Origin of the sequence: Streptomyces sp. NPDC048018, from assembly GCF_043202995.1 — a bacterium.
Classification (GTDB): domain Bacteria; phylum Actinomycetota; class Actinomycetes; order Streptomycetales; family Streptomycetaceae; genus Streptomyces.
The window spans coordinates 1-112,849 of the sequence record NZ_JBIDBK010000006.1; the positions used below are offsets into that span (position 1 = coordinate 1).

101 protein-coding genes, 2 tRNA genes and 1 riboswitch (1 of these 104 cut by a window edge) are annotated in these 112,849 nt (G+C 72.6%); of the genes, 57 read left to right on the top strand and 46 right to left on the bottom strand.

The window, feature by feature from the left end; all coding sequences use genetic code 11:
- Window positions 1–200 precede the first annotated feature (200 nt).
- The 5 genes from ACGF1Z_RS23320 (at window position 201) to moeZ (ending at window position 6,405) form a co-directional block, all read left to right on the top strand.
- Complete coding sequence (locus ACGF1Z_RS23320; RefSeq protein ID WP_393006960.1) at window positions 201–1,886, top strand: DUF3492 domain-containing protein; 1,686 nt, start codon at window positions 201–203, stop codon at window positions 1,884–1,886.
- A gap of 13 nt (window positions 1,887–1,899) precedes the next feature.
- The gene (locus ACGF1Z_RS23325) at window positions 1,900–3,342 is read left to right on the top strand and encodes a hypothetical protein (protein WP_393006962.1); all 1,443 of its coding nucleotides are present in this window, start codon (window positions 1,900–1,902) and stop codon (window positions 3,340–3,342) included.
- 133 nt (window positions 3,343–3,475) lie between these two features.
- Window positions 3,476–4,438 (top strand): NAD-dependent epimerase/dehydratase family protein, encoded by a 963-nt coding sequence (locus ACGF1Z_RS23330; RefSeq protein ID WP_376632178.1) that lies wholly within the window; start codon window positions 3,476–3,478, stop codon window positions 4,436–4,438.
- Window positions 4,426–5,163, top strand: a complete 738-nt coding sequence (locus ACGF1Z_RS23335) for a spherulation-specific family 4 protein (protein ID WP_393006964.1) — start codon at window positions 4,426–4,428, stop codon at window positions 5,161–5,163. Before ACGF1Z_RS23330 ends, ACGF1Z_RS23335 begins: the two co-directional genes overlap by 13 nt.
- A gap of 63 nt (window positions 5,164–5,226) precedes the next feature.
- Complete coding sequence (gene moeZ, locus ACGF1Z_RS23340; RefSeq protein ID WP_393006966.1) at window positions 5,227–6,405, top strand: adenylyltransferase/sulfurtransferase MoeZ; 1,179 nt, start codon at window positions 5,227–5,229, stop codon at window positions 6,403–6,405.
- 200 nt (window positions 6,406–6,605) lie between these two features.
- Here moeZ and ACGF1Z_RS23345 read toward each other — a convergent pair whose 3' ends face one another.
- Window positions 6,606–8,177 (bottom strand): alpha/beta hydrolase, encoded by a 1,572-nt coding sequence (locus ACGF1Z_RS23345; protein ID WP_393006968.1) that lies wholly within the window; start codon window positions 8,175–8,177, stop codon window positions 6,606–6,608.
- 146 nt (window positions 8,178–8,323) lie between these two features.
- Window positions 8,324–10,933 carry a lysylphosphatidylglycerol synthase domain-containing protein gene (locus tag ACGF1Z_RS23350; protein ID WP_393006970.1) on the bottom strand — a complete coding sequence of 870 codons (2,610 nt, stop codon included), beginning with the start codon at window positions 10,931–10,933 and terminating at the stop codon, window positions 8,324–8,326.
- Here ACGF1Z_RS23350 and ACGF1Z_RS23355 point away from each other — a divergent pair.
- The 7 genes from ACGF1Z_RS23355 (at window position 10,932) to nudC (ending at window position 22,137) form a co-directional block, all read left to right on the top strand.
- Window positions 10,932–11,060, top strand: a complete 129-nt coding sequence (locus tag ACGF1Z_RS23355; RefSeq protein ID WP_393006972.1) for a hypothetical protein — start codon at window positions 10,932–10,934, stop codon at window positions 11,058–11,060. The two genes, ACGF1Z_RS23350 and ACGF1Z_RS23355, sit on opposite strands and share 2 nt — an antisense overlap.
- A gap of 89 nt (window positions 11,061–11,149) precedes the next feature.
- Complete coding sequence (locus ACGF1Z_RS23360) at window positions 11,150–11,491, top strand: MGMT family protein (protein ID WP_393006974.1); 342 nt, start codon at window positions 11,150–11,152, stop codon at window positions 11,489–11,491.
- 206 nt (window positions 11,492–11,697) lie between these two features.
- Window positions 11,698–15,054, top strand: coding sequence for an ATP-dependent helicase (locus tag ACGF1Z_RS23365; protein ID WP_393006976.1), 3,357 nt, complete (start codon window positions 11,698–11,700; stop codon window positions 15,052–15,054).
- Between the two features lie 223 nt (window positions 15,055–15,277).
- On the top strand, window positions 15,278–16,138 hold the full coding sequence (locus ACGF1Z_RS23370; RefSeq protein ID WP_393006978.1) for a hypothetical protein: 861 nt from the start codon (window positions 15,278–15,280) through the stop codon (window positions 16,136–16,138).
- Window positions 16,139–16,190: 52 nt separating this feature from the next.
- Window positions 16,191–19,694, top strand: a complete 3,504-nt coding sequence (locus ACGF1Z_RS23375) for a UvrD-helicase domain-containing protein (RefSeq protein ID WP_393006980.1) — start codon at window positions 16,191–16,193, stop codon at window positions 19,692–19,694.
- Between the two features lie 10 nt (window positions 19,695–19,704).
- Window positions 19,705–21,123 carry a dipeptidase gene (locus ACGF1Z_RS23380; protein ID WP_393006982.1) on the top strand — a complete coding sequence of 473 codons (1,419 nt, stop codon included), beginning with the start codon at window positions 19,705–19,707 and terminating at the stop codon, window positions 21,121–21,123.
- A 66-nt stretch (window positions 21,124–21,189) separates the two neighbouring features.
- A complete protein-coding gene (nudC, locus tag ACGF1Z_RS23385; protein ID WP_393006984.1) occupies window positions 21,190–22,137 on the top strand; it encodes an NAD(+) diphosphatase in 948 nt (315 codons plus the stop codon).
- 192 nt (window positions 22,138–22,329) lie between these two features.
- On the opposite strand, the gene ACGF1Z_RS23390 is transcribed toward nudC, so the two are convergent.
- Window positions 22,330–22,587: a mycoredoxin gene (locus tag ACGF1Z_RS23390; protein WP_376632198.1), complete on the bottom strand. Its 258-nt coding sequence runs from the start codon at window positions 22,585–22,587 to the stop codon at window positions 22,330–22,332.
- 154 nt (window positions 22,588–22,741) lie between these two features.
- Between ACGF1Z_RS23390 and ACGF1Z_RS23395 the strand changes: the two genes are divergently transcribed.
- The 5 genes from ACGF1Z_RS23395 (at window position 22,742) to ACGF1Z_RS23415 (ending at window position 26,610) form a co-directional block, all read left to right on the top strand.
- Window positions 22,742–24,925, top strand: coding sequence for an ATP-dependent DNA helicase UvrD2 (locus ACGF1Z_RS23395; protein WP_393006987.1), 2,184 nt, complete (start codon window positions 22,742–22,744; stop codon window positions 24,923–24,925).
- A gap of 171 nt (window positions 24,926–25,096) precedes the next feature.
- Entirely contained in the window at window positions 25,097–25,441 is a 345-nt protein-coding gene (locus tag ACGF1Z_RS23400) for a hypothetical protein (protein WP_393006989.1), read from the top strand.
- 174 nt (window positions 25,442–25,615) lie between these two features.
- Window positions 25,616–25,984 carry a WhiB family transcriptional regulator gene (locus ACGF1Z_RS23405; RefSeq protein WP_393006991.1) on the top strand — a complete coding sequence of 123 codons (369 nt, stop codon included), beginning with the start codon at window positions 25,616–25,618 and terminating at the stop codon, window positions 25,982–25,984.
- Window positions 25,981–26,304: a hypothetical protein gene (locus tag ACGF1Z_RS23410; protein ID WP_376632206.1), complete on the top strand. Its 324-nt coding sequence runs from the start codon at window positions 25,981–25,983 to the stop codon at window positions 26,302–26,304. Before ACGF1Z_RS23405 ends, ACGF1Z_RS23410 begins: the two co-directional genes overlap by 4 nt.
- 123 nt (window positions 26,305–26,427) lie before the next feature.
- Window positions 26,428–26,610, top strand: a complete 183-nt coding sequence (locus ACGF1Z_RS23415; RefSeq protein ID WP_393006993.1) for a hypothetical protein — start codon at window positions 26,428–26,430, stop codon at window positions 26,608–26,610.
- Between the two features lie 24 nt (window positions 26,611–26,634).
- On the opposite strand, the gene ACGF1Z_RS23420 is transcribed toward ACGF1Z_RS23415, so the two are convergent.
- Both ACGF1Z_RS23420 and ACGF1Z_RS23425 read right to left on the bottom strand, forming a co-directional pair.
- Window positions 26,635–27,981, bottom strand: a complete 1,347-nt coding sequence (locus ACGF1Z_RS23420) for an ABC1 kinase family protein (protein WP_393006995.1) — start codon at window positions 27,979–27,981, stop codon at window positions 26,635–26,637.
- A 40-nt stretch (window positions 27,982–28,021) separates the two neighbouring features.
- Entirely contained in the window at window positions 28,022–29,167 is a 1,146-nt protein-coding gene (locus ACGF1Z_RS23425; protein WP_393006997.1) for a TOMM precursor leader peptide-binding protein, read from the bottom strand.
- Window positions 29,168–29,326: 159 nt separating this feature from the next.
- On the opposite strand from ACGF1Z_RS23425, the gene ACGF1Z_RS23430 reads away from it, so the two are divergent.
- From ACGF1Z_RS23430 to ACGF1Z_RS23445, 4 genes are all read left to right on the top strand, one after another.
- On the top strand, window positions 29,327–29,905 hold the full coding sequence (locus ACGF1Z_RS23430; RefSeq protein ID WP_393006999.1) for a M48 family metallopeptidase: 579 nt from the start codon (window positions 29,327–29,329) through the stop codon (window positions 29,903–29,905).
- A 116-nt stretch (window positions 29,906–30,021) separates the two neighbouring features.
- Window positions 30,022–31,653 (top strand): TerD family protein, encoded by a 1,632-nt coding sequence (locus tag ACGF1Z_RS23435; protein ID WP_393007001.1) that lies wholly within the window; start codon window positions 30,022–30,024, stop codon window positions 31,651–31,653.
- 14 nt (window positions 31,654–31,667) lie between these two features.
- Window positions 31,668–32,348 carry an AIM24 family protein gene (locus ACGF1Z_RS23440; protein WP_393007003.1) on the top strand — a complete coding sequence of 227 codons (681 nt, stop codon included), beginning with the start codon at window positions 31,668–31,670 and terminating at the stop codon, window positions 32,346–32,348.
- Window positions 32,349–32,365: 17 nt separating this feature from the next.
- Entirely contained in the window at window positions 32,366–33,121 is a 756-nt protein-coding gene (locus ACGF1Z_RS23445) for an AIM24 family protein (protein ID WP_393007005.1), read from the top strand.
- Window positions 33,122–33,231: 110 nt separating this feature from the next.
- Here the strand turns inward: ACGF1Z_RS23445 and ACGF1Z_RS23450 are convergent, their stop codons facing one another.
- Window positions 33,232–33,756: an NUDIX hydrolase gene (locus ACGF1Z_RS23450; RefSeq protein ID WP_393007007.1), complete on the bottom strand. Its 525-nt coding sequence runs from the start codon at window positions 33,754–33,756 to the stop codon at window positions 33,232–33,234.
- Window positions 33,753–35,189, bottom strand: a complete 1,437-nt coding sequence (locus ACGF1Z_RS23455) for a zinc-dependent metalloprotease (protein ID WP_393007009.1) — start codon at window positions 35,187–35,189, stop codon at window positions 33,753–33,755. Before ACGF1Z_RS23455 ends, ACGF1Z_RS23450 begins: the two co-directional genes overlap by 4 nt.
- Window positions 35,190–35,399: 210 nt before the next feature.
- Here ACGF1Z_RS23455 and ACGF1Z_RS23460 point away from each other — a divergent pair, with 210 nt between their 5' ends.
- From ACGF1Z_RS23460 to ACGF1Z_RS23475, 4 genes are all read left to right on the top strand, one after another.
- The gene (locus tag ACGF1Z_RS23460) at window positions 35,400–36,509 is read left to right on the top strand and encodes an SDR family oxidoreductase (protein ID WP_393007011.1); all 1,110 of its coding nucleotides are present in this window, start codon (window positions 35,400–35,402) and stop codon (window positions 36,507–36,509) included.
- A gap of 79 nt (window positions 36,510–36,588) precedes the next feature.
- On the top strand, window positions 36,589–37,062 hold the full coding sequence (locus tag ACGF1Z_RS23465; RefSeq protein ID WP_393007013.1) for a molybdenum cofactor biosynthesis protein MoaE: 474 nt from the start codon (window positions 36,589–36,591) through the stop codon (window positions 37,060–37,062).
- Window positions 37,063–37,357: 295 nt separating this feature from the next.
- Window positions 37,358–37,591 carry a hypothetical protein gene (locus tag ACGF1Z_RS23470; protein WP_393007015.1) on the top strand — a complete coding sequence of 78 codons (234 nt, stop codon included), beginning with the start codon at window positions 37,358–37,360 and terminating at the stop codon, window positions 37,589–37,591.
- 57 nt (window positions 37,592–37,648) lie between these two features.
- A complete protein-coding gene (locus ACGF1Z_RS23475) occupies window positions 37,649–38,737 on the top strand; it encodes a PDZ domain-containing protein (RefSeq protein ID WP_393007017.1) in 1,089 nt (362 codons plus the stop codon).
- 13 nt (window positions 38,738–38,750) lie between these two features.
- Here the strand turns inward: ACGF1Z_RS23475 and ACGF1Z_RS23480 are convergent, their stop codons facing one another.
- A complete protein-coding gene (locus ACGF1Z_RS23480; RefSeq protein ID WP_393007019.1) occupies window positions 38,751–39,305 on the bottom strand; it encodes a PPA1309 family protein in 555 nt (184 codons plus the stop codon).
- 156 nt (window positions 39,306–39,461) lie between these two features.
- On the opposite strand from ACGF1Z_RS23480, the gene ACGF1Z_RS23485 reads away from it, so the two are divergent.
- The 4 genes from ACGF1Z_RS23485 (at window position 39,462) to ACGF1Z_RS23500 (ending at window position 44,841) form a co-directional block, all read left to right on the top strand.
- Complete coding sequence (locus tag ACGF1Z_RS23485; RefSeq protein ID WP_393007021.1) at window positions 39,462–42,431, top strand: UPF0182 family protein; 2,970 nt, start codon at window positions 39,462–39,464, stop codon at window positions 42,429–42,431.
- 50 nt (window positions 42,432–42,481) lie between these two features.
- Window positions 42,482–42,555: transfer RNA gene (locus ACGF1Z_RS23490), tRNA-Met, on the top strand.
- Between the two features lie 183 nt (window positions 42,556–42,738).
- Window positions 42,739–44,694 (top strand): tetratricopeptide repeat protein, encoded by a 1,956-nt coding sequence (locus tag ACGF1Z_RS23495; protein WP_393007023.1) that lies wholly within the window; start codon window positions 42,739–42,741, stop codon window positions 44,692–44,694.
- A gap of 73 nt (window positions 44,695–44,767) precedes the next feature.
- Window positions 44,768–44,841: transfer RNA gene (locus ACGF1Z_RS23500), tRNA-Met, on the top strand.
- A gap of 134 nt (window positions 44,842–44,975) precedes the next feature.
- On the opposite strand, the gene ACGF1Z_RS23505 is transcribed toward ACGF1Z_RS23500, so the two are convergent.
- From ACGF1Z_RS23505 to hisN, 3 genes are all read right to left on the bottom strand, one after another.
- Complete coding sequence (locus ACGF1Z_RS23505; protein ID WP_393007025.1) at window positions 44,976–45,395, bottom strand: Fur family transcriptional regulator; 420 nt, start codon at window positions 45,393–45,395, stop codon at window positions 44,976–44,978.
- A gap of 293 nt (window positions 45,396–45,688) precedes the next feature.
- A complete protein-coding gene (locus ACGF1Z_RS23510) occupies window positions 45,689–46,075 on the bottom strand; it encodes a cyclic nucleotide-binding/CBS domain-containing protein (protein WP_393007027.1) in 387 nt (128 codons plus the stop codon).
- A gap of 159 nt (window positions 46,076–46,234) precedes the next feature.
- On the bottom strand, window positions 46,235–47,029 hold the full coding sequence (gene hisN, locus ACGF1Z_RS23515; RefSeq protein ID WP_393007029.1) for a histidinol-phosphatase: 795 nt from the start codon (window positions 47,027–47,029) through the stop codon (window positions 46,235–46,237).
- A gap of 106 nt (window positions 47,030–47,135) precedes the next feature.
- Here hisN and ACGF1Z_RS23520 point away from each other — a divergent pair, with 106 nt between their 5' ends.
- Window positions 47,136–47,816 carry a TetR/AcrR family transcriptional regulator gene (locus tag ACGF1Z_RS23520; RefSeq protein WP_393007031.1) on the top strand — a complete coding sequence of 227 codons (681 nt, stop codon included), beginning with the start codon at window positions 47,136–47,138 and terminating at the stop codon, window positions 47,814–47,816.
- Here the strand turns inward: ACGF1Z_RS23520 and ACGF1Z_RS23525 are convergent.
- The 4 genes from ACGF1Z_RS23525 to ACGF1Z_RS23540 form a co-directional block, all read right to left on the bottom strand.
- Window positions 47,708–48,031 carry a DMT family transporter gene (locus tag ACGF1Z_RS23525; RefSeq protein WP_393007033.1) on the bottom strand — a complete coding sequence of 108 codons (324 nt, stop codon included), beginning with the start codon at window positions 48,029–48,031 and terminating at the stop codon, window positions 47,708–47,710. The two genes, ACGF1Z_RS23520 and ACGF1Z_RS23525, sit on opposite strands and share 109 nt — an antisense overlap.
- Before the next feature lie 107 nt (window positions 48,032–48,138).
- Complete coding sequence (gene rsgA / locus ACGF1Z_RS23530; RefSeq protein WP_393007035.1) at window positions 48,139–49,149, bottom strand: ribosome small subunit-dependent GTPase A; 1,011 nt, start codon at window positions 49,147–49,149, stop codon at window positions 48,139–48,141.
- 3 nt (window positions 49,150–49,152) lie between these two features.
- Window positions 49,153–50,481, bottom strand: a complete 1,329-nt coding sequence (gene aroA, locus ACGF1Z_RS23535; RefSeq protein ID WP_393007037.1) for a 3-phosphoshikimate 1-carboxyvinyltransferase — start codon at window positions 50,479–50,481, stop codon at window positions 49,153–49,155.
- Window positions 50,482–50,533: 52 nt separating this feature from the next.
- Window positions 50,534–51,220 (bottom strand): M50 family metallopeptidase, encoded by a 687-nt coding sequence (locus tag ACGF1Z_RS23540; protein ID WP_393007039.1) that lies wholly within the window; start codon window positions 51,218–51,220, stop codon window positions 50,534–50,536.
- Between the two features lie 50 nt (window positions 51,221–51,270).
- Here ACGF1Z_RS23540 and ACGF1Z_RS23545 point away from each other — a divergent pair, with 50 nt between their 5' ends.
- The 8 genes from ACGF1Z_RS23545 to def all read left to right on the top strand — a co-directional run bounded on the left by ACGF1Z_RS23545 (window position 51,271) and on the right by def (window position 58,797).
- Window positions 51,271–52,086, top strand: coding sequence for an SOS response-associated peptidase (locus tag ACGF1Z_RS23545; protein WP_393007041.1), 816 nt, complete (start codon window positions 51,271–51,273; stop codon window positions 52,084–52,086).
- Between the two features lie 80 nt (window positions 52,087–52,166).
- Window positions 52,167–52,799 carry an alpha/beta family hydrolase gene (locus ACGF1Z_RS23550; protein WP_393007043.1) on the top strand — a complete coding sequence of 211 codons (633 nt, stop codon included), beginning with the start codon at window positions 52,167–52,169 and terminating at the stop codon, window positions 52,797–52,799.
- A gap of 255 nt (window positions 52,800–53,054) precedes the next feature.
- Window positions 53,055–53,711: a sigma-70 family RNA polymerase sigma factor gene (locus ACGF1Z_RS23555; RefSeq protein ID WP_345485741.1), complete on the top strand. Its 657-nt coding sequence runs from the start codon at window positions 53,055–53,057 to the stop codon at window positions 53,709–53,711.
- Window positions 53,708–54,019 (top strand): mycothiol system anti-sigma-R factor, encoded by a 312-nt coding sequence (rsrA, locus tag ACGF1Z_RS23560; protein ID WP_393007045.1) that lies wholly within the window; start codon window positions 53,708–53,710, stop codon window positions 54,017–54,019. Before ACGF1Z_RS23555 ends, rsrA begins: the two co-directional genes overlap by 4 nt.
- A 157-nt stretch (window positions 54,020–54,176) precedes the next feature.
- A complete protein-coding gene (locus ACGF1Z_RS23565; protein WP_393007047.1) occupies window positions 54,177–55,775 on the top strand; it encodes an HD-GYP domain-containing protein in 1,599 nt (532 codons plus the stop codon).
- Window positions 55,772–57,043 carry an HD domain-containing protein gene (locus tag ACGF1Z_RS23570; RefSeq protein WP_393007049.1) on the top strand — a complete coding sequence of 424 codons (1,272 nt, stop codon included), beginning with the start codon at window positions 55,772–55,774 and terminating at the stop codon, window positions 57,041–57,043. The genes ACGF1Z_RS23565 and ACGF1Z_RS23570 overlap by 4 nt, the downstream gene beginning before the upstream one ends.
- A gap of 79 nt (window positions 57,044–57,122) precedes the next feature.
- Entirely contained in the window at window positions 57,123–58,103 is a 981-nt protein-coding gene (locus tag ACGF1Z_RS23575) for a tetratricopeptide repeat protein (protein WP_393007051.1), read from the top strand.
- Window positions 58,104–58,170: 67 nt separating this feature from the next.
- Entirely contained in the window at window positions 58,171–58,797 is a 627-nt protein-coding gene (gene def, locus ACGF1Z_RS23580) for a peptide deformylase (RefSeq protein ID WP_393007053.1), read from the top strand.
- Between the two features lie 76 nt (window positions 58,798–58,873).
- Here def and ACGF1Z_RS23585 read toward each other — a convergent pair whose 3' ends face one another.
- The 6 genes from ACGF1Z_RS23585 to ACGF1Z_RS23610 form a co-directional block, all read right to left on the bottom strand.
- Window positions 58,874–59,890 carry a ribonucleotide-diphosphate reductase subunit beta gene (locus ACGF1Z_RS23585; protein WP_393007055.1) on the bottom strand — a complete coding sequence of 339 codons (1,017 nt, stop codon included), beginning with the start codon at window positions 59,888–59,890 and terminating at the stop codon, window positions 58,874–58,876.
- A complete protein-coding gene (locus tag ACGF1Z_RS23590; protein WP_393007057.1) occupies window positions 59,890–62,241 on the bottom strand; it encodes a ribonucleoside-diphosphate reductase subunit alpha in 2,352 nt (783 codons plus the stop codon). The genes ACGF1Z_RS23585 and ACGF1Z_RS23590 overlap by 1 nt, the downstream gene beginning before the upstream one ends.
- 127 nt (window positions 62,242–62,368) lie before the next feature.
- A riboswitch (cobalamin riboswitch) is annotated at window positions 62,369–62,506 on the bottom strand.
- Window positions 62,507–62,549: 43 nt separating this feature from the next.
- Window positions 62,550–63,059 (bottom strand): GNAT family N-acetyltransferase, encoded by a 510-nt coding sequence (locus tag ACGF1Z_RS23595; protein WP_393007059.1) that lies wholly within the window; start codon window positions 63,057–63,059, stop codon window positions 62,550–62,552.
- A 124-nt stretch (window positions 63,060–63,183) separates the two neighbouring features.
- Window positions 63,184–64,803 (bottom strand): monocarboxylate uptake permease MctP, encoded by a 1,620-nt coding sequence (mctP, locus tag ACGF1Z_RS23600; protein WP_393007061.1) that lies wholly within the window; start codon window positions 64,801–64,803, stop codon window positions 63,184–63,186.
- Window positions 64,800–65,054, bottom strand: a complete 255-nt coding sequence (locus ACGF1Z_RS23605) for a DUF3311 domain-containing protein (protein WP_393007063.1) — start codon at window positions 65,052–65,054, stop codon at window positions 64,800–64,802. Before ACGF1Z_RS23605 ends, mctP begins: the two co-directional genes overlap by 4 nt.
- A gap of 110 nt (window positions 65,055–65,164) precedes the next feature.
- Window positions 65,165–65,929, bottom strand: coding sequence for a GntR family transcriptional regulator (locus tag ACGF1Z_RS23610; RefSeq protein WP_365338744.1), 765 nt, complete (start codon window positions 65,927–65,929; stop codon window positions 65,165–65,167).
- A 290-nt stretch (window positions 65,930–66,219) separates the two neighbouring features.
- On the opposite strand from ACGF1Z_RS23610, the gene ACGF1Z_RS23615 reads away from it, so the two are divergent.
- The 4 genes from ACGF1Z_RS23615 to ACGF1Z_RS23630 all read left to right on the top strand — a co-directional run bounded on the left by ACGF1Z_RS23615 (window position 66,220) and on the right by ACGF1Z_RS23630 (window position 70,980).
- Complete coding sequence (locus tag ACGF1Z_RS23615) at window positions 66,220–67,503, top strand: extracellular solute-binding protein (RefSeq protein WP_393007066.1); 1,284 nt, start codon at window positions 66,220–66,222, stop codon at window positions 67,501–67,503.
- 75 nt (window positions 67,504–67,578) lie between these two features.
- On the top strand, window positions 67,579–68,571 hold the full coding sequence (locus ACGF1Z_RS23620) for a carbohydrate ABC transporter permease (protein WP_393007068.1): 993 nt from the start codon (window positions 67,579–67,581) through the stop codon (window positions 68,569–68,571).
- Window positions 68,568–69,449: a carbohydrate ABC transporter permease gene (locus ACGF1Z_RS23625; protein WP_393007070.1), complete on the top strand. Its 882-nt coding sequence runs from the start codon at window positions 68,568–68,570 to the stop codon at window positions 69,447–69,449. The genes ACGF1Z_RS23620 and ACGF1Z_RS23625 overlap by 4 nt, the downstream gene beginning before the upstream one ends.
- 10 nt (window positions 69,450–69,459) lie before the next feature.
- Entirely contained in the window at window positions 69,460–70,980 is a 1,521-nt protein-coding gene (locus tag ACGF1Z_RS23630; RefSeq protein WP_393007072.1) for a glycoside hydrolase family 3 protein, read from the top strand.
- A gap of 151 nt (window positions 70,981–71,131) precedes the next feature.
- Here the strand turns inward: ACGF1Z_RS23630 and nagB are convergent, their stop codons facing one another.
- On the bottom strand, window positions 71,132–71,917 hold the full coding sequence (gene nagB, locus ACGF1Z_RS23635) for a glucosamine-6-phosphate deaminase (protein WP_393007074.1): 786 nt from the start codon (window positions 71,915–71,917) through the stop codon (window positions 71,132–71,134).
- A gap of 728 nt (window positions 71,918–72,645) precedes the next feature.
- Here nagB and ACGF1Z_RS23640 point away from each other — a divergent pair.
- Window positions 72,646–74,112: a sensor histidine kinase gene (locus ACGF1Z_RS23640; protein WP_393007838.1), complete on the top strand. Its 1,467-nt coding sequence runs from the start codon at window positions 72,646–72,648 to the stop codon at window positions 74,110–74,112.
- Between the two features lie 511 nt (window positions 74,113–74,623).
- Here the strand turns inward: ACGF1Z_RS23640 and ACGF1Z_RS23645 are convergent.
- Together ACGF1Z_RS23645 and ACGF1Z_RS23650 are read right to left on the bottom strand one after the other, a co-directional pair.
- Window positions 74,624–74,881: a WhiB family transcriptional regulator gene (locus ACGF1Z_RS23645; protein ID WP_003953983.1), complete on the bottom strand. Its 258-nt coding sequence runs from the start codon at window positions 74,879–74,881 to the stop codon at window positions 74,624–74,626.
- A 316-nt stretch (window positions 74,882–75,197) separates the two neighbouring features.
- Window positions 75,198–76,166 (bottom strand): diacylglycerol/lipid kinase family protein, encoded by a 969-nt coding sequence (locus ACGF1Z_RS23650; protein WP_393007076.1) that lies wholly within the window; start codon window positions 76,164–76,166, stop codon window positions 75,198–75,200.
- A 215-nt stretch (window positions 76,167–76,381) separates the two neighbouring features.
- Here ACGF1Z_RS23650 and ACGF1Z_RS23655 point away from each other — a divergent pair, with 215 nt between their 5' ends.
- A complete protein-coding gene (locus ACGF1Z_RS23655) occupies window positions 76,382–76,831 on the top strand; it encodes a hypothetical protein (RefSeq protein WP_393007078.1) in 450 nt (149 codons plus the stop codon).
- 145 nt (window positions 76,832–76,976) lie between these two features.
- On the opposite strand, the gene ACGF1Z_RS23660 is transcribed toward ACGF1Z_RS23655, so the two are convergent.
- The 3 genes from ACGF1Z_RS23660 to ACGF1Z_RS23670 all read right to left on the bottom strand — a co-directional run bounded on the left by ACGF1Z_RS23660 (window position 76,977) and on the right by ACGF1Z_RS23670 (window position 78,841).
- Window positions 76,977–77,936 carry an RNA polymerase sigma factor SigF gene (locus ACGF1Z_RS23660; RefSeq protein WP_393007080.1) on the bottom strand — a complete coding sequence of 320 codons (960 nt, stop codon included), beginning with the start codon at window positions 77,934–77,936 and terminating at the stop codon, window positions 76,977–76,979.
- The gene (locus tag ACGF1Z_RS23665) at window positions 77,933–78,346 is read right to left on the bottom strand and encodes an anti-sigma regulatory factor (protein WP_389208387.1); all 414 of its coding nucleotides are present in this window, start codon (window positions 78,344–78,346) and stop codon (window positions 77,933–77,935) included. The genes ACGF1Z_RS23660 and ACGF1Z_RS23665 overlap by 4 nt, the downstream gene beginning before the upstream one ends.
- A gap of 234 nt (window positions 78,347–78,580) precedes the next feature.
- A complete protein-coding gene (locus ACGF1Z_RS23670) occupies window positions 78,581–78,841 on the bottom strand; it encodes a UBP-type zinc finger domain-containing protein (RefSeq protein WP_393007082.1) in 261 nt (86 codons plus the stop codon).
- A gap of 56 nt (window positions 78,842–78,897) precedes the next feature.
- On the opposite strand from ACGF1Z_RS23670, the gene ACGF1Z_RS23675 reads away from it, so the two are divergent.
- Window positions 78,898–80,493, top strand: coding sequence for a Na+/H+ antiporter (locus tag ACGF1Z_RS23675; RefSeq protein ID WP_393007084.1), 1,596 nt, complete (start codon window positions 78,898–78,900; stop codon window positions 80,491–80,493).
- Here the strand turns inward: ACGF1Z_RS23675 and ACGF1Z_RS23680 are convergent.
- Window positions 80,472–81,398, bottom strand: a complete 927-nt coding sequence (locus tag ACGF1Z_RS23680) for a 1-aminocyclopropane-1-carboxylate deaminase/D-cysteine desulfhydrase (protein ID WP_393007086.1) — start codon at window positions 81,396–81,398, stop codon at window positions 80,472–80,474. The two genes, ACGF1Z_RS23675 and ACGF1Z_RS23680, sit on opposite strands and share 22 nt — an antisense overlap.
- A 152-nt stretch (window positions 81,399–81,550) precedes the next feature.
- Window positions 81,551–82,141: an N-acetylmuramoyl-L-alanine amidase gene (locus tag ACGF1Z_RS23685; RefSeq protein WP_393007088.1), complete on the bottom strand. Its 591-nt coding sequence runs from the start codon at window positions 82,139–82,141 to the stop codon at window positions 81,551–81,553.
- Window positions 82,142–82,395: 254 nt separating this feature from the next.
- On the opposite strand from ACGF1Z_RS23685, the gene ACGF1Z_RS23690 reads away from it, so the two are divergent.
- The 5 genes from ACGF1Z_RS23690 (at window position 82,396) to ACGF1Z_RS23710 (ending at window position 86,466) form a co-directional block, all read left to right on the top strand.
- Entirely contained in the window at window positions 82,396–83,811 is a 1,416-nt protein-coding gene (locus ACGF1Z_RS23690; protein ID WP_393007090.1) for a family 2B encapsulin nanocompartment shell protein, read from the top strand.
- Window positions 83,812–83,943: 132 nt separating this feature from the next.
- A complete protein-coding gene (locus ACGF1Z_RS23695; protein WP_393007092.1) occupies window positions 83,944–84,993 on the top strand; it encodes a family 2 encapsulin nanocompartment cargo protein polyprenyl transferase in 1,050 nt (349 codons plus the stop codon).
- A gap of 94 nt (window positions 84,994–85,087) precedes the next feature.
- A complete protein-coding gene (locus ACGF1Z_RS23700; protein ID WP_393007094.1) occupies window positions 85,088–85,672 on the top strand; it encodes a dihydrofolate reductase family protein in 585 nt (194 codons plus the stop codon).
- Window positions 85,673–85,698: 26 nt separating this feature from the next.
- Window positions 85,699–86,004, top strand: coding sequence for a hypothetical protein (locus ACGF1Z_RS23705; protein WP_393007096.1), 306 nt, complete (start codon window positions 85,699–85,701; stop codon window positions 86,002–86,004).
- A 42-nt stretch (window positions 86,005–86,046) separates the two neighbouring features.
- Window positions 86,047–86,466: a DUF6304 family protein gene (locus ACGF1Z_RS23710; RefSeq protein ID WP_393007098.1), complete on the top strand. Its 420-nt coding sequence runs from the start codon at window positions 86,047–86,049 to the stop codon at window positions 86,464–86,466.
- A 48-nt stretch (window positions 86,467–86,514) separates the two neighbouring features.
- Here ACGF1Z_RS23710 and ACGF1Z_RS23715 read toward each other — a convergent pair whose 3' ends face one another.
- Window positions 86,515–86,973, bottom strand: coding sequence for a group II truncated hemoglobin (locus ACGF1Z_RS23715; protein WP_393007100.1), 459 nt, complete (start codon window positions 86,971–86,973; stop codon window positions 86,515–86,517).
- 45 nt (window positions 86,974–87,018) lie between these two features.
- On the bottom strand, window positions 87,019–87,660 hold the full coding sequence (snpA, locus tag ACGF1Z_RS23720; RefSeq protein ID WP_393007102.1) for a snapalysin: 642 nt from the start codon (window positions 87,658–87,660) through the stop codon (window positions 87,019–87,021).
- Window positions 87,661–87,850: 190 nt separating this feature from the next.
- On the opposite strand from snpA, the gene ACGF1Z_RS23725 reads away from it, so the two are divergent.
- Both ACGF1Z_RS23725 and ACGF1Z_RS23730 read left to right on the top strand, forming a co-directional pair.
- On the top strand, window positions 87,851–88,807 hold the full coding sequence (locus tag ACGF1Z_RS23725) for a LysR substrate-binding domain-containing protein (RefSeq protein WP_393007104.1): 957 nt from the start codon (window positions 87,851–87,853) through the stop codon (window positions 88,805–88,807).
- Window positions 88,808–88,937: 130 nt separating this feature from the next.
- A complete protein-coding gene (locus ACGF1Z_RS23730) occupies window positions 88,938–89,399 on the top strand; it encodes a GNAT family N-acetyltransferase (RefSeq protein ID WP_393007106.1) in 462 nt (153 codons plus the stop codon).
- A gap of 157 nt (window positions 89,400–89,556) precedes the next feature.
- Here ACGF1Z_RS23730 and ACGF1Z_RS23735 read toward each other — a convergent pair whose 3' ends face one another.
- Complete coding sequence (locus ACGF1Z_RS23735; RefSeq protein ID WP_393007109.1) at window positions 89,557–89,772, bottom strand: DUF6243 family protein; 216 nt, start codon at window positions 89,770–89,772, stop codon at window positions 89,557–89,559.
- A 255-nt stretch (window positions 89,773–90,027) separates the two neighbouring features.
- Complete coding sequence (sodN, locus tag ACGF1Z_RS23740; protein ID WP_030207400.1) at window positions 90,028–90,423, bottom strand: superoxide dismutase, Ni; 396 nt, start codon at window positions 90,421–90,423, stop codon at window positions 90,028–90,030.
- A 142-nt stretch (window positions 90,424–90,565) separates the two neighbouring features.
- Between sodN and sodX the strand changes: the two genes are divergently transcribed.
- Window positions 90,566–90,997: a nickel-type superoxide dismutase maturation protease gene (gene sodX / locus ACGF1Z_RS23745; protein WP_393007111.1), complete on the top strand. Its 432-nt coding sequence runs from the start codon at window positions 90,566–90,568 to the stop codon at window positions 90,995–90,997.
- Here sodX and ACGF1Z_RS23750 read toward each other — a convergent pair.
- The 4 genes from ACGF1Z_RS23750 to ACGF1Z_RS23765 form a co-directional block, all read right to left on the bottom strand.
- Window positions 90,904–91,530, bottom strand: a complete 627-nt coding sequence (locus tag ACGF1Z_RS23750; RefSeq protein WP_393007113.1) for a CGNR zinc finger domain-containing protein — start codon at window positions 91,528–91,530, stop codon at window positions 90,904–90,906. The genes sodX and ACGF1Z_RS23750 overlap by 94 nt on opposite strands.
- Window positions 91,531–91,768: 238 nt before the next feature.
- A complete protein-coding gene (locus ACGF1Z_RS23755) occupies window positions 91,769–92,530 on the bottom strand; it encodes an amino acid ABC transporter ATP-binding protein (protein WP_393007115.1) in 762 nt (253 codons plus the stop codon).
- The gene (locus ACGF1Z_RS23760) at window positions 92,527–93,468 is read right to left on the bottom strand and encodes an amino acid ABC transporter permease (RefSeq protein ID WP_393007117.1); all 942 of its coding nucleotides are present in this window, start codon (window positions 93,466–93,468) and stop codon (window positions 92,527–92,529) included. The genes ACGF1Z_RS23755 and ACGF1Z_RS23760 overlap by 4 nt, the downstream gene beginning before the upstream one ends.
- Before the next feature lie 32 nt (window positions 93,469–93,500).
- Window positions 93,501–94,475, bottom strand: a complete 975-nt coding sequence (locus ACGF1Z_RS23765; protein WP_393007119.1) for an ABC transporter substrate-binding protein — start codon at window positions 94,473–94,475, stop codon at window positions 93,501–93,503.
- A gap of 534 nt (window positions 94,476–95,009) precedes the next feature.
- On the opposite strand from ACGF1Z_RS23765, the gene ACGF1Z_RS23770 reads away from it, so the two are divergent.
- From ACGF1Z_RS23770 to ACGF1Z_RS23780, 3 genes are all read left to right on the top strand, one after another.
- Window positions 95,010–96,221, top strand: a complete 1,212-nt coding sequence (locus ACGF1Z_RS23770) for an NADP-dependent malic enzyme (RefSeq protein WP_393007121.1) — start codon at window positions 95,010–95,012, stop codon at window positions 96,219–96,221.
- Window positions 96,222–96,420: 199 nt separating this feature from the next.
- The gene (locus ACGF1Z_RS23775) at window positions 96,421–97,386 is read left to right on the top strand and encodes a zinc-binding dehydrogenase (RefSeq protein WP_393007123.1); all 966 of its coding nucleotides are present in this window, start codon (window positions 96,421–96,423) and stop codon (window positions 97,384–97,386) included.
- 90 nt (window positions 97,387–97,476) lie between these two features.
- Complete coding sequence (locus ACGF1Z_RS23780; RefSeq protein ID WP_393007125.1) at window positions 97,477–98,850, top strand: cellulase family glycosylhydrolase; 1,374 nt, start codon at window positions 97,477–97,479, stop codon at window positions 98,848–98,850.
- Between the two features lie 725 nt (window positions 98,851–99,575).
- Here the strand turns inward: ACGF1Z_RS23780 and ACGF1Z_RS23785 are convergent.
- The 9 genes from ACGF1Z_RS23785 to ACGF1Z_RS23825 all read right to left on the bottom strand — a co-directional run bounded on the left by ACGF1Z_RS23785 (window position 99,576) and on the right by ACGF1Z_RS23825 (window position 110,574).
- Window positions 99,576–100,499 (bottom strand): helix-turn-helix transcriptional regulator, encoded by a 924-nt coding sequence (locus ACGF1Z_RS23785; protein ID WP_393007127.1) that lies wholly within the window; start codon window positions 100,497–100,499, stop codon window positions 99,576–99,578.
- 1 nt (window position 100,500) lies between these two features.
- Window positions 100,501–101,376 carry a DUF4097 domain-containing protein gene (locus ACGF1Z_RS23790; RefSeq protein WP_393007129.1) on the bottom strand — a complete coding sequence of 292 codons (876 nt, stop codon included), beginning with the start codon at window positions 101,374–101,376 and terminating at the stop codon, window positions 100,501–100,503.
- 826 nt (window positions 101,377–102,202) lie between these two features.
- Window positions 102,203–102,388, bottom strand: a complete 186-nt coding sequence (locus tag ACGF1Z_RS23795; protein ID WP_010061466.1) for a DUF6104 family protein — start codon at window positions 102,386–102,388, stop codon at window positions 102,203–102,205.
- Between the two features lie 80 nt (window positions 102,389–102,468).
- Window positions 102,469–106,281, bottom strand: coding sequence for a multifunctional oxoglutarate decarboxylase/oxoglutarate dehydrogenase thiamine pyrophosphate-binding subunit/dihydrolipoyllysine-residue succinyltransferase subunit (locus tag ACGF1Z_RS23800; RefSeq protein ID WP_393007131.1), 3,813 nt, complete (start codon window positions 106,279–106,281; stop codon window positions 102,469–102,471).
- A 280-nt stretch (window positions 106,282–106,561) separates the two neighbouring features.
- Window positions 106,562–107,614, bottom strand: coding sequence for an ATP-binding protein (locus ACGF1Z_RS23805; protein WP_393007840.1), 1,053 nt, complete (start codon window positions 107,612–107,614; stop codon window positions 106,562–106,564).
- 86 nt (window positions 107,615–107,700) lie between these two features.
- The gene (locus ACGF1Z_RS23810; RefSeq protein WP_393007133.1) at window positions 107,701–108,435 is read right to left on the bottom strand and encodes a response regulator transcription factor; all 735 of its coding nucleotides are present in this window, start codon (window positions 108,433–108,435) and stop codon (window positions 107,701–107,703) included.
- Between the two features lie 72 nt (window positions 108,436–108,507).
- Window positions 108,508–109,179 (bottom strand): spermidine synthase, encoded by a 672-nt coding sequence (locus tag ACGF1Z_RS23815; protein WP_393007135.1) that lies wholly within the window; start codon window positions 109,177–109,179, stop codon window positions 108,508–108,510.
- A gap of 188 nt (window positions 109,180–109,367) precedes the next feature.
- Window positions 109,368–109,892, bottom strand: coding sequence for a hypothetical protein (locus tag ACGF1Z_RS23820; protein WP_393007137.1), 525 nt, complete (start codon window positions 109,890–109,892; stop codon window positions 109,368–109,370).
- 46 nt (window positions 109,893–109,938) lie between these two features.
- Entirely contained in the window at window positions 109,939–110,574 is a 636-nt protein-coding gene (locus tag ACGF1Z_RS23825; RefSeq protein ID WP_393007139.1) for a GNAT family N-acetyltransferase, read from the bottom strand.
- Between the two features lie 130 nt (window positions 110,575–110,704).
- On the opposite strand from ACGF1Z_RS23825, the gene lon reads away from it, so the two are divergent.
- Window positions 110,705–112,849, top strand: partial view of an endopeptidase La gene (lon, locus tag ACGF1Z_RS23830; protein ID WP_393007141.1) — the 5' portion only. It continues 267 nt past the right edge of the window; only the first 2,145 of its 2,412 coding nucleotides appear in the window; it begins with the start codon at window positions 110,705–110,707; its stop codon lies beyond the right edge, outside the window.

Consider the following 112,849-nt stretch of genomic DNA (forward strand, 5'->3'; position numbering starts at 1 on the left):
GCCTGGCCGTGGGGCCACCCACCGCCCTCGCCCCGCCCCGCCCCGCTTGGGGGTTGTTATTTTTCGGTCCACCCCCCCCTCCGGGGGGGGCCCCCCACCCCCGCCCGCCCCACCACCGTCACATCCGCTTACGTTCTTCCCGCTGCGGGTCACCGGACCGGATCGGTGACCGCCGTCCACGGGAGAACGGGGGTGTGCTCATGCGGATCGGACTGCTCACCGAGGGCGGCTATCCCTTCGCCGCCGGCGAGTCCGGACTCTGGTGCGACCGGCTCGTCCGAGGGCTCGCCCCGCACGAGTTCGACCTCTACGCGCTGAGCCGCGACGCCCGCCAGGAGGCCGGCGGCAGGCTGCCGCTCCCGGCCAACGTGCGGGCGGTGCGCACCGCGCCGCTCTGGACCGCCGAGGACGCCGGCCGCGGCTACGGACGGCGCGAACGACGCCGCTTCGAGGCCGCGTTCGAGGACCTGGCCGGCGGCCTGTGCGCGGCGCCCGACACGACGGGCGAGCCGTTCGGCCGGGGCGCCGGCCGCGGCGACGAGGCGGCTGCCGAGCGGTTCGCCGCCGGACTCTACGGCCTCGCCGAACTCGCCCGCGCCTGCGGCGGCCTGAGCGCCGCGCTCCGCTCCGAGCGGGCCGTCCGGATCCTGGAGTCCGCCTGCCGCGCCCCCGGCGCACGCCGGAGCGTGGCCGCCGCCACCGTCACCGACCAGCTCGCCTTCACCGACCAGCTGGAGCGGGCCCTGCGGCCGCTCTCCCTCGGCTGGTACGCCGAGGAGGACGGCCCCGACGGGACCGGCGGCCTCGGGCTCGTCGACCTCTGTCACGCGGCCTCCGCCGGGGCCGCGGCGCTCCCGGGCCTGCTGGCCAAACGCTTCTTCGGCACCCCGCTGCTCGTCACCGAGTACGGCGTCCAGCTCCGCGCCCACTACCTCGCCGCCACCGGCGCCGCGCTCGCCACGCCCGTACGCGCCCTGCTCGCCGCCTTCCACGGCCGGCTCGCCGGCGAGGTCTACCGCCAGGCCGCGCTCCTCACCCCCGGCAACACGCACGCCCGCCGCTGGCAGGAGAGATGCGGTGCCGAACGGGCCCGGCTGCGCACGGTCTACCCCGGCATGGACGCCGAGCGCTTCGCCGAGGTCGGCGAGGACGAGGAGAGCGGCGACCCCACGACGCTGTCCTGGATCGGCCGGGTCGAGCCCGCCAAGGACCTCGTCGCCCTGCTCCACGCCTTCGCCGAGGTGCGGCGGCGGCAGCCCGACGCACGGCTGCGGATCATCGCCGCACCCCTGCGCGAGCCCGGCGCCGCCGCCTACCTCGCCCACTGCCGCGGCCTCGCCGAACAGCTCTTCCCCGACGAGGCGGCCGGCGCCCACGCGGTCGGCGAGAACCCGGTCTCCTTCGAGGAGCTGGGCGGTCCCGAGGCCCCCACGCTGGAGGACGCCTACGCCGCCAGCGCCGTCGTGGTCCTCTCCAGCGTCGTCGAGGGCTTCCCCGTCAGCCTCGTCGAAGCCATGTTCTGCGCCCGGGCCACCGTCTCCACGGACGTCGGCGCGGTCGTCGAGGTCATCGGCGGCACCGGACTCGTCGTACCCCCGCGCAACCCGAAGGCGCTCGCCGACGCCTGCCTCGCCCTCCTGCGCGACCCCGACCGGCGCCACCGGCTCGGCGCCGCCGCCCGGGCCCGCGCGCTGGAGCTGTTCACCGTGGAACAGAACCTCGCGGCGTTCCGCGGCATCTACCTCGAACTCCTCTCCCACTCGCCGGTCCGCCGCCGCACCAGCAGCGGCGTGCCCTTCGCGCACCCGGCCGAGGCCCATGTGCCCGGCAGCTGGGCGGACCAGCCGGTCACCGCCGCGGCCGGCACCGGAGACCCCGATGCCTGAAGGAGGCACAGCCATGCGCGGCCCCGCCGCCCCCACCAGCCCCGGCCCCTGGGACTCCCGCTCGGAGGCCCTCCTCAAGGCTCCCGCGCTCACGGCCGACGTGGCCGGCCCCGCGATCCCCGACCTCGACCTCTCGGCCGCCCCCGCGGGGCCGACCCTCCCGGCCGCCCCCGCGGCACCGGCCGCACCGGTCGCACCGGCACCCACCGCCCGGCGGGATACCGCCCCGGTCCACCCCGGACCCGCGACCGGGCCCGCGACCGGGCCCGCGACCGAGACCGCTCCCGAGACCGACCCCGTGCCCGTCCTCGTCGGCGCGGCCGGCCCCGAGGTCCCTGCCGAAGCGATTCGGCAGGCCGTGCCCGCACCGGCGCCCGGACCGCGGACGCGCCGGGGCCCCGCCGATCCCGTCAGGGCCCTGATGCACCGGCACCGGGAGCTGTGCGAACGGGCCGTGGACCCGCTGGAGATCGCCGCCGGTCTCGAGGCACACGGGGTCACCGACCGGACGGCCGCACGCTTCCGGCACCGGGACGTCTTCTCGCTCGCCGAGGAGCTGTACGCGCGCGTGCCGCGTGGCGAGGGCGGTGCCCGGAGCGCCGCGCCCGCGAGGACGGCGGACGGCGGGGTGGGGGGCTGGGCCCTCGCCGTCTGCGGCCCCGGAGTCGTCGCCGCGCTCGGCACCGCCGGACTCGCGCTCAGCACCGGGGTGCCCCGTCTCCTCGTCGGGGCGGCCGGGGCGCTCGGGCTGGCCGGCGCGCTCTTCGGAGCCGTGCGGCGCGGGCCGCTGCGGGCCTCCGGACGTACCGTGCCCGCCTCCGCGCTGTGGACGCTCTGGCTGCTCGCGTACGCGGCGGCCGGCGACGGACTGCTCGAACAGCTGCTCAGCGGAGGACCGGACGGCGGACCCACCGTCGTCACCGCCCTCGACGCGCCGGCCGACGGCACCTGGGGGTTCGACACCGGGCCGCTGCTCGCGCTCGCGCTCTCCGTCGTCCCCGCCGCCTGGTGCGCCCACCTGTTCGCCGTCCGGGCCCGCCGCCGGCTCGCCGCCAGCCGCGGACTGGACGACTTCGCGGCCGGCGCCCGCCCGCTGCTCCTCGGCGGCGTCCTGCTCCACCTCGCCGCTCTCGCCGGGCTGCTCGCCCTCACCGGCTTCCGTCCCGGCACCCTCGCACTCGGCACCCTGCTCCTGCTCGCCCGGCTGCTCACGGCGCACGGCCACCCCGAGGGCGCGGCCGGCGTCCTCGCCGCCACCTGCGCCGGCGAGGCCCTCGTCCTGGCGAGCGTCCTCGCCGCCCGGCTCCCGGGCTGCGACCTCGTCGGCGTGCCGGTCCGCTCGGTCGTCGACCACTGGGGCCCCGGGGCCGTGCCCGCCCTCGTCTGCGGCGGCGCCGCCCTCGCCCTGCTCGTCCACGCCGCTACGGCGCTCTCCCGGGCCTCGGCCCACGCCTGACCCCGGGGCGCACCCGCGGAGCCGACGCCGCCGGCGTACCCCTCCTTCCCCCTCGTAGACCCTCCCAAGGAGACGAAAGAGACATGACCCCCCAATCCCACGCCACGGCCGGTCGGCACGAAGGGGCCGCACGATGAGGGTGCTGCTGCTCGGAGCCAACGGATTCATCGGCCGCTTCGTCGCCGACCGCCTGCTCGCCGACCCGGCGGTGCACCTCACCGCGCTCGGCCGGGGCGACGACGCCGACGTGCGGTTCGACCTCGCGACCGGCAGCCCCGGCGCCCTGACCCGGTTCCTCGACGCGGTCCACCCCGGAGTGGTCGTCAACTGCGCCGGAGCCACCCGGGGCGGCGCCCGCGACCTGACCCGGCACAACACGGTCGCCGTCGCCACCGTCTGCGAGGCCCTGCGCCGCAGCGGCTGCGGAGCCCGGCTGGTCCAGGTCGGCTGCGCCTCGGAGTACGGGCCGAGCCAGCCCGGCTCGTCCACGGCCGAGGACGCCGTGCCCCGGCCCGGCGGCCCGTACGGCGTGTCCAAGCTCGCCGCCACCGAACTCGTCCTCGGCTCCGGCCTGGACGCGGTCGTCCTGCGGGTCTTCTCCCCGGTCGGCCCCGGCACCCCGGCCGGCTCCCCACTCGGCCGGCTCGCGGAGGCCATGCGCCGTGCGATGCAGGCCGGCGACGGCGAGCTCAAGCTCAGCGGACTCGGTGTGCAGCGGGACTTCGTCGACGTCCGGGACGTGGCCCGGGCCGTGCACGCCGCCTCGCTCTCCGCCGCCCAGGGCGTGGTCAACATCGGCACCGGCCGCGCCGTGAAGCTCCGCGACGCGGCCGCCGTCCTCGCCAGGGTCGCCGGCTACGCGGGCCAGCTGCACGAGCTCGACGGACCGCCGCCGCGCTCGGTGATCGGCGCCCCGCGCACCGAGGCGTCCATCGCCGAGCAACTGGCCGCCGCCCCCTACCCGTACCCCGACGGCTGCGGCCCCTGGCAGCAGGCCGACGTCCGCACCGCGCGCGACCGGCTCGGCTGGCGGCCCCGGATCAATCTGGAGGAGTCCCTCGCGGACATCTGGATGGAGGCGGCATGCCGCATCTGACCGCCACCGGGACGGTCACCGACATGGGGGTGGGCGTCCCCGGCTACGCCCACCCCCTGCTCGCGCCCGTCGAATGGGCCGAACTCACCCGCCCCGGCACCCCGGTGCACTGGGCCGTGCTCAACGTCGCGGAGGGGCCGGGCGCCCGGCCGGACCCGCACTGCCTGGCGGCGGCGGGCAGGCTGCGCAACGCGGGCGTCCGGGTGCTGGGCCACCTCGACCTGCGGTACGGCTCGCGCCCCTTCGGCGAACTCGTCTCCGACGCCCAGCGCTTCCTCGACTGGTACCGGACGGACGGCTTCTACCTGGACCGCGCGCCGGCCGACCGGGCCGACCTGCCGGGCGTCCGGCGGATCGCCGCCACCCTGGAGGCGCTGCGCGAGGACACCGTCCATCTCGTCCTGGCGCACGGCACCCATCCGTACCCGGGCTACGCGGAGAGCGCCGACCAGCTGGTCACGTTCTCCGGGGCGTGGACGGACTACCGCTGGTCGCAGGTGGCGGAGTGGACGGCCGAGTACCCGGCGGGGAAGTTCGTGCACCTGGTCCACGGGGTGCCCCGGACGCATCTGGACGAGGCCCTGCGGATCGCCCGCTGGCAGGGCGCCGGCACGGTCTTCATGACCGACCGCAGGGGCCGGCCCGGACAAACCGATCAATTCCACACGCTGCCCGGCTACTGGGACGAAATCGTCTCGCGTATCGGACGGGGTGTCTCGGAATGAGAAGGGCCGTGGCAGTGTTGTGCGGAGAACAACCGTACTGACATACCGACCATCGGAGACTCCGTGTCGCTGCCACCCCTGGTCGAGCCGGCTTCCGAGCTCACCGTAGACGAGGTCCGCAGGTACTCCCGCCACCTGATCATCCCGGACGTCGGGATGGACGGACAGAAGCGGCTCAAGAACGCCAAGGTGCTCTGTGTCGGCGCCGGCGGCCTCGGTTCGCCGGCGCTCATGTACCTGGCCGCGGCCGGTGTCGGCACGCTCGGCATCGTGGAGTTCGACGAGGTCGACGAGTCGAACCTGCAGCGTCAGATCATCCACAGCCAGTCCGACATCGGCCGCTCCAAGGCCGCGTCGGCGCGCGACAGCGTGCTCGGCATCAACCCGTACGTGAACGTGATCCTCCACGAAGAGCGGCTCGAGGCCGAGAACGTGATGGACATCTTCAGCCAGTACGACCTGATCGTCGACGGCACGGACAACTTCGCGACCCGCTACCTGGTCAACGACGCCTGCGTGCTGCTCAACAAGCCGTACGTGTGGGGCTCGATCTACCGCTTCGACGGCCAGGCCTCGGTCTTCTGGTCCGAGTACGGCCCCTGCTACCGCTGCCTCTACCCGGAGCCCCCGCCGCCGGGCATGGTCCCCTCCTGCGCCGAGGGCGGCGTCCTGGGCGTGCTGTGCGCGTCCATCGGCTCCATCCAGGTCACCGAGGCGATCAAGGTCCTCGCCGGAGTCGGCGACCCGCTGGTCGGCCGCCTGATGATCTACGACGCCCTGGAGATGCAGTACCGCCAGGTCAAGGTCCGCAAGGACCCCGGCTGCGCGGTCTGCGGCGAGAACCCGACCGTCACCGAGCTCATCGACTACGAGGCCTTCTGCGGCGTCGTGTCCGAGGAGGCCCAGGAGGCGGCGCTCGGCTCCACGATCACTCCGAAGCAGCTCAAGGAGTGGATCGACGACGGCGAGAACATCGACATCATCGACGTCCGCGAGCCGAACGAGTACGAGATCGTCTCGATCCCCGGCGCCCGCCTGATCCCGAAGAACGAGTTCCTCATGGGCAACGCCCTCCAGGACCTCCCGCAGGACAAGCGCATCGTCCTGCACTGCAAGACGGGTGTCCGCAGTGCGGAAGTCCTCGCCGTCCTCAAGTCCGCGGGCTTCGCGGACGCCGTCCACGTCGGCGGCGGCGTGATCGGCTGGGTGCACCAGATCGAGCCGGAGAAGCCGGTCTACTAGGTCCTGTCGTCACACTCCCGTCGTTGCCCGGAGGGCAGGCGGGAGTGTGCAGGCAGGCCCTGGGGGTCCCCCGGACCGGGCCGCCGCCCGGCACGATCCGAGGCCCACGGTCCGGACCGCGCACGCTGCCCGGCAGCGTGCGAGGGGCCCGGTGGTGTCCGTCGCTCCGACGGACACCACCGGGCCCCTCTCCGTCTGCGTCACTGGCACACGGTCCCGGAGGCGGGCACCCTGCCCTCCAGGAGATACGCGTCGGTCGCCGCCTTCACGCACCGGTTGCCGCTGTTGTAGGACCCGTGGCCCTGGCCCTTGTACGTGACCTCCACGCCGACGCCCGGTCCGAGGGCCTCGACCATCGATCGGGCGCCCTCGTAGGGGGTGGCGGGGTCGCCGGTGTTGCCGATCACCAGGATCGGGGCGGAGCCGGGGGCCGAGACGTCGGGATGCTCCCAGGTGCCCGGGACCGGCCACGGGGCGCAGCTCGCGAGGGCCCAGCCCATGTAGTCGCCGAAGACCGGGGAGGCCTGGCGGAACTCGGGCAGCCGCTCCTTGGCCTGCCCGAGGGTGAAGCGCTCCTTGAAGTCCACGCAGTTGATGGCGGCGTTGGCGGCCTGGATGTTGCTGTAACTGCCGTTCTGGCTGCGCCCGTTCATCGAGTCCGACAGGGCGAGCAGCAGCGCCCCGTTGCCGCCGTCGGCCTCGTCGAGGCCCTGCTCCAGATACGGCCAGAACTCCTTCGAGTACAGGGCCTGCGCGATGCCGTTGGTCGCCTGGGTCTGGGTGAGCATCCGGTCGCCGATGCCCGGGATGGGCTTCTTGTCGAGCTCCGCCAGGAGATCGGTGATGAAGCCCTCGATCTCGGCGACCGACGAGCCCGGCAGCACACACTTGTCGCCCCGGTCCACACAGTCCTTCGCGAAGTTGTCCAGCGCGAGCTGGAAGCCCCTCGCCTGCCCGAGGGCGCCGGCCTCCACCCCCGCCGTCGGGTCGATGACCGCGTCGAAGACCGCGCGGCCGACGTTCTTCGAGAAGAGGTGCGCGTAGACCCCGCCGAGTTCGGTGCCGTACGAGATGCCGAAGTAGTGGAGCTTGTCGTCGCCGAGGACCCGGCGCATCAGGTCCATGTCGCGGGCGGCGTTCTCCGTCCCCACGTAGGGCAGGTGGGGGCCCGCGTTCCGGTCGCAGCCGTTCGCGTACTTCCGCTGTGCCGCCGCGAGCGTCCGCTCCTCGGCGGCGTCGTCCGGCGTGAAGTCCAGGGCGTAGTAGGCGTCGAGCTCCTTGTCGGTGGCGCATTCGACGGGCTCGCTGCGGCCGACTCCGCGCGGGTCGAAGGACACCAGGTCGTAGCGGGAGCGCAGGCCCTCGAAGTCGGTCGCGAAGCTGGGCAGACCGGTGACGCCGGAGCCGCCGGGGCCACCGAAGTTGAAGACCAGCGAGCCGATCCGCCGGCTCGTGTCGCGGGCCCTCGCGCGGATGAGAGCCAGCTCGACGGTGTCGCCGTCGGGCTTGGCGTAGTCGAGCGGCGCCTTCATGAAGCTGCACTCCCAGGGCGCCCCGCCGGGCAGCGGCGACGGCGCGGGCCCGCCGCCCTCCGCCGGCGACGGCGGCAGGCACGGCGACCATTCGAGCTGCTGCCCCGCCAGCGCGTCGAGCCCGACCGGCCCGCTCGGCTCCGCGGCCGCCTCCTTGTCCCCGTCGTCGGAGCACCCGGCGGTGAGCAGCAGGGCGGTCGCGGTGAGCAGGGCGGCACGCTGAGCGGCGGAGATCGGCATGTGCCCATCGTCTGCCGCCCCCCGGGCCGCCGCGCGGGCGGAGGGCCATGCGGGTGGCGCCCGGCAGCGCCCGGGGCGGCGGTCGCCCGCACCCCGCCCGTCCGCCACCGCGGGCCGCGCCCGCGGGCCCCGCCGCGGGCGCGGCCCTACAGGGCCTCGCGCCTCGTCAGCCAGTTGAAGCAGATCCAGCCCGGCAGGACCGGCAGCCACAGCGTCAGGAGCCGGTAGAGCAGCACGGCCGGAGTGGCGACGTCGATGGGCAGTCCGACCGCCAGCAGACCCGCGAGCAGCGCGCCCTCGACCGCGCCGACGCCGCCCGGCGTCGGCGCCGCCGAACCGAGCGCGTTGCCCGCGAGGAAGACGACGGCCACGCTCGCGTAGCTGATCGACTGGTGCCCCTGCCCGAAGGCCCGGATCGAGGCGTCCAGACAGAGCACGAACGCGCCCGTGAGCAGCAGCATGCCGCCGATGCCGGTCACCAGCTTCATGGGCCGCTGGAGCACGTCCAGCATGCGCGGCACCACCCCGGCGAACAGCGAGCGCAGCCGCGTCGACACGAACTTGCGCATGAACGGGATCGCGGTCACGACGAGCACCAGCACCGCCGCCGTGAGCAGTCCGGCGATCACCGTCCTCGACGGGCTGAAGGACTGCGACTTCTCCGTGCCGGTCAGATAGCCGAAGGACAGCAGCAGCAGGATGTGCGCCCCGAGCCCGAAGAGCTGCGAGGCACCGACACTCGCGACCGCGAGCCCCGGACGCACCCCCGCACGCTGCAGGAAGCGGGTGTTCAGGGCCACGCCGCCGACCGCCGCCGGCGCGACGATCTTCACGAACGAGCCGGCGACCTGCGCCACCACCGTCCGCCAGAAGCCCACCCGCTCGGGCACGAAGCCCAGCAGGCTCATCGCCGCCGCCACATAGCTGAACGCCGAGAACACCACGGCCGCCGCCACCCACCGCCAGTCGGCCTCGGCGACCGTCGACAGCGGGGTCCGGGCGATCTGCGACAGCAGGAAGTACGCGGCGACGGCGCCCGCGATGAGGCTGACGAGCGTCCGCGGCTTGATCCGCTCCAGACGCACCGGCTCCACCGGCGCCTGCGGCCGGATCCGCAGCACCTGCTGGCGGATCTGCGCCAGCAGGTCCTCCTCGCGGGCCTCGTCCAGGGCCTCGTCCAGCGCCCGCTTCTCGGCCTTCTTCTCGGCCCGCGCGGCCTTGCGGTCCGCCACCAGGTCCGCCTGCGCCCGCGCGTCCGCCCGTTCCTGCTTGGCCGCCTCCGAGGCCGCGAGGACCGCCTCGCGCTCCCGCGCCGAGCGCTCGCGGGCGAGCCGGCGCAGCTCCGCGCGGGTGGACCGGCTCAGCGCGATGGGCTGGAGCAGCGGCAGACAGTCGGCGATCGCGTCCGGGCCGAGCACCTCCACGGCCGCCGTCACCGCCCGCTCGGCCCCGACCCGCAGGCCCAGCGTCGTGAGCATCTGCGCGATGTCCATCCGCAGGACGAGATCGCCCGCGGCGATCTCGCCGCCGCGCAGATCCGTGAGGATCACCCTGCCGGAACGATCCACCACGATCGCGTCGCCGGCGAGCCTGCGGTGCGCGATCCGGCGCGACTGCAGCGCCTTCACCTGGCGCCAGGCGCTGCGCACCAGCTCGTCGGTGATCTCCTGGTCGTCCAGCGAGTCCAGGTTCCGGCCGCCCAGGTGCTCGTAGACGAGCATCACGGCGTCCGGGCCGAGCTCGGAGGTGGCGATCAGTTTGGGTGCGTTGGCGCCCGCCGCGATCGCCGCGTACGCGAGCAGTGCCTCCTGCTCCAGGGCCTGGCGCAGGGACACGATCGAGCGGCGGGTGGTGATGGTGCGCAGGGTGAGGCGCCGCCAGGCCCGGTAGAAGAAGCCGTGCGCCTGCTGCTCGCGGTCGACGACCGTGACGTCGAGCGGCGGCCCGTCCTCCAGCGTCACGATGTAGCGCCGCCCCCGGTCCCCGCTGTCCGCGGCGTCCGGCACGCCCTCGGCGCGCAGCGCGGTCACCGGCCGGAAGCCGACCCGGCGCAGGCCGGCCAGCAGTGTCTGCCCGGTGGGCCGGACGTTGGGGGAGCCGACCGCGTAGAGCGTGCCGTAGGCCACCGTCCAGCCGATCAGCACGGTGAGGATGATCGAGAAGGCGGTGGTGTAGCCGGCGACGAGCATGGTGAAGGCGTCGAGCAGCAGCACCACCCACAGCACCACGCGCCAGCGCGGTCTTCGGGCCATGCCCACCGCGGTCATGTACGCGATGACCGGTGCCAGGTAGTTGTGGACCGGGTCGGTGAGCCCGCCGCCGGACTGCGGCTGGGTCAGCGCGTCCTGGATGGTGCCGGGCGCCGCCTTGGCCACCCACAGGTCCGTGGCGAGCGTCACGCCGTGGGCGAGCACGGCCGCCAGCACGCCGTCGGCGATGCGCAGTCCGTCACGTTTCACGAGCCGCTCGATGGCGAAGGCCACCGGGACGAGCAGGACGGCGATGGACGACACCAGACCGGCGATCTTGACGAAGACGTCGGGGGCGCCGCCGGCGCCCTTGTTGATGTCCTGCTCCAGGCCGGAGGTCGTGCCGTGGGCGAAGGCGGCGATGGCGAGGACGACGGCGATGGCGAGGACGCCGATGAGCAGCCGCATCAGGTCGGACGGCCGGTGCACGCGGGCAGCGAGCAGCGGCTCGTCGCCGGATACGCGCTCGGGCGCGCGCTCGGGCGGACTGTCCTGCGCCATCACCATGTCCGTCTCTGCGTGCCGTTCCGTGGTCGTGGTCGGCGGCGCCGTCGTGGCCGCCGATGCCGTCGTGGCCGCCGCCGGCGTCGCCGTCATGGCCGCCGTCGCCGTCGCCGTCGTCTCGTGTTCTTGATCTCGTATCACCAGTCACCGCCCGCACGATGGTGGCACGAGAAGGGGCCGTACGGAGGCATCAGGGGGTTGTCGGTGCGGTGCGGCAGGATGGGCCGAATGGAGAACCAGGAGCTGCCCGAGCTGCCCGCGTACGCGGAACGGGTCCTTCAGGTCGCCGAGCAGATCCCGCCCTCGCGGGTGATGACCTACGGCGACGTCGCCGAATGGCTCGGCGAAGGGGGGCCCCGCCAGGTGGGCCGGGTCATGGCACTGTACGGCAGCTCCGTGCCCTGGTGGCGCGTGGTCCGCGCGGACGGCACCCTGCTCCCCGGCCACGAACACCGTGCCCTCGGTCACTACCGGGCCGAGGGCACCCCGCTGCGGGAGCCGGAGGGCGGCCCGGCCAGGCTCGACATGCGGCGCGCCCGCTGGGACGGCACGGACGGGTGAGGGCGCGGCGGACCCCGGTGCCACGCCTGACGGCGCGACACGTGGGGGACGCGGGCGGGATCGCGTAACGTCGAAGCTCGCGTTTCTCACCGGAGCACCCCGAGGAGCGCGCGCGGCCCGACCGGCGACGCGAGCGACCCCCGCGGCGCGCGCGACCCGAGCGGGCCGTGAGACCCGCACACCCACCAGCAGGACCGGCGACCCACGTGACTTCCTCCTCGACCCTTCGGCGTACGCGGGGCCCCGGCGCGTACCGGCTGGTGCGGGCCGTCCCGGCGCCGGTGCGGCCCCCTGTGCTGGACGCAGCGCAGCGCGCCGTGGTTGAGCACGCGGACGGACCCCTTCTCGTCCTCGCCGGACCCGGCACCGGAAAGACCACGACACTGGTCGAGGCGGTCGCGGCCCGCATGGAACAGGGCGCCGACCCCGAGCGGCTCCTCGTCCTCACCTTCAGCCGCAAGGCCGCCGTGGAACTCCGCGACCGGATGGCGGCCCGGCTCGGCGGACAGCGGCCGCCGCAGGCCACCACCTTCCACTCCTACTGCTACGCCCTGGTCCGCGCCCACCAGGACGCCGACCTCTTCGCGGAACCCCTCCGGCTGCTGTCGGGACCCGAGCAGGACCTGGCCGTACGCGAGCTGCTCGCCGGCCATGTCGACCTGGAGAAGCTCGGCCTCGGCCGGCTGCGCTGGCCCGACGAACTCCGCGCCTGCCTCACCACCCGGGGCTTCGCCGACGAGGTCCGCGCCGTGATCGCGCGCTCCCGGGAGCTGGGCCTCGGGCCGCGCGCCCTGGACGCCTTCGCCCGCCGCGTCGGCCGCCCCGACTGGCGGGCCGCGGCCGCGTTCCTCGCCGAGTACCTCGACGTCATGGACCTCCAGGGCGTCCTCGACTACACCGAGCTCGTCCACCGGGCGGTTCTGCTCGTGGAGTCCGCCGCGCCCGGCACGCTCCCCGCGTACGACGCGATCTTCGTCGACGAGTACCAGGACACCGACCCCGCCCAGGTGCGGCTGCTGCGCGGGCTGACCGCCCCCTCGGTCGTCGCCTTCGGCGATCCCGACCAGTCGATCTACGCCTTCCGGGGTGCCGACGTGAACGGCATCCTCGACTTCCCGGCCGCCTTCGGCGGCGGCGTCCGCGTCCTCGGCACCTCGCGCCGCTCCGGCGCGGCGCTCCTGGCCGCGACCCGGCTGGTGACCCAGCGCATGCCGCTGCCCCGCCTCCCCGCCGCCGCCGTACGGGCCCACCGCGCGCTCGCACCGGTACGGGAGGGGGGCCGGGCGGAGGTCTACACGTACCCCACCGCCTCCACCGAGACCGACAACATCGCCGACCTGCTCCGCCGCGCCCACCTGGAGGACGGCGTCCCCTGGCACGAGATGGCGGTCCTCACCCGCGCCGCCGCCCACCTGCCGGCCCTCCGCCGCGCCCTCACGTCCGCGGGCGTCCCGGTCGAGACCGACGCCGCGGACACCCCGCTCCGCCACGAACCGGCCGTGGCACCGCTGCTGCTCGCCCTGCGGGCGGCGGCGGGGGGCGAGGCCGCCCCGGAGGGGGAGAGCGGCGCCGCCGAGCCCCTCGGCGACGGCAACGGCGACGGCGACCCCGGCGAGGGCGGTGACGCCGACGGCCATGCCGGTGGGGACGCGGACGCGGACGCCGGTGCCGCGGGCGTCGCCGCGCCCGGGTGGCTCGACGTCGAGACCGCCGTCGCGCTGCTCGCCTCGCCGCTCGCCGGGATGGACCCCGCCGACCTCCGCCGGCTCGGACGGGCGCTGCGGGACGAGGAGCGGGCCGGCGGCAACAACGTGCCGCCCCCCTCGGACGTGCTGCTGGCCCGGGCGCTGGCCGAGCCCGAGCGGCTCGTCGCGCACGACCAGGCCTACGCGCGCGGCGCGAAGCGGCTCGGCGAGCTGCTGCGGTCCGCGCGGCACAGGCTGGCCGCGGGCGGCACCGCCGAGGAGGCCCTGTGGCTGCTCTGGAACGGCACGCCCTGGCCGGGGCGCCTGGAGCGCTCCTCCCTGCGCGGCGGCCCGGCCGGGCGCAACGCCGACCGGGACCTCGACGCCGTGTGCGCCCTGTTCGAGACGGCCGCCCGCGCCGAGGACCGGGTCGGCGGCCGAGGCGCGCTCAACTTCCTCGAAGAGCTCGACGCGCAGGACATCGCCGCCGACACCCTCACCCGCCGGCACACCCGCCCCGACGCCGTCCGCCTGATGACCGCCCACCGCTCCAAGGGCCTCGAATGGAGCCTCGTCGTCGTCGCCGGCGTGCAGGAGGGGCTGTGGCCCGACCTGCGCCGCCGCGGCTCCCTCCTGGAGGCCGACCGCATCGGCCGCGACGGCCTCGCGGAGCCGCTCACCCCCGGCGCCCTGCTCGCCGAGGAGCGCCGCCTGTTCTACGTCGCCGCCACCCGCGCCCGCGACCGGCTCGTCGTCACGGCCGTGAAGGCCCCCGCCGAGGACGGCGACCAGCCCTCGCGCTTCCTCACCGAGCTCGGCGAGGAGCCCAAGGAGGTGGCCGGCCGGCCCCGGCGCCCCCTCGCCGTCGCCGCCCTCGTCGCCGAGCTGCGGGCCACCACCGTCGACCCCGGGGCCTCGCCCGGGCTGCGCGCCGCCGCCGCCGAACGCCTCGCCCGGCTCGCCGCCCTCGCCGACGAGGACGGCCACCCGCTCGTGCCCGCCGCTCACCCGGACCGCTGGTGGGGTCTCGCCGAGCCGACCCGCAGCGAGGTGCCGCTGCGCGACCGCGACCGGCCCGTGGCCCTCTCCGGCTCCGCCCTCGACCAGCTCGCCAACACCTGCGCGCTCCAGTGGTTCCTGGGCCGCGAGGTGAAGGCCGACACCCCCGCGACCGCCGCCCAGGGCTTCGGCAACGTCGTCCACGTGCTCGCCGACGAGGTCGCCTCCGGCCGTACCCCCGCCGACCTCGACGTCCTCATGGCCCGCCTGGACTCCGTCTGGGACGCGCTCGCCTTCGACGCGCCCTGGAAGTCCGCGCAGGAGAAGGAGAACGCCCGGGTCGCCCTGGAGCGCTTCCTGCACTGGCACGTCATGGACCGGGCCGGCCGCACCACCGCCGCCACCGAGCACGACTTCGACGTCACCCTGGGCGCGGGCCCGTACGAGGTCCGCATCCGCGGCTCCATGGACCGCGTCGAGGCCGACGAGCAGGGCCGCGCCTACGTCGTCGACTTCAAGACCGGCAAGGCCGCCCCCACGAAGGACGAGGTCGCCCGCCACCCGCAGCTCGCCGTCTACCAGCTCGCCGTCCGGGAGGGCGCCGTCGACGAGGTCTTCGGCGGCCGCACCCCCGAGCCGGGCGGCGCCGAACTCGTCCACCTCCGCCAGGCCGCCCCCAAGAAGGAGGGCGGCGACGCCCTGCCCAAGGTCCAGGCGCAGCAGCCGCTCGAAGGGGAGTGGGTGGGCGACCTCCTCGCCACCGCCGCCGGCCGCGTCCTGGACGAGCGCTTCACCCCGACCACCGGTCAGCACTGCACGACCTGCAGCTTCCGCGCCGCGTGCAGCGCCCGCCCCGAGGGCCGTCACATCGTGGAGTAGGCCCGCGGACGGTCGTGGCGGCGATCCGGGCAAGGGGCGCGCACCGGTACGGGACGAGGGGCGCGGCCGGGGAACGCGGGGCGCGGGCGCGGGGCCGGGGGCGGGAACGCCGGGCGAGGGGCGTTCCCCGGCGAGGCTCCAGGGCCGCGGAGTCGCGGCGAGCGGCCCGCTCCGGCACCCTGGAAGGCCGGGGGACTCGGGGAGTGTCCGCGAGGAGGCTCGCATGGCGTACCGCACCACCAGGCTCCGTGTCGCCACCGCCGTCGCCGCCGCCCTGATCGCGGGCGCCGCGCCCGCCACCCTGGCCCAGGCCCAGGCCCCACCGGCACCGGGGACGGCGGCACGGGCGTCGGCGGCACAGGGACCGGCCGGGGCCGTGCGGGCGCCCAGCCCGTCCGCCGACCCCTTCCAGGGCCTGACCGCCGGCCAGATCGGCGACAAGGCCGTCACCGCCACCCGGTCCGCGACCTCGCTGCGCATGGCCGGCCGGGTCACCACCGGCGGGCAGCCCCTGGACGTCGACTTCTCCGTCGACGACAAGAACCAGTGCACCGGCCTGATCAAGCTCCAGGGCGGCGCCGCGGAGCTCCGCAGGACCGGCGGTCTCACCTACATGAAGGGCGACGAGAAGTTCTGGCGGGCCTCCATGGCCTCCCAGGGCATGCCCGAACCGCAGATCGAGGCGACCATCGAGCTCCTCAAGGGCCGCTGGCTGAAGATCGCCCCCGGGCAGGCCGGCAGCGGTGACCTCGGCGGCGTCTGCGACCTGAAGGCGCTCCTCGCCGACCTCGGCAGGAACAAGGCCGAACTGGCCGGACTGGTCCGCGGCCCCGACGCCGAGGTGCAGGGCACCCCGGTCGCCACCCTGGTGAGGCGGAAGCCCGGCGGCGAGACCACGACCGTGTCCGTCTCGCAGCGCGGCAAGCCCTACATCCTGAAGATGGTCAAGACGGGCGGCTCCGGGCCCGGCAGCGTGGTGCTCTCCGACTACGACAAGCCCGTGAAGGTCGTCGTCCCGCCCGAGGACGAGACGGTCGACCTGACCAAGCTCGACCAGGGCGGGCCCGCGGAGCAGCCGGTGTGACGGACATCGCGGAGGGCCGGGACTGTCAGCGGGTCCCGTTAGCCTCTTTGGGGTGACCGCACTCCTCACCGACCCCGAGCAGCTCAAGGAGCTCCTCGGCATCCCCTTCACCCCGGAGCAGACGGCCTGCATCACCGCGCCGCCGGCCCCGCAGGTCATCGTGGCCGGCGCCGGGTCCGGCAAGACGACGGTGATGGCCGCCCGGGTGGTCTGGCTGGTCGGTACGGGCCAGGTCGCCCCCGAGCAGGTCCTCGGTCTCACCTTCACCAACAAGGCCGCCGGGGAGCTGGCCGAGCGCGTCCGCACCGCTCTCGTCCGGGCGGGCGTCACCGACCCCGACGTCATCGACCCGGACAACCCCCCGGGCGAGCCCCTCATCTCGACGTACCACGCCTTCGCCGGCCGGCTCCTCACCGACCACGGGCTGCGGATCGGACTGGAGCCCACCTCGCGGCTGCTCGCCGACGCCACCCGCTACCAGCTCGCCGCCCGGGTGCTGCGCGAGTCCCCCGGCCCGTACCCGGCGCTCACCCGCTCCTTCCCGACCCTCGTCGGCGACCTGCTCGCCCTCGACGCCGAGCTCGCCGAGCACCTCGTACCGCCCGAGCGTCTCCTCGCCCACGACACCGAGCTGCTCGCCGAACTCGCCGGAGCCAAGCTCACCAACGCCGACCTGCGCAGACTCCCCGAGACCGGCACCGCTCGGCGCGAGCTCCTCGACCTCGTCGTGCGCTACCGCGCGGCCAAGCGCTCCCGGGACCTGCTCGACTTCGGCGACCAGATCGCCCTCTCCGCCGAGCTCGCCACCACCCGGCCCGAGGTCGGCGCGATCCTCAGGGACGAGTTCCGGGTCGTCCTCCTCGACGAGTACCAGGACACGTCCGTCGCCCAGCGCCTGCTCCTGTCGGGCCTCTTCGGGCACGGCACCGGGCACGCCGTCACCGCCGTCGGCGACCCCTGCCAGGCCATCTACGGCTGGCGCGGCGCCTCCGTCGCCAACCTCGACGACTTCCCCGAACACTTCCCGTACGCGGACGGCAGCCCCGCCACCCGCTTCGCCCTCTCCGAGAACCGGCGCAGCGGCGGCCGCCTGCTCGACCTCGCCAACGGCCTCGCCGCACCCCTGCGCGCCATGCACGAGGGCGTGGAGGCGCTGCGTCCCGCGCCCGGCGCCGAGCACGACGGCGGCGTCCGCATCGCCCTCCTCCCCACCCACGCGGAGGAGATCGACTGGCTCGCCGACTCCCTCGCCCACCTCGTCCGCACCGGCACCGCCCCCGGCGAGATCGCCGTCCTGTGCCGCACCGCCACCGACTTCCCGGCGATCCAGGCCGCCCTCGTCGCCCGTGACGTCCCGGTCGAGGTCGTCGGACTCTCCGGCCTGCTCCACCTGCCCGAGATCGCCGACCTCGTCGCCGTCTGCGAGGTCCTCCAGGATCCCGGCGCCAACGCCTCCCTCGTACGCCTCCTCACCGGCCCCCGCTGGCGGATCGGCCCCCGCGACCTGGCCCTCCTCGGGCGCCGCGCCCGGCTCCTGGTGCACCGGCCCGGCGAGGAGTCCGCGGACGCCGACCAGCGGCTCGCCGCCGCCGTCGAGGGCGTCGACCCGGCCGAGGTGATCTCCCTCGCCGACGCGCTCGACACCTTCCTGGACTCCGGCGGCGAGGACGACGGCCTGCCCTTCTCCGCGGAGGCCCGGGTCCGCTTCGCCCGCCTCGCCACCGAGCTGCGCGCCCTGCGCTCCTCCCTGGCCGATCCGCTGATGGACGTCCTGCACCGGGTGCTCGCCGCCACCGGCCTGGAGGTCGAGCTGTCGGCCTCCCCGCACGCCCTCGCCGCCCGCCGCCGCGAGACCCTCGGCAACTTCCTCGACATCGCCGCCCGCTTCGCCTCCCTGGACGGCGAGGCCACCCTGCTCGCCTTCCTCGGCTTCCTGCGGACGGCCGCGCAGTACGAGAAGGGCCTCGACAACGCCCTCCCCGGCGGGGAGAACACCGTCAAGGTGATGACCGCCCACAAGTCCAAGGGCCTGGAGTGGGACGTGGTCGCGGTGCCCGGCCTCGTCACCGGCCAGTTCCCGTCCACCCGCGCCCGCGAGTCCTGGACCTCCCAGCCCCAGGTGCTCCCGCACGCCCTGCGCGGCGACGCGGCCACGCTGCCGCGGCTCGACACCTGGGACGCGAAGTCCCTCACGGCCTTCAAGAACGGCATGCGGGACCACCAGCACACCGAGGAACTCCGCCTCGGCTACGTCACCTTCACCCGCCCCCGCTCCCTCCTCCTCGGCTCCGCCCACTGGTGGGGCCCCTCCCAGAAGAAGCCGCGGGGCCCCTCGGACTTCCTCCACGCCCTCTACGAGCACTGCGCCTCCGGGCACGGCGAGATCGAGGCCTGGGCGGACGAACCGGCAGAGGGCGACACGAACCCCCTGCTGGCCGCGGACCTGGCCGACCAGGCCTGGCCGCTGCCCCTGGACAAGGACTCCCTGGAACGGCGACGGGAGGCGGCGGAGGCCGTCACGGCCCGGCTGTGGGCCCTCGGCCCGCACCACGCGGGGGCGGCCGGCCCCGGCGCCGCGACGGCGCCGCGCACCTCCCCGGCCGAGGCCGGCGACGACCTCTGGCTCCCGGAGGACCTGGAGGACCCGGAGGTGCCGGAGGACCCGGCGGAGACCCCTCCGTACGAGGAGGACCCCTGGGCCGACGAGCCGCACGCGCCCGCGCCCCGGGCGGCGGGGGAGCCGCCCGCGCCCCGGCCCGGGGAGCCCCATGTGCCCGCGCCCCGGGCCGAGTCCCGGCCGCTCACGCCCGAGGACGCCAGGACCGTCGCCTCCTGGGACCGCGACCTCACCGCCCTCACCACCGAACTCCACCGCACCCGCGCCACCACCCGGGACGTCCTGCTCCCCGCCTACCTCTCCGCCTCCCAGGTGCTCCGCCTCGCGGCCGACCCCGACGGCTTCGCCAAGGAGCTGGCCCGGCCGATGCCGAAGCCGCCGCAGCCGGCGGCCCGGCGCGGCACGCGGTTCCACGCGTGGGTGGAGTCGCGCTTCGAGGAGCTCCCGCTGCCCATGCTCGGACCGGACGAGCTGCCCGGCGGCGAGGAGTTCGCGGGCGAGCCGGAGATCCTGGACGAGCGGGACCTGGAGGTGCTCAAGGAGGCCTTCGACCGCACGCCGTACGCCCGCCGCACCCCGTACCGGGTGGAGGTCCCCGTCCACCTGTCCCTCGCCGGCCGGGTGGTCCGGGGCCGGATCGACGCCGTCTACCGGGACCCGGACACCGGTGGGTACGAGATCGTCGACTGGAAGACGAGCCACCTGCGCACCGCGGATCCGCTGCAGCTGGCGATCTACCGCCTCGCCTGGGCCGAGCAGCACGGCCTCGACCCGGAGGAGGTGGCCACCGCCTTCGTCTACGTACGGACCGGCGAGGTGGTCCGCCCCGCCCGGCTGCCGGGAAGGGCGGAACTGGAGGCGGTGCTGCGCGGCGGACCGGCCGGGGACGCCGCGTTCCCCGGGGAAGCCGAGGACGGAGCGCCGTCCGGCGCCGGATAGGCTCGGGGCCATGAGCGAGACCCCGGACAACGCCGTCCACGCCGTGCGCACGTACATCGAGCAGCACCGATCCGCCTTCCTCGGCGACCTCGTCGAGTGGCTGCGGATCCCCTCGGTGTCGGCGCAGCCGGACCGGGCCGGGGACGTGCGGCGCAGTGCCGAGTGGCTCGCCGCCAAGCTCACGGAGACCGGCTTCGCGACCGTGGAGGTGTGGGAGACCGACGGCGCCCCGGCCGTGTTCGCCGAGTGGCCCTCGGACGACCCGGACGCGCCGACCGTGCTCGTCTACGGCCACCACGACGTGCAGCCCGCCGCCCGCGAGGACGGCTGGCACACGGACCCGTTCGAGCCGGCGCTGGTCGACGGCCGGATGTACGCCCGGGGCGCGGCCGACGACAAGGGCCAGGTGTTCTTCCACACGCTCGGCGTCCGGGCGCACCTCGCCACGACCGGCCGGACCGCGCCCGCCGTCCATCTGAAAATGGTGGTGGAGGGCGAGGAGGAGTCGGGTTCGCCGCACTTCCGCGAGCTGGTGGAGAAGCACGCCGACCGGCTGGCCGCCGACGTCGTGATCGTCTCCGACACCGGCATGTGGTCCGAGACCACCCCCACCGTGTGCACCGGCATGCGCGGGGTCGCGGACTGCGAGATCGATCTCTTCGGCCCCGACCAGGACATCCACTCCGGTTCCTTCGGCGGCGCCGTGCCGAACCCGGCCACCGTCGCCGGCCGGATCGTCGCCGCCCTGCACGACGCCGACGAGCGGGTCGCGATCCCGGGCTTCTACGAGGGCGTCACCGAGCTCTCCGACGCCGAGCGGGCCCTCGTCGCCGAACTGCCCTTCGACGAGAGCGCCTGGCTGGCCACCGCCAGGTCGCACGGGACCCTCGGCGAGGCCGGCTTCACCACCCTGGAACGGGTCTGGGCCCGCCCGACGGCCGAGGTCAACGGCCTCGGCGGCGGCTACCAGGGCCCCGGCGGCAAGACGATCGTCCCCGCCTCCGCCCACCTGAAGCTGTCCTTCCGGCTCGTCGCGGGCCAGGACCCGGACCGCATCGAGGCCGCCGTCCGCGCCTGGCTCCCCGGACTGGTCCCGGCGGGCATCCGCCACGAGATCGTCTTCGGCGCCCCGACCCGGCCGTGCCTCACCCCGCTCGACCACCCCGCCCTCAAGGCGGTGGCCGGCGCGATGAGCCGCGCCTTCGACGGCGCCAAGATCCGCTACACCCGCGAAGGCGGCTCCGGACCGGCCGCCGACCTCCAGGACGTCCTCGGCGCGCCGGTACTGTTCCTGGGCATCTCCGTCCCGTCCGACGGCTGGCACGCCCCGAACGAGAAGATCGAGCTCGATCTCCTCATGAAGGGTGTCGAGACGACCGCTCATCTCTGGGGGGACCTGCCCGCCGCCCTCACCGACGCCGGGCGCTGAGCCGCACACCGCAGCGCGCCGACCGTCGAAGACACTGACACCGATCCGGGGGAGTTGGAAGCACCTGTGAGCACCCTGAACAACGCGTCCGCGGACCGCCCGATCTCGCTCACCGCCCCGAGCGGGATCGACCGTGCCGCCCATCACCGCCTCGACGAGGCGTGGCTCGCGGCCGCCTGGAGCCACCCGACGACCCGCGTCTTCGTGGTCTCGGGCGGCCAGGTGCTGATCGACGACACGTCCGACGGGCGGACGGAACTGGTGATGACCCCGGCCTTCGAGGCCCCGGTCACCGAGACCCACCGCTACTTCCTGGGCACGGACGCCGACGGCGTCTCCTACTTCGCGCTCCAGAAGGACAGCCTGCCGGGGCGGATGGACCAGTCCGCGCGGCCGGCCGGGCTGCGCGAGGCGGGGCTCCTGCTGTCGCCGCGCGACGCCGGCCTGATGGTGCACGCGGTGGCCCTGGAGAACTGGCAGCGGCTGCACCGCTTCTGCTCCCGCTGCGGCGAGCGCACCGTGGTCGCGGCGGCCGGGCACATCCGCCGCTGCCAGGCCTGCGGCGCCGAGCACTACCCGCGCACGGACCCCGCGGTGATCATGCTGGTCACCGACGACCAGGACCGGGCGCTGCTGGGCCGCCAGGTGCACTGGCCCGAGGGCCGCTTCTCCACGCTCGCCGGCTTCGTCGAGCCGGGCGAGTCCATCGAGCAGTCGGTGGTGCGGGAGGTCTTCGAGGAGGCGGGCGTCACGGTCGGCGAGGTCGAGTACGTGGCCAGCCAGCCCTGGCCGTTCCCGTCCAGTCTGATGCTGGGCTTCCTCGCCCGGGCGACGTCCTCGGAGATACACGTGGACGGCGAGGAGATCCACGAGGCCCGCTGGTTCTCCCGCGAGGACCTGGCCGCCGGTTTCGAGTCGGGCGAGGTGCTGCCGCCGTACGGGATCTCGATCGCGTCCCGGCTGATCGAGCTCTGGTACGGCAAGCCGCTGCCGAAGCCGGGCGACGTGATCTGAGCCGCTCCCGAGCCGCCCCTCGGCAGCGGTGCCCGAGCCGCTCTCCGGCAGCGGTGCCCGAGCCGCCGCCGAAGCCGGCCGACGTGATCCGCGCCGGTGCCCCCGGCCCTCCCGCGGCCGGAAACGGAAGCGGAACAGCCCCCTCCCGGTCTCCCGGGAGGGGGCTGTTTCCGGTCACCGCCGGGTGTCAGGTCAGACGGCGAGGGCCTGCTTGACCTGGGCCAGGCTCGGGTTGGTCATGACGACCTCGTCGCCACCGGCCGTCGGGAGGACGCGCACGGTCGGAACGGTCTGGTTCCCGCCGTTGACCTTCTCGACGAAGTCCGCCGACTCCGGGTCCTGCTCGATGTTGATCTCCGTGTACGCGATGCCCTCGCGGTCCAGCTGGCTCTTCAGCCGGCGGCAGTAGCCGCACCACGTGGTGCTGTACATCGTCACAGTGCCCTGCATGGCCAGGCGCTCCTCTAGTCTCGCGGTGCTCGGGTCGGTGCCGAGAAGAAGAACGTACGTCGTCTACCGGCCATTCCCGGAATTCGTATGACCACGGTCTCCCCCCTGTGGACAGTGCTCCGCACCCGTCCCGCGGACCTGGCAGCATGGCGGGGTGACAGCAGCAACGCACTCCTCTCTCTTCCCGCAGGTCCCGGAGACGGCCGACGCGGTGCTCGACGGGCTCGACCCGGAGCAGCGCGAGGTCGCCCTGGCCCTGCATGGTCCGGTGTGCGTCCTGGCCGGTGCCGGCACGGGCAAGACCCGCGCCCTCACCCACCGCATCGCCTACGGGGTGCGGGCGGGCGTGTTCGTCCCCTCCAGTGTGCTGGCCGTCACGTTCACCAACCGTGCCGCCGGCGAGATGCGCGGCCGGCTCAGGCAGCTCGGGGCGGGCGGGGTGCAGGCCCGCACGTTCCACTCCGCAGCCCTCCGTCAGCTCCAGTACTTCTGGCCGAAAGCGATCGGTGGCGAGCTGCCCCGGCTCCTGGAGCGGAAGGTCCAGCTGGTCGCCGACGCCGCCGCGCGCTGCCGGCTTCGGCTCGACCGGAACGAGCTGCGGGACGTCACGAGCGAGATCGAGTGGGCGAAGGTCACCCAGACCGTGCCCGCCGACTATCCGGCGGCCGCCGCCAAGGCGCTGCGCGACGCCCCGCGCGACCCGGCCGAGATCGGTCAGATCTACGCGATGTACGAGCAGCTCAAGCGCGACCGCGACGTGATCGACTTCGAGGACGTGCTGCTGCTCACGGTCGGCATCCTGCAGGACCGGCACGACATCGCGGACCAGATCCGCCGGCAGTACCACCACTTCGTGGTGGACGAGTACCAGGACGTCTCGCCGCTCCAGCAGCGGCTGCTCGACCTGTGGCTCGGCGACCGCGACAGCCTGTGCGTGGTCGGCGACGCCAGCCAGACGATCTACTCGTTCACCGGCGCCACCCCCGACCACCTGCTGAACTTCCGCACCCGGCACGCCGGCGCGACCGTCATCAAGCTGATCCGGGACTACCGCTCCACCCCCCAGGTCGTCCACCTGGCCAACGGCCTGCTCAGCCAGGCGAGCGGCCGGGCCGCCGAACACCGCCTGGAGCTGGTCTCCCAGCGCGACCCCGGCCCCGAGCCCCGCTACACCGAATACGCCGACGAGCCCACCGAGGCCGAGGGCACCGCGCGCCGCATCCGCGACCTGATCGCGGCCGGCGTCCCGGCCGGCGAGATCGCCGTGCTCTACCGGATCAACGCCCAGTCCGAGGTCTACGAGCAGGCCCTGGGCGACGCCGGCGTGCCCTACCAGCTGCGCGGCGCCGAGCGCTTCTTCGAGCGCAAGGAGGTGCGCGAGGCGGGCGCGGCCCTGCGCGGCGCGGCCCGCTTCGGGGCGAACGACTCCCTCCTGGACGGTGCCGACGACCTGCCCGCCCAGGTCCGGGCCGTGCTCTCGGGGCAGGGCTGGACGGGAGAGCCGCCGGCCGGCTCCGGCGCCGTCCGGGACCGCTGGGAGTCCCTCGCCGCACTGGTCCGGCTGGCCGAGGACTTCGCCCGGGCCAAGCCCGGCGCGACCCTCTCCGACCTGGTCGCCGAGCTCGACGAGCGGGCCGCCGCCCAGCACGCCCCCACCGTCCAGGGCGTCACGCTCGCCTCCCTGCACGCCGCCAAGGGCCTGGAGTGGGACGCCGTCTTCCTGGTCGGTCTCACCGAGGGCATGATGCCGATCACCTACGCCAGGACGGACGAGCAGGTCGAGGAGGAGCGGCGGCTGCTCTACGTGGGCGTCACCCGGGCCCGGGAGCACCTGTCGCTGTCCTGGGCGCTCTCGCGCTCACCGGGCGGCCGGCCCTCCCGGCGCCCCACACGCTTCCTCAAGGGGCTGCGCCCCGGATCGGGGTCCCTCGGCACGGTCACCACGAGCGGCGGTGCGGGAGCGGGCGTCGAGCGGGGCGCCCTCGCCGCCCGGCGCCGGCAGCGCGGGCCGGTGCGCTGCCGGGTCTGCGGCGCCACCCTCACCGAGGCCGGCGAGATGAAGCTGCTGCGCTGCGAGGACTGCCCCTCGGACATGGACGAGGGCCTCTACGAGCGCCTGCGCGAGTGGCGCGCGGTGCAGGCCAGGGAGCTGGGCCAGCCGCCCTATTGCGTCTTCACCGACAAGACGCTCATGGCGATCGCCGAGCGCGTGCCCGACTCCGACGGGGAGCTCGCCGCCATCTCCGGCGTGGGCGTGCGCAAGCTGAACCGCTTCGGCGCCGACGTGCTCGCCATCTGCGCAGGTGAGGTGGGTGGAGGAAGCGACGGCGAGGACTGAGGAAAACTCGTCGGAAAAATAGTTTGCGCCCGCCCCGTCAAGCCCCATAGGTTCTTAACCACGGAAACGGCGGCTTCTTCGAAGCCCTGTCTTCGTGCTGTACTTGTCCAAATGAACACGAGGGTCCGGCTCACCCCGAGCCCTCCGAGACGCCGAGAGGAGGCGATTCCAGTGATCAGCATCAAGAACATCAAGACCAGCACCGCCAAAATGACCGATCGCTCGGTCGTCTCCGCCTGCTCGCTCGGCCTCTCCACCGTCGCTCCTCACGCTCTCCGGGGCACCGGTCTGTCCGGCGCCGGCCTGCCGCTCGGCATGCCCGCCGTCCTGATGGACCGCCTGGAGCGCAATGAGCGACCGACCAAGGCACTGGAAGCAGGAGTAGTGGGCAAGGCCCAGGCCTCGGCCTATGGCTTTGCGGCCACCGCGACCGGTGCCGGTATCGAGCAGCAGACGACGCAGCACCACACGATGTGGGCCTTCCGTGGGCTCGAACCCTGGAGTGATCCAGCCTGATCGACGATCAGGCCGGCGCCTTCAGGGCCGCGGAACCCCATCAGGGATCCGCGGCCCTTCTGTTTGTCCCCGAACGGGGCTGACGGAACGAGGGGGCCTCGGGACCAGCAGAACCCGGTACCAGCCGAAAACCCCGGCCCAACAGGTCGAACGACCAGACGAGGAAAAAACCCCGTGCAACTCGAAGCGCACGCCCCGTCCGTACCGCCTTCCGGATCGATCACCCCGCCCGGCCTCACGAAGGACTCCGCCTTGACCCCCCTCACCGCGCTCACCGCGCTCGACGACGCCATCGAGAACCTCGGCGTACCCGTCCCGTGCCGCTCGTACGACCCCGAGGTCTTCTTCGCCGAGTCCCCGGCCGACGTCGAGTACGCCAAGTCGCTCTGCCGGACCTGCCCGCTCATGGCGGCCTGCCTCGAAGGCGCCAAGGAGCGCCGCGAGCCCTGGGGCGTCTGGGGTGGCGAGCTCTTCGTCCAGGGCGTGGTCGTCGCCCGCAAGCGGCCCCGCGGCCGCCCGCGCAAGAACCCGGTTGCGGCATGAACGCCACCGGAACCGTCGACCGCCCCCTCACGCACGATCCCCAGAAGCAGGCCCCGATGACCTCGTCCGCCTTCGAGCCCTCCGGCTCCGCGACCCCCAACGTTTCGATCAGTGGCGCGAACCGCTCGCGTCAGAACAGGACCCGAGCCATGCAACTCATTCCAGAAGCCCTGGCCCGTGCTCATATGCACGACCGCCTGCGGGAAGCCGAGGCGGAACGCCAGGCCGTGCGCCTGGTCGCCGCCCGGCGCATGCAGCGACGCGCCGAGCGCGTGTCGATGCGCGCCCGCCGCGCGCTCGCCATGGCCGTCATGCACTGACCCGACGCCCAGGCGACGGGCACTGACCCAGGCACACCTCAGACGCGGGGGCCGGTCCGAACGGACCGGCCCCCGCGGTGCGTTGTCCGGTCCGCGGGCGGTCGTCGGGTTATCGTCACCAAGGTGAACGACGCCCCCACGAAAGAGCGCCCCTTCGTGTGCGCCCGCTGCGGCAAGACCGCCCAGGAGCTGCCCCTCACCTGGACCTGCTCGGTGGAGAACGGCACCCGCCAGTACTTCTGCGAGGACTGTGCCCGGGCCAACATCAGGGCCATCGAGGGCCGCCTCGACTCCTCCTGGTGGTGACCCGCCGGCCCGATCCGGTCCGCGCTAGGCCTCACTCACGAAGCCCGGCAGCCACGCCTCCAGCTCGTCCCGCAGCCGAACCGTCGCGCCCAGCTGGCACAGCACCCCGATCGTGCTCAAGGTCACACGGTGTATCAGCAGATACGAGGGCGGCAGATTCAGCTGCCTGCCCAACTGGTGCGCGGGGGAGCGGGGGTCGGCGACGCGGGCCGCCTGGGCGCGCATCCAGCCGCGGGTGAACCCGAAGGCCTCCACCTCCGCCGGCTCGATGATCGGCAGCAGGTACTCCAGGACCGCGTCCGGGTCGAGCGCGACGGACTTCCGCACGAAGCCCTCCGCGCACAGCAGCCCGTAGACCGTCTCCGCCTCGCCGGCGAGGGTCATCCGCAGGCAGGTGCCGATCGTCTCCGGCAGTCCGCCGGGCAGCCGGTCGACCGTGCCGAAGTCGAGCACCCCGAGCCGCCATGCGCCCGCGGTGTCGTCCGTTCCCTCCGGCCCGGGCAGCAGCCGGAAGTTCCCCGGGTGCGGGTCCGCGTGCAGCAGCCCGGTGCGCGCCGGCCCGGAGAAGAGGAACCGGGCGAGCAACTGCCCCGCCCGGTCGCGCTGCTCCGGCGTACCGTCCGCGATCACCTCCGAGAGCGGGAGACCGTCCATCCACTCCGTGACCAGGACCTGCTGCGACTGGTGCACCACCGCCGGGACCACCACGTCCGGATCGCCCGCGAACTCCTCCGCGTGCGCCTGCTGCGCCGCGGCCTCCAGGCCGTAGTCCAGCTCCTCCGCCACCCGGTCGCGCAGCTCCGTGATCAGCGGCTTGATGTCCATGCCGGGGATCAGCGGGCCCAGCAGCCGGGCGAACCGGCTCAGCTGCGCGAGGTCCGAGAGCAGCGCCTCGCCCGCCCCCGGATACTGCACCTTCACCGCGACCTCACGCCCGTCGTGCCACACCGCACGGTGCACCTGTCCGATCGAGGCGGCCGCCGCCGGCTTCTCCTCGAACTCCAGGAACAGCTCCCGCCACCCCGCGCCGAGCCGCTCCTCCAGCACCCCGTGCACGGTCCGCGTCGGCATCGGCGGCGCGGCCTCCTGCAGCCTGGTGAGCGCCGCCCGGTAGGGCCCGGCCACCTCCTCGGGCAGCGCCGACTCGAAGACGGACAGGGCCTGTCCGAACTTCATGGCCCCGCCCTTCAGCTCGCCGAGCACCTTGAACAGCTGCTCGGCCGTGCGCTGCTGGAGCTCGCGCGCGACGATCTCCGCAGACTTCCCGCCGATCCGTTTGCCCAGGCCCCAGGTGGCCCGGCCGGCGAAGCCGAGCGGCAACGCGGCCAACTTGGCGGTCCGGGTGACCGCCTTCCGGGGAAGATCAGACATGCGCCCTCCAGATCCCAGACTGCCGTGCCGCACGGGGCCGTTACCCCGCCATTGTGTCCTGCGGCCCCCGAGCCGCCGAGGCAAGCTCCCCTTCCGCGTCGCGCCGCGCCCCGCACGGACACGCCGGGTGCGCCCGGACCGGCGCCGAGCGCCACTCGAGCAGGGGCAGCGACACCTCCCAGCGCGCCCCGGTGCTGGACGGCAGGTCGCCGTCGAGGAAGGCCAGGGCATGCGCGGCGGCGAGCCCGGCGACCGCCTGGGCGAGCCCCACGTCGCAGGCCGGCAGCGGATGCGGCGCGCCGGAGCGCCACTGGGCCGGCAGCCGCGGCCACACGGGCTCCCGGTCCGCCCGCTCCCGCTGTATGCAGCCCGCACAGGCCGTCCCGCCGGGGAGCACCAACGGGCCCACCACACCGGTCGCTTCGAGCACCCCCGCGTAGAGGTGCGGCGTACCGGTCCCGAGCCAGGCCTCGGCCGGGAGCGGGTCGGGCACATAGGCGCCCAGACCGTCCCGCGGTGTCACCACGACGAGGGAGAGCCCCGGCTCGGCGGTCCCGTCACCCGGCCGGCGCCGCCCGTCGTGGGGCGGCCGGCCGCCCGGCGCGGCCCGCGCCACGAGCCGCCGGGCCGCCACCGCCCTGCGCTCGCCGACCGCCTCCGCGGGCAGCCCGCCCGGCGAGACCTCCCACGGCGTGACCGTGCCGGAGTCCAGCACCTCGACCCGCCCGACGCCCGCCGCGGACAGCAGCGCCGCGACCGCCGCGCCCACCCGGCCCGCTCCGCGCACCTGGACCCGCAGCTCCCGGCGTGCGGCCAGTGCCCGTGCCGCGCCGTCCGGCGCACGATGCACTACGGACAGTGAGGCCAGGTCGGCGCGCACCGGATCGAGCCCGGGGTCCGCCCGCCCGGGCGGGCCGCCCGGTGGGCGTACCGAGGCGTCCGCGAGCAGCCCCGCCTCCGCGAGCCGCCCGAGCAGCGCCTCCAGGCGGCCCTCGCGCAGTCCGAGGGCCGCGGCCTCCGCCCGCAGCAGCTCCATCCCCCGCGTCCCGTCGAGGAGACCCAGCAGACTGCCCGTGGCCGGGTCGACCGGCCCCAGCACCACCGCGTGCGCGGGGGTCACCCCGTACTGGACGCACGACATATTCCGCCAAGCGCGCCGCAGCGCGGGTTTCACCATCGGATGCATGACCTCGACCCCCGTAAACGATCTTTGCTCGTGCTTCGTCGTCCAAGGTCAGATTGCCCGCGCCGGGCGTGCGGTGCGGAAAGTTGTCCACAGGGGGGAGGTATTAATCATTCGAATGGTGCGGGACTTCCGCCGCACACAGCGGGTAACGTCGGGGCCGTGCCGGCCGACCCACAGCGCAGTGCGACAAACAGGCCGCCCCGCGGCGGCTCGGGGACGAATGCGGTCGAGGTCCGCAGGAGTTCCCGCCGGAGCCGAACGGTCTCCGCCTACCGCGAGGGCGACCGGACCATCGTGCTCATCCCCGCCCGGATGTCCGAGGCCGAGGAACAGCGCTGGGTCACGGTCATGCTCGACAAGCTGGCGGCCCAGGAGAGCAAGAAGGTCCTCGGCGACCGCGAGCTGACCGAGCGCGCCGAGCGTCTGTCGGCCCAGTACTTCGGCGGCCGTGCCCGCCCCGCCTCCGTCCGGTGGGTGACCAACCAGAACACCCGCTGGGGCTCCTGCACCCCCTCCGAGGGCAGCATCCGGCTCTCCCACCGGCTGCAGGGGATGCCCGAGTACGTCGTCGACTACGTCCTGTGCCACGAGCTCGCCCACCTCCTCGTGCCCGGGCACGGGCCGCGCTTCTGGCGGCTCCTGGAGGCCTACCCGCGCACCGAGCGGGCCCGCGGCTATCTGGAGGGCGTGGTGGCCGCCGGCCGGCTGCCGCACCTGCCGCACGCTCGCGGAGAGTGATACCGCTCTCGCTCCGGTTCTGTACCGAACGGGTACGCGCTTGCCCTGATCTCACGAACAGCCGTTAGCCTGGCGCGACGCATTCGTACTTTCGGGATGGGGGACGGTCGTCACATATGGCCAGGGAATTCCAACGCGGCCACAAGGCCAAGATCAGTGATCTCACGGCGGGGACCGATCTGTACGTGGGTGTGCAGATCGCGGGGCCCGGCCTGACCTTCGACATCAGCTGCTTCGGCCTCGACGCGGACGAGCGCCTCTCCGACGACCGGTACTTCGTCTTCTTCAACCAGCCGAAGTCGCCCGAGGAGTCCGTCCAGCTGCTCGGCCCGCAGGCCGGCGACACCGAGTCCTTCCGCGTCACGCTGGACCGCGTCCCCGCGCACATCCACAAGCTGTCCTTCACGGCGACCATCGACGGTGCCGGGCAGATGTCGCAGGTCGGACCCGGCTGGATCAGGATCGTCGCGGGCGGCGAGGAGGTCGCCCGCTACGCGTTCACCGGTGCGGAGTTCACGACCGAGCGCGCGGTCATGCTCGGCGACTTCTATCTCAAGGACGTCTGGCGGTTCGCCGCCGTCGGTCAGGGCTTCGACGGCGGCCTCGAAGCGCTGCTGAAGAACTTCGGCGGCGAGGTCGCCGAGGAGGAGCCCGCCGCGCAGCAGCCGCAGGGCGCCGGCCCCGGCTTCGCCCCTCCGGCCCAGGCCCCCGCACCACCGGCGTTCGGCGCCCCCTCGGCGCCCCAGGCGCCCGCACCGGCGTTCGGCGCCCCGCCGGCCCCGGCGCCCGCCCCGGCGCCGATGCACTCCCAGCCGACCATGGTGGCGCCCCTCACGCCCCCCGCGCCGGCCCCGGCGCCCGCGCCCGCTCCGCCCGGGCCCGCCCCGGCGCCGTACGGACAGCCGCCGCAGCCCCCGCAGTACGGGCAGCTCCCCGGCCAGACCCCGCCGCACGGCGCCCCCGCGCCCTACGGCCAGCCGGCCCCGGCGCCCTACGGCCAGCAGCCGCCGTACGGTCAGCCGCAGTTCGGCCAGGTCCCGCAGCAGGTCATGCCGCAGGGGGTGCCCCAGGGCATGCCCGCCGCCGGCGCCGGACTCGCCAACGCGCTCGCCCCGTACAAGGAGACCGCGACCGGCGCCCGCTGGACCCCGCAGAACCAGCAGCTCATGCGGGTCGACCTCGCCATGGGCGGCGCCCCCGTGCTCGCCCGGCAGGGCTCGATGGTCATGTACCAGGGCAAGGTCGACTTCGCCTACAAGGGAGCCGGCTTCGCCGGCCGCATCGTCGGCAACGCCACCGGCCAGGAGATGCAGCTCATGCGCTGCACCGGCCGCGGCCAGGTCTTCCTCGCCGAGGACGGCGCCCATCTGCACCCGATCGAGCTCCAGGGCGACGCCATCTGCGTCTCCGCGGAGAGCGTGCTGGCCTTCGACGAGTCGCTGCAGCACGAGGTCCGGCGCATCGAGGGCCACGGCATCCCCGGCGGAGCCCTGTTCACGATGCAGTTCCAGGGCACCGGCACCGTCATCGTGAAGACGCACGGCATCCCCGTCGTGCTGCCGGTGACGCCGACCACCTTCGCCGACTGCAACGCCGTCGTCGCCTGGTCCGCCGCGTCCCAGGTCGTCCTCTCCAGCCAGGTCCGGCTTCGCCGCAACGCCTACCCGGGCCACAGCGGGGAGACCGTGAACCTGCAGTTCCGGGGCGCCCCCGGCAACTTCATCGTCGTCCAGCCCTACGAGGTCTGAGGGAGCCCGGAACCATGAACCAGCAACTCGCGGGCTACGCCCCCACCCCGGTCACGGCCCGCATGGAGAACCACGGCCGCTCCATGCTCAAGGTCGCCATGGCCGCCGGCCAGGACCTCTTCGCGCGGACCGGCTCGATGGTCGCCTACGAGGGCTTCGTCACCTACGAGCCCAACCCGCCCGCCGTCCGGCAGTTCGCCCAGCAGTGGCTCACCGGCGAGGGCGCGCCCGTCATGAAGTGCTCCGGCGACGGGCTGCTCTACCTCGCCGACTACGGCGCCGACGTCGTCGTGATCAACCTCCAGAACGACTCGATCTCCGTGAACGGCTCCAACGTGCTCGCCTTCGACGCGCACCTCCAGTGGGGCGTCGAGCGGGTCAAGGGCCTCGCCAAGTTCGCCGGCCAGGGCCTGTTCAACGTCGAGATCGCCGGAACGGGCTGGGTCGCCATCACCTCCCGCGGCACGCCGATCGTCGTCGACTGCGGTCGCGGCGAGGACGAGACGTACGTCGACCCCGACGCGCTCGTCGCCTGGTCGCCCGGGCTCAAGGTGAAGGGCAAGCGCAGCTTCAAGGCCTCCTCCCTGATCGGGCGGGGCAGCGGCGAGGCCTACCAGATGGCCTTCTCCGGCCAGGGCATCGTCGTCGTACAGCCGAGCGAGGACAGCACCGACCGCCTGCGGGCCCGGGGCTGAGGGGGAGCGAGAACACCATGCAGAGCCCGCTTTTCAACCACGCCGAACAGCAGAGCCAGGAGCGCTACGTCATCCAGAACCCGCAGCTGCTGCGGGTCACCCTGGCCGGCTCGGACGACATCCTGGCCCGCAAGGGCGCGATGGTCGCCTACCAGGGTCTCGTCGACTTCGACGGCGAGTACCAGACCCCGGGCCAGCGTCGCGCCCGCGCCCGCACGGGCGAGGGCCTCGACCTGATGCGCTGCTCGGGTCAGGGCACGGTCTACTTCGCCAACCTGGCCCAGTACGTCCACGTCGTCGACGTCGACCAGGACGGCCTGACCGTCGACAGCTCCTACGTGCTGGCGCTCGACTCCACGCTGCACACCGAGGTCATCGCGGTGGACAGCCAGTACGGCGTCTCCGGCACCGGCAAGTACCAGCTGAACATCACCGGCCGCGGCAAGGTCGCCCTGATGACCTCCGGCCAGCCGCTGATGATGCAGGTCACTCCGGACAAGTACGTCAGCGTCGACGCGGACGCCATCGTCGCCTGGTCCACCGGTCTGCGCGTCCAGATGCAGGCGCAGACGGTCAACAGCAGCGTCATGCGCCGTCGCGGCAACACCGGCGAGGGCTGGGAGCTCAGCTTCCTCGGTCAGGGCTTCGCCCTGGTGCAGCCGAGCGAGGTCATGCCGCCGCAGAACGTCGCCCTCGGACAGGGCGTCGGAGCCCAGTTCGGCGTCGGCCAGCACGGTTCGCGCGCCCAGAACCAGAACAACGCCTGGAACTGACCCGGGCTCCCGGGCCGGGCCGCGGCGCCCGGGCCATCAGGGCACGAGCAAGGGGCGGTCGCCACGGCGACCGCCCCGTGCGTCGTACGGCTTCGCCCGCCGTGTACGCCCTACATCCGCTTCAGCGTGTTCTCCAGGAGCCGGACCACCGACGTGTCCGCCACGCCCGCCACCTCGTCGTACGCGAACCAGCGCAGGTCCAGCGACTCCTCGCTGATCTCCGCCACCGCGTCCGCCGGGGCCAGCGCCGCGTACTGGACGTCCAGGTGCCAGTGGCAAGGCGCCGGGATCGGATGCCGGTCGAGCCGCACCGGGCCGCCCGGGAGCAGCGTCAGACCGGCCTCGATCCCGGACTCCTCGCGGGCCTCGCGCAGCGCCGCCGCCTCCAGACCCGCGTCGCCCGGCTCGCAGTGCCCGCCCATCTGCAGCCACATGCCCAGCTTCTTGTGCAGGGTCAGCAGCACCCGCCCGCGCGCGGGGTCGATCACCAGCGCGCTGCTGGTGAGGTGACCGGCCTGGCACGGCTTGTACATGCCGTCCGGGTGCGCCGCGAGGTGCTCCAGATAGACGTCACGCAGTTCCGGCTGGTCCCCGTACTCCTTCAGCACGAGGACCGCGTCGTCGTACAGGCTCACTTCTTGTCGCCCTCGCCGTCGCCCTTGTCGCCGGAGCTCCCGGAGTCGCCCTTGGCGGCCTCGCCGAGCATCTTGTCGAGCTCGGAGAAGTCCATGTGCTCGCGGTGGACGAAGCCGTCCGGGTCGTCCAGGTCCGTCGCCGTCGGCAGCATGTCGGGGTGCTCCCACAGGCCGTCCCGGCCGTCGACGCCGCGCGCGTCCGTCAGCGAGGCCCACAGGCGCGAGGCGTCCCGCAGCCGGCGCGGCCGCAGCTCCAGGCCGATGAGGGTGGCGAAGGTCTGCTCCGCGGGGCCGCCCGACGCCCGGCGCCGGCGCAGCGTCTCGCGCAGCGCGTCCGCCGAGGTCAGACGGGACTTCGCGGCCTCGTGCACCACCGCGTCGACCCAGCCCTCGACGAGCGCGAGCGCCGTCTCCAGGCGGGCCAGGGCCGCCTTCTGCTCCGGCGTGTCCTCCGGCTGGAACATGCCCTGCTGGAGAGCCTCCTGCAGCTGCTCGGGATGCGTCGGGTCCAGCTGACCCACCGCCTCCTCCAGCTTGGAGGTGTCGACCTTGATGCCCCGGGCATAGCCCTCGACCGCGCCGAAAAGATGCGAGCGCAGCCACGGCACGTGCGCGAAGAGGCGCTGGTGGGCGGCCTCGCGCAGGGCCAGGTACAGCCGCACCTCGTCAGCGGGGACGCCGAGGTCCTTGCCGAAGGCCGCCACGTTCAGCGGCAGCAGCGCCGCCTTGCCGGCCGGGCCCAGCGGCAGACCGACGTCCGTGGAGCCGACGACCTCACCCGCGAGCACGCCCACGGCCTGCCCGATCTGCTGGCCGAACATGGCGCCTCCCATGGAGCGCATCATGCCGATCAGCGGGCCCGCCACGGCCTGCATCTCCTGCGGCAGCACGTCGCCCATCGCCGCGCCGACCCGCTCGGCGACCGGGTCGACCAGCTGCTGCCAGGCCGGCAGCGTCGCCTCGACCCACTCGGCGCGGCTCCACGCCACGGCGGTGCCGGCACCCGAGGGCAGCGAGGTCGCCTGGTCCAGCCACAGGTCGGCCAGGCGGACGGCCTCCTCGACCGCCGCGCGCTCGGCCGGGCCGACGCTGGCGTCCTTGGTGCCGTCGGACGTGCCCTGGGCCACCACCTGGCGGGCGATCTGCTTGGCCATGTCCCAGTTGACCGGCCCGCCCTCGTAGCTGAGCATCTGACCGAGCTGCTGGAAGGCGGCCCCCAGGTCCTGGGGGTTCAGTGAGCCGAACATCGCCGCGAAGGGGTTGTCCGCGCCGCCCGGTCCGCCCATGCCGGGCAGCCCGCCGAAGCCGAACGGATCGCCGCCGCCCTGGCCGCCGGACCCCTGGCCACCTCCGGTGGGGTCCTTCTTCTTGCCCTCGTCGCCGTTCTCCGGCTCCTCCGGCGGAAGGCCGAATCCGAATGGGGTGTCACTCACAGGTTTCCTCGGCTCGTAGGGCCGCCGGCGTGACGCCGACGGCGGGTTCTCGGCTCGGCTCGCCTCCCCGACTCCACACCACCAGCGTAGACATCCGCACCGGATCCGGGCTCGGTGCTCCGCCGCGCCGTGGCCTGCGGCAGGATGGACGCCACCTGGTACGTACGCGTCATTCGGGTACGTACTGAAGACAACCGCTGGAGACGCCCGGTGAGTTCCCCAGATCCTCAGGTTCGCGCAGCGCGAAACCACTCGACCAGCTCCGCCGCGCGCGGCCCCGTCGTCGCGGTCACCGGTGCCGCGTCCGGTATCGGCGACCTGCTGACCCGGCGCCTGGCCGCGTCGGACGAGGTCAAGCAGGTCATCGCCATCGACGAGCGCCGCGGCGAGGTGACCGAGGCGCAGTGGCACATCCTCGACGTGCGCGACCCGGCCATCGCCGAGAAGCTGCGCGGCGCAGACGTCGTCGTGCACCTCGCGGTCGATCTCGACCTGGAGACCGATCCGGCCGCGCGGACCGCGTTCAACGTGCGCGGGACCCAGACCGTCCTCACGGCCGCCGCCGCGGCCGGGGTGCACCGGGTGGTGCTGTGCACCTCCGCGATGGTCTACGGCGCGCTTCCGGACAACGACATCCCGCTCTCCGAGGACGCCGAGCTGCGCGCCACCGCCGAGGCCACCGGCGTCGGCGACCTCCTGGAGATCGAACGGCTCGCCCGGCGCGCCCCGCGTGCCCACCCGGGGCTCCACGTGACCGTCGTCCGGCCCGCGGTCCTGGTGGGCGGCACGGACACGGCGCTGACCCGCTACTTCGAGTCGCCGCGCCTGCTCGTCGTCGCCGGATCGCGTCCCACCTGGCAGTTCTGCCACGTCGACGACCTGGTCAGCGCCCTGGAATACGCGGCCCTGGAGAAGGTCGACGGCGAGTTCGCGGTCGGCTGCGACGGCTGGCTGGAGCAGGAGGAGGTCGAGGAGCTGTCGGGCATCCGGCGCATGGAGCTGCCCTCCGCCGTCGCCCTCGGCGCGGCGGCCCGGCTGCACCGGATCGGCCTCACGCCGTCCCCCGCGGGCGACCTCGCCTACACGATGCACCCCTGGGTGGTCAGTGTCGGGCGGCTGCACGACGCCGGCTGGCGCCCGCAGTGGACCAACGAGGAGGTGCTCGCCGCGCTCCTGGAGGAGGTCCAGGGCCGGCACACCGTCGCGGGTCGCCGGCTCGGCCGCAAGGACGCGACGGCGGCGGGCGCGGCCGGTGCCACGGTGGCGCTGCTCGGCACGGCGGCCCTGGTCCGGCAGATGCGGAAGCGGCGCGGCCTGTAGGACCCTCCGACGGAGGGGCCGGCCCGCCGGTGGAAAACGCTATTCCGCGCCGTCGGTGCCGTACGGCACGATGGAGGGCATGGCAGACAAGCACGCCCCCGTGAGCGACCACCCCGGCGAGCGGGCCTCGGACGACCCGGTCAAGCTCCTCGCGATCCGTGACACGCCGCTCTCGGTCGACGAGGTCCTCCGCGCCGTCGGCGACGACGCGGCGGGCGGCACGACGCTGTTCGTGGGCACGGTGCGCAACCACGACGGCGGCGCCGACGTCGACGCGCTCGGCTACTCCTGCCACCCCTCCGCCGAGGCCGAGCTCCGCCGCGTCGCCGAGAAGGTCGTCGCGAACCACCCGGTCCGCGCCCTGGCCGCCGTGCACCGAGTGGGTGACCTCCGTGTGGGTGACATCGCGGTGGTCGTCGCCGTCTCCTGCCCGCATCGCGGTGACGCCTTCGAGGCCTGCCGCCGGCTGATCGACGACCTGAAGCACGAGGTCCCGATCTGGAAGCACCAGAAGTTCTCGGACGGCACCGAGGAGTGGGTAGGAGCCTGCTGAGGGCCCGCCCGACACTGTGGGGGTCCCCCCGGCCGGAGGCTGGGGGAGGGTAGGAGCCTGCTGAGCGCTCGCCCGACACTGTGGGGGTCCCCCCGGCCGGAGGCTGGGGGAGGCTGGGGGCCTGCCGAGGGCCGGGTGCCGGGCAGGGATCCGGCGGGTCGGCAAGGAGCCACGCCGACGACCTGTAGTCGAACGCCCCGATTTGCGTAACCGCACCCCAGGCGTGAGCGTTGGTCTCGCGGATGAATAATCTGCTGATCAACTCACTGGGGACCATTGGGGATGGGAGGTCGGGATGGCAGCGCTCGCGTGGTTGCTGATTCCGGTTTTCGCAGTCGTCGGCGCGGCGATATGGGGAAGCTGGGCTTCACGTAACAAGACCATCGGGGATGTCGCCGAGCTGGCGGGCTACGCGCGCTTCCGGGACGCCATGGAGCGGTCCCACACCATTCCGACAGCCTCCGTCGGCACCGCTTCCGCTTCGCCTCTTCCGGAGCGTGAGACGTCCCCCGCGGCGACCACGGGCTGATCCTCGTACGGACCGCCCCGGGGGTGCACTCACAGGCCGGTCCCGTACTGTCGTTCCATGCCACGCCGCACCGCGACGATGCTCGCCTCGACCCTGGTCCTGATCACGCTGCTCTGTGTCGGCGTCCTCATTCCGGTGCCGTACTCGGAGATGAGCCCCGGCCCCACGGTGAACACGCTCGGTGAGGCGCGCGGCGAGCCGGTCCTCCAGATCTCCGGCCGGCAGACCTACCCGACGACCGGCAACCTCAACATGACGACGGTCCGCGTCACCGGCGCGGACTACCGGATGAACGCGGTCGAGGCCGTCTACGGCTGGCTCGCCCACGACAGCGTGGTGGTCCCGCACGACACGCTCTACCCGGACGGCAAGACCGAGGAGCAGTCGAGCCAGGAGAACGCCGAGGAGTTCAGCCAGTCCCAGGAGAGCGCCAAGGTCGCCGCCCTGAAGGAGCTGGGCATCCCGGTCACCACCAGGGTGGTCGTGGCCACCGTCGTCAAGGGCACCCCGGCCGAGGGGAAGCTGCACGCGGGCGACGTCATCCGGGCCGTGGACGGCACCGCCGTCAAGGAGCCGGGCGACGTCTCGAAGCTGGTCACCCGGCGCAAGCCGGGCCAGGACGTCGTCTTCACGATCGTCCCGGCCCAGGAGGCCGCCGCCGCGGAGAAGGCCCACAAGGACGCCACGACCACGCGCAAGGTGGTCATCACGACGAAGAGGTCGGAGGAGGGCGACCGGGCCATCGTCGGCATCCAGGCGGGCACCGACCACGTCTTCCCGTTCACCATCGACATCAAGCTGGCCGACGTCGGCGGCCCCAGCGCGGGTCTGATGTTCGCGCTCGGCATCGTCGACAAGCTCACCCCGGACTCGCTCACCGGCGGCAGGTTCGTCGCCGGCACCGGAACCATCGACGACCAGGGCAAGGTCGGCCCGATCGGCGGCATCGAGATGAAGCTGGTCGGCGCCCGCAAGGCCGGCGCCCGCTACTTCCTCACGCCCGCCGAGAACTGCGCCGCGGCCGCGGCCGACACTCCGGACGGTCTCACGCTCGTCAAGGTCGACACGATCGACGACGCGACGAAGGCGCTGGAGAAGCTGCGCAAGGGCGACACGGCGTCCCTGCCCAGCTGCTCCAGCAGCTGAGTCCGGCGGGCGGTTACGACGCGAAGGTCGCCGCCAGGGCGTCCGCGAGCCCCGGGACCAGGTCGGGGCCGGTGAGCACCTCGGTCGGAGTGTCCTTCTCGCGCAGCCGGATCGCCGCCTCGCGCGCGCCGTCCCGGAGCACGGCGACGGTCATCCGGACCTCCTGGCGGTCCGGGTGGGAGGCGACCCACTTGGCGAGCCCGGCCTCGTTCAGGCCCTTGGGCACGGCGGCCTCGGCCGACGGCGGCAGCATCAGACGCTCCACCGTGAGCGCGCAGCCGGCCACCGCGTCGGGCCAGGCGATGGTGCCGAGGAATTCGTCGAGCGGCTTGCCGGCCGGCAGCTCCTCCTGCTCGATGGGCGTGTAGGTGGTGGTGTCGGCGCCGCCGGCACCCAGCTGGGCGGCGAGCTTGGGCTCCTGCCGACGCAGCTTGGCGGTGTCGACCAGGGCGAAGAGCCGGGCCGGCCGGTCCCAGCCGAGGCCCGACGCGTACTCGTCGATCTCGAGCACGGCACGGGTGAGGGGGCTCGCGGCCATCGGGGGACCGGAGGGGGAAACGTTGGACATGACCAATATCCTGCCTCCTCTTCCCGCTCGGACGGGAACTAGGTAAAGCGTCAGTAAGTTGCATCAGTGGGCTCTACGATCGCGGAGCCTGCTTCAGACGCACTGAACGCACCGTTCTCACGCATCAACCTCGAGGGGCGCACGTTGGCTTTCCAGATGCCGGACCGCGGAGGCGGCACAGGTCCGTCCGGGCCAAGGATCCGAGTCGGACGGCCGTCCCGGCGCGCCCGTACGCTGCTGATGACGCTGGGTGTCCTGGCCGTCCTCGCCATGGCGTTCGTGATGTTCGCCGGGTTCTGGACGGACTGGCTGTGGTTCCGCTCGGTCCACTACTCGTCCGTGTTCACCACCACGCTGTGGACCAAGATCGGCCTCTTCCTGGTCTTCGGTCTGCTCATGGCGCTCGCCGTCGGCCTGAACATCTGGCTGGCGTACCGGCTGCGGCCGCCGCTGAGCGCGATGTCGGTCGAGCAGCAGAGCCTCGACCGGTACCGGATGGGCCTCGCGCCCTTCAAGAAGTGGGTGCTGCTCGCGGTCACCGCCCTGGTGGGCCTGATCGCGGGTGCCTCCGCCTCCGGGCAGTGGCGCACCTGGCTGATGTGGGTGAACGGGGTCTCGTTCGGCGAGAAGGACCCGCAGTTCCAGTTGGACGTGTCGTTCTACGCGTTCGACCTGCCCTGGTACCGCTTCCTGCTGGCCTTCGGCTTCGCCGCCGCGATCCTGTCGCTGATCGCCGCCGCGCTCACGCACTACCTGTACGGTGGGCTGCGGGTCACCAGCCCGGGCGCCCGCGCGACGGCCGCCGCGACCGGACACCTGTCGGTGCTGCTCGGCGTCTTCGTCTCGCTCAAGGCCGTGGCGTACTGGCTCGACCGGTACGGCCTCGCCGTGAAGTCCAGCGACTTCAAGGCGACGGGCAACTGGACCGGTCTGCGGTACGTGGACGCCAACGCCTATCTGCCGGCCAAGACCATCCTCTTCTGCATCGCCGTGATCTGCGCCGTGCTGTTCTTCGCGACGCTGTGGCGGCGCACCTGGCAGCTGCCGGTGATCGGATTCGGCCTGATGGTGCTCTCGGCGATCCTGATCGGCGGGCTGTACCCGGCCATCGTGCAGAAGTTCCAGGTCCAGCCGAACGAGCAGGCCAAGGAAGCGCCGTACATCAAGAAGAACATCGACGCGACCCGCAAGGCCTACGCCATCGACTCCACCAAGCCGGAGGAGTACTCGGGCAAGTCGACGGTCAAGGCCAAGGACCAGCTCCGCGCCGACGCCGACACCGCCGCCAGCTACCGGCTCGTCGACCCGAACATCGTGTCGCCGACCTTCCAGCAGCTGGAGCAGAAGCGGAAGTACTACCAGTTCCCGCTGACCCTCGACGTCGACCGCTACAAGGGTCAGGACACCGTGGTCGGCCTGCGCGAGCTCAACATCCGGGGCATCCCGAAGCGCAACTGGATCAACGACCACTTCACCTACACCCACGGCTACGGCGCGATCATGGCCAAGGGCACCCAGACGGACGCCAACGGCTCGCCGGTCTTCACCGAGCAGGGCCTGCCGACGACGGGTCAGCTCGGGCCGTACGAGCAGCGCGTCTACTACGGCGAGAAGACCGACCAGTACTCGATCGTGGGCGGGCCCCAGAAGGAGCTCGACTACGAGGAGAACGGCGAGAAGACCACCAGCTACGCCGGCAGGAGCGGGGTCAACCTCTCCAACGCCTTCAACCGGGCGGCGTACGCGGTCGCGTTCAGCGAGCCGCAGATCCTCTACTCGGGGGCGATCGGCGACGGCTCGCGGATCCTCTACAACCGCACCCCCAAGGAGCGGGTTGAGGCCGTCGCGCCCTGGCTGACCATCGACGGCGACGCCTACCCGGCGGTCGTGAACGGGCGCATCCAGTGGATCGTCGACGCGTACACCACCACCAACGGCTACCCCTACGCCTCCCGCACGACGCTGGGCGAGAGCACGGCCGACGCGCTGACCGTCGGCAACCAGCAGCGCGCGGTGGTCGCCCAGCAGAACCAGGTCAACTACATCCGCAACTCGGTGAAGGCCACCGTCGACGCCTACGACGGCACGGTGAACCTCTACCAGTGGGACACGAAGGACCCGGTCCTCAAGACCTGGATGAAGGCCTTCCCGGACACGGTCAAGCCGCGCTCCGAGATCGCCCCGGACCTCATGCAGCACCTGCGCTACCCGCAGGACATGTTCAAGGTCCAGCGTGAGCTGCTCACCCGCTACCACGTGCAGGACCCCGCGCAGTTCTACAGCGGCTCGGACGCCTGGCAGGTGCCGGACGACCCGACCAACAAGGACGGCAACGCGGTCCCGCCGTACTACCTGAGCATCAAGCTGCCCGGGGACCCGTCGCAGCAGTTCTCGCTGACGACGACCTTCACGCCGAACGGCCGGCCCAACCTGGGCGGGTTCATGGCGGTGGACGCCGACGCCAACAGCAAGGACTACGGGAAGATAAGGCTGCTGAGAGTCGGGGAGGACGTGCCGGGTCCCCAGCAGGTCCAGAACAAGCTCAACAGCCTCCCGTCCGTGGCCACGTTCGTCCGTGACATGAAGGGTGCCGACTCCGACATCCTCTACGGCAACCTGCTGACGGTGCCGCTGGACGGCGGCTTCCTGTACGTGGAACCGGTCTACGCCCAGGGACGCAACCTGCCGTACCCGCTGCTCAAGAAGGTCGCGGTCTCGTACGTGGACGCGGACCAGCCGGCCGGGGACACGACCAAGGACACCACGGTGTTCGAGGACAACCTCACGGCGGCGCTGAACGCGGTGTTCGGGGTCGAGGGCTCCGCCCCGCCGACGACCCAGCCGCCGGGCACCAAGCCCCCGACCACCACCCCGCCGACGAACGACGCCGCGCTGAAGCAGGCCATCGCCGACGCGCAGAAGGCGTACGACGACGGGGAGGCGGCGCTCCAGAAGGGCGACTGGGCGGCCTACGGCAAGTCGCAGGAGGCCCTGCAGGACGCGCTCAAGCGGGCCGCCGACGCCGGAGCGAAGCTCCAGAGCGGTACGGGAGCCGGCGGGGGCAAGCCCGCCCCGAAGCCCACCCCCAGCTCCTCGGCGAGTCCGCCGGCCGCCCCGGGGAGCTGATCACCGGTAAGAGCACCACTCCGCGTCGTGATAGGTTGTGAACACAACGACGCGGGGTGGAGCAGCTCGGTAGCTCGCTGGGCTCATAACCCAGAGGTCGCAGGTTCAAATCCTGTCCCCGCTACTGAAGACAAGGCCCGGATCCATTGGATCCGGGCCTTCGTCATGCCCCGAAGAGCGGTATGGATGGGGTGAGTTGGGGCGGGACGTGTTTGACTTGTCACTCTGTGGGCATGTCGACAAAACGCTGAAGTGACCTCACTGGCTGCGGTATACGAGGTGTACGCGGGTTGCAGGTGGTGCGACGATGGTATTTATGGGGGACAGGGCAACTCTGTTGGAGACAGGGCGGTTTGTGCAGCGGCATTCGGGAAACGCCGCAGACGAGATCATCGAGGCCGCGGGGGCCGTCGATGCGGCCGTCGACACCACCGCCGAGCACGAGACCGAGGCCGAGACCGAGGCCCGTCACCGGCGTGCCGCCGAGAACGGCGACGCCGCGGCCATGAGCGTCCTCGGCGCGCTGCTGCTGCGCCGGGGCGACCTGGACGCCGCCGAGCCGTACCTGCGCGCGGCCACCGGCCAGGGTGACCGCGCCGCCGCCAACAACCTGGGAGTCCTGCTGCACCAGCGCGGCTACCCGGACGAGGCCGCCGGCTGGTGGCGGGTCGCCGCCGTCGCCGGCTCCGCGCCCGCCGCGCACGCCCTCGGCCGTCATCACCGCGAGCGCGGGGACGAGCCCGGCGCCGAGTACTGGCTGCGCCAGTCCGCCGAGCAGGGGCACGCCCTCGGCGCGTACGCCCTCGCCGACCTCCTGGAGCACCGCAGCGACGTCGGCGCCGAGCGCTGGCTGCGCGCCGCCGCCGAGCAGGGTCACCGGGAGGCCGCCTACCGGCTCGCCCTCGCCCTGGAGCGGCGTGCGGAGCCCGACCGCGGCCCGCACGCCTACGACACCGCCACCGGCCTGCGCACCCCGGCGACCGGACCGGCGGACGCCGGCAAGGCCCCTGCCGCGCCCCGGGCCGCCGTGCCCCGGCCCACCGCGCCCAAGGAGGGGCTCGCGGAGGCCGAGCAGTGGTTCCGGCAGGCCGCCGCGCGCGGCCACCGCCGGGCCGCCCTGCACCTGGGCGCGCTCCTGGAGAAGCGCGGCGAGCTCAAGGAGGCGGGCCGCTGGTACCTGACCTCCGCCAAGGACGGCGAGGCCAAGGCGGCCTGCGCGCTCGGCTTCCTGCTGCGCGACGCGGGCGACGAGGAGAGCGCCGCCGTGTGGTGGCTGCGCGCCGCCCAGGACGGCGACGGCAACGCCGCCAACGCGCTCGGCGCGCTGCACGCCGCCCGCGGCGAGCAGCAGACCGCCGAGCGCTGGTACCGCGCCGCCATGGACGCCGGCGACGTGAACGGCGCCTACAACCTCGGGCTGCTCTGCGCCGCCCAGGAGCGCACCGCGCAGGCCGAGCAGTGGTACCGCCGGGCCGCCTACGCCGGCCACCGTGAGGCCGCCAACGCGCTCGCCGTCCTGTTGCTCCAGGCCGGGGACGCCAACGGCGCCGAGCCGTGGTTCTCCAAGGCCGCGGAGGCGGGCAGCGTCGACGCCGCCTTCAACCTCGGCATCCTGCACGCCGGCCGTGACGACGACCGCACCGCGCTGAGCTGGTACGAGCGCGCCGCGGCCGCCGGGCACACCGAGGCCGCTCTCCAGGTCGGCATCGCGTGCCTGCGCGACGGCGACGAGCAGGCCGCCGAGCGGCATCTGCGGTGCGCCGCCGGTGGCGGCAGCGCCGAGGCGGCCTTCCGGCTCGCCTCCGTGCTCGACGCGCGCCGGCCGACCCCCGGGCCGCCGGCCCTCGGGGCGCCGCGCGAGGAGAAGAGCGAGTGCGAGGAGTGGTACGAGCGCGCCGCCGAGCAGGGGCACCGCCGTGCGCAGGTGCGGGTCGGGATGCTCGCCGCCGCCCGCGGCGACGTGGCGGAGGCGGCCCGCTGGTACCGGGAGGCGGCCGAGGCCGGCTCCCGCAACGGTGCGTTCAACCTGGGGCTGCTGCTCGCCCGCGAGGGCGGCGAGCGGGAGGCCGCCCTGTGGTGGACCCGCGCCGCCCACGCGGGGCACGGCCGGGCCGCGCTCCGGCTCGCCCTGCTGGCCGCGCGCCGCGGTGAGCTGACCGAGGGACGCCGCTGGTGCGCCCGCGCCGTGGAGCTCGGTCCGGCCGAGGTGGCGGAGCGGGCCGCGCGGCTGAGCGAGGCGCTGCACCAGGAGCTCACGGCGTAACGCGGCTCACCCGCCTCACCCGTCTCACTGATTTGCCCTGCTCCGAACGGTCCCGTAAGGTTGTGCTCACCGACGCGGGGTGGAGCAGCTCGGTAGCTCGCTGGGCTCATAACCCAGAGGTCGCAGGTTCAAATCCTGTCCCCGCTACTCAGTAGCACGAAGGCCCGGATCCGGAGACGGATCCGGGCCTTCGTCGTTCTCCGGCCGCGAGGTGCGGGCGTGCGGGGGCGGACGGGAAAGCCCCCGCCGGCTGCCGGCGGGGGCTTCGTGTCGTTCGGGGGTCACGCCGTGGTGGCGCAGTTCGGGCAGATGCCCCGGTAGGTGACCTCGACGTCCGAGATCGTGAAGCCGAAGCGCTCCGAGTCGGGGAGGTCGGCCAGCGGGTCGCCCGCCGGGTGCACGTCGCGGATCGCGCCGCAGCGGGCGCAGACCAGGTGCTGGTGGGGCCGGTGCGCGTTCGGGTCGTACCGCTTGGCGCGGCCGTCGGTGGCGACCTCGATGACCTCGCCGAGGGTGACCATCTCGCCCAGCGTGTTGTAGACGGTCGCCCGGGAGATCTCGGGCAGGCGCCGCACGGCGCGGGCGTGGACCTCGTCGGCGGTCAGGTGTACGTGATCGCCGTCGAGCACCTCGGCCACGACACGACGCTGCGCGGTCATCCGCCAGCCGCGGCCGCGCAGTCGTTCCAACAGGTCACTCATGGGGGTCAGGGTAACAGTCGCCTTCGGCGAGTTCCGAATCGGTGTGAGTTTGGATCCGGGCTTGACTTGGACGAAGTCCATCATAGGATCGGGCACGGAAGGGCGGGGTGGGCACAGCCGGGCCCGCGGCGGACCCGCCTCCTCCGCTTCCGCTCCGCGGACGAAGACCTCGGCAAGCGGCTCGACGCCGCGGTCCAGGCCCTGCGCGGCCGAGGGCGCCTGTCGTGGGAGAAGAGGGCCGGACGTCCGTACCCGTACGGGGTCCGGCCCTCTCGCTCGTCCTGGGGCCGTCGTCAGACGGCCAGGCGGGCCGGTGTCCAGCAGCGGATGATGTCGCGTACGGAGACGATGCCGACCGGTCCGTGGTCGTCGAGGACCACCAGGTGACGGAATCCGCCGCGGGTCATCGCGTCCGCGGCCTCCTCCAGGGTCCAGGTCGGAGCGGCGAAGACGACGTCGCGGGTGGTGTGGGCGTCGGCGGTCTCGTGGTCGGGATTCCGGTCGCTTCCGAGGGCGTTGAGGATGTCGCGTTCGGTCAGGATGCCGAGTCCGCTGGTGTCGGTGTCGAGGACGATCGCCGCGCCGACGCGTCGCGCCGACATCAGGCGGGCCGCCTGGCGGAGGGTATGGGCCGGGCCGATGGTGAGGACCACCGAGCTCATGGCGTCACGGACGAGCATGAAGGGGACCACCTCCTGTTCGAGAACTCTTTCACAAGTTCACAAGTGGGGGGAGTCTCAGAGTGACACCGAGAACGGCGGCCAACAAGGGGGCGCGCGTGGTGCGCGGGGGTGCACACCCGTCCCGCGAGCGGGCGTTCGTGGACACCCCAGGAGGGGTCAGCCGCCCAGGTAGCCGAGCAGCTCGCCGTGCAGCAGGCCGTTCGACGCCGCCGCGTTGCCGCTGTGCGGGCCGTGCCGGCCGTCGAGACCCGTGAAGGTGCCCCCGGCCTCCTGGACCACGATCGCCGTGGCCGCCATGTCCCACAGGGACAGCTCCGGCTCCGCGCAGATGTCCACCGAGCCCTCGGCGACCATCATGTACGGCCAGAAGTCGCCGTACGCCCGGGTCCGCCAGACCGCGCGGCCGAGGTCGAGGAAGCCGTCGAGCCGGCCGCGCTCCTCCCAGCCGGTCAGGCTGGAGTACGCGAACGAGGCGTCCTCCAGCCGGCCGACCTTCGACACCCCGAGGCGGGTCGCCTTGGCGAGGCTGCGGCCGGTGTACGCGCCGAGCCCCTTCGCCGCCCACCACCGGCGGCCGATCGCCGGCGCCGACACGACGCCCACCACCGGCTGGAAGCCGGTGTCGCCGGCCTCCATCAGCGCGATCAACGTCGCCCACACGGGCACCCCGCGCACGTAGTTCTTGGTGCCGTCGATGGGGTCGATCACCCAGCGGCGCGGGCCCGTGCCCTCGACGCCGTACTCCTCGCCGAGGATCGCGTCCCGCGGCCTGGCGCGCTGCAACTGACCGCGGATCAGCTCCTCGGCAGCGCGGTCGGCCTCGCTGACCGGGGTCATGTCGGGCTTGGTCTCGACCTTCAGGTCGAGCGCCTGGAACCGGTCCATCGTGGCCGCGTCCGCGGCATCCGCGAGGACATGGGCGAGACGCAGATCGTCGTGGTAATCGGCCATGGTCGAAACTCTATCCCCCGGACAGGGATCGGTCGGCGGTGGGCCTTGACAGTGCGTGGTCGCGCGTCAACGCTGAGCGCAGTGACGACCTGGCCGGGAGGCGACGATGCCGACTGCCCGTAAGCCGCCGAAGGCGCCGAGCGCCCGGGAGGCGCTGCTCGACGCGGCCCTCGCGGCCCTCGGCGCGCTGCCCTGGTCCGCGGTGCGGATGGTGGACGTCGCCACCGCCGCGCGGGTCTCGCGGCAGACGCTCTACAACGAGTTCGGCAGCAAGGAGGGGCTGGCCCGCGCCCTGGTGCGGCGAGAGGCCGACCACTACCTGCGCGGCGTCGAGACCGTCCTCGCCGAGCCGGGACCGCCGGGCCGCCGTCTGGTCGCCGTCGCCGAGTGGACCGTCGCCACGGCCGCCGCCCGGCCCGTCCTGCGCGCCCTGCTCACCGGCGCCTGGGGGGAGCGGCTGCCCGTCCCCCGGCCCGTGCGCACCGGGGCCCGCGCCGCCGCCGTCCCCGAGCAGCGGCGTGCGGACGCCGGGGTGCCGTCACCGGGCGAGCTGCTGCTGCAGGCGAGGGACCGGGCGGCGGCGCTGCTCGCGGAGGATCCCGGCGCCGCCGCCCGCTCCTGCGAGCTGGCGTTGCGGCTCGCCCTGTCGTACGTCGTGGCCCCGGCGCGGGCGACGGCTCAGTGCGCGGAACCCGACAGCTGGAGGCCGATGACCCCCACGATCACCAGCGTGATCGAGACGATCTTGAGCGTGGACACCAGGTCGCCGAGGAACACCATTCCGTAGATCGCCGTCCCGGCGGCCCCGATCCCGGTCCACACCGCGTACGCGGGGCCGACGTCGAGCTTGCGCAGGGCGAGCGTCAGCAGACCGAAGCTGCCGAGGGCGAAGCAGGCGAACGCGACCGTCGGCCACAGGCGCGTGAAGCCGTGCGAGAGCTTCAGGCAGACCGCGAACCCCGTCTCCAGGATCCCGGCGACCACCACCAGCAGCCACGCCATCGTCAGTGCCTCCCACGCCGTCGGTGACTGCTTCGTCTCACTTGGTGCGATTATGCACTTACCAGGAGGTCGCGTCGGCAAACGCGGGCGCCAGGGGTGACGCGTCGTCAGTCGCCCTCGCGGCGCTCCCGCGTGGCGAGCAGCCGCCGCAGCGAGAACAGCCGCGCCGGGTCGGCGTGGCCCTCCTCGACCCAGGCGTCGAGCGCGCAGTCCGCCTCGTCGTGCGAGCAGGCCCGAGGGCAGTTCTCCGTGCCCGGCTCCAGGTCGGGGAAGGCGTGGATGACCCGGGACGGGTCGACGTGGTGCAGCCCGAAGGAGCGCACGCCCGGCGTGTCGATGACCCAGCCGTCCGCCTTGTCGAGCGGCAGCGCGAGCGCCGAGGTCGTGGTGTGGCGGCCGCGGCCGGTCACCGCGTTCACCCGGCCGGTGATCCGGCGCCGCTCCTCCGGCACCAGCGCGTTCACCAGGGTCGTCTTGCCCACGCCCGAGTGCCCGACGAAGGCGGTCACCCGGTCGCCCAGGTACGCGCGCACCCGGTCCGCCGCCCCGCCGTCGTACAGCTCCTCGCGGTTCACCACGACGTACGGGATGTCGAGGTCGCCGTACAGCTCCAGGATCTTCTCCGGCGGCGCCAGGTCCGACTTCGTCAGCACCAGGAAGGGGGTGAGCCCGCCGTCGAAGGCCGCGACCAGGCAGCGGTCGATCAGGCGCGGGCGCGGCTCGGGATCGGCGAGCGCCGTCACGATCGCCAGCTGGTCGGCGTTGGCGACGACCACCCGCTCGTACGGATCGTCGTCGTCCGCCGTACGGCGGAGCACCGAGTCCCGCTCGCTGATGCGCACGATCCGCGCCAGCGTGTCCTTCTCGCCGGACAGGTCGCCCACCAGGGAGACCCGGTCGCCGACCACGGCCGCCTTGCGGCCCAGCTCGCGGGCCTTCATGGCCAGGACCACCCGGTCGTCGACCAGGCAGGTCAGCCGGCCCCGGTCCACGGTGAGGACCATGCCCTCGACGGCGTCCTCGTGCTTGGGGCGGATGTTGGACCGGGGACGGTTGCCCTTGCGGTTGGGCCGCTGGCGGATGTCGTCCTCGTCGGTGCGCTTGCCGTAATGCCGCATGGCTCAGGCTCCGAGCATTTCGGTCCACATCCTGGGGAAGTCGGGCAAGGTCTTCTCGGTCGTCCGCACGTTCTCGATCTCCACGCCCTTCACGGCGAGGCCGAGCAGCGCGCCCGCGGTCGCCATCCGGTGGTCGTGGTACGTGTGGAAGACCCCGCCGCGCAGCGGACGCGGGCGGATGTGCAGCCCGTCCCCGGTCTCCGTGACGTCGCCGCCCAGCCCGTTGATCTCCTTGGTGAGCGCGGCGAGCCGGTCGGTCTCGTGCAGCCGCAGATGGGCCACGCCCCGCAGGGTGGACGGCGAGTCCGCGAGCGCGGCGACGGCCGCGATGCCCGGGGTCAGCTCGCCGACCTCTCCCAGGTCGATGTCGATGCCGTGGATCCGGCCCGAGCCGGTGAAGGTCAGACCGCGCTCGGTCAGCTCGCAGGAGCCACCCATGACGGTGAAGATCTCCCGCAGCGCGTCACCCGGCTGGGTGGTTCGCTCCGGCCAGTCCGGCACCGTGACCCGGCCGCCGGTGACGAGCGCCGCGGCCAGGAAGGGCTGGGCGTTCGACAGGTCCGGCTCCACGACCAGGTCGCGGCCGAGCAGCGCGGAGGGCGCGACCCGCCACACGTCGGGCTCCCCGCCGTGCTCCGGCTCGTCCACCTGCGCGCCGACCGCGCGCAGCATGTCGACCGTCATCCGGATGTGCGGGAGGGAGGGCAGCCGGTCGCCGACGTGCCGCACCTCGACGCCGTGGTTGAAGCGTGCGCCCGAGAGCAGCAGGGCGCTCACGAACTGGGAGGACGAGGAGGCGTCGATCTCCACGACACCGCCCTGCAGACCGCCGCCGCCGTGCACGGTCATCGGCAGCGCCCCGCGCGCGTCGTCGTCGATCCGGGCGCCGAGGGCGCGCAGCGCGTCGATCACCCCGTGCAGCGGGCGTTCGTGGGAGCGCGGGTCGCCGTCGAAGCGGACCGGGCCGTCGGCCAGGGCCGCGACCGGCGGCAGGAAGCGCATCACCGTGCCGGCGTTGCCGACGTCCACGGTCGCGGGGCCGCGCAGCCCCGCCGGGAGGACCCGCCAGGCCTCGCCGGAGCCGTCCGGGCCCACGCCCTCCTCGATCTTCACGCCGAGGGTGCGCAGCGCCTCGGCCATCAGCAGCGTGTCGCGCGAGCGCAGCGGCCGGCGCACCCAGCCGGGTTCGGCGGCCAGGGCGGCGAGCACCAGGGCCCGGTTGGTGACCGACTTCGATCCGGGCACGGTGACGGTGGCGTCGACGGGGCCGCCGGCGTACGGGGCGGGCCAGAGGCCGGTGAGCGGATCGATGGGCGCGGAGCTTTCGGTCATGCCCTCACTGTACGGGGGGACGGGAGGCCGCTACACGCTCGCTGCGCGCCCACTACAGGCCGAGCAGCCAGCGTCCGCCGCCGATCAGGGAGCAGATCGAGACCGCGTGGAAGAAGAACAGCCACAGCGCCGGCGGCACGTGGGTGAGCCGGCCGAGCTGGTCCGCGTCCGAGTCCCCGGCCCCTCCGTGCCGCCGTTTGGCCTGCAGCTCGAAGGCCGGGCGTACGCCGCCGAGCAGCAGGAACCAGACCGCCGCGTACGCGAAGACGGACTGCACGTCCGGGGAGGTCAGCCAGGACACCAGGAGGAACACCGCGCCGGTGAGCAGCACGGTGAAGATCCCGTACGCGTTGCGGACCATCACCAGCAGCGCCACGAGCAGCGCCGTGGCCAGCCAGAGCAGCAGCGTGATCCGGTGCGAGGAGAGCAGCGCGGCGCCGCCGAGGCCCAGCAGCGGGGCGGCGGTGTAGCCGGCGGCGGCCGTGAGGATCATGCCGAGGCCGGTCGGGCGGCCGCGCGAGACGGTCAGCCCGCTGGTGTCCGAGTGCAGCCGGATGGACTGGAGCCGGCGCCCGGTGACGAGGGCGACCAGCCCGTGACCGCCTTCGTGCGCGATGGTGATCGCGTTCCTGGACAGGCGCCACAGGGAACGCGGCACGACCGCGGCGAGGGCGGCGACGGCCGTGGCGATCACGATCCACTCCGCGGGCGCGGGCTGGGTGCCGAGGACTTCGGTCATTTCTCGGACGGCTCCTCGGTCGGGGGACGGGACCTGGCAGTGTGGCACTCATGTGCGGACGGTATGCAGCGAGTCGGCGGCCCGAGGATCTCGTGGAGGTCTTCGAGGTCGAGAAGTGGGAGCCCGAGGAGACCCTGGCACCCGACTGGAACGTGGCCCCGACCAAGGAGGTCCACGTGATCCTGGAGCGTCCTCTCAAAGACGCGGAATCGCGGCGGCCGGTTCGCCAGATGCGCACACTGAAGTGGGGCCTGGTGCCGTCCTGGGCGAAGAGCCCGGAGGGCGCCGCCCGGATGATCAACGCCAGGTCCGAGACCCTGCACGAGAAGCCCTCCTTCAAGAAGGCCTTCGCCGCCCGCCGCTGCATCGTGCCCGCCGACGGCTACTACGAGTGGGTGACCGGCGCCGCCGAGCGGGACCTGGAGGTCGAGGGGAAGCGGAAGCGGCCCCGCAAGCAGCCCTACTTCGTGACCCCCGCCGACGGCTCGGTCTTCGCCATGGCCGGCCTGTACGAGTTCTGGCGGGACCGCACCCTGCCCGACGCCCACCCGCAGGCCTGGTGGGTGACCTGCTCGGTGGTCACCACCGAGGCGGAGACCGCTCCGCTGGGTGTCGCGCCCGCCGAGGGCCCGGCCTCGCTCGCCGACATCCACCCGCGGATGCCGCTGATGCTGACGCCGGACCGCTGGGACGCCTGGCTGGACCCGTCCCGCACCGCGCTCGACGAGCTGCGCGGACTGCTCGCCCCGCCGCCGGAGGGCCTGATGCGGGCCTATCCGGTGTCGACGGCGGTCAGCAACGTACGGAACAACGGGGCCGAGCTGCTGAAGGAACTGGAGGGACCGGAGGAGGGAACCCTCTTCTGAGCCCCGCCGGGGCCTCGTGCGCCGGGACACCGGGGCCTCATGAGCCGGGTCCGCGCGTCCCGGCGGTGCAGGATGGGGGCGTGACGAAGAGCGAGATCGTTCCGACCGACGCCGGGGACGCCCGGATCACCTGGGCCGCCGCCAGGAAGCCCTGGACCGTGCTCGCCGTGAGCCACGGCGCGGGCGGCGGCATCGAGGCCCGCGACCTCCAGGCCCTCGCCGCCGCGCTGCCCGCCGAAGGGGTGACGGTGGCCCTCGTCGAGCAGCCCTGGCGGGTGGCCGGGAAGAAGGTCGCCCCCGCCCCGAAGACCCTGGACACCGGCTGGCGCGGGCTGTGGCCCGTGCTCGCCGCCCCCGGCCTGCCGGTGATCGCCGGCGGGCGCAGCGCGGGCGCCCGGGTGGCCTGCCGGACCGCACGCGAGCTCGGGGCGGGCGCCGTGCTCGCGCTGAGCTTCCCGCTGCACCCGCCGGGCAGGCCGGAGAAGTCGCGAGGTGACGAACTCCTGGGGGCGGGCGTGCCCACGCTCGTCGTGCAGGGCGGCAACGACCCCTTCGGGAGGCCCGCGGAGTTCCCGGACGGCCCCTACACCCTCGCCGAGGTCCCGTTCGGCGACCACGGCTTCGCCGTGCCCAAGCGGGCGACGCTCACCCAGGAAGAGGCGGTCGACATGATCGTCCGCGAGGTCTCGGGGTGGATCGCGTCACTTCGGTGACCGCACGGTCGCTGCGGGAATGCGGAACGGGGGACCGCTGTTGTGAGGGACATCGGTGCCGGAGAGACCAAGGAAGAGGGAGTCCGCCGTATGGGTCCGACCATCTGTCCGAAGCGCCCGCAGGCCGCTGACCTCGACTGGACGGTGCTGCCCGGGCCTAGGACCGCCCCTATTCGGGCGGCGGGCGGAGGGGTTCCTCGTCTATCCTCCGAAGCGAGCGGGTCCGCGTTCGGATTCGCCGCAGCGCTGGAGGAGGTGGGTCCGGTCACTGGGACCGACACAGGGACCGACGACGGCCCCGAGGAGACGACCGAGGAGCGCAACGCGCGCTTCGAGCGGGACGCCCTCGGCTACCTCGACCAGATGTACTCGGCCGCGCTGCGCATGACGCGCAACCCCGCGGACGCGGAGGACCTGGTGCAGGAGACCTACGCCAAGGCGTACGGATCCTTCCACCAGTTCCGTGAGGGCACGAACCTCAAGGCGTGGCTGTACCGCATCCTCACGAACACCTTCATCAACTCGTATCGCAAGAAGCAGCGTGAGCCCCAGCGCTCCGCTGCCGAGGAGATCGAGGACTGGCAGCTCGCCCGCGCCGAGTCGCACATGTCGACCGGACTGCGGTCCGCGGAGTCGCAGGCCCTCGACCACCTCCCCGACTCCGACGTGAAGGAAGCGCTGCAGGCGATCCCCGAGGAGTTCCGCATCGCCGTCTACCTCGCCGACGTCGAGGGCTTTGCGTACAAGGAGATCGCGGACATCATGGGGACACCCATCGGTACGGTGATGTCCCGACTGCACCGGGGCCGCCGCCAGCTGCGCGGCATGCTCGAGGACTACGCCCGTGAGCGCGGGCTGGTTCCCGCGGGCGCCGGAGAGTCGACGCACGATCTGAAAGGCTCGGGCTCATGAGCTGCGGAGAGCCGCACGAGACGGACTGCTCTGAGGTCCTGGACCACCTCTACGAGTTCCTCGACCGGGAGATGCCCGACGGTGAATGCACCAAGTTCGAGGTGCACTTCGAGGAGTGCTCCCCGTGCCTGGAGAAGTACGGCCTGGAGCAGGCCGTCAAGAAGCTCGTCAAGCGCTGCTGCGGCAGCGACGACGTGCCGATCGACCTGCGGGCCAAGGTGATGGGCCGGATCGAGATGATCCGCGAGGGGCACCTGCTCCCCGAGCAGGACGCCACGGCCGCTCCGGTGACCTCGCAGGAGCAGTAGCCGGCACACGGCCCGAAGGCCGGGCGAGGCTCTCGCCCGGCCTTCGGCGTACCCGGTCCCGGACCCGCACCGGTGTGTCCGTCGGCTGATCGGCTTGTATCACCCGATGGTGCGAATCGGTCCGGGCCGCCCGCCCCCGCCGCGTCGAATCGCTAGCGTGACGGGCGTGATGGGCGCGAAGGTCATTCCGCGGGCGAGGGCCGTTCGGTCGAAGGCCGCCGCACGGTCGAAGCCCGCCCGGCGGTCCCGGGCCGTGCCCCGGGCGGCACGGGCCTACGTCTGCTGCGCCCTGCTCGTCGCCGTCGCGCTCGGCCTGCCCGCGTTACGCCCCGGCGCCGGCACCCCCTGGCCGACCGTCCTGCTGCTCGCCGCCCTCTACGCGGTGTGCGAACTGCCCGGCCGCTGCCGGTTCGTCGGCCGCGCCTTCCGCGGCGCCCCGGGGTCCGCCCACGTGTCCCCGGGCACCGGCTCCTTCTTCCCCGTCCTGCTCGCCGCCGCGCTGCTCCTGCCGCCGGCCGCCGCCGCGCTCGCCGCCGTGCCCGGCGCCCTGCTCTCCCGCGTCGAGCGGCCGCCCTTCGCCCTGCGCCGGGCCTGGCGGGCCGCCCAGCTCGCCCTGGCCGTCTGGGCCGCGGCCGTGGCCGGGCAGTCCCTCCAGCGCCCGGGGGCCCTCGGACGCGGGCCCGACACCCCGGACTTCCCGTACGTGCTGCTGCCGGCCGGGGGCGCCGCGCTCGCCTTCTGCCTGGTCCTCACCGCCCTCGACGGCGGCATCCGCGCCACCGCCGAACAGCTCCCCCCGCGCACCGCCTGGCGCGGGCTGCTCGGCCGGGCCCTCGCCCCGCACGCCGTGCACGGACTCGCCGGACTGATGATGGCCGTGCTCTGGCGCAGCAGCTACGGGCCGGTCGCCGCCCTCTTCGTGCTGCTGCCCATGTACATCTCCTGCTGGAGCTTCGCCCAGTACCACCGCGAACGCGCGGCGCACCAGGCCACCATCCGGGCCCTCGTCCAGGCCGTCGACATCAAGGACCGCTACACCCGCGGCCACAGCGAACGGGTCGGTCACGCCTCCGTCCTGATCGCCCGTGAGCTCGGCATGGACGAGCCGCGCCTGGAGGTCGTCCGCTTCGCCGGCATCCTCCACGACGTCGGCAAGCTCGGCGTGCCGACCCGGGTGCTCCGCAAGGACGGGCCGCTCACCCCCGAGGAACGCCGGGTCATCGAGCTGCACCCCGAGTACGGCCACGAGATGGTCCGCGGCATCGGCTTCCTCGGCGAGGCCCGCACGGCGATCCTGCACCACCACGAACGCATGGACGGCAGCGGCTATCCGTACGGCCTCAAGGGCCGGCAGATCCCCGAGTACGCGCGCGTGGTCGCCGTCGCCGACGCCTTCGACGCCATGACCTCCACCCGCTCGTACAGCAGGGCCCGCCCCGTCGGGACGGCCCTCGCCGAACTGGAGCGGTGCGCCGGCACCCACTTCGACCCGCGCATGGTCGACGCCCTGGCCCGTGCCCTGCGCCGGCACGGCTGGCGGACCGAGGTCACCGCCGACGAGCCCGCCGTCCCCGCCCAACGCACGGCGCAGCCCGGCACGGACCGCACCGGCAGCGGCGAAGCCGGCACCACGAGGGCGGCCGCCGGTGCCCGAGCGCGCGGGGCCCGCACCGAGCGGACCGGCACCAGAGAGACCGGTGGGGTGGGAGCGTCCGCCGAGGCGACCACGGCCGCGTCCCCGGAGGATCCGTCGTGAGACCGCACGGGCGCGCCGGGCGCGTCACCGTCCGCGCCGTCCACGGGGCCGCCCTGCTGCTGACCCTCGCCGGCCTCGGCGCCACCCTCTGGCAGGGCGTCGACGAACCGGGCAGCGCCCTCGCCTTCGGCCTCCTCATCGCCCTCGGCGAGCTCGCCCGCCGGGGCGCCCAGCCCGGCGAGCGGGAACCGGCCCCGGTGGCCGCCGCCGGTGCCCTCGCGTACGCCCTGCTCGGGCAGAACGGCGGCCAGGCGAGCACCCACGGCGTCCTCCAGACCGTCGCCGTCGTCGTGGCGGCCGGCCTCGCCGGGATCGTGCCCCACGTGGCCCGCGGCCGCGGCCCCGACCGCGACCAGCTGGCCCGGCGCACCCTCACCGTCGGCTTCACCGCGCTCTGCTTCCAGCCCCTCTACAACGCCGGCACCCTCACCGCCCATCTCGGCCGCGGCCCCTCCTACGCCCTCTTCCTGCTCCTGCTGCTCCTGCTCACCGCCCTGTGCGACGCCGTCCTCGCCGCCCTGCTGCACCGTGCCCGCACCGGCCACCCCTACGGTCCGCTGCTCCGCGACGAGCTGCGCGCCCTGCTCGGCATCGGCTCCGCCGTCTGCGCCACCGGCACCGTGATGGCGCTCGGCGTCGCCGTCGCCGGGCTGTGGGCACTGCCCGTCTTCGCCGTACCGCTGCTGCTCGCCCAGGTCTCCTTCCGGCGGTACGCGGCCGTGCGCACCACCAACCGGCAGACCATCGCCTCGCTCGCCCGCGCCACCGAGATCGCCGGCTGCACCCCGCACGGCCACGCCCACCGGGTGGCCGCGCTCAGCCGGGCCGTGGGCCGGGAGCTCGGCCTGTCCGGGACCGAGCTGACCGTCCTCGAACACGCTGCGCTCATGCACGACATCGGACAGCTCTCGCTCGTCGACCCCGTCGACGGCGGCGCCACCGCCTCGCTGCCGGCCGAGGAACAGCGCCGGATCGCCCTGCTCGGCGGCGCCGTGGTGCGCCAGAGCGGCGTCCCGGAGGCCGTCGCCGTGGTCGTCGAGCGGCAGGCCGACCCGTACCGGGAGCAGCCGCTGTCCGCCCGGATCGTCCGCACCGTCAACGCCTACGACGACTTCGCCGCCGGCAGCGCGGGCGGCGGTCTCGGCGCCCTGGAGCGGCTGCGGCTCGGCACCGCGCGCGACCACCACCCCGACGTGGTCGAATCCCTGGCGAGGGTCCTGGCACGCGGAGGTGTCCCGACGGGCGTCGCCCCCGTCCCACCGGGGTAACCCATGGGTAATGAGCGCGCGTCCGACCGGGCATGGTTGGATGCGAACAAGAGGGTGAAGCGACCGGCAGGCGGGAATCGTGAGGATCTTCGGGAAGGTACGGCATCGGCCCTCCGCCTCGTGGCGGCAGGCCACCGACCGCGCGTTCACGCTGATCGGCGACGGCCGGTACGAGGACGCGGGGGCGCTGCTGACGCGCGCGGCGGACCTGGAGCCCTGGCTCTCCGAGTCCTGGTTCAACCTGGCCCTGCTGCACAAGTTCCGGCACGACTGGGAGCAGGCCCGGGCCGCCGGGCTGCGCGCCGTCGCGCTGCTCGACAAGGAGACCGGCGCCCCCGACTGGTGGAACGTGGGCATCGCCGCCACCGCCCTGCAGGACTGGCCGCTGGCCCGCCGCGCCTGGCAGGCCTACGGGCTCAAGGTCCCGGGGGCCTCGGCGGGCACCGGCGAGCCGGCCGGCATGGACCTGGGCAGCGCGGCCGTGCGGCTCTCCCCGGAGGGCGAGGCCGAGGTCGTGTGGGGCCGCCGGCTGGACCCGGCCCGGATCGAGGTGCTGTCCATCCCGCTGCCCTCCTCCGGCCGCCGCTGGGGCGAGGTCGTCCTCCACGACGGTGTGCCGAACGGCGAGCGCACCACGAGCGCCGGCCCCTCGTACCCCGTCTTCGACGAGATCGAGCTGTGGGCCCCGTCACCGGTGCCCACCTGGGTGGTCCTCCTGGAGGCCGCCACCGAGGCCGACCGGGACGCACTGGAGCAGCTCGCTGCCGATGCCGGCTTCGCCGCCGAGGACTGGTCGTCCTCCGTACGGCTGCTCTGCCGGGCCTGCTCGGAGTCGACCATGCCCAGCGCCGAGGGCGAGGGCGAGCACCTGGACCCGCACGACCACAGCGAGCCCGGCCACCCCGGCCCGCTCGGGCACCGCTCGCCCGGCGAGCTGTGGGTCCCGGAGCGCGAGTGCGGCATCGCCGCCCCCGCGGGCCTGGTCCGCGGCCTCCTCGACGGCTGGGTCGCGGACAGTCCGGACAGCCGGGAGTGGCGGGATCTCGAAGAGGTCTGCTGAGCAGGGATGTCCGGGCCCGTAGGCTGTCCCCTGACGGAATCGGGTTTCAGGGAAGGCGCGGCCGGAGATGGCGCAGCAGCAGACGGACGAGCAGATCGACGACTTCATCGTGGACACGGAGGACTGCGAGGAGCGTGAGCTCGCCCACCGTGAGCGGGGCACCTCGCGGCCCATCACGGTCGTCGGCAACCCCGTCCTCCACCGCGAGTGCAAGGACGTCACGGAGTTCGGCGACGAGCTGTCCCAGCTGATCGACGACATGTTCGCGAGCCAGCGCACCGCCGAGGGCGTCGGCCTCGCCGCGAACCAGATCGGCGTGGACCTGAAGGTCTTCGTGTACGACTGCATGGACGACGAGGGCGTCCGCCACGTCGGCCACGTCGTCAACCCGGTCCTGGAGGACCTGCCGGCCGAGCTCCGCGTCCTCGACGAGGCGAACGAGGGCTGCCTGTCGGTCCCGACCGCGTACGCCGAGCTGGCCCGCCCCGACTACGCCGTGGTGCGCGGCCAGGACCTGGCGGGCAACCCGATCCGGGTCCGCGGCACCGGCTACTTCGCCCGCTGCCTCCAGCACGAGACGGACCACCTCTACGGCCGCCTCTACATCGACCGCCTGTCGAAGCGCGACCGCAAGGACGCCCTGCGCCAGATGGAGGAGGGCACGCCGCGCTACCCCGTCGTCGCGAACGACTGACGCTCGTGGACATGCCGAAGGGCCCCGCTCCCCCCGTGGAGCGGGGCCCTTCGGCGTACCGGTGCGGACCGGCGGGCTAGAAGTCCTCGTCCAGGTCCACCGAGCCCTCGACCGCCACCTGGTAGGCGGACGGGCGGCGCTCGAAGAAGTTGGTCAGCTCCTGGACGCCCTGGAGCTCCATGAAGCCGAACGGGTTCTCCGAGCCGTACACCGGGGCGAAGCCCAGGCGGGTCAGGCGCTGGTCGGCGACGCACTGGAGGTACGCCCGCATCGACTCGGTGTTCATGCCCGGCAGGCCGTCGCCGCACAGGTCGCGGCCGAACTGGAGCTCGGCCTCGACGGCCTCCTTCAGCATGTCGGTGACCTGCTGCCGGAGCTCGTCGTCGAAGAGGTCGGGCTCCTCCTTGCGGACGGTGTCCACGACCTCGAAGGCGAAGTTCATGTGCATCGTCTCGTCGCGGAACACCCAGTTGGTGCCGGTGGCCAGGCCGTGCAGCAGACCGCGCGACCGGAACCAGTACACGTAGGCGAAGGCGCCGTAGAAGAACAGCCCCTCGATGCAGGCGGCGAAGCAGATCAGGTTCAGCAGGAAGCGGCGGCGGTCGGCCCGGCTCTCCAGGCGGTCGATCTTCTCGACCGAGTCCATCCACTTGAAGCAGAACTGCGCCTTCTCGCGGATCGACGGGATGTTCTCGACGGCCGCGAAGGCCGCCGCACGGTCGTCCGGGTCGGGCAGATAGGTGTCGAGCAGCGTCAGATAGAACTGGACGTGCACGGCCTCCTCGAAGAGCTGGCGCGACAGGTACAGGCGCGCCTCCGGGGAGTTGATGTGCTTGTACAGCGTCAGGACCAGGTTGTTGGCCACGATCGAGTCGCCGGTCGCGAAGAAGGCGACCAGGCGCCCGATCATGTGCTGCTCACCGGGGGTGAGCTTGGCGAGGTCGGCGACGTCCGAGTGGAGGTCGACCTCCTCGACGGTCCAGGTGTTCTTGATCGCGTCCCGGTAGCGCTCGTAGAAGTCCGGGTAGCGCATCGGGCGGAGGGTCAGTTCGAAGCCCGGGTCCAGCAGGTTCTTTTCGGCGGACGTCGTCATTACTGGCAGGCCTCGCAGGACTCGGGGTTCTCAAGGGAGCAGGCGACGGCGTCGGCGTCGGGCGCCGCCTGCTGGACGGGGACGGTGCTGGCCTGGGCGGCGCGGGCGATCCGGGTCGCCGGGCGCGAGCGCAGGTAGTACGTGGTCTTCAGGCCCTGCTTCCAGGCGTACGCGTACATCGACGACAGCTTGCCGATGGTCGGCGTCTCCATGAACAGGTTCAGGGACTGCGACTGGTCCAGGAACGGCGTACGGGCCGCCGCCATGTCGATCAGACCGCGCTGCGGGATCTCCCAGGCCGTGCGGTACAGCTCGCGGACCTCGGCCGGGACCCAGCCGAAGCCGGCCACCGAGCCGTTGGCGTCGCGCAGCGCCTCGCGGGTCTGCGCGTCCCACACGCCGAGCCGCTTGAGCTCGTCGACCAGGTACGAGTTGACCTGGAGGAACTCGCCGGACAGCGTCTCGCGCTTGAACAGGTTGGAGACCTGCGGCTCGATGCACTCGTACACGCCGGCGATCGAGGCGATCGTGGCGGTCGGGGCGATGGCCAGCAGCAGGCTGTTGCGCATGCCGACGGCGGCGATCCGCTCGCGCAGCGCGGCCCAGCGCTCGGGCCAGTTCAACGTCACGTCGTAGTGGTCGGGGTGCAGCACGCCGCGGGCGGTGCGGGTCTGCTCCCAGGCCGGCAGGGGGCCGCTGCGCTCGGCCAGGTCGGCGGAGGCCTCGTACGCGGCGAGCATGATGCGCTCGGCGATCCGGGTGGAGAGCGCCCGCGCCTCGGGGGAGTCGAAGGGCAGCTTCAGCTGGAAGAACACGTCCTGGAGGCCCATCGCGCCCAGGCCCACCGGGCGCCAGCGGGCGTTGGAGCGCCCGGCCTGCTCGGTCGGGTAGAAGTTGATGTCGACGACCCGGTCGAGGAAGGTGACGGCCGTGCGGACGGTCTCGTCGAGCCGCTCCCAGTCCAGGTCCGAACCGGCCACGAAAGCGCCCAGGTTGACCGAGCCGAGGTTGCAGACGGCCGTCTCGCCGTCGTTCGTGACCTCGATGATCTCGGTGCAGAGGTTCGAGGAGTGGACGACCGTGCCGGGCTCGGCGGTCTGGTTCGCGGTGCGGTTGGAGGCGTCCTTGAAGGTCATCCAGCCGTTGCCGGTCTGCGCGAGGGTCCGCATCATCCGGCCGTACAGGTCACGGGCCGGCATGGTCTTCCGGGCCAGGCCCCTGGCCTCGGCGGCACGGTAGGCCGCGTCGAACTCCTCGCCGTACAGGTCGACCAGTTCGGGAACGTCCGCCGGGGAGAACAGCGACCACTCGGCGTCCGCGTTGACCCGGCGCATGAACTCGTCCGGGATCCAGTGCGCCAGGTTCAGGTTGTGGGTGCGGCGGGCGTCCTCGCCGGTGTTGTCGCGGAGCTCCAGGAACTCCTCGATGTCCGCGTGCCACGTCTCCAGGTAGACGGCGGCGGCGCCCTTGCGGCGGCCGCCCTGGTTCACGGCGGCGACCGAGGCGTCGAGGGTCTTCAGGAAGGGGACGATGCCGTTGGAGTGTCCGTTGGTGCCACGGATCAGCGAACCGCGGGCGCGGATCCGGGAGTAGGACAGACCGATGCCGCCGGCGTGCTTCGACAGGCGCGCGACCTGGTGGTAGCGGTCGTAGATGGAGTCCAGCTCGTCCTGCGGCGAGTCGAGCAGGTAGCAGGACGACATCTGCGGGTGGCGGGTGCCGGAGTTGAACAGGGTGGGGGAGGACGGCAGGTAGTCGAGCCGGCTCATCAGCCCGTACAGCGCCGCCACTTCGTCCAGGGCGCGGACGGAGTCGTCCTCGGCGAGGCCGGCGGCGACGCGGAGCATGAAGTGCTGCGGCGTCTCGATCACCTTGCGGGTGATCGGGTGGCGCAGCAGGTAGCGCGAGTAGAGGGTGCGCAGACCGAAGTAGCCGAAGCGGTCGTCGGCGGCGAGGTCGATCGTCCCGTCGAGCCGGTCGGCGTGCAGGGCGACGAACTCGGCGGTGCGGTCGGCGATCAGCCCCTCGCGGTGACCCACGGCGACGGAGGCGGAGAAGCAGACCGCGCCCTGGCCGGCGGCCTCCTCGGCGATGGTGAGCGTCAGCAGCCGGGCGGCGAGCCGGGAGTAGGCCGGGTCCTCGGCGATCAGGCCCGCGGCGGCCTCGGTGGCCAGCTCGCGCAGCTCCGCCTCGTCCGAGCCGGCGTGCCGGCCGCGCAGGGCGGCGGCGGCGACCTTGCCGGGGTCGGTGTCCGGGAGATCGGCGGTGAGATCGGTCAGGGTCCGCAGGAGTACGGTCCCGGGGCCGTCGCTCTCGATCGCTGCGGCCGGATCGGCGGGCGCGATGGTCACGTGGGGGCTCTCCCTCGCTCGGCTCGGGGCCAGGGCGGGAGGCGGGAACGGGCGGCCGCACGCACGGCGGCGCCGCGTCCACCGGCCCACTCCGCGAGGCCCGGACGTCTGTGGCACCCGGAACGGACGGACCGGGCGCACTGTCGGCAGGTCTTCGGACTCGCTCGTACGACGAAATGCACGAAGCACACCGTTGCGGGACAGTTCCGGATTTCCACCGGATTCCCCTGCGGCGACAGCGAGCACGAGCATACATGTGGGGGGCGCCTCTGATGGCACCCCCCACATGTTGTGTGTCGTGTGTTTCCCTACAACTCCAGGGCGTAGCAGAGAAGTACGAATTCGGGCCGCTCGGGGATGGGGGCCCAGTCCCGTTCCGGGGCGCGGAGGAAGCCCAGGCGTTCGTAGATGCGGTGCGCGGTGCGCATCCCGGTCTGGGTCGACAGGACGATCCGCGCACAGCCCGGGACGGCCCGGGCGCGATCGACGCAGGCCCGGACGAGCGCCTCGCCGACGCCGCGGCCGCGGGCGGCGGGAGCCACGGCCAGCATCCGGATCTCGGTCTCTCCGGGCTTGGCGCGGTCGCCCATCACCCCGGGGGCCGGGACGAAGGTGACGCCGCCGAGGAGGGCGCCCTCCTCGCCCACGGCCACCAGGACGTCGGCCACCTCGGCCCGTCCGGCCACGTTCCGCAGATGGCCCAGGTACCAGTCGTCCTCGCCGCGCAGGAGGTGCCCGTCGTCCAGGTAGGCCCGGCCGGTGATCTCGCCGAGGGTCTCGTACTCCTCCGGCCGTACATCTCTGATCGTGAAGTCCATGCTCCAGTCTCCCGCGGGCCGTCCGCTCCGCGGGCGCCGGTGCCCCGGACTTCGCGCGTCCGCAACACACGGCCGCCGGGACCCCCTGGCAGGGGTCCCGGCGGCCGTCGGAGCCGTGCCGGGCTCAGTGACCGGCGCCGACCTTCGGCAGGTCGGTGGAGACGCCCGGGTCGCCGGCGTCCGCGGTGTAGTCCTCGGGCGAGGTCTCGTCGACGCCGTCCGGCGTGCCCACGGCCCGCAGGACGAGGGTGAGGACGACGGTGACGAGGACGTTGAGCACGAAGGCGGTGAGGCCGATGTAGCCGATCTCGCCGATGCCCGGGATCTCGGCCGCGGAGCCGCCGAAGTGCTTCTGGGTGGGGCTGGCGACCCCGTACGCGGCGGCCGTGCCGTAGACCATGCCGACGGCCCAGCCGGCGAGCAGCGCCCAGCGGTGCATCCAGCGGGTGAACAGACCGCCGACCAGGGCGGGGAAGGTCTGCAGGATCCAGATGCCGCCGAGCAGCTGGAAGTTGATGGCGACCGTCTTGTCCATGGTGAGGACGAAGACCAGGGCGCCGACCTTCACCAGCAGCGAGACCAGCTTGGAGACCTTGGTCTCCTGCGCGGGGGTCGCGTCGGGCTTGAGGAAGTCCTTGTAGATGTTGCGCGTGAACAGGTTGGCCGCGGCGATCGACATGATCGCGGCGGGCACCAGCGCGCCGATGCCGATCGCGGCGAAGGCCACGCCCGCGAACCAGTCCGGGAACATGTTCTCGAAGAGCTGCGGGATGGCGAGCTGACCGTTCTTCACCGTGACGCCGGCCGCGATGGCCATGAAGCCGAGCAGCGCGAGCAGACCCAGCATCAGCGAGTACAGCGGCAGGATCGTGGTGTTGCGGCGGATCACCTCACGGCTCTTGGAGGAGAGCGTCGCGGTGATCGAGTGCGGGTACATGAACAGGGCGAGCGCCGACCCCAGCGCCAGCGTGGCGTAGGTCCACTGACCCGCGTCGCCGGGCACCAGCGCGCCCTTGGGCTTGCCCGTGGCGGGGTTGACCGTCGCGTAGGCCTCGCCGGCCTTGGCGAAGATCTCGTCGAAGCCGCCCAGCTTGATCGGGATGTAGATGATCGCCACCGCGATGACGATGTAGATCAGCGTGTCCTTGACGAACGCGATCAGCGCGGGCGCGCGCAGTCCGGACGAGTAGGTGTACGCGGCCAGGACGCCGAAGGCGATGAGCAGCGGCAGGTCCTTGACGAACCAGTTGGTGTTCTCGCCGCCGCCGACGCCCATCACGTCCAGGACGGCCTGGATGCCGACGAGTTGGAGCGCGATGTAGGGCATGGTGGCGAGGATGCCGGTGACGGCGACCGCCAGCGACAGGCCCTTGGAGCCGAAGCGGCCGCGGACGAAGTCGGAGGTGGTGACGTAGCCGTGCTTGTGGGAGACCGACCACAGGCGGGGCAGGAAGGTGAAGATCAGTGGGTAGACCAGGATCGTGTACGGCACCGCGAAGAAGCCGGCCGCGCCCGCCGCGTAGATGGCCGCCGGGACGGCGACGAAGGTGTACGCCGTGTAGAGGTCGCCGCCGAGCAGGAACCAGGTGACCCAGGTGCCGAAGGACCGGCCGCCGAGACCCCACTCGTCGAGGGTGTCGCTCTCGGCCCGGCGCCAGCGCGCGGCCAGGAAGCCCATGACCGTGACGGCCAGGAAGAAGAACACGAAGACGCCGAGCGCGACGCCGTTCACGCCGTCCTTCATCGCGCGTCACCCCCCTTGCGGGCGCGCTGGTCGCGCTGCCACAGCTTGTACGCGATCACGGTGAGCACGGTGGAGACCAGCACCCAGAGCATCTGGTACCAGTAGAAGAACGGGACGCCGATCAGGATCGGGTCCACCTTCGCGTACGAACTCACCCAGAGCATCGCGACGAACGGCGCGAAGAGGCAGAGCGCGATGACCACCCTCAACGGCGTGATGACCGGTTGTTTCCCTTGTGTCGCTTCTGACATGGCGAAACCGTCCCCTCACTGATCACCTCGTGATGACGGGGAAATCTAGGGGACGGTCCCGCTGTTAGGAACCCCTGTCCGTATAACGGATCAGGTGTCATGACGGGAGGTCAGCCGTTGGGGCGCTGCAGGCGGGCCACGAACTTGTAGCGGTCGCCGCGGTAGACCGAGCGCACCCACTCGACCGGCTCGCCCTGCTCGTCGAAGGAGTGCCGGGACAGCATCAGCATCGGCAGGCCCACGTCGGTGCCGAGCAGGCCGGCCTCGCGCGGGGTCGCCAGCGAGGTCTCGATGGTCTCCTCGGCCTCGGCCAGCCGCACGTCGTACACCTCGGCGAGCGCGGTGTAGAGGGAGGTGTACTTCACCAGGGAACGCCGCAGCGCGGGGAAGCGCTTGGCGGACAGGTGGGTGGTCTCGATGGCCATCGGCTCGCCGCTCGCCAGGCGGAGGCGCTCGATCCGCAGCACCCGGCCGCCGGCGGAGATGTCGAGCAGCCCGGCCAGGGTGTCGTCGGCGGTGACGTAGCCGATGTCGAGGAGCTGCGAGGTGGGCTCCAGGCCCTGTGCCCGCATGTCCTCGGTGTACGAGGTGAGCTGCAGGGCCTGCGAGACCTTGGGCTTGGCCACGAAGGTGCCCTTGCCCTGGATCCGCTCCAGGCGGCCCTCGACCACCAGCTCCTGCAGGGCCTGGCGCACGGTGGTGCGCGAGGTGTCGAACTCGGCGGCAAGGGTGCGCTCGGGCGGGACCGGGGTGCCGGGCGGCAGGGTCTCCGTCATGTCGAGCAAGTGCCGCTTCAGTCGGTAGTACTTGGGCACGCGCGCGGTACGGGTGGCTGCGCCGCCCTCTGTCTCCGTGCTGCCCGCGTCCGTGGCCATGGCCTGCCTTCCCGACTCCTGTGCTGCTGCCGTCACCGGCTCCTCCGTCTGTCGCGGCTCACATGGTGGCACGGACCGGTCACGGGTCGTCGCCCTCCCTCAGGTGTCGGTCCGATAACGGACCCGACTGCCCTTCTTATACACCCTTGACACCCCTAAAGGTCTAGGCCAAGCTCCGGGTACTGGTCTACACCATTAAAGACCAGGTCCCAGCCCCACAGCAGTACTCGACGTATGTCTCGCGTCTTCGCGCGGTGGGAGGGGGAGCAGGCATCCCTGAGGAGGGTGGCGTGAAGCGCAAGCTCATCGCGGCGATCGGCGTCGCGGGCATGATGGTCAGCATTGCCGCGTGTGGAGGCTCCGACGACAAGGGCGGGGCGAAGGCCGGCGGAGACGCCAAGGAACTCACCGTCTGGCTCACGGTCGACGCCCAGAACAACTGGCCGGAGCTGGTCAAGGCCGCCGACGACGCGGTGACCAAGAAGCACCCCGGCATCAAGATCAAGCACGAGTACTACGGCTGGCCGGACAAGAACACCAAGCTCGACGCGGTGCTCGCGACCGACAAGGCCCCGGACGTTGTCGAGATGGGCAACTCCGAGATGATCAGCTACATGGCCAAGGGCGCCTTCGCCGAGGTCGACCCGTCGAAGTTCGAGAACTCCGACAAGTGGCTGGACGCCCTCAAGGACTCCGTCACCTACAACGGCAAGACCTACGGTGTCCCCTACTACGCCGGTGGCCGCGTGGGCACCTGGCGCAAGGACATCGCCGCCGAGGCGGGCGTCAAGGCCGCCCCGAAGACCTGGGCCGAGCTGACCGCCGCGCTCGACGCCATCCAGAAGAAGAAGGGCGACAAGTTCAGCGCCTGGTACCAGCCGTCGCCGGACTGGTACGCCGCGATGTCCTTCGTCTACGAGGCCGGCGGCTCCATCGCCAAGCAGGACGGCGAGAACTGGAAGGCGAACCTCTCCTCGCCCGAGTCCGTCAAGGGCCTCACCGAGTACAAGAACATCGTCGACAAGTACATGCACGGCGACAAGACGAAGGACGAGTCCGACCGTCCCGTCGTCTTCGGCCAGGGCAAGTCCGCGACGATCTTCGCCGCCGGCTGGGAGGGCGCCACCGCCGCCGACCCGAAGTCCGACAAGGTCGGCGGGCTGAAGGACAAGCTCGAGAACTTCGTGATGCCCGGCCCGTCCGGCAAGAACCTCCCCGTCTTCCTCGGCGGCTCGGACCTGGCCATCCCGGTCAAGTCCAAGGCGCAGGGCGTGGCCGGCGAGTGGATCGCCGCCTTCACCGGCGCCGAGGGCCAGAAGGGCCTCATCGCCAAGGGCAACCTGCCCAACAACAAGGCGGACCTCGCTCCCCTGAAGAACGACCCGGCCACCGCCGTCCCGGCGACCGCGGCCGAGTCCAGCTGGTTCGTCCCGACCGCCCCCGGCTGGGGCCAGGTCGAGAAGGCCCAGACCCTCAAGACGATGCTCATCGAGATCGCCAACGGAAAGAAGTCGGTCGAGCAGGCGGCCAAGGACGCCGACGCCGCGATCGACAAGGTCATCAACACCAAGTGACCTTCGAGCAGGGCCCCGTCGCCGTGACGGGGCCCTGCCGCCCGTACCACGAGAGGGACCGTTGAGGAGCACGGGATGAGTGCCGCAGACACAACCACCGCGAAGGTGCCGCCGGTGCGGCAATCGCCACCATCCGGCTCCCGAGCCGGAACGCCCGCCCCCCGAGGCGGGAAGTCCAAGGGCGGGGCCGGGATCCCATGGCTGCTCCTCGCGCCATGTCTGCTCGTGCTCCTGCTGGTGCTCGGCTATCCGCTGATCCGGCTGGTCACCCTCTCGTTCCAGAAGTTCGGCCAGCCGCAGCTCTGGGGCTTCCAGGAGCCCGAGTCGGCCGGCCTGGACAACTTCACCAACATCCTCGGCGACGCCGAGTTCTGGGCCGTCGTGCTGCGGACCGTGATCTTCGCGGCCGGCGCCGTGATCGTCACCATGGTCCTCGGCATGATGATCGCCCTGCTCCTCCAGCGCGTCTCGGCCTGGGTCAAGGTGCTGATCAACGTCGTGCTGGTGGCGAGCTGGGGCATGCCCATCATCGTCGCCACCGCCATCTTCAAGTGGCTCTTCGACGCCGACTACGGCGTCCTCAACTGGCTGCTCAGCCGCCTCCCCGGCGTCGACATGGTCGGCCACAACTGGTTCGCCAGCGGCCCCGAGGGCCTGGCCGTCATCATGCTCCTGGTGGTCTGGGGCGCCGTGCCCTTCGTGGTCATCACCCTGAGCGCCGGCCTCACCCAGGTGCCCAAGGAACTCGAAGAGGCCGCCCGCCTCGACGGCGCCGGCGCCTGGGGCGTCTTCCGGTACGTCACCCTGCCCATCCTCAAGCCCATCATCGTCATGCTGACGACGCTCTCGGTGATCTGGGACATGGGTGTCTTCCCGCAGGTCTACGTGATGCGCAACGGCCACCCCGAGGCCGAGTTCCAGCTGCTCACGACGTACTCCTTCGACAAGGCGTTCGTCGTCAACGACTACGGCACCGGCTCCGCGATCGCGCTCGTCACGGTCGTGCTGCTGCTCGGCGTCGTGGCGGTCTACATGCGCCAGATGCTCAAGATCGGAGATGTGGAGTGAGCGCAGCGAACGCACAGGGCGGCGCGAGCGTCACCAGGGCTCCCGCGGTCACCCGCCGTCCGCGCAAGTCGAAGCTCGGCTGGAACCTGCTCGGCCTGCTCGTCTTCGTCACGGCCGGCTTCCCGGTCTACTGGATGATCAACACGGCCTTCAAGCCGGCCAAGGACGCGATCGACCCGGACCCGCACTTCTTCCCGTCCACCTTCACGCTGGAGAACTTCAAGCGCGCCCTGGACATCGCGGACTTCTGGGGCCCGGTCACCCGCAGCCTCCTGGTCTCCACCGTCGTGGTCGTCATCGGCATCGCGGTCGGCCTGCTCGCCGCCCTCGCCATCTCCCGCTTCGCCTTCCGGGGCCGCAAGATCGTCATCGTCGGCATCCTCGCCGTCCAGATGGTCCCGCTCGTCGCCATGATCATCCCGGTCTTCCTGATGCTCAACGACCTCGGGCAGTACGACAAGCTCAGCGGCCTGATCATCACCTACCTGACCTTCATCCTGCCCTTCACGGTGTGGACCCTGCGCGGCTTCATCGTCAACATCCCGAAGGAGCTGGAGGAGGCCGCCCAGGTCGACGGCTGCACCCCCACCGGCGCCTTCCTCCGCGTCGTCTTCCCGCTGCTGGCCCCGGGCATGGTCGCCACCTCGGTCTACGGCTTCATCCAGGCCTGGAACGAGTACCTCTACGCCCTGATGCTGATGAGCCAGCAGAACCAGACGGCCACCGTCTGGCTCGGCAACTTCATCACCAAGAACGGCACCGAGTACGCCCCGATGATGGCCGGCTCGACCATGATGGCCGTCCCCATCGTGATCCTCTTCCTCCTCGTCCAGCGCAAGATGGCCGCGGGTCTGACGGCCGGCGCCGTGAAGGGATGACGTCCGCCTCATGACCACTCTCGCAACGGGCACCGACACCCTGACCCGGGACGCGCTCACCGTCCTCCAGCCCGGATTCGTCGGCACCACCGCTCCCGACTGGCTGCTCCGGCGGATCGGCGAGGGGCTCTCCTCGGTCGGCCTCTTCGGGCGCAACATCGCCGCCCCCGAGCAGCTGGCCGCGCTCACCGCGCAGCTGCGCGCCGAGCGGGACGACGTCCTGGTCGCCATCGACGAGGAGGGCGGCGACGTCACCCGCCTGGAGGTCAAGGAGGGCTCCTCCTTCCCCGGCAACTACGCCCTCGGCAGCGTCGACGACGTCGAGCTCACCCGGGCCGTGGCCCGCGAGCTCGGCCGCCGGCTCGCCGAGTGCGGCGTCGACCTCAACTGGGCGCCCTCCGCCGACGTCAACTCCAACGCCGACAACCCGGTCATCGGGGTCCGCTCCTTCGGCGCCGACCCCGCCCTGGTCGCCCGGCACACCGTGGCGTACGTCGACGGCCTGCAGTCCGTGGGCGTCGCCGCGTGCACCAAGCACTTCCCCGGACACGGCGACACCAACGTGGACTCGCACCACGCGCTGCCGCGGATCGATGTGGACCTCGCCACACTGCACGCCCGTGAGCTGGCACCTTTCCGCGCCGCCATCGCCGCGGGTACCAAAGCCGTGATGAGCGCGCATATCCTGCTCTCCGCACTCGACCCCGACCGTCCGGCCACCCTGAGCCCGCAGATCCTCACCGGTCTGCTGCGCCGGGAGCTGGGCTTCGAGGGGCTGATCGTCACCGACGGGATGGAGATGCAGGCCATCTCGTCGACGTACGGCATCGAGCGCGGATCCGTCCTCGCGATCGCCGCGGGCGCCGACGCCATCTGCGTCGGCGGCGGGCTGGCCGATGAGGACACCGTACTGCGCCTGCGCGACGCGCTGGTGAACGCGGTACGGACCGGTGAACTGCCCGAGGAGCGGCTGGCCGACGCCGCGGCGCGCGTGCGCGCCCTGGCGTCCTGGACCCAGGCGCACCGGGTCAGGGGGGCTGGATCGGGGCCGGGCGCGGCGTCACAGGAGGGGACCGCGCCCGGCACCGACGTGGGTCTCGTCGCCGCCCGCAGGGCCCTCAGGGTCACGCCCGGCGAGCGCCCGTACGAGCCGGTCACCGCCGCGCCCTACGTGGCCTCCTTCACCCCGGTCGCCAACTTCGCCGTGGGCGACGAGACCCCGTGGGGAATCGCCGCCGAGCTCGAGCGGCTGCTCCCGGGCACCGCGACCGGCTCCTACGGCGCCGAGGCCCCGGCGGACGCCGTCCTGGCCGCCGCCGGGGAGCGGCGCGTGGTCGCCGTCGTCCGGGACGCCCACCGGCACCCGTGGATGGCCGGGGCCCTGGACGCCCTGCTCGCCGCCCGTCCCGAGACCGTGGTGGTGGAGATGGGCCTGAACGAGTCGGAGCCCCGGGGCGCCCTGCACATCGCCACCCACGGCGCCGCCCGCGTCTGCGGCCGTGCGGCCGCCGAGGTCATCGCCGGCCGCTGAGCCGGCGGCCCCGGCCGCGTACGGGAAAGGGGCCCGGCACCTGGATCAGGTGCCGGGCCCCTTCGCGTACCCGGGTGCGCGGAGGTCCCGGGGCCGTGCCCTTCGGCTGGTGCCGGGCTCGCGGCGCCCGGCACGGTCTCCCGGAGCGGACCTAGATGCCCTGCCAGGGCGGCTTGTTCGCGAAGGTGTGGCGGAAGTAGTCGGCGAGCTTCAGCTTGGACGCGGCCGCCTCGTCCACGACCACCGTCGCGTGCGGGTGCAGCTGCAGGGCGGAGGCCGGCACGAGGGCCGCTACCGGGCCCTCGACCGTCTGCGCCACGGCCTCGGCCTTGCCCTCGCCGGTGGCGAGCAGCACCAGGTGACGGGCCTCCAGGATGGTGCCGATGCCCTGGGTGATGACGTGGTGCGGCACCTGCTCGATGTCGTCGTCGAAGAAGCGGGCGTTGTCGACCCGGGTCTGCTCGGTGAGCGTCTTGATCCGGGTGCGGGAGGCGAGCGAGGAGCAGGGCTCGTTGAAGCCGATGTGCCCGTCGGTGCCGATGCCGAGGATCTGCAGGTCGACGCCGCCGGCCTCGGCGAGCACCCGGTCGTAGGCCTCGCAGGCCGCCTGGACGTCCTCGGCGGAGCCGTCGGGGCCCATGAAGGCGTCCTGGGAGAGCCCGAGGGGCTCGACGACCTGGCGCAGCACCGTCGAGCGGTACGACTCGGGGTGCCCGGCGGGCAGGCCCACGTACTCGTCGAGCTGGGCGATCCGGGCCCGGGAGGCGTCCACGGAGCCCGCCTGGACCTGGGCGATCAGGGCGTCGTAGATGGGCAGCGGGGTCGATCCGGTGGCCACGCCGAGCAGCGCGTCGGGCTTGCGGCGCAGGAGGTCGGCGATGCCGTCCGCGATGAGCTCTCCGCCCGCCTTGGCGTCCTTGACGATGACAACTTCCACGCTGTGCCTGCCGATCTGGTGAGGGGCTGGGAAGGACCTGGTGGTATAGACCAATCTAAGGCCAAATCTAGCAGAGCGCGGGCCGCCAGCCCATGCCGTTCCGCCCCGCGGGACGGGTTCCTCCCATCGTCAGTCGCCCCTGTCCCACCAGCCACTCGAACCCCGCCGGGCCCTGCTCCCCGCGGTCGGTCGACAGCGCCCCCGCGCCCGCCGGGGCGCGCACGCGCATGGTCGACGGCGGGGGCCTGCGCCGGGAGGCGGGGAGGTGCCCGGAGGTGGGGAGGTGCCCGGAGGTGGGGAGGTGCCGGGAGGTGGGGGAGCGTCCGGAGGGCCGGGAGGCGGGGGAGACCCGGAAGGGCCGGGAGGTCCCGCGGGGATGGCGGCGGCCGCGAGCGCGGCGCGGCGGGGGAGGAACCCGCGGGCCGCGGCGCCTGACGGGACCCTCAACCCGTCCGGCACCGCAGCCCGGAGTCGCTCGGCCGGGGGTGTGCGGTCCCACGGCCGTGTGGGAGGTCTCGGCGCAGTCAGGGCAGAGAGCGCCGGGTACCTCGTCCATCCTCCTGTGCGGGGAGGATGGAGGCTCGGTCGACTCATTGTGGACTAGACCATTCTTGTCTGTCCATCCATGCGCACACGGTCGTACCGGGGCCATCCTCCAACACGGAAGCCCGGAGATCCAGGTTCACCGCCTGTTAATTCCGCCGGGTACGCTCGCTCACGTGCCCTCCATGAACGACCTCGTACGCCAGCACACCGCTCTGAGCGAGTCCGACCTCGACTGGCTCCACATGCTGGTGTCGGAGTGGCAGCTGCTCTCCGACCTCTCCTTCGCCGACCTCGTGCTCTGGGTCCCCACCCTCGACGGCACCCGGTATGTCTCGGTTGCCCAGATGAGGCCCAACACCGGCCCGACCTCGTACCAGGACGACATGGTCGGCCACCTGGTGCCGCGCGGCCGCCGCCCGCTCCTCGACGCGGCCCTCGACGAGGGCCGGATCGTGCGGGAGGGAGATCCCGAGTGGCGCGAGGAGGTTCCGGTCCGGGTCGAGTCCATCCCCGTGCGCCGTGACGGCCGCGTCCTCGGCGTCATCGCGCGCAACACCAACCTGCTCACCGTGCGGACGCCCTCCCGGCTGGAGCTCACCTACCTCCAGTCGGCCTCCGACCTGGCCCAGATGATCGCTGCCGGCTCCTTCCCCTTCCCGGGGGAGCAGGTCGACATGGACTCCTCGCCGCGGGCCGGTGACGGTCTCCTGCGGCTCGACGCCGAGGGTGTCGTCCAGTACGCCTCGCCCAACGCCCTGTCCGCCTACCACCGGCTCGGCCTCGCGGCCGACCTGGTCGGTCAGGACCTCGGGCAGATCACCGCCGAGCTCGCCCCGTCCCGCGGTCCCGTGGACGAGGCCCTGGCCAAGATGGCCTCCGGCTACGCCCCGCGCGAGTTCGAGGTCGAGGGCAACGGCGGTGTCATCCAGCTGCGGGCGATCCCGCTCAAGCCCAAGGGCACCCGGATCGGTTCCCTCGTCCTGCTCCGGGACGTCACCGAACTGCGTCGCCGCGAGCGCGAGTTGATCACCAAGGACGCCACCATCCGGGAGATCCACCACCGGGTGAAGAACAACCTCCAGACCGTGGCCGCCCTGTTGCGCCTCCAGGCCCGCCGGATGGACTCCGACCGCGGGCGTGAGGCCCTCAACGAGGCCGTGCGGCGCGTCGGTTCGATCGCCATCGTGCACGAGACGCTGTCCCAGAACCTGGACGAGCGCGTGGAGTTCGACGAGATCGCCGACCGGGTGATCGCGATGGTCGCCGAGATCTCCCCGGGCAAGGTGACCTGCCGGCGCAACGGGCGCTTCGGCATCCTCGACGCCGAGGTGGCCACGCCGCTGTCCATGGTCCTCACCGAGATCCTGCAGAACGCGCTGGAACACGCCTTCGCGCCGGGGGAGCAGGGCACCGTCGAGGTCACGGCCGTCCGCGGCGAGTCCCGCGCCGACGCCCGGCTCCTCATCACGGTCAGGGACGACGGCCGCGGGCTGCCCGAGGGCTTCGACCCGCAGCGGGCCGGCAACCTCGGCCTGCAGATCGTCCGGACGCTCGTCGAGGGCGAGCTCGGCGGCAGCTTCGACATGCAGCCCGCTGCCGATCGCGGCACCAAGGTCGTCCTCGACATCCCCGTACAGCCGCAGAAGTAAAGGGAGTTCACCGCTTCGGGATGGTGAACTCACCGTCGGAAACTCCGGGTCGTGAGCACACCGTCGCAAACTCGCCCTCGTGAACTCACTGTCGTGAACTCGCTGTCGGGAACGCACGGTCGTGATCTCGTGACCGTGATCTCCCTGTGGAGATCTCGCGGGTGTGATCTCCACCGCCGCGATCTCCCGGGGTGAACTCACCGGCGTGTACGCGCGGTCGGTACGCGCCGGCGTGATTCACCGTGGTGATGTCGTCACGGTGAGCCCATGCCGCCGAATTCACCGCACCGGGTTCTCCGCGGTGAGTTCTCCCGGGAGTTCGCCGTGTTGTGCTCGTGACGGTGAGTACTGTTCCGCGTGCCCGTCGGGGCGTTCAGAGCAGCGAGCCCCGGACCGAGGGAAACGGTCCGGGGCTCGAATGCTGTGGGTTAATCTCTGCGCGCTGCGGCTCGGGGGGCGGTGAATGCGTACACGGTGTACGCGCCGCCGGGCCTCAGGCTGTGCAGGTGGCTCAGGCGCTCGCGTTGCGCGCCCGGTTGCGGGCGGCGCGGCGCTTCATCGCGCGGCGCTCGTCCTCGCTGAGGCCACCCCAGACGCCGGAGTCCTGGCCGGACTCGAGCGCCCACTGCAGGCACTGCTCCATGACGGGGCAGCGGCGGCAGACGGCCTTGGCTTCCTCGATCTGCAGCAGCGCAGGACCGGTGTTGCCGATGGGGAAGAACAGCTCGGGGTCTTCCTCACGACAAACGGCGTTGTGACGCCAGTCCATGGCTGCTACCTCTCTTGGTTTTACATGCAGGTGCTTGTGAATGTGAACGCTTTCACGAATCCCCCCGCAAGGGAAGGGCCGACTGCCAGGTGAACTGGTGTGGTCCAGGGTTTGAGGAGGGGTTCTGACTCTCAGTGGAGGCCGGTCTTGCGGGCCGTCCCGATCGCCAAGAAGAGACTCGCAAACCTCGGCAGCGGATACAACCCCTTCCGGAAAGTTTTTTTTGATTCCTCGGTGTCGGCTCCGTCACAGCCGTACTTCTAGGGGGTGGAGGGCAGCCTAAACGTTCGAGTGGAAGGACTTTCGGTCCTTCTGGTCACACAATCACACGCAGTGCACGGCGTACGCCTGTGAACGTCACGCTCGTACGCAGTCCCAGGTGGTCTCCGTCCATCTGAAGGGGGAGAGGCACCTTCGAATGCAAGGTGAAGTCGGTCAGATCGTGGAGGGTCATCGCGTGCTTCCCGTGCGGCCCCCGTTCGGGGGTCGAGGTGAGCAGCTGGGTCGCGTAACGGGCCACCGCCGGGGTGGAGAGCCGGCTCAGTCCGAGCACGTCGAGGGCGGTCTCGAAGGAGGCCTCCGGGGACGCGTACACGGGGCGATTCCCCAGGTAGGTCCAGGGGGAGGTGTTGCAGATTATGGAGAGGACGAGGTTCTCCACCGGGTCCTCGCCGGGGCGGTCCAGGGTGATCGTCCCGTGCCGCCGGTTCTGCTCGCCCAGGAACTGGCGCACCACCTGGCGCAGATAGAGGGCGTGCGTCGAACGCTTGCCCCGCTCGCGCTGCTGTTCGACCCGGCCGATCACGCTCGCGTCGAAACCGAATCCGGCGCAGAAGGTGAACCAGCGCTCCGGAACGCCCTCGTCGTCCGTGCCCGGTGTCCCCGAGGCCAGTCCGAGGCTCACCGTCCGCGCCCGTCGTTCACGCAGCGCGTCCAGCAGGGCCCCGGTCGCCTCCACGGCGTCGTTCGGCAGTCCGAGCGCCCGTGCGAAGACGTTGGTCGAGCCTCCGGGCACCACCGCGAGGCCCGGCAGCCGGTCCGGATCGGGTCCCCCGTGCAGCAGTCCGTTGACCACCTCGTTGACCGTGCCGTCACCGCCGAGCGCGACCACCATGTCGATGTCGTCCGAGTCGGCGGCCCTGCGCCCCAGGTCGCGCGCGTGCCCGCGGTACTCGGTGGTCACCGCCTCCAGCTTCATCTCGCTGGCGAGCGCGTGGATCAGCACGTCACGTGTGCGGGCACTGGTGGTGGTTGCTGCCGGATTGACCACGAGAAGCGCGCGCATGGTCGCCAGGGTACCTACCCGGCGGTACCGGGCGCAGTCCCGGCCCGTTCCCGCCCGCCTCCGCCGGCTCCGTACCCGCCTGCCCCGCCTCCGCCGGCCCCGTACCCGGCCGCCCCGTACCCGTCCGCTCCGGACGGTCCGCCCGGGCCGGTGGGGGCCCGCCCTGTTCCGGCCCGAGCCCTCCGGTGCCGGCCCGCCCCGGCTACCCTGCCTGCATGAGCAGTGCGAGCAGTGCGGACATGAGCAAGACGGAGCGTACGGAGCGGGGCCCGCGGCCCGGGCGTCTCACCGCGGCGGCCGTCGTGGCCGGTGTCGAGGGCCTCGCCCTGGCGGCCGGCGGCCTCTACCTGCTGGTGAGCACCCTCACCGACCGGCCCGACGACCTCACCTCGGCCCTCATGGGCGGGGTCACCCTGATCGCCCTGGGGCTCATCCCGCTCGTCGCCGCCCGTGGCCTGTGGCTGCGCCGCTCCTGGAGCCGCGGTCCCGCGGTCATCATGCAGATCCTGGCGCTGCCCGTGGCATGGCAGCTGCTCCACGACGAGGTCCTGATCCCGGCGGGCATCGCCCTCGCCGTCCTCGCCGTGACCGGTCTCGTCATGCTGGTCAGCCCGGCCACGACCGCGGCGCTCGGCATCAAGCGCCCCGGCCAGGACACGCCGTAGCCCTGCGGCCACCCGGCCCGGTGGCTCGGTGGCCCCGGCTCTCCCGGCCGGCCCGGCGCGTCCGACCGGCGGCTCCCGGTCCCCCGGGCCGCGGCCCCGGCCGGGAGTCCGTGACATCCCGGCCGGACGCTTTCCGGGCCCTCCGTCACTCCTCGACGAGCAGCTTCTCCCGCAGCTGCGCCAGCGTGCGCGCGAGCAGCCGGGAGACGTGCATCTGCGAGATGCCGACCTCCTGCGCGATCTGCGACTGGGTCATGTTCCCGAAGAAGCGCAGCAGCAGGATGCGCTTCTCGCGCGGCGGCAGGTCCTCCAGGAGCGGCTTGAGCGACTCCCGGTACTCGACGCCCTCCAGCGCCTCGTCCTCGGCACCCAGCGTGTCCGCGACCGCCGGCGACTCGTCGTCGGTGTCCGGCACGTCCAGGGAGAGCGTCGAGTAGGCGTTCGCCGACTCCAGGCCCTCCAGGACCTCCTCCTCGGAGATCCCGAGCCGCTCCGCCAGCTCGTGCACCGTCGGCGAGCGCCCGTGCTGCTGCGACAGCTCGGCCGTCGCCGTGGTCAGGGCCAGCCGCAGCTCCTGCAGGCGCCGGGGCACGCGGACCGCCCAGCCCTTGTCGCGGAAGTGGCGCTTGATCTCGCCGACCACCGTCGGGGTCGCGTACGTGGAGAACTCCACCCCGCGGTCCGGATCGAAGCGGTCCACCGACTTGATCAGGCCGATCGTCGCCACCTGGGTCAGGTCGTCGAGCGGCTCGCCGCGGTTGCGGAAGCGCCGGGCCAGGTGCTCCACCAGCGGCAGGTGCATCCGCACCAGCCGGTCGCGCAGCGCCGCCCGCTCCGGCGAACCCTCCGCAAGACCGCGCAGCTCGATGAAGAGCGCCCGCGCCCCGGTGCGGTCGTGCGGGTCGGGGCTCGCGTGCTCCTCGTGGGCAGCTGGGCCCTCCGGGGCCCCGGGAACGGCTTCGTGCTGCTCGTGCTCGCTCATCTGGTCCGCCTGCTCCGCGTGATCCGTAGCGACCTCGACTGCGGCCTTGACTCCGGCCTCCGTCTCAGGGTGCGGCCGGGCCTGCTGCTCAGGGATGCCGGCCGTCGCGTCCCCGCTCCTCACGCCGGGCCTGGCCCCGCGCCGCGCTGTTTGTACAGGCTGATGGAGACGGTCTTGTCGTCGGCCACGGACGACTCCACCTTGCCGGCCAGGGCGGACAGCACCGTCCAGGCGAAGGTGTCGCGTTCCGGGGCCCGGCCGTCCGTCGTCGGAGCCGACACGGTGACGTCGAGCGAGTCGTCGACCAGTCGGAACACGCAACTCAGCACCGATCCCGGCACCGCCTGCTGGAGCAGGATCGCGCACGCCTCGTCGACGGCGATCCGCAGGTCCTCGATCTCGTCGAGGGTGAAGTCCAAGCGCGCCGCGAGACCGGCCGTGGCCGTACGCAACACGGACAGGTAGGCACCCGCAGCGGGCAGCCGGACTTCCACGAAGTCCTGGGTCCCGGGCTCGCCTGCGATCTGGGACACCCTCACCTCCAAGGTGGCACAAGCTCTTTCGGGGTCCGGGGAGGAGCCCCCCGGACCAGGCGGTACGCAGTAGGTTGCGCAGTCCGCCGAGACGCTATCGCGATCCGTCCCGCCGTGTCGCCGGGGGCCCGTGCGGACCGCCCGCGGACCGCCCCCTTCGGGCCGGACCGGTGGGACACCCCCCGGCTGCCCGGCGGCCGCGGAGAACCCGCGGAGGGGTGACGTACCCAGCCGTCAGACGATCGAACCGTCCACGAAGCACCAGCGCCAGCGCTCGTTCGGCTCGAAGGTCCGCATCACCGGGTGGCCGGTGGCGGTGTAGTGCGCCGTCGCGTGCCGTCCGAGGGACGAGTCGCAGCAGCCCACGTGACCGCAGCTGAGACAGAGCCGCAGCTGGACGGGGTGGGTGCCGTCGGCCAGGCACTCGGGACAGGTGTCGTTCGCCGGCGCCGGTTCGGGGCGCGGCATTTCGGCAACGTGCGGGCACTCGCTCATGATGGCCAGGTTACGTTGTGGCACGAGCGGCGTGAGGGCACGAACGGGGACCGGGCATGGACGCATTGCAGCTGGTGGCGCTGATCGCGGTGAGCGCCGCGATCGCGGGCTTCGCCCGCAGGACCCCGGTCCCGGCGCCGCTGCTGCTCGTCGCGGCCGGCCTCGCCGCCGCCTATGTGCCCGGGGTGCCCGACTACACCCTCGACCCGCACATCGTGCTCCCGCTCATCCTGCCGCCGCTGCTCTACACGGCCGCGGTGGAGTCCTCGTACCTCGACCTGCGGGCGAACATCCGGCCCGTCGCCCTGCTGTCCGTCGGTTACGTGCTCTTCGCGACCGTCGCCGTGGGCTGGCTCGCGTACGTCCTGGTGCCCGACCTGCCGCTGACCGCGGCGCTCGTCCTCGGCGCGGTCGTCGCCCCGCCGGACGCGGTCGCCGCCACCGCCATCGCCCGCCGGCTCGGCCTGCCGAACCGGATCACGACCATTCTCCAGGGCGAGTCCCTGGTGAACGACGCCACCGCGATCACCGCGTACAAGGTCGCCCTCGCCGCCGCCGTGGGGGAGGGCGTCAGCTGGGCCGGCGGCCTGGGCGAGTTCGCGCTCGCGGCGGTCGGCGGCATCGGCGTCGGACTGATCCTCATGGTGCCCATCCACTGGCTGCGCACCCATCTGCGGGAGGCGCTGCTCCAGAACACCCTCTCGCTGCTCATCCCGTTCGTCGCCTACGCCGCGGCCGAGGAGGTCGGGGCCTCCGGGGTGCTCGCCGTCGTCGTGGTCGGCCTCTTCCTCGGGCACAAGAACTGGAAGGTCGACTTCGCCACCCGCCTCCAGGAGGAGGCGGTCTGGAAGATGGTCGCCTTCATCCTGGAAGCCGCCGTCTTCGCGCTGATCGGCCTGCAACTGCCCTACGTCGTCCAGGGCCTCGGCCGCTACGGCATCGGCGAGGCGGCCTGGTACGCGGTCGGGGTCTTCATCGCCGTGGTCGTCGTCCGCTTCGTCTGGGTGTACCCCGCCACCTTCCTGCCCCGCTGGATGTCGGTCCGCATCCGGGAGCGCGAGCCCGAGGTGGACTGGCGGGCGCCGCTGGTCGTCGGATGGGCCGGCATGCGGGGCGTGGTCTCGCTCGCCATCGCCTTCTCCATCCCGGTCGCCACCGAGGGGGCCGAGTTCCCGGCCCGCAACCTGGTCCTCTTCCTCACGTTCACCACCGTGATCGGCACCCTCGTCGTCCAGGGCCTCACCCTGCCGCCGCTCATCCGGATCCTGAAGCTGCCCGGACGGGACCGCTACAAGGAGACGCTCGCCGAGGCACAGGCGCAGAGCGAGGCCTCCCGGGCGGCCGAGGAACGGCTCGACGCGCTCCTCGCCGACCCTGCCAACACCCTGCCCCCGCCCCTCGGCGACCGGCTCCGCACGGTTCTGGAGCGGCGCCGCAACGCCGTCTGGGAGCGGCTCGGCGCCGTCAACGAGATCACCGGCGAGACGGCCGACGACACCTACCGGCGCCTGGCCCGCGAGATGATCGACGCCGAGCGCGAGGTCTTCGTACAACTGCGCGACGCCCGCCGCATCGACGACGAGATGATGCGCAGCCTGCTGCGCCGGCTGGACCTGGAGGAGGCCGCGGCCTACCGCGAGGAGGCCGCCTGAGGCTCCGGCGCCCCGGTGACCACGGCCGCGATCCGGGTGCCGGGCCGGAAGGCGCCCTCCTCGGCGAGCGTCAGCAGTCCGTGGAGCATTTTGGCGACATACAGGCGCTCGATGGCGAGTCCATGCCGTGCCCCGTGCCGGGCCTCGAAATCCTGTGCGAACGCGTCGAGCTCGGGTGTCGTACGGGCGTAGCCGCCGCCGTGGAAGCGCTCGTCGAGCCGCCAGTCGCCGCGCGGGCCGCCGAACGCGGCCTCCTGGAGAGCGGTGATCTCCGCGCCGAGGAAGCCGCCCCTGAGGACGGGGACGCCGAGCACACGGCCGTCGAACCCGGCGGCGAGGCCCGCGAGGGTGCCGCCCGTACCGCAGGCGACGGCCGCGGTGTCGGCCACGCCCCGGAGCTCGCGGCCCAGCTCTCGGCAGCCCTCGACGGCGAGCGGGTTGCTGCCGCCCTCCGGGACGACATAGGTGTCCCCGGGGGCGCCGGCGAGCGCCAGCAGCCGGGCCAGGACCCCGGGCTCGTGCTTCGCGCGGTACGTGGCGCGGTCGGCGAAGACCAGGCGCATGCCGTCCTCCGCGCAGCGCGCGAGCGAGGGGTTCAGCGGTCGCCGGGCGAGCTCGTCGCCGCGCACCACGCCGATGGTGGCGAAGCCGAGGAGCCGGCCGGCGGCGGCGGTCGCCCGCAGGTGGTTGGAGTACGCGCCGCCGAAGGTGAGCACCGGGCGGCCCGCGGCCGCCCGCAGGTTGAGGGCGAGCTTGCGCCACTTGTTGCCCGGCAGGCGCGGGTGGATCAGGTCGTCGCGCTTGAGCAGCAGCGTCAGGCCGTGCCGGGCGAAGCGCTCGTCCTCCACCGGCTCCAGCGGGGAGGGGAGCCGGGGCCGCAGGTGGGCGGGATCGAACGCGTTCACCCGGCCATTGTCCCCGGTCGGGGCCGCCGGGCGGCGGACGGCGTCGGCCGGTCGCCGCGGGCGGCGGCCGGAGGACGCCAGGGACCCGTGGCGGGCCGAGCGGTGGGTGAGGGAGGCGGGCGGTGGACGGGGTGGCGGGGTGGCCCCGCGGTTCAGCGCAGCCGGTCGGCGATCCGCTCGCGCATGGACGCCATGGTGAAGCCGCGCGGGTCCACCTTGCCGGGCTGCCACTCCAGGTGGCCGATGACCGAGCGCTGGGTCCAGCCGTGCACCCGGCAGACCGCCGCCGCGGCCTTGGCGATGGCGTCGAGCTGGACCTTGGGCCACGGGTCCTTGCCGTCGCCGAGGTTCTCGCACTCGAAGCCGTAGAAGTGCCGGTTGCCGTCCGTGGTGGCCTCGTCGTCCACGGGCAGGCGCTTCTCGGCGATGACGGCCCGCAGCACCTCGTCGTCGCCGAGGCCGGCGTGGTTGGCCCGCCCGTAGCCGACCAGGTGGACGGTGCCGTCCTTGGCGATCACGCCGTGGCACAGCGGCCCGGGCAGGGAGGCGTAGCCGTCCCGGCAGATCCGGACGGTGCTGCTGGTGCCGCGGGTGACGGTGTGGTGGATCATCACGCCGTGCACGGGGCCCCAGGGGCCCTTGTGATTGCGGTTGTGAGTGCGCCAGTCGCCGACCTCGACGACGGTCAGCCCCTCGCGGTGGAGGGCGTCGAGAAAGCGGCTCGCGGACATGGGTGGGGACATGGCCGACTCCTTTCGGACACGGGACCACGATGGTTCCCTGCTCTGCTTCGGGAGTACCGGAGTGCCGTGCTCCGCTGCCATCCGTTCGGATGCTGTGCGAGCCGATCCGGACAGGTCGTGGGCTGTTCGAGTGGAAATCGTGCGCCATGCCCTTGCGCGGGATGGTCAAGTCCCACTCGTTTGTGTAATGGCGCGGGCACGCTCCGTGCTGAAAGGCTTCCTCTCGCAGGTCCGGCGCATCGAGAGGGAGTTCCATGTCCGTTGGTTCGGTTGGCGACGAGGTCCGCGCGGATCAGGCCGCACCGCAGCAGAGTCTCGGCACCGCCGCCGCGCGGAACCTGGCGAGCACCACCAAGTCGGCGCCGCAGATGCAGGAGATCACCTCCCGGTGGCTGCTGCGCACGCTGCCGTGGGTGCAGGTCCAGGGCGGCACCTACCGGGTGAACCGGCGGCTCAGCTACTCCGTGGGGGACGGCCGCGTCACCTTCGTGCAGACCGGCGAGCGCGTCGCCGTCATCCCGGCCGAGCTCGGCGAGCTCTCCGCCCTGCGCGGATACGACGACCCGGACGCCCTCGCCGAGCTGGCGGCCCGCTGCCGCCAGCGCGCCTACGCCCCGGGAGAGGTCATCGCCACCCGCGGCGAGAGCTCCGACCGGGTCCACCTCCTCGCCCACGGAAAGGTCGAGCAGATCGGCGAGGGCCCCTACGGGGACGAGGCCGTCCTCGGTGTCCTCGCCGACGGCGCCCACTTCGGCGACGCCTCCCTCCTCAGCGAGGACGCCACCTGGGAGTGGACCGCCCGCGCCGCCACCGCCTGCACGGTCCTGGAGCTCACCCGGGCCGACGTGCTCCATCTCGCCGAGCGGGCGGACTCGCTCGCCGGCCACCTCGCCGCGCTGACCGCGCTGCCGCACCAGCGCACCAACCCGTTCGGCGAGGCCGCCATCGACCTCTCCGCGGGCCACGTCGGCGAGGCCCTCGTCCCGCACACCTACGTCGACTACGACGCCTCCCCGCGCGAGTACGAGCTGAGCGTCGCCCAGACCGTCCTGAAGGTCCACACGCGCGTGGCCGACCTCTACAACCACCCGATGAACCAGACCGAGCAGCAGTTGCGGCTCACGGTCGAGGCGCTGCGCGAGCGCCAGGAGCACGAGCTCGTCAACAACAAGGAGTTCGGCCTCCTCGCCAACTGCGACTACGGGCAGCGCCTCCAGCCGCACGACGGCGTGCCCGGCCCGGACGACATGGACGAGCTGCTGTCCCGGCGGCGCGGCTCCCGGATGTTCCTGGCCCACCCGCGCGCCATCGCCGCCTTCGGCCGCGAGCTCAACAAGCGCGGCCTGGCCGCCGACACGATCGACCTCGACGGCACCCGGATCATGACCTGGCGCGGGGTCCCGATCTATCCGTGCGACAAGATCCCCGTCTCCGACGCCCGCACCACCTCGATCCTCTGCCTGCGCACGGGGGAGAAGGACCAGGGCGTGATCGGGCTGCACCAGACCGGCCTCCCGGACGAGATCGAGCCCGGCATGTCCTGCCGCTTCATGGGCATCGACGAGCAGGCGCTCATCTCCTACCTGGTCACGGCCTACTACTCGGCGGCGGTCCTCGTCCCGGACGCGCTGGGTGTCCTGGAGAACGTGGAGGTCAGCCGCTGGCGCTGAGCCGGCACCCCGGGGTGGGGGCCGGGCCGACGGGCCCCCACCCCACCCCTCCCGTCCCCCGTGTCCCGGCCCCCGGGCGGGACCGTGAACTCCGGGCCCGCACAGGGCCCCGTGCAGAAAGCGACAGCGAACATGACCGCGACCAGCGCGGAGACCGCGACCGGAGAACAGGACGCCGTACTGATCCTGGACCGGGCACGCGGCGCCGTCGACCCCCAACTGCGCACGACCGTGGCGTCGTTGCCGGGGCAGATACGGCGTGTCGCCGCCTATCACCTCGGCTGGGAGGAGGCGGACGGCACGCCGGCGAGCGGATCGGGCGGCAAGGCGATCCGGCCCGCCCTGGTGCTGGCCGCGGCCCGCGCCTTCGGCGCGGACCCCGCCCCGGCGGTGCGGGCCGCGGCGGCGGTGGAGCTGGCGCACAACTTCACCCTGCTCCACGACGACATCATCGACGAGGACCCGACGCGCCGTCACCGGCCCACCGCCTGGTCCGTGTTCGGCGTCCCGGACGCGCTGCTCGCGGGCGATGCCATGAACGCGCTCGCGCTGCGACTGCTCGCCGAGGACCCGCACCCGGCCGCGGGTGCGGCCTCGGCCCGGCTCGCCGCCTGTGTCATCGAACTCTGCGCGGGGCAGCAGGCGGACTGCGCCTTCGAGGGGCGCGGGCCGCACGAGGTGTCCCTGGACGAGGCGACGGCCATGGCCGTCGCCAAGACCGGGGCCCTGCTGGGCTGCGCGTGCGCGCTCGGCGCGCTGTACGCGGGGCAGGCCGAGGAGGCGGTCGCGGCGATGGACGCCTTCGGCCGGGAGGCCGGGCTCGCCTTCCAGCTGATCGACGACCTGATCGGCATCTGGGGCGACCCGGGACGCACGGGCAAGCCGGCCGGCGCCGACCTCGTCGCCCGCAAGAAGTCGCTGCCCGTGGTCGCGGCGCTCGCCTCGGGCACCCCGGCGGGGCAGGAGCTCGCCGAGCTGTACGCGCGCCCGGCTCTCGACGCGCGGGGGGTGCGCGCCGCCGCGGACGCGGTGGAGCGGGCCGGCGGCCGGGACTGGGCGCAGGGCCAGGCGGCGGAGCGGATGGCCCGAGCGGTGGAGCAACTCTCCCGGGCGGTGCCGGACTTGTCGGCGGCAGGGGACCTGCTGGCGCTCGCGGAGTTCGTGACGCGGCGTACCCGCTGATCTTTCACCAAGGGCTTGCGCATACCACTACGGTTGGAGCACTATGGGTGAAGTGGTCAGTAGGCCGCGCCTCCCCGAGGAAAGAGATTCCGGCTTGCGCAAGCTCACGTACTACGTCGCCTGCACCCTCGACGGCTTCATCGGCGATCCCCATGGCGACGCCTCCTCCATGTTCCAGTTCGTGGACGAGGAGTACGCCGCTTTCATGAACACCGAGTACCCGGACACCATCCCGACGGCCTTCCGTGAGGCATGGGGCCTCGCGGGCGTGCCCAACAAGCGCTTCGACACGGTGATCCAGGGCCTCGGCTCGTACCGCCTCGCCCTGGACGCCGGCATCGCCAGCCCGTACGCCCATCTGCGCGAGATCGTCGCGACCCGCTCGCTCACCGAGTCGCCCGACCCGAACGTCGAGCTGGTCAGCGGCGACCTGGCCGCCAGGGTCCGCGAGCTCAAGGCCGAGGAGGGCTCGCTGGGCCTCTGGCTCTGCGGCGGCGCCCAGGTCGCGGGACAGCTCGTCGACGAGGTCGACGAACTCGTCATCAAGTCCTACCCGCAGGTCTACGGCTCCGGAACGCCGATGTTCGGAACCGGCTTCGGCATCCGTGACTTCACGCTCGAGGACGTGCGGTCCTTCGGCAACGGGGTCGTCGTGCGGACCTACACCAGGAAGCGGTGAGGCGGGCCGCGCCCTAGGCTGGAGACATGGCCGACACGGCGCCGCACACCACACGGGACCCCCGGGCCGAGCACCCCTGCCCGGCCTGCGGGCAGCTCCGTCACGTGCTCGCGAAGCGGCACAAGGTCCTCGGGACCTGGGTGCCCGAATGGGAGGTGCAGCCGTGCCGCAACCCGCGGTGCGAGCTGTACGAAGCCGAGCGTCCCGAGGACGCCTCGGCGTCCGCCCCGGGGAGTGCCGGCGACGCCTCCGGGGGCGACGGCGCGGAAGCCGCGCCCCCGCACGTGACAGGCAAGAACGGCGAGACCGGGAGAAGTCCGGCCCCGGGGTGACCGGCCGCGCGCCGGAGCCGGTCATACCGCTACAGTCCGCGCATGTCATCGGAGTCGACAGAAGTCTGGACCGGCTGGTACCGGGACCGCCGTGGCGCGGAAGCGATCGCCATCACGACCGACGGGGGCCGTGTGGCCGTCCGCATCAGGGGAATCGAGTACACGGGCGCGAGCTTCGACGCCCTCAGCGCCGCGGACGAGGGCGGGCAGGCCCTCACCGGGTGCGTCCTGGAGTGGGACCTCCCGCTCCCCGTCCTCGTGGACGGCACCACCCAGCAGGCCACGCTCGGCTGCCTGCTGACCCTCGGCGAGCGCGCCGACCTCAGCCTGACCCTCCACTACGGCGGGGCGGCCTACGAGTCGGGCGTCGCGGGCGGCGATTTCGAGGAGGCCCTGAACCGGGTCCGCCGGCAGCTGCCGCCGGGCACCGAGTTCGGCCGGAGGCTGCCGCAGGCGGCGTGACGGGCCGGGCGGGGCTGCTCCCCGCCCGGCGGGGACGGCGGGGAGACCTCAGGCGAGGCCGTCCCAGCCCCAGCGGGGCGTGGGCCCGGGCTCGCCCAGATCCGTACCCGGCGCCGAGGCCGAGACGTCCTTGGCGATCCGGGTTCCCCAGTCGAAGTACTCCAGCACCCGGCGGCGCAGCAGTGCGTCGTCCGGGAGCTCCTTCTCCACGGCGTCGGTCATCAGCTCCATCCAGCGCAGCCGCTGCTCCTCGGTGATGCCGAGTCCGAGATGCGCGGTGAGCAGGGCCTGGTGACCGCCGTGGTGCGCCGTGAAATCGGCCGGGCCGGAGAAGATCTCGGCGAGCCACACGGCGACGTGCTCGACATGGGTGGGAGTGAAGCCGGCGAAGACGGGGGCGAGGAGGGGGTCCGCGAGGACCGCCGCGTAGAAGGTGTCGGAGAGCCGGCGCAGCGCCTCGGCGCCGCCGATGGCCTCGTACAGGGTGGTGCTCCGCTCATCGGGCATGCCGGCCACGCTACCAAGCGGCCCCGCTCCTCACCCCCGGCTCGCTCAGCCCGCCTTGAGGGCCGTGGCGAGCCCGTAGCGCCACAGCTGGTCGACGCGGGCCCGCTCCTGGGAGTTCGGGTTCGCGTTCTGGCAGGACGTGCCGGGCCCGCCGCCGGACATCAGCTCACTGCACGGGCCGCTGTAGTGGTCGGGGAGGCCGAGGACGTGACCGGTCTCGTGGGCGGTGACGCGGGTGGAGTTGTACTGCTGGTTCTGCCGGTAGTCGAGGAAGATGTACCCGCCGCCGTGCCCGTCGGTGCTCGCGTACGAGCCGCGGGAGTCGTTGCCCTCGTAGTACGCGAAGTCGGCGTTGGCTCCCTCCACCAGGCGGACGTTGACGACGGAGCTGTTCCAGATCTGCGCCGAACGCGCTATCTGGGTGCGGAAACTGGGTGCGTTGGCGGAGCTGTAGACGACGGTGACGGCGGTGGCGCCAGGCGTGGCGGCCCGCTTCTTCGCGACCGACTTGACGACGGCGTCGAAGAACGCCTGGTTGGCCTTGGCCTCCTCGGCCGAACCGGCGTAGGCCGCGTAGGAGCGGTCGGCCGGCTGGTGGGCGGAGGCCGGGGCGGCGCCGAGGGAGAGGGTGAGACCGGCACCGAGGGCGGCGGTGAGTAAGGACGTGAGGATCTTCGGATGACGCATGGGGGGCTCCTCCTGTGGGGTTGAGGAGAGTGTCGGGGGAGCCGGGGCGGATGGGGAATGATGTCATCCGCCGATAACGCGATGACATCACGCCGATCCCAACTGCGTGCACTGGCAAGCTAGTTGACGCTGACGGTCGTGGTCGGCGGCGGTCTGGCGCAGGGCCCTGGGGCAGCCCTAACCTCGGACCATGGAGCTGGAGGTGAGGCACCTGCGGGCGCTCTGCGCCATCGCGGACACCGGCAGCCTGCACAAGGCGGCCCGCCAACTCGGCGTCAGCCAGCCCTCCCTGACGACCCAGCTCCGCCGCATCGAGAACGCCCTGGGCGCCGAGCTCTTCTCCAGGGGCCGCACCGGCTGCCACCCCACCCCGCTCGGGCGCACCGTGCTCAGCAGGGCCCGCCCGCTCGTGGACGGCCTGACCGCCCTGATCGCCGAGACGCGCGCCGCCGCGGCCCGCACCGGCGCCGGCCCGGCGCTCCGCGTCGGCTCCACCGCCAGCCGCGCCCTCCCGGGCTGGCTCCGCCGTCTCCGCGAGGACCAGCCGGGCGCCGACATAGCGCTGCGCGTGGACGTCTCCGCCAACGCCCTGCTGCGCACGGCGGCCGCCGGACAGCTCGACCTGGCCTTCGTGCACGAGGTCGAGGGCTGCCCGCTGCGGGTCCCGGACGGCCTTCACGGCCGCGTCCTGGTGGAACGGGAGCCGCAGTTCATCTCCATGGCCCGCGACCATCCGGCGGCGGGCCGTGAGGTCGTCGACCTCGCCGACCTGGCCCACGACCGCTGGACGGTCGACCCGGCCGTCGACGGCGAATGGGACGGGCTGCGCCGCGTCCTGGCCGCCGCGGGCCTCGATCCGCCGGTCCTGCAGGCCGACTACCACACGGCCGCCTCCCTCATCGCCCTCGGCGAGGCCGTCGCCCCGTGCCAGCCCACCTCCTCCCCCCGCGAGGACATGGCCGTCCGCCCCCTGCGCGGCGACCCGCTGGCCGTCCGGCTGCTGCTGTACGCGGCACCGGGCGTCCCGCTCGACCGGCCGTACGAGGAACTGACCGCCGCCTACCGCGAGGCGGCCCTGCGCGCGGCGCCGTACCGCAGGTGGCTGCGCGCGGGCGGGACGGCGGGACCGTGCATGATGACGCTATGAACGATCACGCGGACCGGCGGGCCGTCCCGGCGCCGCCGAGGGGCCACCGCACGCGCACGACAGGCCCGTCGGGGCCCGGGGACCTCCCGGCGGCCGCCCTGGAGCGGCACGGCCGTGCGGGGGAGGTCCGGTGACCGTCCCCCTCGCCCGCCGGGCCCACCACGAGGACCTGCCCCGGGTCGCCGAACTGGCCGCCGAGCACGCCGCCTACGAGAAGGCCGCGCCCCCGCCCGCCGACCTGGCGGCCCGCCTCCACCGCCTCCTCTTCGGCACCGAGGCCCCCCGCCTGCGCTGCCTGGTCGCCGAACTCGCCGACGGGACCGTCGCCGGCTACGCGACCTGCGCACCGGAGCTCTCCACCTGGGACGCCGCCGAGTACCTCCACATGGACTGCCTCTACCTCACCGAGGCCGCCCGTGGACACGGCCTCGGGGCCCTCCTGATGGCCGCGGTCCGCGCCGAGGCCCGCGCCCTGGGCCTCCGTCAGATCCAGTGGCAGACCCCCACCTGGAACGACGGTGCCATCCGCTTCTACGACCGCCTGGGCGCCACGTCGCGCGAGAAGCGGCGTTACTCGCTTCCGGCGGAATGAGGCAGCAGGCCCCGACCGTGGTGGCCCGCACGCGGAAGGGGCCCGGCCGCCGTGCGGCCGAGCCCCTCACGGGATGCGGGGACGAGGGCGATCACGCCCGCTTCGTCTTCTGCCAGGGACCTGCCCCGCGACGGTGCCGCCCCGCGGCGGCGCTGCGTCAGCTCTGTGCGGCTTCGCCGTCCGGCTGCCCGGCGCCCTCGGCCGAGCCCGTCTTCTCGCGCATCTTGCGCACCAGCTCGGCCTTCTTGTCCGCCGCGTTCTGGCGGTCGAGGTTGCGGTGCGGACCGTTGTTCTGCCGTTCGGCGCGGGACAGCTTCTTGCGCTGGCCGCCGCCCTGGCCCACGGGGTTGTTGATGTTCTTGCTGTCGGTCACGGGTTCTCCCGGGAGTGAGGTGGAGGGGTCTGCGGATTCATCGGTGGGAGAAGGCGGTGACAAGCGGGTCCGGCTCGTCCTCGGCCGCGCCTCCGAGGCCCTCACGGTACGGGATCCGCGCCGCCCACCCGTGGCCCGGGCAAAGAAGACCGCACCCGGCCGCCGTGGACGCCGTGCTCGACGGCCTGCGGACCGGGTGCGGACAGCTAAGCGGCGCGACCCGCGAAAGTGCAGGTCAGGCCGCCTAGAAGGAGATCAAGCCTTCTTCGTCTCCCAGAAGATGCGGTCGATCTCGGCGATGAGCTCCAGCGCCTTCTCGCCCGTCTTCGGGTCCGTCGAGGCCTTGGCCGCCGACAGGGCCTTCAGGGTGTCGTTCACGAGCTGGTTGAGCTCGGGGTACTTCTCGAAGTGCGGGGCCTTGAAGTAGTCGCTCCACAGCACCGAGACGTGGTGCTTGGCGAGCTCCGCGCGCTGCTCCTTGATGACCGTGGCGCGGGCCCGGAAGTGCGGGTCCTCGTTGGCCTGGTACTTCTCCTGGACGGCCTTGACCGACTCGGCCTCGATGCGGGCCTGGGCCGGGTCGTACACGCCGCAGGGGAGGTCGCAGTGGGCGCTGACCTTCACCTTGGGGGCAAACAGGCGGGAGAGCATGCTGCTGTCCTTCCTCGTGATCGTCTTCTCAGGTGCGACATTACTCGGTGAGAAGCGTGATTTCGCGAGCGCCCCCTGGTGCTTAGGACAAAAGTCCAGGGTCACCATAAGACTCGTGGACGATCGGACCGGGAGGTGTCGAATGGTGGAATCGGGGCGTGAGCCCGGGCGGGAGTCCGGGGCCCCGTTCGGGATCGCCGAGGTGACGGGGGTGTCGATGGTGCCCACGCTGCTTCACGGCGACCAGCTGTTCGTGCACTACGGGGCGCGGCTGCGGGCCGGGAACGTGGCGGTCCTGCGGCACCCCCTGCAGCAGGACCTGCTCATCGTGAAGCGGCTGGTCGAGCGGCGCGACGCCGGCTGGTGGGTGCTCGGCGACAATCCGGACACCGAGGGGGACAGCCGCGTGTTCGGGGTCGTACCGGACCAGCTGGTGCTCGGGCGGGTGCGGCTGCGCTATCGGCCCGTCACCCCCGGGCGTCAGCGGTCGCCCGGTGCGGTCGCCTCCTGGCTGCTCTCGGCGGTGAGGCCGGTGCGCTCGGCCTCCGCCTCCAGGCGCTTGCGGGCGCGGTAGGCGGCCACGTTGGCGCGGGTGGCGCAGCGGTCGGAGCAGTAGCGCCGGGAGCGGTTCGTCGAGGTGTCCAGGTAGGCGTTGCGGCAGGGGGCCGCCTGGCACAGTCCGAGGCGGTCGGCGCCGAACTCCGTCAGGTGGAAGGCGAGCCCCATGGCGGCGATGGCCGCGTAGCCCGCGGTCGCGTTCGACGGGTGATCCGCGAGGTGCATGTGCCAGCGCGGCCGCCCCTCCTCGTCGAGGTGGTCGTGGCCGGAGATCTGCGGGCTCACCGGGAACTCCAGGAGCAGGGAGTTCAGCAGGTCCACGGCTCCGGTGTGGTCGCCCTCGTCCGCCGCGGTGAAGACCCCGCGCAGCCGTGCCCGCACCGAGCGGAAGCGGGTCACGTCGGCGTCCGTCGCGCGCCGGGCCATCTGGGAGGCCGCGCCGAAGAGCTCCCGGACCGCCTCGACCGACGTGAGGGAGTCCTTGTTGCGGGCCGGCTCCTCGGTGTTGACCAGACGTACGGCGTAGTCCGAGTAATAGGCCAGTTCCACTTGTAGTCCTTACTCCGGCGGGCTGGGGTCGGGGCGGGGAAGGGTAAGCGACGCTTTCCTTTCGAGGGTATTACGGCGGCGGTGGCGGCGGAGCCGGGAACGGCTGTCCGGTGCCGTGGGGGCGCTCGACAGACTCCGCGCCACGCGCGGTCGGGGGCCGGAGGTTCCCGGCGAGCCGCACAGGGGGACGACATGCCGAATGGCCCGCCGGGTCACCCCGGCGGGCCATTCCGCTTGGCTACAGCACCTTCGAGAGGAACGCCTTCGTGCGGTCGTGCTGGGGGTTGCCCAGGACGTCGCGCGGGTGGCCCGACTCGACGACCACGCCGCCGTCCATGAAGACGAGCGAGTCGCCGACCTCGCGGGCGAAGCCCATCTCGTGGGTGACGACGACCATCGTCATGCCCGACTCCGCCAGGTCGCGCATGACGTCCAGGACGTCACCCACGAGCTCCGGGTCGAGGGCCGAGGTCGGCTCGTCGAACAGCATCAGCTTCGGCTCCATCGCCAGCGCGCGGGCGATGGCCACGCGCTGCTGCTGGCCGCCGGAGAGCTGCGACGGATAGCTGCCGGCCTTGTCGCCGAGACCGACCCGGTCGAGCAGGCGCAGGGCACGCTCGCGCGCCACCGCCTTCGTCTCGCCCTTCACCTGGACGGGCGCCTCCATGACGTTGGCCAGGGCGGTCATGTGCGGGAACAGGTTGAAGCGCTGGAAGACCATGCCGATGTCCCGGCGCTGGGCCGCGACCTCGCTGTCCTTCAGCTCGTACAGCTTGTCGCCCTTCTGGCGGTATCCGACCAGCTGGCCGTCGACCGACAGGCGGCCGGCATTGATCTTCTCCAGGTGGTTGATGCACCGCAGGAAGGTGGACTTGCCGGAACCGGACGGGCCGATCAGGCAGAACACCTCGCCGTTCTGCACTTCCAGGTCGATGCCCTTGAGGATGTGCGCGGCGCCGTAGGACTTGTGGACGCCCTCGGCCTTCACCATGGCAGTCACTTGGCCACCGCCTCACGGTTGGAGAATCGGGAGAGGTTCGCCTTGACCTTCTGCCACGGCGTCGGGGGCAGCGAGCGCAGCGCACCCTTCGCGTAGTGCCGCTCCAGGTAGTACTGGCCGACGCTGAACACCGACGTCAGTGCCAGGTACCAGACCGAGGCGACGAAGAACATCTCCATCACCGCGAACGAGGTGGAGGCGATGTCCTGGGCACTGCGCAGCAGGTCCTGGTACTGCACGGCGACGACCAGGGACGAGGTCTTCAGCATGTTGATGAACTCGTTGCCGCTCGGCGGGATGATCACCCGCATCGACTGCGGCAGGATCACCCGGCGCATCGTCCGGCCCTGGGACATGCCCAGCGCGTGTGCGGCCTCCGTCTGACCCTCGTCGACCGACTGGATGCCCGCGCGGACGATCTCCGCCATGTACGCGCCCTCGTTCAGGCCGAGCCCCAGGAGGGCGGCCAGGAAGGGCGTCATGACGTCGGTCATCTCGTCCTTGTAGAACCCGATGTTGAAGATCGGGAAGATCAGGGCGAGGTTGAACCAGATGAGCAGCTGGACGTAGACCGGGGTCCCCCGGAAGATCCAGATGTAGAGCCAGGCGACGCTGTTGGTCACCGGATTCTTCGAGAGGCGCATGATCGCGAAGATGATGCCGAGGACCAGGCCCAGCAGCATCGAGGCCACGCTGATCAGGATGGTGTGCCACAGACCCGTGAGGATGCTCGGGTCGAAGAGCTTCTCCGGGACGGTGGCCCAGCGTACGTTGCCCTGGGAGAAGGCGTAGACGACCAGCGCGAGGAGTGCGACGACCAGCACTCCGGCGATCCAGCGGCCGTAGTGGCGCACCGGAATGGCCGTGATCGCCTCCGGCGGGGGGCCCGCCGGGGCGGGTGACGCCCCGGACGGAACCTTGTCGATCTTGTCAGTCACAACGACTGCCCTTCGGTGTTACGGGACGAGGGTCAGGAGCCGCCGTTGATCTTGGCCGCGGGGATGGCGCCGTCACCGGCGTTCCAGTTCTCCAGGGCGGCCTTGTAGCTGCCGTCCTTGATGGCCGCGTCCAGGGCCGCGGCGAGCGCGTCCCGCAGCTGGACGTCCTTCTTGTCGACGGCGATGCCGAAGAAGCCGGCGTCCGACTTGTTGGCGATGGCCTCGAAGTCGTTGCCGCCGCCGGCCGTCTTGGCGATGTAGGCCGCGACCGGGGAGTCGTTCAGGTCGGCGACGGCGCCGCCGGCCTTCACGCGGGTCTGGGCCTCCGCGTCGGTCGGGAAGGACTCGAAGGTGAGGGCGGGCTTGCCGTCCTTCTTGCACTTCTCCGCCTGGTCCTTGGCGGCCTGCTCGTAGGTGGTGCCCCGCTGGACGGCGAGCTTCTTGCCGCACAGGTCGTCCAGGGACTTGATGTTCTGGGGGTTGCCCTTCTTGACCAGGATGCCGGTGGAAGCGGTGAAGTAGTCGACGAAGTCGACACCGGTGCCGGTCTTCTTGCCCTTGTCGTCCAGACCCTCCTGGCGGGCCTTGGTGTCGGTCATCGAGGACATGACGATGTCCGTGCGACCGGTCGGCAGAGCGGTGAGGAGGGTGTCGAAGGTGCCGCTCTCGAACTGGAAGTTCACACCGAGCTGCTTGGAGAGGGCGGCCGCGATGTCGGGGTCGACACCGACGATCTGCTCACCCTTCTTGAACTCCATCGGTGCGTAGGTGGCGTCCGTGCCGACCTTGATGACGCCGGCCTTCTGGATCTCGGCGGGGAGCTTCGAGAAGAGGGGGGCCTTGCTCGCGGCGGCGGAGGAGGAGCCGCCCTCCTTCGTGGAGCCGCCCTCGGTCTGGTCGCCACAGGCGGTCAGCAGCATGGAGCCGGCGACCGCGATGGCGGCGACCGCGGCAAGACGGGAGGTGCGGGTCTTGGCGGTCGTACAGCGCGTGGAGCGTGCGGTCATGGTCGGGTTCCTCCGGCGTGTGAGGGAGTTGCCTTAGGCCGCGCACGCACCTTCGAGTGCCGCGACCTCGTGTGATTCACGCATCTTGCCATTCGGACTGCCTCAATCCGATGGGCCCGGATGTCAAAATCGGGTAACGGGACCTCCCGGAATGTCGGAGACCAGTCCCCCCAAGGGAGAACTTCTCCTGAGAGGGGTTCCCCTCGCCGAAAATTATCCCGCTGATCTCGTCATTCGGACGACACGAAGGACTCTATTCGGGTGGGGAATACATCTTTCGGGACATCCCGTGACGTGTCGCTTTCTGTCCGCACCCGGTAGCGCTCGGTATGAGTCGTGTCACCGATGCCGTATCGACTCGTCTCCGGACCCGTCCGTCCGGTAAGAAGGATCCTTACACCCCTCATCCGGGGCTCAGGGCGCGTTGTGCGGCGCGCCCGCGCGGCTGCCAGACACGGCGGCCGCGGGACCCGCCCACCTCCTCAACAGGGAGTGGCCACCCTCAAATGAATGAAGACTTAAGGGGTCAACCCAATGGCAGCGGAGATCGTCAACCCACGCAGTGACAGCGGTACGGAGGGGGCTCCCGGCGAGCTCTTCGATCCGGCCTTCGCGCTGCACCGCGGCGGCAAGATGGCCATCCAGGCCACCGTGCCGCTGCGTGACAGGGACGACCTGTCCCTCGCGTACACGCCCGGCGTCGCCAAGGTGTGCACGGCAATCGCGGAGCAGCCCGAGCTGGTCAACGACTACACCTGGAAGTCCCAGGTCGTGGCCGTCGTGACCGACGGCACGGCGGTGCTCGGCCTCGGCGACATCGGTCCGGAGGCCTCGCTTCCGGTCATGGAGGGGAAGGCCATCCTCTTCAAGCAGTTCGGTGGCGTGGACGCGGTTCCGATCGCGCTCGCGACCAAGGACACGGACGAGATCATCGAGACCGTCGTCCGGCTCGCCCCGTCCTTCGGCGGCGTGAACCTGGAGGACATCTCGGCCCCCCGGTGCTTCGAGATCGAGCGCAAGCTCCAGGAGCGCCTGGACATCCCCGTCTTCCACGACGACCAGCACGGCACCGCGATCGTCACCCTCGCCGCCCTGCGCAACGCGGCGAAGCTGACCGGCCGGACCCTGGGCGACCTGCGCGCCGTCATCTCCGGCGCCGGTGCGGCCGGTGTGGCCATCGCCAAGTTCCTGCTGGAGGCCGGTATCGGCGACGTCGCCGTGGCCGACCGCAAGGGCGTCGTGAGTGCGGACCGCGATGACCTGACGGACGTCAAGCGCGAGATCGCGGAGCTGACCAACCGGGCGGGTCTGTCGGGCTCCCTGGAGACCGCCCTCGCCGGCGCGGACGTCTTCATCGGCGTCTCCGGCGGCACGGTCCCGGAGGAGGCGGTCGCGTCGATGGCGCCGAACTCCTTCGTCTTCGCCATGGCCAACCCGAACCCCGAGGTGCACCCGGACGTCGCGCACAAGTACGCGGCGGTCGTGGCCACCGGTCGTTCGGACTACCCGAACCAGATCAACAACGTCCTGGCGTTCCCCGGCATCTTCGCCGGCGCGCTGCAGGTCCGGGCCTCCCGGATCACCGAGGGCATGAAGATCGCCGCGGCCGACGCCATCGCGGGTGTGGTGGGCGACCAGCTCGCCGCCGACCTCGTGATCCCGTCCCCGTTCGACGAGCGCGTCGCCCCGGCCGTGGCGGCCGCGGTCGCCGCAGCCGCCCGCGCGGAGGGCGTCGCCCGGCGCTGACGTGCCGTCGCGCAGCGATCCCCCGTGAAGGGCCCCGTACCCGCCGTACGGGGCCCTTTCGGCATGTCGGGCCCCTTTCCCGACAGGGCGGCGACGGAGGTCGGGCGTACGCCCGGGCGGTGGGGCGCGCAGGTGAGGGACATGCGTCACACCGGTGCGTGGTTCCGCGAGATCGGCGTCGGCCCCTAAGGTCGGGCCCATGTTCGCCGCCTACGCTGCCCGAATCGACCGCGACCAGCCCCTGAACGGCCTCGAACTGGGGGAACGCCCCGAGCCCGAGGTGCGGCCCGGCTGGACCACCGTCACCGTCAAGGCCGCCTCGCTCAACCACCACGACCTGTGGTCGCTGCGCGGGGTCGGACTGCCCGAGGAGAGGCTGCCGATGATCCTCGGCTGCGACGCCGCGGGCATCGACGAGCACGGCAACGAGGTCGTCCTGCACTCCGTCATCGGTCAGACCGGCCACGGTGTCGGCCCGGACGAGCCGCGCTCCATCCTGACCGAGCGTTACCAGGGCACCTTCGCCGAGCGGGTCGCCGTGCCCAGCTGGAACGTGCTGCCCAAGCCGAAGGAGCTCTCCTTCGAGGAGGCCGCCTGCCTGCCGACCGCCTGGCTCACCGCGTACCGCATGCTCTTCACCAACGCCGGTGTACGGCCCGGGGATTCGATCCTCGTCCAGGGTGCGGGCGGCGGTGTCGCCACGGCCGCCATCGCCCTCGGCAAGGCCGCCGGTCTGCGGGTCTTCGCGACCAGCCGGGACGAGGCCAAGCGGAAGCGGGCCGTCGAGCTGGGCGCCGTCGACGCCTTCGAGCCCGGCGCGCGCCTGCCGCAGCGCGTGGACGCGGTCATCGAGACCGTCGGTGCCGCGACCTGGTCGCACTCGGTCAAGTCGCTGCGCCCCGGCGGCACGCTCGTCATCTCCGGTGCCACCAGCGGCGACCGGCCCTCGCACGCCGAGCTGACCCGGATCTTCTTCCTGGAGCTGAAGGTGGTCGGCTCGACCATGGGCTCCAAGGACGAGCTGGAGGACCTGCTCTCCTTCTGCGCGGCGACGGGGCTGCGCCCGGTGATCGACGAGGTGCTGCCGCTCGACCGGGCCCGCGAGGGCTTCGAGAAGATGGCGTCCGGCGAGCTGTTCGGGAAGATCGTGCTCACCAACCCGTGACGACCTCTTGATGACGCGTCAGGAGTACTGATGGGATCTCCGGCACAGGAAACGTGAACAACGCTCACCATCCTCGTGCCGGAGGTCCCCTTGTTGCGAACCACCCTCGCGGCGGGCGCCGTTCTCGCCTCGCTGCTCGCCCCGACCGCCGCTCACGCGGATCCCGGCGGGGACGCGATACCCGCCCTCACCGACGCGCGCGGCCGCGCCCTGACCCTGCGCGGCTGGAACCTCGCCGACAAGGCCCACAGCGGTGACCAGGCGCTCAGCGGCATCACCGAGAAGCACTTCCGCGACATGCGGGCCAAGGGCTTCGGCTTCGCGCGCCTGGTGGTCTTCTGGGACGACCTGGAGCCGCAGCGGGGCAGGTACAGCCAGTCCTATCTCCGCAAGATCGAGCGGATCCTGGACTGGGCGGAGCGGTACGACGTGCAGGTCGTCATCGACGCCCACCAGGACGTCTTCGGGCCCGCGTTCGGCCACCGGGGCATCCCGGCCTGGGCGACCCGCACCGACGGACTGCCCTTCACCCCGCACCCCGGCGACTGGTTCTCCGAGTACTTCGAACCCGCCGTGCAGCGGGCCTTCACCCACCTCTACGAGGATCCGGACCTGCGGCAGGCCCAGGCCCGGATGTGGCGCGTGCTCGCCGAGCGCTTCCGGAACCACCCGGCCGTCCTCGGCTACGACCTGATCAACGAGCCCATGGGCGAGCTGCGCGAGGGGGAGGACCTGGCGACCGCCGCGCGCCGGATCGAGCGTGAGCAGCTGACGCCGATGTACAACCGGCTCGCGGACGCGGTCCGTCCGGCCGACCGGGACGGCTGGCTCTTCGTCGAACCGACCCCGATCGTGGGCGAGGGCGTCCCCACCGGCCTCGGCCGGATCGACGACCCCAAGATCGTCTACGCCCCGCACTTCTACAACTCCGGCATGGAGGCGGGCGCCGACTACGACCCGGCGGCCGGCTGGATCGAGAACTACGAGCGGGCCGTGACGGCGTACCCCAAGGCGTACAAGGTCCCCGTGGTGGTGGGCGAGTGGGGCCCGCTCAACAACGCGCTGCCGAACATGAACCGCTTCTTCCGTGAGGCCATGGCCTCCCTCGGCCGTTACAGCTCCGGCTGGGCGGGCTGGGAGTGGTGCTACGGGGGCGGCTACTGCGCCGTGGACGGCGCCGGCGTCTTCCGTGCGAACAAGGAGCTGACCGCCGAGCCCTACGCCGAGGCCGTCGCCGGCACGGTCCGGACCAGCGGCTACGACTCCGCGGCCGGCGTCTACCGCCTGGCCTACGACTCCGCGGACCGGCGCGGCTCCCACGTCACCGAGCTCTCCCTGCCCCCGGGCGCGTGGCAGGTCGCGACCCGGGGCAGGGCGATCGTGCTCCGCCCCGAGCCGGGCAGGGCCCTGGTCCTGGCCGCCCCGGGCGCCCGGGTCACGGTGACGGTCACCCGGCGCGGCTGAGGCGGCTCTGGGCGCAGGGCGCAGGGCGAGGGGACGGGGGCCGGGGCCGAGGGGCGAGGGGACGGGGGCCGGGGCCGAGGGGTGAGGGGACGGGGCGGCGGGCGAGGGGGTGGGGCGAGGGGGTGGGGCGGTGGGCCGGGAGCGCAGGGCGAGGGGCGGTGGGGCCGGGAAGGGAACAGGGCGAGGGGCCGGGGACGGCGCAGGGCGAGGGGACGGGGCGGTGGGCGAGGGGCCGTGGGGCCGGGGACGGCGCAGGGCGAGGGGGCCGGGCGCCGCCGCGGCGGTTGTGGGCCCCGTGCGGCGGACCGGTAGGCCGCCCCGACCGACGGGCCGCGCGGTCGGCCCCCGCCCGCCCCAGCCGGGGCCCCGGTCGGGGCGGGGCCCCTTCGACCGGGCCGGATGCCTATGGGGCGGGCCGGTGGGCCTCGGCAGGGCCTGTGCGCCTCGGGTCGGGCCGGTGGGCCCCGGTCGGGCGGGTGCCCCTCGGTCGGGCGGGTGCCCCGGTCGGGCGGGTGACGACCCTCGGTTGGGCCGGCGCCCCCGGCCGGGCGGGTCACCCCCGGTCGGGCGGGTGACCCCCGGTCGGGCCGGCGCCCCCGGTCGGGCGGGTGCCCCCCGGTCGGGCGGGTGCCCCTCGGTCGGGCGGGTGCCCCTCGGTCGGGCCGGTCACCCCCGGTCGGGCCGGTGACCCTCGGTGGGGCCGTGCGGCCTCAGGGCCGGCGGGCCTACCGGTCGGCGTTCCGGTCCGGCTTCAGCACGGAGAGGATGCTGTCCGCCGCCGCGCTCAGGTGGCGGCGGGTCTCGGTCATCTGGTCACGGCTGACGCCGTGGTCGCGGGCCGCGTCCCGGATGTCGTCGCGGAAGCGGTCGAGGAGCCGGTCGAGCTCGCGGGCCGGGTCGGCCGCGGTGTCGACGTCCCTGGCCCAGTCGGAGACGGCCTGCTCGGGAGAGGCCGGGCGGGCCGAGGGCGAGCCGTGGGCCGAGCCCGCCACCAGGCTGCCCAGCTGGGCGGTGATGTCGGAGATGCCCTCCCAGACGCCCTTGGGCCATTCACCGCGGGCCAGCCGGTCCTGCACCTGGTCCTGGACCTGCTGGGCGATGCGCTGGAACTCCTTCGCCTGGCGCTTGGCCGACTGGGCCTCCGCTCGCGCCTGGCGGGTCTGTTCCTTCCACTCCTCGCGCGCCTGGCGGGCCTGCTCCTTCCACTCCTGGCGGGCCTTGCGCAGTTCCTCCCTGGGGTCGGGGAAGGACGAGGACGTGCTGCGCGATGCGGTGGCCGCCGCACGCATCTCGCTGCGCAGCTTGCCCGCCGCGCCGCGCACGTCGTCGCGGATCTCCGCGGCCAGCTCGGAGACGGACTCGCGGATCTCCAGCTCCAGATCGGCCAGTTCGCCGCCCCGGCCGGCCAGCTCGGCGCGACCGGCGTCGGTGATCGAGTAGACCTTGCGGCCGCCCTCGGTGGCGTGTGTGACCAGGCCCTCGGCCTCCAGCTTGGCGAGCCGGGGATAGACCGTGCCGGCCGAGGGGGCGTAGAGACCCTGGAAACGCTCCTCCAGGAGCCGGATCACCTCGTACCCGTGACGGGGGGCCTCGTCGAGCAGCTTGAGCAGGTAGAGGCGGAGGCGGCCGTGGGCGAAGACGGGCGGCATGTCAGAGGACCTTTCCGGACGTGGGGGAGGTGGCGGTCCAGCCGTGGCCGTCGGGCTCCGGCTCGGGGCGGCGCAGCAGGGCGATGGAGCCGGAGACCGTGGTCGCCTTCAGGGTGCCCCGCCCGTCGCCGAGGGTGCCGGTGATGGACTTGGCGCCCCACTGGCCGCCGACCCGCAGGTCCTCGAAGGCGTTGGAGACCGAGCCGCTCGTGGTGCTCGCCTCGACCCTGGCGTCCGACGGGTGCGGCAGCCGGATGGCGACCTCGCCGGAGACGCTGGTGAGCCGGATGTCCGCGGGCGGGCCGGCGAGGTCCGCCGCCGGGTCGAGGTCGATGACCATGTCGCCGCTGACGGTGTCGGCCTTCACGGAGGAGCAGGCCCCGTCGATCACCGTGACGTCCCCGGTCACCGAATTGACCTGCAGCGCACCCGTGACGGCCTGGGCCTCCAGGTTCCCGGAGACGGTCTCGGCGCGGACCGGGCCGGCCAGGCCGACGAGGGTGGTGTCGCCGGTGACCCCGCGAACGGCGGTGCGCCCCTTGATGCCGGAGATCACGGTCTCGGCGCCGATGGCCCCCACCTCGACGTCCGCGCCCGCGGGGACGGCGACGGAGACGACGACCTTGCGCCGGTGACCCTTGGGGTCGAGCCACTTGAGGAAGCCCTTCCAGTGCAGGTCCTCGTAGCTCACCGTCAGAGTGGAGCCCTCCTGCGAGACGACGAGCGGCGGGCCCTCGATCTCGGAGATCTCCAGGCGGGCGGAACTCTCGTCGGTCCCCACCACGTTCACCGTTCCGTTGACCACGCGGACCCGGAGCCGGGTCACGGACTCGGTCAGCGGGATCTTCCTGGGCTCGGTGACGGACCACTCTGTCATGGTGCTGCCCTCCCGTGTCATGGCCGGCGCCGCCGCTCGCGGTGCACGCCGGGTGACGCAACATATCGCGTCTTCTCGATACACGATATATCGCGGTCCCCCCAAGTCAACCCCGGTTCATCCCGCCGGGGCCGCCCGAGCCGGTCATTCCCCGCCGTACCTGGACAAATTGACCTGGCGTAGGGCCATGAACGCGACATCGGGATCCCGCTTCGCCGGGGCGCTGCTCCTCTGCCGTGCCGAGCCTTCGGCGGTCCGCCCGCAGGCCCGCCGGCTGCCGGAGCAGCTGCTCCTCGCGCCCGCCGGAGCCGGCCGGCGCGTGCTCGTCCCGGAGGGTAAGCCCTGGCCCGACGACGGCGAGCCCGTCGAACGGGTTGTCACCGGCTGGGCCACCGCCCTCGCCGTGTCCGTCGCCGGCCGGCCCGTGCTCGCCCTCCCGACGGGCCTCGCCCCCGGCGAAAGCCCCGGCCGGCTCCGCTCCGCCGCGCACGCCCAGGGCGCCCGAGCTCCTCGAAGGAGCCGGCCGGGGCGGGACCGTACGCGCCGAGCTCGACGTGGTGGAGGGCGGCCCGCTCGGCCCCTGCCTCCGCGGCCCCGGGCCCGCCTCCTGGGCGCCGCCCGGCTCGCCGCCGGAGTTCCGCTGCCCGCATGCGGGATCGGCCGCCGCGGCGGGGTTGACGGCGGCCGGCGTGCTCCTCGGCGCCCACGGCGGGCCGGGGCTCGCGTACGACCGCCTGCGCGTGCTCCGCCGGACCAGCCTGCGGCCCCGTCGGAGCCCCGCCCGCGCCACGCGCCGGCCCGGCCGCCGGCCCCGTCGGAGCCCGGCCTACTCGTCCTCGTCGTCCTCGTCGTCGAGGCGCGCGAGCCAGGTCGCGAGGCGCTCGACCGGCACCTCGAAGTCGGGGTTGAGATCGACGAACGTACGCAGCTGCTCGGCCAGCCACTCGAAGGTGACCTCCTCCTCGCCGCGCCGCTTCTCCAGTTCCTCGATGCCACGGTCGGTGAAGTACATGCGATCAGAATATGCCGTGGTGAGACGCCGGAGGCCCGGCACCCCTCGGGGTGCCGGGCCTCCGGACGTGTCCGGGACGCCTACGCGTCGAAGACCTCCGCGACCAGCTGAGCCTGCTCCGCCTGGTGGCGCTTGGCAGAGCCGACAGCCGGGGACGAGGAGTGCGGGCGGGAGATCCGGCGCAGGCGCTCGCCCGCCGGGATGTCCGCGCCGACCGCCAGGTCCAGGTGGTCGATCAGGTTGAGCGCGATGAACGGCCAGGCACCCTGGTTCGCCGGCTCCTCCTGGGCCCACAGGTACTTCGCCGCGTTCGGGTACTTGGCGATCTCGGCCTGCAGCTCGGCACCCGGCAGCGGGTACAGGCGCTCCAGACGGATGATCGCGGTCTCCGTGTCGCCGCGCTTCTGACGCTCGGCCTCCAGGTCGTAGTAGACCTTGCCCGCGCAGAAGACGACCTTGCGGACGTCGGCCGGGTCGACCGTCGAGTCGCCGATCACCGGGCGGAAGCCGCCGGTGGTGAACTCCTCCACCTTCGACGCCGCGGCCTTCAGGCGCAGCATCGACTTCGGGGTGAAGACGATGAGCGGCTTGTGGTGCGGGTTGTGGACCTGCCAGCGCAGCAGGTGGAAGTAGTTCGACGGCAGCGTCGGCATGGCGACCGTCATGTTGTCCTGGGCGCACATCTGCAGGAAGCGCTCCGGGCGCGCGGACGAGTGGTCCGGGCCCTGGCCCTCGTAGCCGTGCGGCAGGAGCAGCGTGACGCCGGAGGTCTGGCCCCACTTCTGCTCGGCCGAGGAGATGAACTCGTCGACGACGGTCTGCGCGCCGTTGACGAAGTCACCGAACTGGGCCTCCCAGACGACCAGGGCGTCGGGGCGGGCCAGCGAGTAGCCGTACTCGAAGCCCATCGCCGCGTACTCGCTGAGCAGCGAGTCGTAGACGTTGTAGTGGGCCTGGTCCTCGGCCAGGTAGAGCAGCGGGGTGTAGTCCTCGCCGGTCTCCTGGTCCACCAGGACCGCGTGACGCTGACCGAAGGTGCCGCGGCGGGAGTCCTGGCCCGACAGACGGACCGGCGTGCCCTCCATCAGCAGCGAGCCGATGGCGAGGGTCTCGCCGAAGCCCCAGTCGATGGTGCCGTCGTCGATCGAGGCCGCACGGCGCTGCATCTGCGGCAGCAGACGCGGGTGGACCGTGATCCGCTCCGGGATGTTGACCTGCGACTCGGCGATCCGCTTCACGACCTCCTGGGAGACCGCGGTGGTGACGGCGACCGGGAACTCCGGCTTCGGGTCCGGGACCTGGGTCGGCGCCGGGGCGGCGGTGGCCTCGCGGACCTCCGCGAAGACCTTCTCCAGCTGGCCCTGGAAGTCCTGGAGCGCCTGCTCCGCCTCTTCCAGCGTGATGTCGCCACGACCGATGAGCGACTCGGTGTACAGCTTGCGCACCGAACGCTTCTTGTCGATCAGGGTGTACATCTGCGGGTTGGTGAACTGCGGGTTGTCGCCCTCGTTGTGACCGCGGCGGCGGTAGCAGATGAGGTCGATCACGACGTCCTTGTTGAACGTCTGGCGGAACTCGAAGGCGAGCCGCGCCACGCGGACGCAGGCCTCCGGGTCGTCGCCGTTCACGTGGAAGATCGGGGCCTCGATCATCCGCGCCACGTCCGTCGCGTACATCGACGAACGCGAGGACTCCGGGGCGGCGGTGAAGCCGACCTGGTTGTTGATGACGACGTGGACCGTGCCGCCGGTGCGGTAGCCGCGCAGCTGCGACATGTTGAGCGTCTCGGCCACGACGCCCTGGCCGGCGAAGGCCGCGTCACCGTGCAGGGCGACCGGCAGGACGGTGAAGTCCGTGCCGCCCTTGTTGATGACGTCCTGCTTGGCGCGGGAGACGCCCTCCAGGACCGGGTCGACCGCCTCCAGGTGCGAGGGGTTGGCGACCAGGGAGACCTTGATCTGCTCGCCGTCGAGACCCGTGAAGGTGCCCTCGGCGCCCAGGTGGTACTTCACGTCGCCGGAGCCGTGCATCGACTTCGGGTCGAGGTTGCCCTCGAACTCGCGGAAGATCTGCGCGTACGACTTGCCGACGATGTTCGCGAGGACGTTCAGGCGGCCGCGGTGGGCCATGCCGATGACGACCTCGTCGAGGCGCGACTCCGCGGCGGAGTCGATGACCGCGTCGAGCAGCGGGATGACGGACTCGCCGCCCTCCAGCGAGAAGCGCTTCTGACCGACGTACTTGGTCTGCAGGAAGGTCTCGAAGGCCTCCGCCGCGTTCAGCCGGCGCAGGATGCGCAGCTGCTCCTCGCGCTCCACGCGCGCGTGGGGACGCTCCACGCGGTCCTGGATCCACTTGCGCTGCTTCGGGTCCTGGATGTGCATGAACTCGATGCCGGTGGTGCGGCAGTACGAGTCGCGGAGCACGCCGAGGATGTCGCGGAGCTTCATCATCGACTTGCCGGCGAAGCCGCCGACCGCGAACTCGCGCTCCAGGTCCCACAGGGTGAGGCCGTGCTCGGTGATGTCCAGGTCGGGGTGCTTGCGCTGCTTGTACTCCAGCGGGTCGGTGTCGGCCATGACGTGGCCGCGGACCCGGTAGGAGTGGATCAGCTCGAAGACGCGCGCGGCCTTGGTGACGTCGTCGTCGTGCGACGCGTCGATGTCCTTGAGCCAGCGGACCGGCTCGTAGGGGATGCGCAGCGACTTGAAGACGTCGTCGTAGAAGCCGTCCTCGCCGAGGAGGAGGTTGGCGACGATCCGCAGGAACTCGCCGGAGGCCGCGCCCTGGATGACCCGGTGGTCGTAGGTCGAGGTCAGGGTCATGACCTTGGAGATGCCCAGCTTGTTCAGGGTGTCCTGGGAGGTGCCCTGGAACTCGGCCGGGTAGTCCATGGAGCCGACGCCCATGATGACCGACTGTCCGGGCATCAGACGCGGCACGGAGTGGACGGTGCCGAGGCCGCCGGGGTTGGTCAGGGAGACCGTGACGCCGGTGAAGTCCTCCATCGTCAGCTTGCCCACGCGGGCGCGCTTGACGATGTCCTCGTAGGCCTGCCAGAACTCGAAGAAGTTCAGGGTCTCGGCCTTCTTGATGCCGGCGACGACGAGCTGGCGGTCGCCGTTGGGCTTCACCAGGTCGATCGCGAGGCCGAAGTTCACGTGCTCCGGCTTGACCAGGGTCGGCTTGCCGTCCTTCTCCGCGAAGGAGTGGTTCATCGCCGGCATGGCCTTGATCGCCTGCACCATCGCGTAGCCGATCAGGTGCGTGAAGGAGATCTTCCCGCCCCGGGCGCGCTTCAGGTGGTTGTTGATGACGATCCGGTTGTCGAAGAGCAGCTTCACCGGGACGGCGCGGACGGACGTGGCCGTCGGCATCTCCAGCGAGGCGTTCATGTTCTTCGCGACCGCGGCGGCCGGGCCGCGCAGGGTGACCAGCTCGGGACCCGCGGGGGCCTCCGCCGCCTTGGCCGGAGCCGGGGCGGCCGCGGCCGGAGCGGCCTTCACGGCGGCCGGGGCGGCGGCGGGCTTCGCGGCGGGCGCCGGGGCCGTGGGGGCCGCGGCGGCGGGCTGCGCGGGGGCAGGAGCGGCCGGGGCGGGTACGGCGGCCGGAGCGGCAGGCGCGGCCTGTGCGGGGCCCGCCTGCGTCGTGGCGGAGGTGCTCTGGGTGCTCGGTGGGGTGGCGGCCGGGGCCGCGGGGGTCTCCCCGGCTCCCGGCTTGTAGTCGGCGAAGAAGTCCCACCAGGCACGATCGACCGAATTCGGGTCCTGGAGGTACTGCTGGTAGATCTCGTCGACGAGCCACTCATTGGCACCGAAGGCGGTTGCAGGGGACTTTCCCTGCCCGTCTTGGTCGGTCGGGGAGCTCGGGGTACTGGGGGACTGAGACGACACGGCGGCAACCGCCCTCTTCCGCTTCACAAGGTGATGGACAGCGGAAATAAAGGCTACGCCTCCCCGGCCGGGAGGTGCAGGCCGGGCACTCCAACGTCGCGCAAGTCACACTTGACGAGGTGTTTCGGGGTCGTGAATGGCGGGAAACAACCGTGGTTCCGCACCTGCGAGGGTACGGGGAACCGCGGCTACGGCCGGATCCGGCCGTACCCCTGACCACGTCCCGTGCGTCTGTCGTACAAGAACACGCAGAACGAGAGCTTCCGGTTCGAACCCTACGTCAATCGCGGGGAGGGAAGCTGCCCGGAAGAGTGAGCCTGATCCGGCACCCGCGTGACGATTCGGCCACTCCGATGTGGCCACCGTGCAGATCCACCGCCCAGCGCGCGATCGCCAGGCCCAGACCCGTCCCGCCGTCGCTGCCCGGGCCCTGCTGCGCCGGGACCGTGCCCCGGTTGAAGCGCTCGAAGACCTTGTGGCGCTCCGCCTCCGGAATGCCCGGACCCTCGTCCTCGACCTCCAGCTCCAGGGAGTCCGGGGCCGGCCCGCGCCGGGCCCGCACCGTCACGCGCCCGTGCGGCGGCGAGTGCTTCACCGCGTTGTCGATGAGATTCGCCATCACCTGGTGCAGTCGCTCCGCGTCGGCGTCCGCGGTCAGCTCCGGCGGCGAGACGTCCAGGTGCAGGTGGACGTCGGTGCGGTTGTGCAGACCGGAGGTGGAGGAGAGCCCGCGCTGCGAGGCCGCCAGGTTCGCTTCCCGCAGAATTCCCGAGAGGTAGGGCCACACCTCGAAGCGGCGTCGCCGCAGCGTGACGACACCGTTGTCGAGCCGTGACAGGTCCAGCAGCGTCTCCACCAGCCGGCCGAGCCGCTCGGTCTGCTTCAGGGCCGTGCGCATCGTCTCCGGATCGGCCTCGGAGACCCCGTCCACGACGTTCTCCAGGACCGCGCGCAGCGCCGCGATCGGGGTGCGCAGCTCGTGCGAGACGTTCGCGACCAGCTCCTTGCGGTGCCGGTCCACGGCCTCCAGGTCGTCGGCCATGCGGTTGATCGTCGAGGCCAGGTCGCCCAGCTCGTCACGGCGGTCGGCGCCGCGCACCCGGCGGCTGAAGTCGCCGCGCGAGATCGAGCCCGCGACCGTGTTCATCTCGTCCAGCGGGGCCGTCAGGGACTGCGCCACGAACTGGGTGATCAGCAGCGTCGCGATCATCGCGAAGACCGTGATGTAGCGGAACTCGGTCGAGGTCCGGATCGCCACCAGGGCCAGACCCGAGGTCAGCAGGACCGCCCCGACCACCAGGGCGCCCAGCTTCGTCTTGATCGAGATCGCTATGCGGCGCCGCCGCCCCGGACGCCCGGGGCGGGCCGGCCGCGCGGGGCGCCCGGGCCGTGCCGGCCGCTCTCCCGACCCTCGCCGGCTCACGGCGCCGGGGTCTCCAGTGCGTACCCGACGCCGTGGACCGTACGGATCCGCTCGGCCCCGATCTTCCGGCGCAGCGCCTTGATGTGGCTGTCCACGGTCCGGGTGCCGGAGGCGTCCGCCCAGTCCCACACCTCGGCGAGCAGCTGCTCGCGCGAGAGCACCGCGCGCGGGGTGTTCGCCAGGCAGACGAGCAGGTCGAACTCGGTCGGCGTCAGGTGCACGTCCTCGGCCTTGACCCGGACCCGGCGCTGCGCGTGGTCGATCTCCAGTTCGCCGAGCCGCAGGATGCCGCTGCGCGGCGTCACCGCCGCGAGCGCGGCCCGCTCCACCCGGCGCAGCAGCACGTGCACCCGGGCGGCCAGCTCACGCATCGAGAACGGCTTCGTCATGTAGTCGTCGGCACCGACGCCGAGGCCGACCAGCATGTCCGTCTCGTCGTCCCTCGCGGTGAGCATCAGGACCGGGACGGGCCGCTGGGCCTGCACTCGGCGGCAGACCTCCAGGCCGTCGAAGCCGGGGAGCATGACGTCGAGCACCATGAGGTCCGGCTGCCAGGCCTCGGCGGCGTCCACGGCGGCCGGGCCGTCGCTCGCGGTCTGCACGAGGAAGCCCTCGGCGCGCAACCGGGCGGCGATGGCGTCCACGATCGTGGTGTCGTCCTCGACGACGAGGACTCTGCGCTGGGCCCCCGGAGTCGCCGCACCCTGGTTCGTGGTGTGTGTCTGCTCCATTGCCCCGCCTCGCGTCGCCGATGTCGGTGCAGCAGCCTAGAGGCAGCGGCGCGGTCAAGGCTACGCAGGCGATCACACGGGCCGGACGGCGAGGTGGACCACATCGGGGACGCCCCGGGCAACCGGGATCTCTTCGGTCCGTACCCCGTTGAATCCGGCATTCCGCAACGACTCTTCGAAATCGGCTGACGGCTGTGCCGACCATACGGCGAGGATTCCGCCCGGGTTGAGGCGGGCCGCGCAGAGGCCCAATCCCTCGGCGGAGTAAAGGGATTCGTTGTCCTCGGTGACCGTCCAGTCGGGCCCGTTGTCGATGTCCAGACAGAGGGCGTCGTACGTGTCCGGGGTGGTGCGGAGATAGGTGAGCAGGTCCGTGTGCAGGATCACGGTGCGCGGGTCGGCGAGCGCGGCGCCCGAGATCGCCGCGAGCGGACCCCCGCGGTGCCACTCGATGATCGCGCCCTCACGCTCGGCGACGGCGATCGTGCCCCAGCGGGGTTCGGCGGCTGCGTGCGCGAGCGAGAAGCCCACGCCCAGGCCGCCGATCAGCACCGAGGGGCGGGAGTGGCCGTCCGTCGGCAGCGCGTCCAGGGCCGCGTCGATCAGCAGGCGTTCCGAGCGTCCGTCGGAGGTGTCCATCAGGAAGGTGCCGTTGGCGATGATCTCGAAGTGTGTGTCGCGCTGCCGCAGGACGACTTCTCCGTACGGACCCTCACGGCGGTCGAGGGTGACGGGACTTGACATGTTCACACTCCGTGGCTCGGTAGGTACGGGCTGTCCCGGCCATCCTCACCAAGTGCGGTCGGCCGGGACAAACCCTTAACGCCTCCGGAGGCGCGGGGCCTCGTGCCGTCCGGCGGGTCCGGGCGCGCGGGTCCGGGCGTGCGGGTCCGGGCGTGCGTGGTCGGCCGTCGGGCCCCGGGGTGAGGGCCTCAGGGGGAGGTGGGCGGGTGGCCTTCGGGCAGGGCCTTGAAGACCCGCTCCAGGGCGGCCGGCCGGTCCTCGCCGTCCTGGGTGACGACGAGCCGGTGGGCGTACGTGACGGAGTACGTGAAGCCGTCGGCGACCTGGCTCCCGGTGGGCCGGGCCGGCACCTTCGCGTACGCCGGGTCCTCCAGGGCGGCGCGCAGCTCGGCGACCTGCGCCGCGGTCAGGCGGCCCGAGGTGGGCGGCCGGGTGCCCTTGCGGAGCGTGTAGGTGCCGTCGTACTGCACGACCAGCTTGTTCCGGACCCCGGCGAGGCCGCCGTTCACGACCACCTCGACCAGGACCTCCTGGGGTGCCGGCTCGTCGGGGCGCCCGGTCGTGGCCGTGGGGCCGGGGGTCGGGCTACTGGGCGCCGGTGGGGAGCTGTGTCCCGAGTCGTCGGGGTCCGCCGCGGGGGCCTGGCTGCAGCCGGCCAGGGCGACGACCGCCGCCAGCACCGCCGCGGTCCCGTACCGCTTCACGTACTTCATGGGGTGAGCATGCCCGCACACCCCGCCCTCGCGCAGCCCGAACGCGTCAGCCCGTGCGCACGATGCCGGTGAGCGGGCCCCGGTGGTACCAGTCCAGGGAGTCGTAGAGCGCCATCCCGTCGGTGGTCGCCGCCAGCACGCCGGTCTCCGCGCCCGCCTGTGCGGCCGCCGCCTCCAGGGTCCGCATGACGTTGGCGCCCAGCCCGCGACGGCGGTGGGCGGGGTCCGTCTCGATCTGGTCCGCGACGGCCGTGAGCCCGGTGGGCGCGATCTGTCCGCGGGCCGCGAGCGCCCCGTCGGGCGCGAGGATCCGGACCCGGATCACCCCGTCCCGGGTCTCCGTGGTGCGCGCGTAGCCCTCGGGAGGGGCGGGCCGGGCGGCCGGGTCGAGCTTCTTGGTCATCATGAACCCGGGGTCGTCCGGGACGGCCCACCCCTCGGTGATCCAGGGCGCGACCTCGTCTGGCGTCGCCATCACCTTGAGCCAGGCGTGCGGCTCGCGGATCTCCGCGCACAGCCGGCCCACGGACTCCGCGTCCGGGTGCGGCAGCACGTGCCGGAAGGGGTGCTTCGGCAGACCGACGTCGATCCGGTAGCCCCAGGGCTCGACGACGGCGGGTGGGGTGCCCCGGGAGACGGCCCAGCCGGCCACCCAGGCCGAAGTAATAGACGCAATATCCATGAGGGCATTACAGCCCCTGTTCGCGGCCCGTGGAGGGCTGATCGCTCAGAGCGAACACCCACCGGGGAACAATCAACCGCTCACATGCATTGAGTCGGCATAGCTCAACTTGACTGCCGAAGGGGAGATCATGGCTTCTGAGTCCGTGGCGTCCGCGCCGCTCACACTGCCTGTGCTGCCGCTCGACGACGAGGTCGTGCTGCCCGGAATGGTGGTGCCGCTGGACCTGTCCGACAACGACGTACGGGCCGCGGTCGAGGCCGCGCAGGCCGCCGCGCGAGGCGGGAACGGGAAGCCGCGCGTGCTGCTCGTGCCCCGGGTGGACGGCACGTACGCCGCGACCGGCGTCCTCGGCACCGTCGAGCAGGTCGGCCGGCTGTCCGACGGCGACCCCGGCGCGCTCATCCGCGGCCGGGGCCGCGTCCGCATCGGTGCCGGCACGACCGGGCCCGGCGGAGCCCTGTGGGTCGAGGGCGTCGTCGTGACGGAGACCCTGCCCGACCCGCTGCCCGGCGCCGTGACCGAACTGGTCAAGGAGTACAAGGCACTGGCCACCAGCTGGCTGAAGAAGCGCGGCGCCTGGCAGGTGGTGGACCGCGTCCAGCAGATCGAGGGCGTCGGTGCCCTCGCCGACAACTCCGGCTACTCGCCCTTCCTCACCGTCGAGCAGAAGGTCGAACTCCTGGAGACCGCCGACCCGGTCGCCCGCCTCAAGCTCGCCACCGCGCAGCTGCGCGAGCACCTGGCCGAGCAGGACGTCGCCGAGACCATCGCCAAGGACGTCCAGGAAGGCGTCGACAAGCAGCAGCGCGAGTTCCTGCTGAGGCGTCAGCTGGAGGCCGTGCGCAAGGAGCTGCGCGAGCTCAACGGCGAGACCGAGGGCGACGAGTCCGACGACTACCGCGCCCGGGTCGAGGCCGCCGACCTCCCCGAGAAGGTCCGCGAGGCGGCCCTCAAGGAGGTCGAGAAGCTGGAGCGTTCGAGCGACCAGTCGCCCGAGGGCTCCTGGATCCGCACCTGGCTCGACACCGTGCTCGAACTCCCCTGGAACGAGCGCACCGAGGACTCCTACGACATCCAGGCCGCGAAGGCGGTCCTGGACGCCGAGCACGCCGGCCTGGAGGACGTCAAGGAACGGATCACCGAGTACCTGGCTGTGCGCAAGCGGCGCGCCGACCGCGGCCTCGGCGTCGTCGGCGGGCGCCGCGGCGGCGCCGTCCTGGCCCTCGTCGGCCCGCCCGGCGTCGGCAAGACCTCCCTCGGCGAGTCCGTCGCGCACGCCATGGGGCGCAAGTTCGTCCGGGTCGCGCTGGGCGGCGTACGGGACGAGGCCGAGGTCCGCGGACACCGGCGCACGTACGTCGGCGCGCTGCCGGGCCGGATCGTCCGCGCGATCAAGGAGGCCGGGTCCATGAACCCGGTGGTCCTGCTCGACGAGATCGACAAGGTCGGCTCCGACTTCCGGGGCGACCCGGCGGCGGCGCTCCTGGAGGTGCTCGACCCGGCGCAGAACCACACCTTCCGCGACCACTACCTGGAGGTCGAACTCGATCTCAGCGACGTGGTCTTCCTCGCCACGGCGAACGTCCTCGAAGCCATCCCCGAGGCCCTGCTCGACCGCATGGAGCTGGTCCGGCTCGACGGCTACACCGAGGACGAGAAGGTCGTCATCGGCCGCGACCACCTGCTGCCCCGGCAGCTGGAGCGGGCCGGTCTGACGGAGGGCGAGGTCGTCCTGGAGGAGTCGGCGCTGCGCAGGCTGGCCGGCGAGTACACCCGGGAGGCCGGCGTCCGGAACCTGGAGCGGTCGATCGCCCGGCTGCTGCGCAAGGTGACCGCCCAGCACGAACTGGGCGAGCGGGAGCTCCCGTTCGCGGTCGGCGCCGACGATCTGCGCGGACTGATCGGGCGCCCGCACCACGTGCCCGAGTCGGCGCAGGACCCGGCCGAGCGCCGCACCGCGGTGCCGGGCGTGGCGACCGGACTCGCCGTGACGGGCGCCGGCGGCGACGTCCTGTTCGTCGAGGCCTCCCTCGCCGACCCCGAGACCGGCGCCGCCGGGCTGACCCTCACCGGTCAGCTGGGCGACGTGATGAAGGAGTCCGCGCAGATCGCCCTCTCCTTCCTCCGCTCGCACGGCGCGGAACTGGAGCTGCCCGTCACCGGTCTCAAGGACCGTGGCGTGCACATCCACTTCCCGGCGGGCGCGGTCCCCAAGGACGGTCCGAGCGCGGGCATCACGATGACGACGGCCCTCGCCTCGCTCCTGTCGGGC

Excerpts from the sequence above, each read along its gene's own strand:
- ACGF1Z_RS23320 (WP_393006960.1), top strand. The coding sequence starts at position 201 with ATGCGGATCGGACTGCTCACCGAGGGCGGCTATCCCTTCGCCGCCGGC.
- ACGF1Z_RS23325 (WP_393006962.1), top strand. The coding sequence starts at position 1,900 with ATGCGCGGCCCCGCCGCCCCCACCAGCCCCGGCCCCTGGGACTCCCGC.
- ACGF1Z_RS23330 (WP_376632178.1), top strand. The coding sequence starts at position 3,476 with ATGAGGGTGCTGCTGCTCGGAGCCAACGGATTCATCGGCCGCTTCGTC.
- ACGF1Z_RS23335 (WP_393006964.1), top strand. The coding sequence starts at position 4,426 with ATGCCGCATCTGACCGCCACCGGGACGGTCACCGACATGGGGGTGGGC.
- ACGF1Z_RS23345 (WP_393006968.1), bottom strand. The coding sequence starts at position 8,177 with ATGCCGATCTCCGCCGCTCAGCGTGCCGCCCTGCTCACCGCGACCGCC.
- ACGF1Z_RS23355 (WP_393006972.1), top strand. The coding sequence starts at position 10,932 with ATGTCCGTCTCTGCGTGCCGTTCCGTGGTCGTGGTCGGCGGCGCCGTC.
- ACGF1Z_RS23350 (WP_393006970.1), bottom strand. The coding sequence starts at position 10,933 with ATGGTGATGGCGCAGGACAGTCCGCCCGAGCGCGCGCCCGAGCGCGTA.
- ACGF1Z_RS23360 (WP_393006974.1), top strand. The coding sequence starts at position 11,150 with ATGGGCCGAATGGAGAACCAGGAGCTGCCCGAGCTGCCCGCGTACGCG.
- ACGF1Z_RS23370 (WP_393006978.1), top strand. The coding sequence starts at position 15,278 with ATGGCGTACCGCACCACCAGGCTCCGTGTCGCCACCGCCGTCGCCGCC.
- ACGF1Z_RS23380 (WP_393006982.1), top strand. The coding sequence starts at position 19,705 with ATGAGCGAGACCCCGGACAACGCCGTCCACGCCGTGCGCACGTACATC.
- ACGF1Z_RS23390 (WP_376632198.1), bottom strand. The coding sequence starts at position 22,587 with ATGCAGGGCACTGTGACGATGTACAGCACCACGTGGTGCGGCTACTGC.
- ACGF1Z_RS23410 (WP_376632206.1), top strand. The coding sequence starts at position 25,981 with ATGAACGCCACCGGAACCGTCGACCGCCCCCTCACGCACGATCCCCAG.
- ACGF1Z_RS23420 (WP_393006995.1), bottom strand. The coding sequence starts at position 27,981 with ATGTCTGATCTTCCCCGGAAGGCGGTCACCCGGACCGCCAAGTTGGCC.
- ACGF1Z_RS23425 (WP_393006997.1), bottom strand. The coding sequence starts at position 29,167 with ATGCATCCGATGGTGAAACCCGCGCTGCGGCGCGCTTGGCGGAATATG.
- ACGF1Z_RS23435 (WP_393007001.1), top strand. The coding sequence starts at position 30,022 with ATGGCCAGGGAATTCCAACGCGGCCACAAGGCCAAGATCAGTGATCTC.
- ACGF1Z_RS23440 (WP_393007003.1), top strand. The coding sequence starts at position 31,668 with ATGAACCAGCAACTCGCGGGCTACGCCCCCACCCCGGTCACGGCCCGC.
- ACGF1Z_RS23445 (WP_393007005.1), top strand. The coding sequence starts at position 32,366 with ATGCAGAGCCCGCTTTTCAACCACGCCGAACAGCAGAGCCAGGAGCGC.
- ACGF1Z_RS23465 (WP_393007013.1), top strand. The coding sequence starts at position 36,589 with ATGGCAGACAAGCACGCCCCCGTGAGCGACCACCCCGGCGAGCGGGCC.
- ACGF1Z_RS23470 (WP_393007015.1), top strand. The coding sequence starts at position 37,358 with ATGGCAGCGCTCGCGTGGTTGCTGATTCCGGTTTTCGCAGTCGTCGGC.
- ACGF1Z_RS23475 (WP_393007017.1), top strand. The coding sequence starts at position 37,649 with ATGCCACGCCGCACCGCGACGATGCTCGCCTCGACCCTGGTCCTGATC.
- ACGF1Z_RS23480 (WP_393007019.1), bottom strand. The coding sequence starts at position 39,305 with ATGTCCAACGTTTCCCCCTCCGGTCCCCCGATGGCCGCGAGCCCCCTC.
- ACGF1Z_RS23485 (WP_393007021.1), top strand. The coding sequence starts at position 39,462 with ATGCCGGACCGCGGAGGCGGCACAGGTCCGTCCGGGCCAAGGATCCGA.
- ACGF1Z_RS23495 (WP_393007023.1), top strand. The coding sequence starts at position 42,739 with ATGGTATTTATGGGGGACAGGGCAACTCTGTTGGAGACAGGGCGGTTT.
- ACGF1Z_RS23505 (WP_393007025.1), bottom strand. The coding sequence starts at position 45,395 with ATGAGTGACCTGTTGGAACGACTGCGCGGCCGCGGCTGGCGGATGACC.
- ACGF1Z_RS23510 (WP_393007027.1), bottom strand. The coding sequence starts at position 46,075 with ATGCTCGTCCGTGACGCCATGAGCTCGGTGGTCCTCACCATCGGCCCG.
- hisN (WP_393007029.1), bottom strand. The coding sequence starts at position 47,029 with ATGGCCGATTACCACGACGATCTGCGTCTCGCCCATGTCCTCGCGGAT.
- ACGF1Z_RS23520 (WP_393007031.1), top strand. The coding sequence starts at position 47,136 with ATGCCGACTGCCCGTAAGCCGCCGAAGGCGCCGAGCGCCCGGGAGGCG.
- ACGF1Z_RS23525 (WP_393007033.1), bottom strand. The coding sequence starts at position 48,031 with ATGGCGTGGCTGCTGGTGGTGGTCGCCGGGATCCTGGAGACGGGGTTC.
- rsgA (WP_393007035.1), bottom strand. The coding sequence starts at position 49,149 with ATGCGGCATTACGGCAAGCGCACCGACGAGGACGACATCCGCCAGCGG.
- aroA (WP_393007037.1), bottom strand. The coding sequence starts at position 50,481 with ATGACCGAAAGCTCCGCGCCCATCGATCCGCTCACCGGCCTCTGGCCC.
- ACGF1Z_RS23540 (WP_393007039.1), bottom strand. The coding sequence starts at position 51,220 with ATGACCGAAGTCCTCGGCACCCAGCCCGCGCCCGCGGAGTGGATCGTG.
- ACGF1Z_RS23545 (WP_393007041.1), top strand. The coding sequence starts at position 51,271 with ATGTGCGGACGGTATGCAGCGAGTCGGCGGCCCGAGGATCTCGTGGAG.
- rsrA (WP_393007045.1), top strand. The coding sequence starts at position 53,708 with ATGAGCTGCGGAGAGCCGCACGAGACGGACTGCTCTGAGGTCCTGGAC.
- def (WP_393007053.1), top strand. The coding sequence starts at position 58,171 with ATGGCGCAGCAGCAGACGGACGAGCAGATCGACGACTTCATCGTGGAC.
- ACGF1Z_RS23585 (WP_393007055.1), bottom strand. The coding sequence starts at position 59,890 with ATGACGACGTCCGCCGAAAAGAACCTGCTGGACCCGGGCTTCGAACTG.
- ACGF1Z_RS23595 (WP_393007059.1), bottom strand. The coding sequence starts at position 63,059 with ATGGACTTCACGATCAGAGATGTACGGCCGGAGGAGTACGAGACCCTC.
- mctP (WP_393007061.1), bottom strand. The coding sequence starts at position 64,803 with ATGAAGGACGGCGTGAACGGCGTCGCGCTCGGCGTCTTCGTGTTCTTC.
- ACGF1Z_RS23605 (WP_393007063.1), bottom strand. The coding sequence starts at position 65,054 with ATGTCAGAAGCGACACAAGGGAAACAACCGGTCATCACGCCGTTGAGG.
- ACGF1Z_RS23610 (WP_365338744.1), bottom strand. The coding sequence starts at position 65,929 with ATGGCCACGGACGCGGGCAGCACGGAGACAGAGGGCGGCGCAGCCACC.
- ACGF1Z_RS23620 (WP_393007068.1), top strand. The coding sequence starts at position 67,579 with ATGAGTGCCGCAGACACAACCACCGCGAAGGTGCCGCCGGTGCGGCAA.
- ACGF1Z_RS23630 (WP_393007072.1), top strand. The coding sequence starts at position 69,460 with ATGACCACTCTCGCAACGGGCACCGACACCCTGACCCGGGACGCGCTC.
- ACGF1Z_RS23640 (WP_393007838.1), top strand. The coding sequence starts at position 72,646 with ATGAACGACCTCGTACGCCAGCACACCGCTCTGAGCGAGTCCGACCTC.
- ACGF1Z_RS23645 (WP_003953983.1), bottom strand. The coding sequence starts at position 74,881 with ATGGACTGGCGTCACAACGCCGTTTGTCGTGAGGAAGACCCCGAGCTG.
- ACGF1Z_RS23650 (WP_393007076.1), bottom strand. The coding sequence starts at position 76,166 with ATGCGCGCGCTTCTCGTGGTCAATCCGGCAGCAACCACCACCAGTGCC.
- ACGF1Z_RS23655 (WP_393007078.1), top strand. The coding sequence starts at position 76,382 with ATGAGCAGTGCGAGCAGTGCGGACATGAGCAAGACGGAGCGTACGGAG.
- ACGF1Z_RS23670 (WP_393007082.1), bottom strand. The coding sequence starts at position 78,841 with ATGAGCGAGTGCCCGCACGTTGCCGAAATGCCGCGCCCCGAACCGGCG.
- ACGF1Z_RS23675 (WP_393007084.1), top strand. The coding sequence starts at position 78,898 with ATGGACGCATTGCAGCTGGTGGCGCTGATCGCGGTGAGCGCCGCGATC.
- ACGF1Z_RS23685 (WP_393007088.1), bottom strand. The coding sequence starts at position 82,141 with ATGTCCCCACCCATGTCCGCGAGCCGCTTTCTCGACGCCCTCCACCGC.
- ACGF1Z_RS23690 (WP_393007090.1), top strand. The coding sequence starts at position 82,396 with ATGTCCGTTGGTTCGGTTGGCGACGAGGTCCGCGCGGATCAGGCCGCA.
- ACGF1Z_RS23695 (WP_393007092.1), top strand. The coding sequence starts at position 83,944 with ATGACCGCGACCAGCGCGGAGACCGCGACCGGAGAACAGGACGCCGTA.
- ACGF1Z_RS23705 (WP_393007096.1), top strand. The coding sequence starts at position 85,699 with ATGGCCGACACGGCGCCGCACACCACACGGGACCCCCGGGCCGAGCAC.
- ACGF1Z_RS23710 (WP_393007098.1), top strand. The coding sequence starts at position 86,047 with ATGTCATCGGAGTCGACAGAAGTCTGGACCGGCTGGTACCGGGACCGC.
- ACGF1Z_RS23715 (WP_393007100.1), bottom strand. The coding sequence starts at position 86,973 with ATGCCCGATGAGCGGAGCACCACCCTGTACGAGGCCATCGGCGGCGCC.
- snpA (WP_393007102.1), bottom strand. The coding sequence starts at position 87,660 with ATGCGTCATCCGAAGATCCTCACGTCCTTACTCACCGCCGCCCTCGGT.
- ACGF1Z_RS23725 (WP_393007104.1), top strand. The coding sequence starts at position 87,851 with ATGGAGCTGGAGGTGAGGCACCTGCGGGCGCTCTGCGCCATCGCGGAC.
- sodN (WP_030207400.1), bottom strand. The coding sequence starts at position 90,423 with ATGCTCTCCCGCCTGTTTGCCCCCAAGGTGAAGGTCAGCGCCCACTGC.
- sodX (WP_393007111.1), top strand. The coding sequence starts at position 90,566 with ATGGTGGAATCGGGGCGTGAGCCCGGGCGGGAGTCCGGGGCCCCGTTC.
- ACGF1Z_RS23765 (WP_393007119.1), bottom strand. The coding sequence starts at position 94,475 with ATGACCGCACGCTCCACGCGCTGTACGACCGCCAAGACCCGCACCTCC.
- ACGF1Z_RS23770 (WP_393007121.1), top strand. The coding sequence starts at position 95,010 with ATGGCAGCGGAGATCGTCAACCCACGCAGTGACAGCGGTACGGAGGGG.
- ACGF1Z_RS23775 (WP_393007123.1), top strand. The coding sequence starts at position 96,421 with ATGTTCGCCGCCTACGCTGCCCGAATCGACCGCGACCAGCCCCTGAAC.
- ACGF1Z_RS23785 (WP_393007127.1), bottom strand. The coding sequence starts at position 100,499 with ATGCCGCCCGTCTTCGCCCACGGCCGCCTCCGCCTCTACCTGCTCAAG.
- ACGF1Z_RS23790 (WP_393007129.1), bottom strand. The coding sequence starts at position 101,376 with ATGACAGAGTGGTCCGTCACCGAGCCCAGGAAGATCCCGCTGACCGAG.
- ACGF1Z_RS23795 (WP_010061466.1), bottom strand. The coding sequence starts at position 102,388 with ATGTACTTCACCGACCGTGGCATCGAGGAACTGGAGAAGCGGCGCGGC.
- ACGF1Z_RS23810 (WP_393007133.1), bottom strand. The coding sequence starts at position 108,435 with ATGGAGCAGACACACACCACGAACCAGGGTGCGGCGACTCCGGGGGCC.
- ACGF1Z_RS23815 (WP_393007135.1), bottom strand. The coding sequence starts at position 109,179 with ATGTCAAGTCCCGTCACCCTCGACCGCCGTGAGGGTCCGTACGGAGAA.
- ACGF1Z_RS23820 (WP_393007137.1), bottom strand. The coding sequence starts at position 109,892 with ATGAAGTACGTGAAGCGGTACGGGACCGCGGCGGTGCTGGCGGCGGTC.
- ACGF1Z_RS23825 (WP_393007139.1), bottom strand. The coding sequence starts at position 110,574 with ATGGATATTGCGTCTATTACTTCGGCCTGGGTGGCCGGCTGGGCCGTC.